This is a genomic window from Kitasatospora sp. NPDC023120 (genome assembly GCF_055560835.1).
This window is the reverse complement of the sequence record NZ_JBVHHY010000006.1, coordinates 55010-166280: the sequence shown is the minus strand read 5'-3', so window position 1 is coordinate 166280 and position 111271 is coordinate 55010. Positions and strand designations below refer to the sequence as shown.

The 111271-nt window shown below is 72.9% G+C and carries 105 protein-coding genes, 6 tRNA genes, 3 pseudogenes and 1 riboswitch (2 of these 115 cut by a window edge); of the genes and pseudogenes, 54 read left to right on the top strand and 60 right to left on the bottom strand.

The window, feature by feature from the left end; translation table 11 throughout:
- Positions 1-257, top strand: the 3' end of a protein-coding gene (locus ACZ3TI_RS11240; RefSeq protein WP_465725786.1) for an alanyl-tRNA editing protein. Its footprint begins 634 nt before the window's first position; only the last 257 of its 891 coding nucleotides appear in the window; the start codon falls outside the window, past its left edge; the stop codon is at positions 255-257.
- A 131-nt stretch (positions 258-388) separates the two neighbouring features.
- Here ACZ3TI_RS11240 and dcd read toward each other — a convergent pair whose 3' ends face one another.
- Both dcd and ACZ3TI_RS11230 read right to left on the bottom strand, forming a co-directional pair.
- Complete coding sequence (gene dcd, locus ACZ3TI_RS11235; protein ID WP_465725784.1) at positions 389-964, bottom strand: dCTP deaminase; 576 nt, start codon at positions 962-964, stop codon at positions 389-391.
- A gap of 71 nt (positions 965-1035) precedes the next feature.
- On the bottom strand, positions 1036-1257 hold the full coding sequence (locus ACZ3TI_RS11230; protein WP_174315667.1) for a hypothetical protein: 222 nt from the start codon (positions 1255-1257) through the stop codon (positions 1036-1038).
- A gap of 276 nt (positions 1258-1533) precedes the next feature.
- Between ACZ3TI_RS11230 and ACZ3TI_RS11225 the strand changes: the two genes are divergently transcribed.
- Positions 1534-1607 (top strand) — tRNA-Gly (locus tag ACZ3TI_RS11225).
- Positions 1608-1687: 80 nt separating this feature from the next.
- On the opposite strand, the gene ACZ3TI_RS11220 is transcribed toward ACZ3TI_RS11225, so the two are convergent.
- The 16 genes from ACZ3TI_RS11220 to ACZ3TI_RS11145 all read right to left on the bottom strand — a co-directional run bounded on the left by ACZ3TI_RS11220 (position 1688) and on the right by ACZ3TI_RS11145 (position 11614).
- The gene (locus tag ACZ3TI_RS11220) at positions 1688-2815 is read right to left on the bottom strand and encodes a tyrosine-type recombinase/integrase (protein ID WP_465725781.1); all 1128 of its coding nucleotides are present in this window, start codon (positions 2813-2815) and stop codon (positions 1688-1690) included.
- A complete protein-coding gene (locus tag ACZ3TI_RS11215) occupies positions 2816-3028 on the bottom strand; it encodes an excisionase family DNA-binding protein (protein ID WP_465725779.1) in 213 nt (70 codons plus the stop codon). It abuts the gene before it with no gap.
- The gene (repSA, locus tag ACZ3TI_RS11210) at positions 3013-4437 is read right to left on the bottom strand and encodes a replication initiator protein RepSA (protein WP_465725777.1); all 1425 of its coding nucleotides are present in this window, start codon (positions 4435-4437) and stop codon (positions 3013-3015) included. Before repSA ends, ACZ3TI_RS11215 begins: the two co-directional genes overlap by 16 nt.
- On the bottom strand, positions 4434-5504 hold the full coding sequence (locus tag ACZ3TI_RS11205; RefSeq protein ID WP_465725775.1) for a DNA cytosine methyltransferase: 1071 nt from the start codon (positions 5502-5504) through the stop codon (positions 4434-4436). Before ACZ3TI_RS11205 ends, repSA begins: the two co-directional genes overlap by 4 nt.
- A gap of 66 nt (positions 5505-5570) precedes the next feature.
- Complete coding sequence (locus ACZ3TI_RS11200; protein ID WP_465725773.1) at positions 5571-5738, bottom strand: hypothetical protein; 168 nt, start codon at positions 5736-5738, stop codon at positions 5571-5573.
- A 3-nt stretch (positions 5739-5741) separates the two neighbouring features.
- Positions 5742-5924, bottom strand: coding sequence for a hypothetical protein (locus ACZ3TI_RS11195; protein ID WP_465725771.1), 183 nt, complete (start codon positions 5922-5924; stop codon positions 5742-5744).
- 101 nt (positions 5925-6025) lie between these two features.
- Positions 6026-6574, bottom strand: coding sequence for a GGDEF domain-containing protein (locus ACZ3TI_RS11190; protein ID WP_465725769.1), 549 nt, complete (start codon positions 6572-6574; stop codon positions 6026-6028).
- An 89-nt stretch (positions 6575-6663) separates the two neighbouring features.
- Positions 6664-7194, bottom strand: a complete 531-nt coding sequence (locus ACZ3TI_RS11185; RefSeq protein WP_465725767.1) for a DUF6197 family protein — start codon at positions 7192-7194, stop codon at positions 6664-6666.
- Between the two features lie 23 nt (positions 7195-7217).
- Complete coding sequence (locus tag ACZ3TI_RS11180; protein ID WP_465725766.1) at positions 7218-7412, bottom strand: hypothetical protein; 195 nt, start codon at positions 7410-7412, stop codon at positions 7218-7220.
- Between the two features lie 12 nt (positions 7413-7424).
- A complete protein-coding gene (locus tag ACZ3TI_RS11175) occupies positions 7425-8138 on the bottom strand; it encodes a DUF2637 domain-containing protein (protein WP_465725764.1) in 714 nt (237 codons plus the stop codon).
- A gap of 11 nt (positions 8139-8149) precedes the next feature.
- Complete coding sequence (locus tag ACZ3TI_RS11170; protein ID WP_465725762.1) at positions 8150-8362, bottom strand: hypothetical protein; 213 nt, start codon at positions 8360-8362, stop codon at positions 8150-8152.
- Between the two features lie 70 nt (positions 8363-8432).
- A complete protein-coding gene (locus ACZ3TI_RS11165; RefSeq protein ID WP_465725760.1) occupies positions 8433-8606 on the bottom strand; it encodes a hypothetical protein in 174 nt (57 codons plus the stop codon).
- 5 nt (positions 8607-8611) lie between these two features.
- Positions 8612-8821 (bottom strand): hypothetical protein, encoded by a 210-nt coding sequence (locus tag ACZ3TI_RS11160; protein ID WP_465725758.1) that lies wholly within the window; start codon positions 8819-8821, stop codon positions 8612-8614.
- A 79-nt stretch (positions 8822-8900) separates the two neighbouring features.
- Entirely contained in the window at positions 8901-10277 is a 1377-nt protein-coding gene (locus ACZ3TI_RS11155; RefSeq protein WP_465725756.1) for an FtsK/SpoIIIE domain-containing protein, read from the bottom strand.
- Positions 10278-10300: 23 nt separating this feature from the next.
- Positions 10301-10654 carry an SCO3933 family regulatory protein gene (locus ACZ3TI_RS11150; RefSeq protein ID WP_465725754.1) on the bottom strand — a complete coding sequence of 118 codons (354 nt, stop codon included), beginning with the start codon at positions 10652-10654 and terminating at the stop codon, positions 10301-10303.
- A gap of 180 nt (positions 10655-10834) precedes the next feature.
- Complete coding sequence (locus ACZ3TI_RS11145; protein ID WP_465725752.1) at positions 10835-11614, bottom strand: GntR family transcriptional regulator; 780 nt, start codon at positions 11612-11614, stop codon at positions 10835-10837.
- Positions 11615-11632: 18 nt separating this feature from the next.
- Between ACZ3TI_RS11145 and ACZ3TI_RS11140 the strand changes: the two genes are divergently transcribed.
- Positions 11633-12112, top strand: a complete 480-nt coding sequence (locus ACZ3TI_RS11140) for an NUDIX hydrolase (protein WP_465726048.1) — start codon at positions 11633-11635, stop codon at positions 12110-12112.
- A 1-nt stretch (position 12113) separates the two neighbouring features.
- On the opposite strand, the gene ACZ3TI_RS11135 is transcribed toward ACZ3TI_RS11140, so the two are convergent.
- Positions 12114-13058, bottom strand: coding sequence for a nuclease-related domain-containing protein (locus ACZ3TI_RS11135; protein ID WP_465725750.1), 945 nt, complete (start codon positions 13056-13058; stop codon positions 12114-12116).
- Positions 13059-14463: 1405 nt separating this feature from the next.
- Here ACZ3TI_RS11135 and ACZ3TI_RS11130 point away from each other — a divergent pair.
- From ACZ3TI_RS11130 to ACZ3TI_RS11105, 6 genes and pseudogenes are all read left to right on the top strand, one after another.
- Positions 14464-14742 carry a hypothetical protein gene (locus tag ACZ3TI_RS11130; protein ID WP_465725748.1) on the top strand — a complete coding sequence of 93 codons (279 nt, stop codon included), beginning with the start codon at positions 14464-14466 and terminating at the stop codon, positions 14740-14742.
- Complete coding sequence (locus tag ACZ3TI_RS11125) at positions 14742-15950, top strand: putative T7SS-secreted protein (protein WP_465725747.1); 1209 nt, start codon at positions 14742-14744, stop codon at positions 15948-15950. Before ACZ3TI_RS11130 ends, ACZ3TI_RS11125 begins: the two co-directional genes overlap by 1 nt.
- Before the next feature lie 14 nt (positions 15951-15964).
- Entirely contained in the window at positions 15965-16309 is a 345-nt protein-coding gene (locus ACZ3TI_RS11120) for a DUF6086 family protein (RefSeq protein WP_465725745.1), read from the top strand.
- 514 nt (positions 16310-16823) lie between these two features.
- Positions 16824-17012, top strand: a complete 189-nt coding sequence (locus ACZ3TI_RS11115; RefSeq protein ID WP_465725744.1) for a hypothetical protein — start codon at positions 16824-16826, stop codon at positions 17010-17012.
- Between the two features lie 491 nt (positions 17013-17503).
- Positions 17504-17914, top strand: a pseudogene (locus tag ACZ3TI_RS11110) (MobC domain-containing protein); the annotation flags it as partial.
- 77 nt (positions 17915-17991) lie between these two features.
- Positions 17992-18252 (top strand): annotated as a pseudogene (locus tag ACZ3TI_RS11105) (M20/M25/M40 family metallo-hydrolase); the annotation flags it as partial.
- Between the two features lie 209 nt (positions 18253-18461).
- Here the strand turns inward: ACZ3TI_RS11105 and ACZ3TI_RS11100 are convergent.
- Entirely contained in the window at positions 18462-19580 is a 1119-nt protein-coding gene (locus ACZ3TI_RS11100; RefSeq protein ID WP_465725742.1) for a nucleotide disphospho-sugar-binding domain-containing protein, read from the bottom strand.
- Between the two features lie 180 nt (positions 19581-19760).
- Positions 19761-20543, bottom strand: a complete 783-nt coding sequence (locus ACZ3TI_RS11095; RefSeq protein ID WP_465725740.1) for an alpha/beta fold hydrolase — start codon at positions 20541-20543, stop codon at positions 19761-19763.
- A 343-nt stretch (positions 20544-20886) separates the two neighbouring features.
- On the opposite strand from ACZ3TI_RS11095, the gene ACZ3TI_RS11090 reads away from it, so the two are divergent.
- A complete protein-coding gene (locus tag ACZ3TI_RS11090) occupies positions 20887-21366 on the top strand; it encodes a hypothetical protein (RefSeq protein WP_465725738.1) in 480 nt (159 codons plus the stop codon).
- A 506-nt stretch (positions 21367-21872) separates the two neighbouring features.
- On the opposite strand, the gene ACZ3TI_RS11085 is transcribed toward ACZ3TI_RS11090, so the two are convergent.
- On the bottom strand, positions 21873-22514 hold the full coding sequence (locus tag ACZ3TI_RS11085) for a response regulator (protein ID WP_465725736.1): 642 nt from the start codon (positions 22512-22514) through the stop codon (positions 21873-21875).
- Positions 22511-23728, bottom strand: a complete 1218-nt coding sequence (locus tag ACZ3TI_RS11080) for a sensor histidine kinase (RefSeq protein WP_465725734.1) — start codon at positions 23726-23728, stop codon at positions 22511-22513. The genes ACZ3TI_RS11085 and ACZ3TI_RS11080 overlap by 4 nt, the downstream gene beginning before the upstream one ends.
- Before the next feature lie 319 nt (positions 23729-24047).
- On the opposite strand from ACZ3TI_RS11080, the gene ACZ3TI_RS11075 reads away from it, so the two are divergent.
- The 7 genes from ACZ3TI_RS11075 (at position 24048) to ACZ3TI_RS11045 (ending at position 30554) form a co-directional block, all read left to right on the top strand.
- Positions 24048-24608 (top strand): GlcG/HbpS family heme-binding protein, encoded by a 561-nt coding sequence (locus ACZ3TI_RS11075; protein ID WP_465725732.1) that lies wholly within the window; start codon positions 24048-24050, stop codon positions 24606-24608.
- 197 nt (positions 24609-24805) lie between these two features.
- The gene (locus ACZ3TI_RS11070) at positions 24806-25231 is read left to right on the top strand and encodes a YunG family protein (protein ID WP_465725730.1); all 426 of its coding nucleotides are present in this window, start codon (positions 24806-24808) and stop codon (positions 25229-25231) included.
- An 85-nt stretch (positions 25232-25316) separates the two neighbouring features.
- On the top strand, positions 25317-26231 hold the full coding sequence (locus tag ACZ3TI_RS11065) for an NAD(P)-dependent oxidoreductase (protein ID WP_465725728.1): 915 nt from the start codon (positions 25317-25319) through the stop codon (positions 26229-26231).
- A 95-nt stretch (positions 26232-26326) separates the two neighbouring features.
- The gene (locus tag ACZ3TI_RS11060; protein WP_465725727.1) at positions 26327-26905 is read left to right on the top strand and encodes a flavodoxin family protein; all 579 of its coding nucleotides are present in this window, start codon (positions 26327-26329) and stop codon (positions 26903-26905) included.
- Between the two features lie 278 nt (positions 26906-27183).
- Positions 27184-28308: an LPXTG cell wall anchor domain-containing protein gene (locus tag ACZ3TI_RS11055; RefSeq protein WP_465725725.1), complete on the top strand. Its 1125-nt coding sequence runs from the start codon at positions 27184-27186 to the stop codon at positions 28306-28308.
- Positions 28309-28445: 137 nt separating this feature from the next.
- Positions 28446-29672 (top strand): hypothetical protein, encoded by a 1227-nt coding sequence (locus ACZ3TI_RS11050; RefSeq protein WP_465725723.1) that lies wholly within the window; start codon positions 28446-28448, stop codon positions 29670-29672.
- A gap of 108 nt (positions 29673-29780) precedes the next feature.
- Positions 29781-30554, top strand: a complete 774-nt coding sequence (locus tag ACZ3TI_RS11045) for a MerR family transcriptional regulator (RefSeq protein ID WP_465725721.1) — start codon at positions 29781-29783, stop codon at positions 30552-30554.
- Positions 30555-30566: 12 nt separating this feature from the next.
- Here the strand turns inward: ACZ3TI_RS11045 and ACZ3TI_RS11040 are convergent, their stop codons facing one another.
- Positions 30567-31511: a helix-turn-helix domain-containing protein gene (locus tag ACZ3TI_RS11040; RefSeq protein WP_465726046.1), complete on the bottom strand. Its 945-nt coding sequence runs from the start codon at positions 31509-31511 to the stop codon at positions 30567-30569.
- A gap of 367 nt (positions 31512-31878) precedes the next feature.
- Here ACZ3TI_RS11040 and ACZ3TI_RS11035 point away from each other — a divergent pair, with 367 nt between their 5' ends.
- The 3 genes from ACZ3TI_RS11035 (at position 31879) to ACZ3TI_RS11025 (ending at position 35446) form a co-directional block, all read left to right on the top strand.
- Positions 31879-32556: an RNA polymerase sigma factor gene (locus ACZ3TI_RS11035; RefSeq protein ID WP_465725719.1), complete on the top strand. Its 678-nt coding sequence runs from the start codon at positions 31879-31881 to the stop codon at positions 32554-32556.
- Positions 32553-33986 carry a hypothetical protein gene (locus ACZ3TI_RS11030; protein ID WP_465725717.1) on the top strand — a complete coding sequence of 478 codons (1434 nt, stop codon included), beginning with the start codon at positions 32553-32555 and terminating at the stop codon, positions 33984-33986. Before ACZ3TI_RS11035 ends, ACZ3TI_RS11030 begins: the two co-directional genes overlap by 4 nt.
- A gap of 251 nt (positions 33987-34237) precedes the next feature.
- Positions 34238-35446 carry a hypothetical protein gene (locus ACZ3TI_RS11025; protein WP_465725715.1) on the top strand — a complete coding sequence of 403 codons (1209 nt, stop codon included), beginning with the start codon at positions 34238-34240 and terminating at the stop codon, positions 35444-35446.
- A 91-nt stretch (positions 35447-35537) separates the two neighbouring features.
- Here ACZ3TI_RS11025 and ACZ3TI_RS11020 read toward each other — a convergent pair whose 3' ends face one another.
- Both ACZ3TI_RS11020 and ACZ3TI_RS11015 read right to left on the bottom strand, forming a co-directional pair.
- On the bottom strand, positions 35538-37037 hold the full coding sequence (locus ACZ3TI_RS11020) for an aminopeptidase P family protein (protein WP_465725713.1): 1500 nt from the start codon (positions 37035-37037) through the stop codon (positions 35538-35540).
- Positions 37038-37163: 126 nt separating this feature from the next.
- Positions 37164-38627, bottom strand: a complete 1464-nt coding sequence (locus tag ACZ3TI_RS11015; RefSeq protein ID WP_465725711.1) for a PP2C family protein-serine/threonine phosphatase — start codon at positions 38625-38627, stop codon at positions 37164-37166.
- A gap of 620 nt (positions 38628-39247) precedes the next feature.
- Between ACZ3TI_RS11015 and ACZ3TI_RS11010 the strand changes: the two genes are divergently transcribed.
- The gene (locus tag ACZ3TI_RS11010; protein ID WP_465725709.1) at positions 39248-39883 is read left to right on the top strand and encodes a bifunctional DNA primase/polymerase; all 636 of its coding nucleotides are present in this window, start codon (positions 39248-39250) and stop codon (positions 39881-39883) included.
- Positions 39884-40122: 239 nt separating this feature from the next.
- Here ACZ3TI_RS11010 and ACZ3TI_RS11005 read toward each other — a convergent pair whose 3' ends face one another.
- From ACZ3TI_RS11005 to ACZ3TI_RS10990, 4 genes are all read right to left on the bottom strand, one after another.
- Complete coding sequence (locus ACZ3TI_RS11005) at positions 40123-41106, bottom strand: DUF5926 family protein (RefSeq protein WP_465725707.1); 984 nt, start codon at positions 41104-41106, stop codon at positions 40123-40125.
- A 137-nt stretch (positions 41107-41243) separates the two neighbouring features.
- Positions 41244-41819 carry an ATP-binding protein gene (locus tag ACZ3TI_RS11000; RefSeq protein WP_465726044.1) on the bottom strand — a complete coding sequence of 192 codons (576 nt, stop codon included), beginning with the start codon at positions 41817-41819 and terminating at the stop codon, positions 41244-41246.
- Positions 41820-42062: 243 nt separating this feature from the next.
- A complete protein-coding gene (locus ACZ3TI_RS10995) occupies positions 42063-42887 on the bottom strand; it encodes a glycerophosphodiester phosphodiesterase family protein (RefSeq protein WP_465725705.1) in 825 nt (274 codons plus the stop codon).
- A 117-nt stretch (positions 42888-43004) separates the two neighbouring features.
- Entirely contained in the window at positions 43005-44414 is a 1410-nt protein-coding gene (locus ACZ3TI_RS10990) for a purine-cytosine permease family protein (protein WP_465725703.1), read from the bottom strand.
- Positions 44407-44554, bottom strand: a riboswitch (TPP riboswitch). Its footprint overlaps the gene before it by 8 nt.
- 207 nt (positions 44555-44761) lie before the next feature.
- On the opposite strand from ACZ3TI_RS10990, the gene ACZ3TI_RS10985 reads away from it, so the two are divergent.
- The 7 genes from ACZ3TI_RS10985 (at position 44762) to ACZ3TI_RS10955 (ending at position 52690) form a co-directional block, all read left to right on the top strand.
- A complete protein-coding gene (locus tag ACZ3TI_RS10985) occupies positions 44762-46576 on the top strand; it encodes a S1C family serine protease (protein ID WP_465725701.1) in 1815 nt (604 codons plus the stop codon).
- Between the two features lie 77 nt (positions 46577-46653).
- Positions 46654-46741, top strand: a tRNA-Ser gene (locus ACZ3TI_RS10980).
- Positions 46742-46870: 129 nt separating this feature from the next.
- Positions 46871-47698 carry a MerR family transcriptional regulator gene (locus tag ACZ3TI_RS10975; RefSeq protein ID WP_465725699.1) on the top strand — a complete coding sequence of 276 codons (828 nt, stop codon included), beginning with the start codon at positions 46871-46873 and terminating at the stop codon, positions 47696-47698.
- 46 nt (positions 47699-47744) lie between these two features.
- A complete protein-coding gene (locus ACZ3TI_RS10970) occupies positions 47745-48983 on the top strand; it encodes an MFS transporter (protein ID WP_465725697.1) in 1239 nt (412 codons plus the stop codon).
- A gap of 258 nt (positions 48984-49241) precedes the next feature.
- Positions 49242-50606 carry an FAD-binding oxidoreductase gene (locus tag ACZ3TI_RS10965; protein ID WP_465725695.1) on the top strand — a complete coding sequence of 455 codons (1365 nt, stop codon included), beginning with the start codon at positions 49242-49244 and terminating at the stop codon, positions 50604-50606.
- A gap of 456 nt (positions 50607-51062) precedes the next feature.
- On the top strand, positions 51063-51392 hold the full coding sequence (locus ACZ3TI_RS10960; RefSeq protein ID WP_465725693.1) for a hypothetical protein: 330 nt from the start codon (positions 51063-51065) through the stop codon (positions 51390-51392).
- Between the two features lie 509 nt (positions 51393-51901).
- Positions 51902-52690, top strand: coding sequence for a pyridoxine/pyridoxamine 5'-phosphate oxidase (locus ACZ3TI_RS10955; protein WP_465725691.1), 789 nt, complete (start codon positions 51902-51904; stop codon positions 52688-52690).
- An 89-nt stretch (positions 52691-52779) separates the two neighbouring features.
- Here ACZ3TI_RS10955 and ACZ3TI_RS10950 read toward each other — a convergent pair whose 3' ends face one another.
- Positions 52780-53847 carry an EamA family transporter gene (locus ACZ3TI_RS10950; RefSeq protein ID WP_465725689.1) on the bottom strand — a complete coding sequence of 356 codons (1068 nt, stop codon included), beginning with the start codon at positions 53845-53847 and terminating at the stop codon, positions 52780-52782.
- A 152-nt stretch (positions 53848-53999) separates the two neighbouring features.
- Between ACZ3TI_RS10950 and ACZ3TI_RS10945 the strand changes: the two genes are divergently transcribed.
- The 3 genes from ACZ3TI_RS10945 (at position 54000) to ACZ3TI_RS10935 (ending at position 57990) form a co-directional block, all read left to right on the top strand.
- On the top strand, positions 54000-54872 hold the full coding sequence (locus ACZ3TI_RS10945; RefSeq protein ID WP_465725687.1) for a DUF1906 domain-containing protein: 873 nt from the start codon (positions 54000-54002) through the stop codon (positions 54870-54872).
- Between the two features lie 42 nt (positions 54873-54914).
- On the top strand, positions 54915-56162 hold the full coding sequence (locus tag ACZ3TI_RS10940) for a hypothetical protein (RefSeq protein ID WP_465725685.1): 1248 nt from the start codon (positions 54915-54917) through the stop codon (positions 56160-56162).
- A 166-nt stretch (positions 56163-56328) separates the two neighbouring features.
- Positions 56329-57990, top strand: a complete 1662-nt coding sequence (locus ACZ3TI_RS10935; RefSeq protein WP_465725683.1) for a long-chain fatty acid--CoA ligase — start codon at positions 56329-56331, stop codon at positions 57988-57990.
- 75 nt (positions 57991-58065) lie between these two features.
- On the opposite strand, the gene ACZ3TI_RS10930 is transcribed toward ACZ3TI_RS10935, so the two are convergent.
- A complete protein-coding gene (locus ACZ3TI_RS10930) occupies positions 58066-61629 on the bottom strand; it encodes a hybrid sensor histidine kinase/response regulator (protein ID WP_465725681.1) in 3564 nt (1187 codons plus the stop codon).
- Positions 61630-61808: 179 nt separating this feature from the next.
- On the opposite strand from ACZ3TI_RS10930, the gene ACZ3TI_RS10925 reads away from it, so the two are divergent.
- The 6 genes from ACZ3TI_RS10925 (at position 61809) to ACZ3TI_RS10900 (ending at position 68045) form a co-directional block, all read left to right on the top strand.
- A tRNA-Ser gene (locus tag ACZ3TI_RS10925) sits at positions 61809-61902 on the top strand.
- Positions 61903-62154: 252 nt separating this feature from the next.
- Positions 62155-62230, top strand: a tRNA-Arg gene (locus ACZ3TI_RS10920).
- 31 nt (positions 62231-62261) lie between these two features.
- Positions 62262-62337: transfer RNA gene (locus tag ACZ3TI_RS10915), tRNA-Arg, on the top strand.
- Positions 62338-62735: 398 nt separating this feature from the next.
- A complete protein-coding gene (locus ACZ3TI_RS10910) occupies positions 62736-65573 on the top strand; it encodes an Ig-like domain-containing protein (RefSeq protein WP_465725679.1) in 2838 nt (945 codons plus the stop codon).
- Positions 65574-65775: 202 nt separating this feature from the next.
- Positions 65776-67062 (top strand): SPFH domain-containing protein, encoded by a 1287-nt coding sequence (locus ACZ3TI_RS10905; protein WP_465725677.1) that lies wholly within the window; start codon positions 65776-65778, stop codon positions 67060-67062.
- A complete protein-coding gene (locus ACZ3TI_RS10900; RefSeq protein WP_465725675.1) occupies positions 67059-68045 on the top strand; it encodes a C40 family peptidase in 987 nt (328 codons plus the stop codon). The genes ACZ3TI_RS10905 and ACZ3TI_RS10900 overlap by 4 nt, the downstream gene beginning before the upstream one ends.
- 88 nt (positions 68046-68133) lie before the next feature.
- On the opposite strand, the gene ACZ3TI_RS10895 is transcribed toward ACZ3TI_RS10900, so the two are convergent.
- Positions 68134-69090, bottom strand: a complete 957-nt coding sequence (locus ACZ3TI_RS10895; protein ID WP_465725673.1) for an aldo/keto reductase — start codon at positions 69088-69090, stop codon at positions 68134-68136.
- 154 nt (positions 69091-69244) lie between these two features.
- Here ACZ3TI_RS10895 and ACZ3TI_RS10890 point away from each other — a divergent pair, with 154 nt between their 5' ends.
- The gene (locus tag ACZ3TI_RS10890) at positions 69245-69445 is read left to right on the top strand and encodes a hypothetical protein (RefSeq protein WP_465725671.1); all 201 of its coding nucleotides are present in this window, start codon (positions 69245-69247) and stop codon (positions 69443-69445) included.
- A gap of 66 nt (positions 69446-69511) precedes the next feature.
- Here the strand turns inward: ACZ3TI_RS10890 and ACZ3TI_RS10885 are convergent, their stop codons facing one another.
- The 8 genes and pseudogenes from ACZ3TI_RS10885 to ACZ3TI_RS10850 form a co-directional block, all read right to left on the bottom strand.
- Entirely contained in the window at positions 69512-70507 is a 996-nt protein-coding gene (locus ACZ3TI_RS10885) for an endo alpha-1,4 polygalactosaminidase (protein ID WP_465725669.1), read from the bottom strand.
- A 22-nt stretch (positions 70508-70529) separates the two neighbouring features.
- Positions 70530-71222 (bottom strand): spherulation-specific family 4 protein, encoded by a 693-nt coding sequence (locus ACZ3TI_RS10880; protein WP_465725667.1) that lies wholly within the window; start codon positions 71220-71222, stop codon positions 70530-70532.
- Positions 71219-72136 carry an NAD-dependent epimerase/dehydratase family protein gene (locus ACZ3TI_RS10875; protein WP_465725665.1) on the bottom strand — a complete coding sequence of 306 codons (918 nt, stop codon included), beginning with the start codon at positions 72134-72136 and terminating at the stop codon, positions 71219-71221. The genes ACZ3TI_RS10880 and ACZ3TI_RS10875 overlap by 4 nt, the downstream gene beginning before the upstream one ends.
- 134 nt (positions 72137-72270) lie before the next feature.
- Positions 72271-72972: pseudogene (locus tag ACZ3TI_RS10870) on the bottom strand (nucleotidyltransferase family protein); the annotation flags it as partial.
- Between the two features lie 72 nt (positions 72973-73044).
- Positions 73045-74037, bottom strand: a complete 993-nt coding sequence (locus tag ACZ3TI_RS10865) for a GDP-mannose 4,6-dehydratase (protein ID WP_465725663.1) — start codon at positions 74035-74037, stop codon at positions 73045-73047.
- Between the two features lie 163 nt (positions 74038-74200).
- Entirely contained in the window at positions 74201-75727 is a 1527-nt protein-coding gene (locus tag ACZ3TI_RS10860) for a hypothetical protein (protein WP_465725661.1), read from the bottom strand.
- Positions 75724-77238, bottom strand: coding sequence for a GT4 family glycosyltransferase PelF (gene pelF, locus ACZ3TI_RS10855; RefSeq protein ID WP_465725659.1), 1515 nt, complete (start codon positions 77236-77238; stop codon positions 75724-75726). Before pelF ends, ACZ3TI_RS10860 begins: the two co-directional genes overlap by 4 nt.
- Positions 77239-77349: 111 nt before the next feature.
- Positions 77350-79722, bottom strand: coding sequence for a hypothetical protein (locus ACZ3TI_RS10850; RefSeq protein ID WP_465725657.1), 2373 nt, complete (start codon positions 79720-79722; stop codon positions 77350-77352).
- A gap of 415 nt (positions 79723-80137) precedes the next feature.
- Here ACZ3TI_RS10850 and ACZ3TI_RS10845 point away from each other — a divergent pair, with 415 nt between their 5' ends.
- The gene (locus ACZ3TI_RS10845) at positions 80138-81037 is read left to right on the top strand and encodes a tyrosine-protein phosphatase (RefSeq protein WP_465725655.1); all 900 of its coding nucleotides are present in this window, start codon (positions 80138-80140) and stop codon (positions 81035-81037) included.
- Between the two features lie 12 nt (positions 81038-81049).
- Here ACZ3TI_RS10845 and ACZ3TI_RS10840 read toward each other — a convergent pair whose 3' ends face one another.
- From ACZ3TI_RS10840 to ACZ3TI_RS10805, 8 genes are all read right to left on the bottom strand, one after another.
- Complete coding sequence (locus ACZ3TI_RS10840) at positions 81050-81955, bottom strand: RNA polymerase sigma factor SigF (RefSeq protein WP_465725653.1); 906 nt, start codon at positions 81953-81955, stop codon at positions 81050-81052.
- A 143-nt stretch (positions 81956-82098) separates the two neighbouring features.
- Positions 82099-82938 carry an RNA polymerase sigma factor SigF gene (locus ACZ3TI_RS10835; protein WP_465725651.1) on the bottom strand — a complete coding sequence of 280 codons (840 nt, stop codon included), beginning with the start codon at positions 82936-82938 and terminating at the stop codon, positions 82099-82101.
- A 307-nt stretch (positions 82939-83245) separates the two neighbouring features.
- Complete coding sequence (locus ACZ3TI_RS10830) at positions 83246-83539, bottom strand: Dabb family protein (protein WP_465725649.1); 294 nt, start codon at positions 83537-83539, stop codon at positions 83246-83248.
- Positions 83540-83663: 124 nt separating this feature from the next.
- Positions 83664-83828, bottom strand: coding sequence for a hypothetical protein (locus tag ACZ3TI_RS10825; protein WP_465725647.1), 165 nt, complete (start codon positions 83826-83828; stop codon positions 83664-83666).
- 446 nt (positions 83829-84274) lie between these two features.
- Positions 84275-84364 (bottom strand) — tRNA-Ser (locus ACZ3TI_RS10820).
- Between the two features lie 90 nt (positions 84365-84454).
- Positions 84455-85033, bottom strand: a complete 579-nt coding sequence (locus ACZ3TI_RS10815) for a nucleoside deaminase (protein ID WP_465725645.1) — start codon at positions 85031-85033, stop codon at positions 84455-84457.
- 26 nt (positions 85034-85059) lie between these two features.
- Positions 85060-85617 (bottom strand): tRNA adenosine deaminase-associated protein, encoded by a 558-nt coding sequence (locus tag ACZ3TI_RS10810; RefSeq protein ID WP_465725643.1) that lies wholly within the window; start codon positions 85615-85617, stop codon positions 85060-85062.
- A 326-nt stretch (positions 85618-85943) separates the two neighbouring features.
- On the bottom strand, positions 85944-86180 hold the full coding sequence (locus tag ACZ3TI_RS10805; protein ID WP_465725641.1) for a hypothetical protein: 237 nt from the start codon (positions 86178-86180) through the stop codon (positions 85944-85946).
- Between the two features lie 164 nt (positions 86181-86344).
- Between ACZ3TI_RS10805 and upp the strand changes: the two genes are divergently transcribed.
- The gene (gene upp / locus ACZ3TI_RS10800) at positions 86345-86980 is read left to right on the top strand and encodes a uracil phosphoribosyltransferase (RefSeq protein ID WP_270145916.1); all 636 of its coding nucleotides are present in this window, start codon (positions 86345-86347) and stop codon (positions 86978-86980) included.
- 66 nt (positions 86981-87046) lie between these two features.
- Here the strand turns inward: upp and ACZ3TI_RS10795 are convergent, their stop codons facing one another.
- Both ACZ3TI_RS10795 and ACZ3TI_RS10790 read right to left on the bottom strand, forming a co-directional pair.
- On the bottom strand, positions 87047-87733 hold the full coding sequence (locus ACZ3TI_RS10795) for a LytR C-terminal domain-containing protein (RefSeq protein WP_465725639.1): 687 nt from the start codon (positions 87731-87733) through the stop codon (positions 87047-87049).
- A gap of 269 nt (positions 87734-88002) precedes the next feature.
- Positions 88003-88299, bottom strand: coding sequence for a type II toxin-antitoxin system VapB family antitoxin (locus ACZ3TI_RS10790; protein ID WP_030061387.1), 297 nt, complete (start codon positions 88297-88299; stop codon positions 88003-88005).
- A gap of 140 nt (positions 88300-88439) precedes the next feature.
- Between ACZ3TI_RS10790 and ACZ3TI_RS10785 the strand changes: the two genes are divergently transcribed.
- On the top strand, positions 88440-90017 hold the full coding sequence (locus ACZ3TI_RS10785) for a helicase HerA-like domain-containing protein (RefSeq protein ID WP_465725637.1): 1578 nt from the start codon (positions 88440-88442) through the stop codon (positions 90015-90017).
- A gap of 6 nt (positions 90018-90023) precedes the next feature.
- Here the strand turns inward: ACZ3TI_RS10785 and ACZ3TI_RS10780 are convergent, their stop codons facing one another.
- Complete coding sequence (locus ACZ3TI_RS10780) at positions 90024-91190, bottom strand: hypothetical protein (RefSeq protein ID WP_465725635.1); 1167 nt, start codon at positions 91188-91190, stop codon at positions 90024-90026.
- An 85-nt stretch (positions 91191-91275) separates the two neighbouring features.
- A complete protein-coding gene (locus ACZ3TI_RS10775) occupies positions 91276-91941 on the bottom strand; it encodes a rhomboid family intramembrane serine protease (RefSeq protein ID WP_465725633.1) in 666 nt (221 codons plus the stop codon).
- A gap of 83 nt (positions 91942-92024) precedes the next feature.
- Between ACZ3TI_RS10775 and ACZ3TI_RS10770 the strand changes: the two genes are divergently transcribed.
- Positions 92025-92543 carry a YbhB/YbcL family Raf kinase inhibitor-like protein gene (locus ACZ3TI_RS10770; protein ID WP_465725631.1) on the top strand — a complete coding sequence of 173 codons (519 nt, stop codon included), beginning with the start codon at positions 92025-92027 and terminating at the stop codon, positions 92541-92543.
- Positions 92544-92708: 165 nt separating this feature from the next.
- Here the strand turns inward: ACZ3TI_RS10770 and ACZ3TI_RS10765 are convergent, their stop codons facing one another.
- Positions 92709-93674, bottom strand: coding sequence for a helix-turn-helix transcriptional regulator (locus ACZ3TI_RS10765; protein WP_465725629.1), 966 nt, complete (start codon positions 93672-93674; stop codon positions 92709-92711).
- A gap of 131 nt (positions 93675-93805) precedes the next feature.
- Between ACZ3TI_RS10765 and ACZ3TI_RS10760 the strand changes: the two genes are divergently transcribed.
- Together ACZ3TI_RS10760 and ACZ3TI_RS10755 are read left to right on the top strand one after the other, a co-directional pair.
- Positions 93806-95296 carry an MFS transporter gene (locus ACZ3TI_RS10760; protein ID WP_465725627.1) on the top strand — a complete coding sequence of 497 codons (1491 nt, stop codon included), beginning with the start codon at positions 93806-93808 and terminating at the stop codon, positions 95294-95296.
- 71 nt (positions 95297-95367) lie between these two features.
- The gene (locus tag ACZ3TI_RS10755) at positions 95368-95589 is read left to right on the top strand and encodes a KTSC domain-containing protein (RefSeq protein WP_465725625.1); all 222 of its coding nucleotides are present in this window, start codon (positions 95368-95370) and stop codon (positions 95587-95589) included.
- Between the two features lie 84 nt (positions 95590-95673).
- Here ACZ3TI_RS10755 and ACZ3TI_RS10750 read toward each other — a convergent pair whose 3' ends face one another.
- Complete coding sequence (locus ACZ3TI_RS10750) at positions 95674-96318, bottom strand: HhH-GPD-type base excision DNA repair protein (RefSeq protein WP_465725623.1); 645 nt, start codon at positions 96316-96318, stop codon at positions 95674-95676.
- A gap of 525 nt (positions 96319-96843) precedes the next feature.
- On the opposite strand from ACZ3TI_RS10750, the gene ACZ3TI_RS10745 reads away from it, so the two are divergent.
- From ACZ3TI_RS10745 to ACZ3TI_RS10735, 3 genes are all read left to right on the top strand, one after another.
- The gene (locus ACZ3TI_RS10745) at positions 96844-99285 is read left to right on the top strand and encodes a terpene synthase family protein (protein ID WP_465725621.1); all 2442 of its coding nucleotides are present in this window, start codon (positions 96844-96846) and stop codon (positions 99283-99285) included.
- A 126-nt stretch (positions 99286-99411) separates the two neighbouring features.
- Positions 99412-100209 (top strand): VOC family protein, encoded by a 798-nt coding sequence (locus ACZ3TI_RS10740; protein ID WP_465725619.1) that lies wholly within the window; start codon positions 99412-99414, stop codon positions 100207-100209.
- Positions 100209-100721 (top strand): DinB family protein, encoded by a 513-nt coding sequence (locus ACZ3TI_RS10735; RefSeq protein WP_465725617.1) that lies wholly within the window; start codon positions 100209-100211, stop codon positions 100719-100721. The genes ACZ3TI_RS10740 and ACZ3TI_RS10735 overlap by 1 nt, the downstream gene beginning before the upstream one ends.
- Before the next feature lie 26 nt (positions 100722-100747).
- Here the strand turns inward: ACZ3TI_RS10735 and ACZ3TI_RS10730 are convergent, their stop codons facing one another.
- Positions 100748-101584: an ArsR/SmtB family transcription factor gene (locus tag ACZ3TI_RS10730; RefSeq protein ID WP_465725615.1), complete on the bottom strand. Its 837-nt coding sequence runs from the start codon at positions 101582-101584 to the stop codon at positions 100748-100750.
- Between the two features lie 64 nt (positions 101585-101648).
- On the opposite strand from ACZ3TI_RS10730, the gene ACZ3TI_RS10725 reads away from it, so the two are divergent.
- Positions 101649-103013, top strand: a complete 1365-nt coding sequence (locus ACZ3TI_RS10725; protein WP_465725613.1) for a hypothetical protein — start codon at positions 101649-101651, stop codon at positions 103011-103013.
- A 94-nt stretch (positions 103014-103107) separates the two neighbouring features.
- Positions 103108-103881, top strand: a complete 774-nt coding sequence (locus ACZ3TI_RS10720; RefSeq protein WP_465725611.1) for an isocitrate lyase/PEP mutase family protein — start codon at positions 103108-103110, stop codon at positions 103879-103881.
- Between the two features lie 63 nt (positions 103882-103944).
- On the opposite strand, the gene ACZ3TI_RS10715 is transcribed toward ACZ3TI_RS10720, so the two are convergent.
- Positions 103945-104724, bottom strand: coding sequence for a TetR/AcrR family transcriptional regulator C-terminal domain-containing protein (locus ACZ3TI_RS10715; protein ID WP_465725609.1), 780 nt, complete (start codon positions 104722-104724; stop codon positions 103945-103947).
- A gap of 254 nt (positions 104725-104978) precedes the next feature.
- On the opposite strand from ACZ3TI_RS10715, the gene ACZ3TI_RS10710 reads away from it, so the two are divergent.
- Positions 104979-106499, top strand: coding sequence for an MFS transporter (locus ACZ3TI_RS10710; RefSeq protein ID WP_465725607.1), 1521 nt, complete (start codon positions 104979-104981; stop codon positions 106497-106499).
- Positions 106500-106697: 198 nt separating this feature from the next.
- On the opposite strand, the gene ACZ3TI_RS10705 is transcribed toward ACZ3TI_RS10710, so the two are convergent.
- Entirely contained in the window at positions 106698-107903 is a 1206-nt protein-coding gene (locus ACZ3TI_RS10705; protein WP_465725605.1) for a hypothetical protein, read from the bottom strand.
- Positions 107904-108133: 230 nt separating this feature from the next.
- Here ACZ3TI_RS10705 and ACZ3TI_RS10700 point away from each other — a divergent pair, with 230 nt between their 5' ends.
- The gene (locus ACZ3TI_RS10700; protein WP_465725603.1) at positions 108134-108625 is read left to right on the top strand and encodes a DUF5994 family protein; all 492 of its coding nucleotides are present in this window, start codon (positions 108134-108136) and stop codon (positions 108623-108625) included.
- Positions 108626-108681: 56 nt separating this feature from the next.
- Positions 108682-108927 carry a hypothetical protein gene (locus ACZ3TI_RS10695; RefSeq protein ID WP_465725601.1) on the top strand — a complete coding sequence of 82 codons (246 nt, stop codon included), beginning with the start codon at positions 108682-108684 and terminating at the stop codon, positions 108925-108927.
- A 45-nt stretch (positions 108928-108972) separates the two neighbouring features.
- Here the strand turns inward: ACZ3TI_RS10695 and ACZ3TI_RS10690 are convergent, their stop codons facing one another.
- Positions 108973-109563 carry a DUF5994 family protein gene (locus ACZ3TI_RS10690; RefSeq protein WP_465725599.1) on the bottom strand — a complete coding sequence of 197 codons (591 nt, stop codon included), beginning with the start codon at positions 109561-109563 and terminating at the stop codon, positions 108973-108975.
- A gap of 320 nt (positions 109564-109883) precedes the next feature.
- Between ACZ3TI_RS10690 and ACZ3TI_RS10685 the strand changes: the two genes are divergently transcribed.
- Complete coding sequence (locus tag ACZ3TI_RS10685; protein ID WP_465725597.1) at positions 109884-110306, top strand: CBS domain-containing protein; 423 nt, start codon at positions 109884-109886, stop codon at positions 110304-110306.
- Positions 110307-110330: 24 nt separating this feature from the next.
- Here the strand turns inward: ACZ3TI_RS10685 and ACZ3TI_RS10680 are convergent, their stop codons facing one another.
- Positions 110331-110777 (bottom strand): ATP-binding protein, encoded by a 447-nt coding sequence (locus ACZ3TI_RS10680; protein ID WP_465725595.1) that lies wholly within the window; start codon positions 110775-110777, stop codon positions 110331-110333.
- Positions 110778-111241: 464 nt separating this feature from the next.
- Here ACZ3TI_RS10680 and ACZ3TI_RS10675 point away from each other — a divergent pair, with 464 nt between their 5' ends.
- Positions 111242-111271 carry the start of a PP2C family protein-serine/threonine phosphatase gene (locus ACZ3TI_RS10675; RefSeq protein WP_465725593.1) on the top strand. Its footprint extends 1179 nt past the window's final position, so only the first 30 of its 1209 coding nucleotides appear in the window; it begins with the start codon at positions 111242-111244; its stop codon lies beyond the right edge, outside the window.

Sequence of the window (111271 nt, the reverse complement as noted above, 5' to 3'; positions counted from 1 at the left end):
CCGCCCTCACCGAGGACGTCAACGCCCGGCTCGCCGCCTGGGTCGCGGCCGACGCCCCGGTCCGCATCGAGGTGCCCGGCCCCGAGCTCACCGCCCGCCGCCAGTGGCACTGCGAACTGCCCGAGGGTGGCGCGCAGATCTTCTGCGGCGGCACCCACCTGCACCACCTCGGCGAGCTGGCCGAGCTGCGCACCGAGCTGCGGCTGTCCGAGGACGGCACCGAGCTGATCGCCGTCACCAGCCCCAAGCGGGCCTGAAGCCCCGAGCGGGCCTGAAACGCCGCGGGCGGGCCTGGAGCCCCGAGCGGGCCTGAAACGCCGCGGGCGGCCACCCCTCCTCGGTGGAGGGGTGGCCGCCCGTCTGCGTGCGGCTCCGCGGCTCTTGCGGGTCAGACCTCGCTGCGGTGGAAGTTCAGGTACGAGCGGGACGGCGTCGGGCCGCGCTGGCCCTGGTAGCGCGAGCCGTAGCGCTCCGAGCCGTACGGGTGCTCCGACGGGGAGGAGAGGCGGAACATGCAGAGCTGCCCGATCTTCATGCCGGGGTACAGCTTGATCGGCAGCGTCGCGACGTTCGACAGCTCCAGCGTCACGTGACCGCTGAAGCCGGGGTCGATGAAGCCCGCCGTGGAGTGGGTGAGCAGGCCGAGACGGCCCAGGCTCGACTTGCCCTCCAGCCGGGAGGCCACGTCCTCGGGCAGCGTGATGACCTCGTACGTCGAGGCCAGCACGAACTCGCCCGGGTGCAGGATGAACGCCTCGTCGCCCTCCGGCTCGACCAGCCGGGTCAGGTCCGGCTGCTCCTCGGAGGGGTCGATGTGCGGGTACTTGTGGTTCTCGAACACGCGGAAGAAGCGGTCGAGGCGAACGTCGATACTCGACGGCTGGATCATCGCCGGGTCGAACGGGTCGATGACGACCCGGCCCAGGTCGATTTCGGTCCGGATGTCCTTGTCAGAGAGCAGCACGCTTCGAGGTTACGTGCAAGAAAGGGCCCCGGACGAATCCGCCCGGGGCCCGTCTGCCCGTCCGACCCCCGTCAGGCCAGGAACTCCGCGGCCTCCAGCCGCATCGCCCGCGCCAGTTGTGGCTCCGACAGCTCCCGCACGTCGGCCAGCACCGAACTCCGCAGCCGTCCGCACTGCGGACAGCGGATCAACCGCCCGGGGCCGAGCCGGCCCGGACCGAGGTTCTGCATCGGGAACGTGGTGGTGCTGAACAGGTGCCCCTCGGCACAACGAACGACGGCGCGCTGCTCCATCGATCCCCTTCCCATCCCTAACCCAGTACTCACCCGTACTCACGCACCCCGGCGGCCGAGCCCCGGGACAGCGTCACATTAGGGGATGTTCCGGACATTCCTCACCGTGGCTCGCCGCCCCGACCCCACCCCACCGGAGCACTCGTACGCGGCCCACACAGTACGCCTCCACCACCGCCCCCACCCCGCTCCGCCGCGCCCCGAACCCCTCGTGCAACCACGGTCTCGAATGGGGTACAGTGACACTGGATCGAGCGGTCTCTGACGGCTCATCAGGCGGGCGTAGTTTAATGGTAGAACATGAGCTTCCCAAGCTTAGAGCGCGAGTTCGATTCTCGTCGCCCGCTCCAGCAGTAAAGGCCCAGCTCAGGGGCATGATCCCCGAGCCGGGCCTTTTGCGTTTCTGGGCTTCCGTGCCCCCTGCGTGTCTCTACGGTTGGTCGGGCGGTGTCGCGCCCCGGCCGAGAGCATCGTTGATCGCGGTGTCCATGCCGTCCGCGATCTTCTTGTCCCGCTCGCTGGTCGCGTGCTGGTAGATCAGCGCGGCCCGGACGGAAGCATGCCCCATGCGGGCCATCAGCTCCTTGAGGCTGGCCCCGGTGGCGGCGGCCAGGTTGTTGCCGGTGTGCCGGAGGTCGTAGAAGCGGAAGCCCGGCATGCCTGCCTTCGCGCGAGCCTTCCGCCAGATTCGCCCGAAGGTGGTCCGGCGGAACGGGGCGCCCTTCTCGCCGACGAACAGCAGACCCTCATCACCCTTCTCCGCGAACAGCTCCAGGTGCAGCCGGATATCTGGCAGGACGGCGGCCGGGATGGTCACGACGCGCTTGCCCGCTTCGGACTTGGTGTCTCCGAGCGCCCGCCGGCCGGTGTTGAGTTCGGGGGCCGCGAGCCGGACGCGGACCGTACCGGCCACGAGGTCGATGTCCTTGCGCCGCAGCTCGGCCAGTTCCTCCGGGCGGAGCGTCGTGAAAGCGGCGAGCAGAACCATGGCGCGCCAGCGCAGCCCCACGAACTCGGCCAGCTCGTAGACCTTCTCGATGCTGGCGACCCCGCGCTCCTCGGCCGACTCCTTGCCCGCACCCTTGATCCGGCACGGGTTCCGGCGGATCAGCTCGTCATCGGTCGCGGTTGCCATGACGGACTTGAGCAGGCGGTACGCCTTCGCGGCCGTGGTGTGCTTGCCGGTGGCCCGGAGTTCGGCCCGCCAGGCACGGACGAGCGGAGGCGTGATCTCGTCCAGGTCGAGGGCGCCGAAGGTCGGTTCCAGGTGCAGCCGCAGCAGCCGGCGGTACAGCTCCAGGGTGGTCGGCATCAGGCCGCGCTCCGTGATCCAGGCGTCGGCGTACTTGGCGAAGTTGACCGCTCCGGCGCCGGGGTCGCGCCAGTCCTTCTTGCGGATGCTGGTCTGCATCTCGGCCAGCCAGTCGTCCGCGTCGGTCTTGGTCTCGAAGGTCTCGGGCGCCGGCCGAAGGATGCCGGTCGGGTCGAGGTACCGGGCCTGGAAGCGGCCGGAAGGGAGCTTGCGGATCCGGCCGAACTGCCGTCGCTTGCTTGCCACTTAGGCCACCGCCCGCAGTCGACGGGACCGAGGCTGCACGGTGTTTGTGGCCACATACTCGGCCAGGGCCGCTTCCGTGATGCGGACGTGGCGTCCGACCTTGACGAAGGCGATCCGGCGTTCGGCGACGAGGCGTCGAGGGAACCGTTCCCCGCTGGTCTCCCAGGTGCCGAGGCGTTCGGCGACTTCCTTGACCGTCAGCAGGCGGTCCATACGTGTTCCCCCTCTTCTCGCGCGAGTTGTGCGCGCATCTCCTGTCGGTCGGTGGTGTGTCGTTCGTGCAGGTCCCGGGCGATCGAAGCAGCAAGCATCGACTCACCCGGGGAGTTCCCGGCGCCGGCGAAGGCCCAGTGGGCGACCACCAGCGTCTCCGCCTCGGGCAGGTCGTCCAGGTCCGGCAGCCCTTGGGCTAGCAGGCGTTCCCGGAGCTCGGCGCGGGCCTGATCGGCGCGGTAGTCGGCGCGGACCTGCCGCAGGGCGCCGAGCGTGGTCGAGTACGTAGGGGACTTGGAGGAGAAGTGGCCCCGGAAGCCGAGCATGTGCGACCAGTGCGCGAGCAGGCGGCCGGGGTAGTGCTGGTCCAGGTCCCAGCAGGCTTCGATCAGGCGCCGGGTGTGGGTGGGCAGGTCGTGCCGGTCGAGTTCGTGGCGCTCCAGGATGCGGCGGTCCACGGTCTCGGTCGTCTCGGCGGACTTGGTGGCGTACTTGGCGATGTAGGAGGCGACTGCCCGCTCCGTGATCTCCCCGTCGGCGAAGGCGCCGATCGGTCGGACGTCGACCTGCGTGCCCCACTCCAGGACGCGGGCGGGCTGGTCGCCCCCGGCGGCGATGGGGAGACCGGCACGGCGGGCGGCGGCCCGGATTGCGGAGTCCAGAAGGGCGACGGTTGCCCAGGCGGGCGGGGGTGTGTCGGGGCCGGCGGGTCCGTCGATGCGGATGACGGCGTGGAAGTGGACGGCGCCCCGGCGCTGGTACTCGGCGACCTTACCGAAGGAGATCTTCGCCTGCTCCTTGAACTCGTACTGGTAGAGCCCGGCCATCTTCGCCATGGTCCGGAAGAGGTAGACGGTGAAGCGGCGCCACAGGTCGGGGGCGTGGTTGTTCCACAGCACCGCGTGCCCGTACTCGTACTTCGCCGGATCGAGCGGCGTCCCGAGCAGCGGAGAGTCGGCGGGGTGGGTGTGGCCGCAGCGGCAGGTGCCCTTGTCGGGGCGGTTGTGGACCGGGCCGAAGCTGGGAGCGGTGAGGGTGGCGAAGACCCGGGGGTGGGAGCGCACCGTGGCCGGGACGCCCTTGGCGGTGTCTCCCGCGAGACCGGCGCGGATCAGGTGGAAGGTGTCCGCCGAGTAGGTGCGGGCACAGGAGGGGCAGCGGGAGGCCCGGCGGTTGCCGCAGGCGACCTTGAGACGTCCACCGGGTTCGTGGTCGGTGGAGTAGCGGTGCCAGACGGCGCCGGTCGGGGCGTGGGTGAGGGTGCGGAAGCCCTTGAGGTGCATCGGATTGGCACAGCCGCCGGTGCGACGGATCTGGTCGGTGAGCCGGGGCAGGTCGCCCCGGGAAGCCAGGCGGGCGAGGTCGGCGAGGGCCAGACGGTCGCGCTCCGAGTGGGTGGTCGGCGTCATGCGGCCACCGCCAGCGGCAGGTGGGCGGGCTCCAGGACCGAACGGAGAGCCGCTTCGGCGAGGCCGGGCGGGACGGCGTTGCCGATCTGCTCGAACTGCTTGGTCCTGGAACCGGTCCACGGGTAGTCGGGGGCGAAGTCCTGGAGGACGGAGGCTTCGGGGACGCTGAGCCTGCGGACCGGTGTGCCGTTGTCGTCCAGCCAGGACACGTTGTTCTTCGAGTAGCTGAACAGGAGGGTAGGGGCGGGCGCGGTGGCGGGTCGGCGGCTGGCGGCGGGGCGGGTGCCGACTCGAAGCGACCACGAGCGGGAGCGGCCGGTCAGGGCCCAGGCCGGGCCGTCGGTGGGGAAGTGGTTGCCCCCGCTGGTGTGCTTCCCGCGGGTGACGACGTCGCCGATGGCGATGTCGAGGGCGTCGGCCATGGTGGTCCAGGCGGCGCGGCCGGGGCCGAAGAGGCTTTCGGGCTCGGGCGCCTGGGCGTGGGTGGCTTCGGGCGGGGAGACCTGGTGTTGCGTGGAGGCAAGGAGGAAGGCTCGGCGGCGGGTCTGGGGGATGCCGTAGTCGGCTGCGTTGAGGACACCGACCCAGGTCGAGTAGCCGATGCGGTGCAGGATGCGGGCCATGTGGGCGAAGAGGGGTTCCACCGAGGGGACCTCTTCGAGGGCGATCCAGTCGGGGCGGACGTCGAGGGCATACCGCAGGGGTTCGACAGCGAGAAGCGACTTCGCGTCCGTGCAGGCGCCTCGAAGAGCGGTTCGGGTGTCGTGACCGGCGGCGAGGTCGTCAAGGCCCTGGTGGCAGAGCGCGATGTCGTCGGCTCCGGCGCCGAGCCCAGCCGTGCTGTAGGGCTGGCAGGGGGCGGAGCCGATCAGGCCGGAGACCTTTCCGACGAGCGGGGTGGTCGGGTAGGCGGCGACATCCGTGCGGATGGTGCGGTGGCTGGCGGCGGCGCGGGTGGCGCAGGCGGCGGCGTCGATCTCAAGGCCGACGTCGGTGTGTCCGAGGCGGCGCAGACCTTCGGACCAGCCGCCGGGGCCGGCGAACAGGTCGATGATGTGGCGGTTCAAGGCGGTCTCCCTCAGTGGGGAGGCCCCGGGACGGGCCAGCGGCACCAGGTCCCGGGGCCGGGCTGGTCAGGACGGGTTGGCGGGTTTCTGGTGGCGGTCGGTCCACTGCTCGGCGCAGACCTTGTGGACGGGCTTGCCACGGTCGGAGCGCAGGTTGGTGGGCTTGTCGCAGACGCCGCAGGGGGCGGGCTTGGGGGCCCAGTGCTGGGAGTCGCGCCAATCGAGGAGGGCCATCGGTCAGGCCGCCTTCGCGGTGGCGAGCGGGCGGGTGACGGTGCCGGCGCCGTTGCAGGTGGGGCAGGTGACCGGGACGGTGGCGCGGGATCCGTTGCGGAGGCGGACGCCGGTGGCGATGGCGACGGCGGCGAAGCCGGAGCAGTTCGGGCAGATCCGGTTCGGGGCGTGGCTGTGCTGCGGCATGATGGTGGTCTCCTTCGTGGGCTTCGGTTCGGGACGGGGTTGCGGCCTCGGGGCGGCGGGATGCTTGGTGGCGTGTTGCCGCCCCGGGGCCGGTCTTCGAATCAGCGGCGGCGGGTCGTGCGGCCGTCGCGCTTGTGCGCGTACATGTCCCGGTCGGCGGAGGCGAGCGCGTCCGTGAGCGAGACGACCGGCAGCTCGGAGACGGGGCAGATGCCCACCGAGGCGGAGGCCGGGAGCGAGAAGCCGGCGTACGGGACCGGCTGGTTGAGGGCCGCGCGGAGTTCCAGCAGCCGTGCGGGGGCGTCCAGGGCGACGACGGCGAACTCGTCCCCGCCGAGGCGGGCGGCGATGCCGGTACGGCCGCACCAGGCGGACAGACGAGCGGCGGTCGCGGTGATGACCGCGTCTCCGGCCGCGTGGCCGTAGGTGTCGTTGGTCGCCTTGAAGTCGTCCAGGTCGATCAGCAGCACCGAGACGCGGTCCGGGCGGTGGTGGGTCAGCCGGTGGGCACGGGTGGTGAAGCCGTCGCGGGTGTGGAGCCCGGTGAGCGGGTCGCGGCGGGCGGTGGCGAGACGCTGGCTCAGCCAGAGGCTGTGGGTGGTCCATCCGATCAGCGGCACAGCGGCGGCGAAGGCCGTGGGGAGATCCATGTGGTCCTCCATGACGGGCAGGCGTGGATGGGGGTCGCGATCTCCGGGGCGGCGGGATGCTGGTGGCGTGTTGGCCGTCCCCGGGGAGGTCAGAGGCCGAGTCGTTGGGCGCGGGCGGCGGCCTGGTCGAGGAGCTGGTGAATGTCGCCCTGGCGGGTGGTGGGGCGGTCGTTGTACTCGTCCGGGGAGCGCACGGGGCGGCCGGTGGAGTGCAGGATCTCCATCACCTGGACGCGGGCGGTGGTGACGGTGGCCGGGGTGCCGTAGCCGTGGGCGAGGACGGCGGTTTGAGCGCCGAGGAGGCAGACGCGGCCAGCGGAGTCCCACATGGCGCCCTGGAGCCAGCCGAAGGCGCCGATGTAGCGGGAGGTGAGACGGAGGTGGCCGGCGGCGCTCACCGGCACCGGGCGGGCCGGGCGGTGGGTGATCCGGTCGAGGAGCGTGAGCCGGGGCACCGGGTAGCCGGCGTCCCAGGGCTGGACGGTGGAGCCGAGCGGCGAGACGTACGGGACGGCGATGCGGGCCGGGGCGGGCAGGGAGGCCAGGTATGCCTCGATCTCGGCGACGAGGCCGGAGCCGTCCACGGTGACCAACGGCGGCAGGCGAACGATGGTCTTCATCCTCAACTCTCCTTTGCAGCTTGCTACTTGGTGGTCTTGTTGACGACGGACACGCCGTCGCGGGTCGTGTTGTCAATCAGCGGGGCGGCGGAGGTGTCGGCGAGGTAGAAGCCGAGGAGGACGAGCGCGGCGACCACCCACCAGCGCAGCCGGAGGTGCCGGACGATGAGCCACGCGACGATCGCGAGGACGACGATGAACGGCAACTGGATGTTCACCAGGCGGGCCTTTCAGGCGAGTTCGGCGACGAGAGCCGAGGCAAGTGGGTCCTTGACGCCGAGGAGAGCGCGGAGCGCGGCGGCGTCGATCGGGGTGCCGGTGCGGGCGCGATGGTCGTCGGCGACCTTGCGGGCGTGGTCGAGCAGGAACGCCGGGATCGCAGGTGCCGGGGCCGGATCGATGACCGGGGTCGGCGCCGGGGCGGGAGCCGGTTCGATCGCCGGGGCGGTGGCAGGCGATTCCACGGGCGCAGGCTCGATGACCGTCTCGATGACCGGCGCGGCGGCTGGGACGTAGAGCGGCTGGGTGTCGGTTTCGGTGTCGTCCGATTCGAGTTCCGCGACCGGGGTTTCGTCGGCAGGTGCGTCGGTCGAGTGGGCCAGGAGGGTGCCGCCGAGGAACGCGGCGGCGGGCCAGCCGGCGACCAGGACGCGGAGCCAGGCCGGGGCATTGCCGAGGTCGAGCAGTCCGGCGGTGCCGACATTGGCGCCGAGCGAGGCCGCAAGGGCGATGACGAACCAGCACCAGGCGAGTCGGCGGGCGGTCCCGGAGCGCATCCGACGCCAGGCGGCGACGAGCAGGAGGTCGACGGACACCGGGTAGGCCCAGGACTTCCAGCCAGCCTGTCCAGCGGCTTCGGCGAGGTCGTGGAGGTGGGCGAAGGAGAGTGCGGCGGCGATCACCGCTTGCGCGAGTACGGCGTCCAGCTTGGGGAGTCGGCGCATGGCGTGCCCCGTCAGAGCTGGTTCTTGTCGAGGGAGAAGAACAGGACGACACCGCCGGTCAGCTCCGGCTGCTGTCGCGTCAGTGCGGCGATCGCCTTGTCGTAGATGTCGGCGCGGGTCGTCCCCGGCGACGGCTTGATCGTGCTCGCGAAGGTCCCGAGGGCGGACATGCCGCGCACGGTCTGCTGCATCGTGAGGACGCAGTAATAGGTGTCCTGCTGCATTTGCTGACTCCTGGGGATCGCGGGGCCGGGCGGGGCATCGACGGCCTGCCGCCCGGGTCGGCGGCTTGGACTACGCGAGGGCGGTGCCGGTGCCGAGGCAGTCGAGGCAGGCGGCCTCCTGCTCGGCGACCCGGCGGCGACGGGCGCCACGGCCTACGTAGACGGTCTCGGTGGTCTGGCCGGTGCCCTTGCAGGGGTCGCAGGGCGCGGGCTTCGGCTTCGCGGTGCGCTTACGGGCGGCCATCGGGGTCACCCGTTGCGCGCGGCGCGGTCGGCGGCGGCGCGGGCCTCGCGGGCGACCTGGGCGGCGTCGCGGTCGTCCGGGTTGGCCTTGGCGATGCGCTCCAGCAGGTCGGCCTTCTCGGCGAGCAGCGGACCGGTGTCGGCGTTGTCGTTGCGGGTGGCCCTGAGGTGGCCGAGTAAGGCGCCGATCTCGGCGATGGACGGCTTGCGGGACACGGATGATCTCCTTGGATCAGGGCATGGAGGGGTAGGGACTTGGCGCGAAGCGGTCGCGCGGACCGTGGGGCGAGGGCTACTACTTGCCGAGCGAGAGCGGCATCAGGGTCGGCGGCGTCGAGGGCATCGGCGGGATGACGACCGGGTTGGCGACCGGGGGGCGGAACGTCGCCAACCGGTCCAGGTCGGGCGTCAGGTGCGCGAACTCGTTGCAGCGCTCGGCGACTTCGGCCAGCGAGCGGTGCGGCGTGCGGATCTCGGACCAGAGGCCGGAGGTGTCGCCGGCGACGGCCAGGCCAGGCATGTCCGGGCTGATCTTCGTGGCGGCGATGACGGCGGCGTCGGAGACATCCCCGAGTCCCATCTTCGCCGTCTCCAGGTCGTTGACCCGGTGGACGGTGCGGCCGGTGAGCTGGGAGCGAAGCAGGGTTGCGCCCTTGCCCAGTTCCGAGCCGAAACGCTGGCCCGCGATCTCCAGGAAGATGCCGGCGGCGCGGGCGAGTTGGGCAAGCCGGATCAGCGCTGTGACGATCTGGTTTCGACGCTCCTCATCGGCCTTGCTGGCCACCAGGAAGAGTTCAGCGATCTCGTCCACCAGGACGACGATCGGCACGGGCCGGATCTTCTCGGGCAGGCCCCAGATGTCGGCGGTCACATCCTCGGCCGCCACCGATCCGGGGACACCCTGGTGGTCGCGGATGAGGTCGTACCGGTCGTCCATCTCGACCAGCAGCGCGAGCAGTAGCCCGAGCGCTTCGCCCTGGTCGGTGGCCAGTGCGGACAGTCGAGGCGCGAATGGCCGCTGTTCGACGCCGCGTTTGCAGTCGATGCCCACCAGGGCGACGGGCTGCGGGGCGAGGCCGTGGATCAGGTTGCGGGTGAACATGGACTTGCCGGACTGGTTGGCGCCGAGGTTCAGCCCGTTGGGCGCCTGTCGGTAGTCCCGGTAGTGCGCGGCGCCATCGGCACGAAGCGCGACCGGAACCCGCAGCAGACCAGGCTTGGCGGCGGCTCGGCGCGGCATGCGCACGTTGCGCAGCACGTCGAAGCCGACGATCCGCAGGTCCACGACACCGGGCTTGACCTCCGAGACGTGGACCGCGTGGACCTCCCAGGCGTGCCGCAGGCGCTCGGCCGCGTCGACCATGTCCGCCGTCTGCTGTCCACGGGCGAGCCGCAGCCGGACCCGCAAGCCGGTCGAACTCGCCTTCATGCCACGGATCTTGGGCATTGCGGGCTTGGCCGGCTGGTTGGTGGCGGAGGAGGCCATGGCGCGCCAGAACGAGGGCTCCACGGTCAGCCCGCAGGCTTCCATGACGTTCTCGTAGTCGTGCCGGATGCGGTGGATGGCCAGCGGGAGGCCGACGGTCGCCCAGTACGTCCGGGGCATCTTCGCCTTGGCGTAGAGCGCGCCGGAGCCGAGGGCCGCAGCGGGGGCGCCCAGCTCCAGGAGCATCGTCGTCAGGGTATCCACGGCGATCAGGCGCTCGCGCCGGCGGGGACCGGGGAGGCGACCGTCACGGCGTCGGCCCGGAAGGCGATCCCGGAGCGCTTCTGGCCGTTGAACTCGCTCTCCCACGGCCGGGCGATCAGCCGGGTGAGCGCGACCAGCATGCCGGGCGCCAGCCCGTCCGGGACGCCCGGTTGCGGCACGGTCAGGGACAGGATGTCGGCCTCGCCGTTGGCGACGAACGTGACGTCCAGGGTGACCAGCAGCGCGCCGGTCTCGGCGTCCGTGGCCATCTCGCCGGTCTGGCGGTTCTTGAGCTTCGGGCGGGGCGCCTGGGCGACCATCACCAGCGCGGCGGTCGTGTCGACGGGGATGAAGCGCATCTTCTGGCTCCTTCATCGAGCGCCGGGGCGAAGTAAGCAGCCCGGCGCATCTCCTCTAACGGAGGTGTTCTCATGCACTCATGTACATGAGTTGATGGATAGAAGAGTGCCCGACTCCTGTACATGAGTCAACCCGCCGCGAGAAAAATCTTGCGACGGGCTGCGAGAGTTGAGCTGACGTCAGTCGCGCGCGGGGAAGCGGTAGTCAAGAACGAACTGGTCAGCGGCCATTACGGTGTCGCAGACCTCCACTACTCGGCCGGCGTCGGTGACGGCATCCCGGACGAGGTGGATCACTGGGGAGCCGGGACTCAGTGCCAGCGCGGCTGTTTCGGCCTTGGTGGCCAGCCGGGCCCGGACGGTCTCGGTGAACTCGGCCAAGGTGTGACCGTGCTCCTCAAGCCGCGCGTAGATGCCACCGCCGCCGGGGTTCTCGGCGAACGTCTCCGGGATGTCCTTCACCACGTCCCAGGGCAGGTAGGAGGTGGCTTCCTCGGTCGGCGTCCCGTCGCGGAAGTACCGTCGCTTACGGGCTAGTACCTTCGAGCCGGCGGGCACGTTCAGCCGCTCGGCGATCTCTTCCGGGGCGTCGACCGGTCCGACGAAGAGCACGTTCACGGAAGGCTTGCCGCCGGACTGCTCTGCCTCGGCGAGGTAAGCAGCCTTGCCGGCGAGCCGGTGCGCGCGCCGGAAGCGGTCCGAGGACTTGCGCTGTACCGGAGGGCGAGAGCGAACGAAGGAGCCCCGTCCGTGGTGCGTCTCGATTAGCTGTGTCGTCCGCAGCTCCGCGACCGCCTTGCGGACCGTGCCGGAGGCCACCCCGTAGCGCTCCATGAGTTCGGCTTCGCTGGGGATTGCCGCACCGGGAGCCAGGACCCCGGATCGGATCTGCGACGCCAAGTCGTCCGCGATCTGCTGGTACTTCGCCTTCGCCGTCGATGCGGCCTCGCCACTCGCCATGGTGCTGAAAGGTCTCCTATCCTCCTGTACATGAGTACCAGCCCCTCGCAACAAGTTTCAACGCCTCTCCACTCCGTGTCTGTGGCTGGGGCGGTGGTACGTGAGGACGGCCGGATTCTCGCGATCCGGCGGGCCGACAACGGCACCTGGGAGCCGCCCGGCGGAGTGCTGGAGCTCTCGGAGACAGTCGAGGACGGCGTACGCCGCGAGGTGTACGAGGAGACCGGGATCAAGGTCTCGGTGGAGCGGCTCACCGGGGTCTACAAGAACGTGACTCGTGGGATCGTCGCCCTGGTCTTCCGGTGCCACCCCGAGGGCGGTAGCGAGCAGCTATCGGACGAGTCGACGGCCGTCGCATGGCTCACCCCGGAGGAGATCGCCGACCGTATGGGTGAGGTTTATGCCGTCCGTCTGCTCGACGCCGTCCAGGGCGACGCGGCTCCGCACGTCCGGACGCACGACGGCCGGACGCTCATCGACATGCCGCAAGCGAGCTGAGTCAGCCGGTCTTCCTACCGCGTTTGCCCATCTGGCTCCAGACGTGCCGGTGGCGGGCGATGGTGAAGATCCGATCCACCCTGGTCGGGGACAGCACCGCCGGCCGGGAGGGCAGAGCCGAGGCGATCTGCTCACCATCGATGACCGTCACCCCCGGTGTCGCACCCAGCGTGATCTTCTGGGCGCCGACGACGGCGATGACGGCGTGAACGGGGACCTCGAAGCCGCACCACTCGGTGAGCAGCTTGGCGGTACGGATCGCCTCGAACTCCGAGTTCTCCAGGTACGGGAAGCTGTTGCGGTTGACCTTCACCATCTTGTCGCCGACCCATACCGTGGCGCCCGGGTGGTGCTTCGAGTTGATCGTGAAGACGCCCGGCGGGCCGATCACCACGTGGTCGATGTCGGACCCCGACGGCAGCGGCACCCCGTGCAGGACCTTCCAGCCGGCAACTTTCAGTGGCTCCAGCCGGGCCCCGACGAACTGCTCACCTTCCAGACCACGAAGCGTGGTCGAATCGCCGAGGCGCTGGCGGGAGATCTTGGCAGCCAGCCGGACGAGTAGCCCGTACCTCTCTTCGCCCTCGCGCACCAGGCTCTCCAGCCCCGCGCCGGGCAGGTTCCGCGCAAGGTCGTCTTCGTCTCGCATCGGGGGAAGGAACGGGACCTCTTCCCGGGGCTGTGGCACGAGCGCCGAAGTCGCGATCTCGGCCGGATTCTTCGTTCCTTGATGCCGAACCGTGCGCGGTGGCACGTGGTTGCCGAAGGACTTGCACCACCCCTCGACCTTGGCCAGTGCGAGGGCTTCGAACTCCGGGATGTCGACCGTGACGACCCCGGTCTTGCAGTCCAGCCAGGCCACTGAATCCCCGCGGGCGCCAGCCTTGTTGACGTAGAGCCGTTCCTTCCCGGGCACCCGCCAAGGCTTGACCACCAGCTCCGTCATTCGTCCCCCTCCGGTATGGCCTCCCTGACCAAGGTCAGCATGCCCACGGACCGCTCAGCAGGAACGCGAGAGTCGGCCAGCCGGGCCAGTTCAGGCAGAGGCTAGGAGGCACGGTCGGAGCGAGCGATGGTGTCTACGGGTTCCAAGGCGTGGGTGCCGACGTCGCGCAGACCCAGGCGGGCGGTGTGTTGGATGGGGATAGGTAGCAGGGGAGTTGGGGTGAGGGGGTGGGTTGGGAAGGTGGCTGTTACGAGTTTCGCTACTGGTTCAAGGGCGCGCACAGCGCGCCAGCGCGCGGCCCTGCCGCTCGCCGTCGCTCCTGTCTGCGCCCCGCTTCGGCGGCGGCCGGCCGCGCACGCGAGCGTGCGGCCGGGGATGCCGATGTGAGAGAGCCCGCCGGGCAGGCGGGGACGGTGCGGGTCAAGGCATGAGGCTCCGCCGGGCCCTCTCTCGGAGGGGACCGGGGGCAGGCGCATGGGTGCGGCTTCGACGGGGTGGTCGTGGGCGGGTCGCGGGAGGTCCCTCCTCGATCGGTCACCCAAGGGCGTACCCGGAACCTCCAGGGGCCGCCAAGGCCAAGCGCAAGCGTCACCGGGTGAGCCTTGGCGGCCCCTGGAGAACCCGGGTGCGGCGAAGCTGCCCGATCGAGGAGGGGACCGCCCGCTCAGCCCGAAGTGTGCTGGCGGCGCCGGGGCCGTGTCTGCGTGTCTCAACCGTGCCCCAAGGGGCGGGCGCAGGCGGTCAACAGCGGTCAGTAGCGGCCTTGCCGAGCGGGCTCCAGAAGGCCGATAGCGCGGCATTGCTGCACGTCAGGGGCCATGTGTGGCGGATCAGTTGGCGAGATTCCCAAGCTTAGAGCGCGAGTTCGATTCTCGTCGCCCGCTCCATATCGAAAGCCGCAGGTCAGCGACCTGCGGCTTTCGTGTTGTCTGGACCAATTCGGGCGTGCCGTGCCAGATCCGTGCCAGAAGGCGCCTGGGTGACCTTTTGGGGCCACACTTCCGATCGCCGCGCGCTTGGAAGGCGCGAGCCGCGGTGGCCGCTCTCGGAGCAATGGAGATGCAAGCCACGACGAGCCGGGCTTCCTGGCTGGCGGTGCACTTCTGCTCGAGGGAGAGGTGACCGTCGCCGTGCGATCCAGGTCATCGGCCAATGCGCTGTGGACGGCGGGATCAAGGTTTCCACCTCCTTTCGGCGTCCTGATCGCATGCTGATTCACAAGTTTTGACCTTCATTTGGTAGTTGATCGATAGAAGATTTGATCGGCTCATCGCAAGATGGGCCGGGGTGGCGCAGTGGATTCCACGGCGTCGGGAACGGGGCGTGACGTAGGCGGGGTCAAGGGGGCATGGTGTCAGAGGGTTACTCTGTGGATCTTGGTGCGTTGAGGGATGCGGCCGCAGGTGTGAATGGCACCCTCGAGCAGGTGAGTCGGCGGAAGGTCACCGACATACCCCATGAATCGTCGGCGATCGGTCATGGCCACTTAGCGAGCACGCTGTCCGATTTCCTGAGTCGATGGAAACGCGGCGTGGACAATCTTGCCAAGGACGGCAAGGAGATCAGAAGTCGGCTGACGCTCAGTGTGAATGCGTACGCCAAGGCTGAGCAGGACGCACATCAGCATGTCGTCCAGAGCGGCACGATGGTGACCGCTCCCGGGGCCGATCCCGGAGTGCACTGATGGCGGCAGAACTCGGCACCACGAGCGATCCGAAATCATTGATCCCTGGAAGCCCGCCGGCGATCTACGCGACCGAGGCCGAACTGCGTTCCTATGGCGACCATCTGCATCAGGCAGGGGTCGGACTGCAACGTATCGACACCGTTGACGGCTGGCGTGGAGACGCTGGAGACGCTTTCCGCCACGCATTCCATGGGCAGCCGGGAAAGTGGCTTCAGGCTGGCGATGCATTTCACGATGCCGCTGACGCACTCAAGAGCTATGTCTCGACCTTGGTGTGGGCGCAGGCCCAAGCGGCCACAGCGGTCAGCCAGTGGGACTCCGGCGACAAGGCGACAGCGGGTGAAACGCTGCGCAGTGCCAGAGAACAGCTGGCATCTGCTGGTGACACTGCAGCTGCCAAAGTCGGGAAGGCCCGTGACCTGGCGCCGCCCAAGCCGGGTTTCTGGTCCCGCCTGGGCGATGACATCGGAGGGTTCTTCTCCGATGCCGGGCATTTTGTTGAGAAGGCCGGAGAAGTAGTTCTCGACGACCTCGCGTCGGTGGGCAATGCCATGGTGCACGACCCGGGCGCTGTGCTCGAACTGGCAGGTGGGCTGGGTCTGGCGGTGCTCGGTGCGGGTGGTGAGATCGGTGGCTTCGCTCTCGATGCCACCGGCATCGGGGCGGTGCTGGGTGTGCCGGTCAACATCGTCTCAGCCGCAGCCATTACCGGCGGTCTCGGGCTGGCGGGCGCTGGCCTGAACACGATCATGCAGGATGCGGCTGGTCCAGATCGGGTCAACATGAGCTCCGACGGAGGCGGTGGCGGTGGTGGGGGAGACACTGGTACCGAGCCCGTCTCGAATCGTGTCCGGCCACCGCGGGAGGGTGATACCAACTACGTTGTCGACAATCCATCCGATCTTTCGGATACGATCACCGATATCGATCGAGTAGAGAACGGGACTCTCTGGGAGGAGAAGACGGCCACCGGCCAGGACCCGCGGATGGACCCGCAGAAGTGGGTGCAGAAGAACGTCGTCAAGAAGCTCGACTCGTATATCCGCGCTCGTCCCTATCTCGAGGGTTACGAGAATGCTCCACTCGGTATGGACTTCACGGAGCCGGGAGCGACACCTCAGTTCAGGGCTGCGGTTGAACAAGCTGTCGAGGATTGGAAAGCCGCCAATCCGGGCGTAGACGTAACAGTTAGGTGGGCACAGTGAGTTGCACTTTCCAGGTGGAGGACGAGATCGTGTGGGATCCGTCGAACACGGTGGCCCGGTTGTTCACCGGAGAGGCAGCGGCGGTGGCGTCTGCCTTCAGTCTGGAATCGGGAATCGGCGAGATCATCGAGGATGAGTGCGAACTCGATCTCCCGGTCCTGGAGGCCTTCGTTGCCGAACTTGTGCGGCGGTATCACGAAGCGACCCACCCCATCCTCCGATCGCTCACGGTGGGCTTCATCGCTACGGCGTCGGTTCTGGTCGAGCGGGCTGGCGGGCAGCTTCCGTCCGGTGAGCCGGACCAGGTCGCGGCTTGGGCCCAGCTGCGCCAGGAGCACGCGAGGTCGATGCCGCGCTGAGAGTGACCGGACTGGTCGCGCAGCTCCCTCGGCTGTGCGTCTTTGCCGCGGGCATTCGCAGCCACTTCGACCGGATGCGGTCAGTACCGGGGGACAGAGGAGTGTGTTGTGGTGCCGGGAGCGGCCGTACCAGGCCTCACAGAACATGGCGCCGCGTAGGTCTGCCGGTTTTCGTGGGTGCGGATGAGTCAACTGGCGGCCTGAGCTTCCCCCGCTGTGCGGGAGGTGCTGATTACCTGGTCAGGACGGGTTCAGGCGGTTCGACGGCCACTGGTTCGGCCGTCGCCTGGTCGGCGTAGTACCTCGCCTCGTACTCGTCGGGGCTGAGCCAGCCGAGGCGCTTTTGGATGCGGTGGGTGTTGTAGAAGCCGGTCGCGCCACTCCTCGCCCCGATCGGGGCCCGGGATCAGTCGGCCGACGAGTGGGCGGAAGCCGCTGACACAGCGGACGACTCCCGTGTCGACGATCCTGTCGCCGCGCAGGCAAGCTGATAGGCCGCCCGCCGGGCGCGTCAGTGGAACAGCTGCTGGAGGTCAGCCGCGCGGCGGTCGCCGCCCACGGTCGACTCACCCGCGCGATGGTCGAGCAGGCCGTCCGCGAGGCCGTTCTTCCGCTCGTCAGTACCCGCCTCACCGAGCTGATGAAACAGCTCCGCCGGGAGTGGAACGGCGGACAGGACGGTCAGAGCCCCACGGCTCGCTGACCACCACCGTGACCGGCCGACCCGTCGCGGTCGGCCGGTCACCGACTTGTGCCCACTCGCAGCCGCAGTCGGCGGAGGTTCCCCGCTGCCGATGACCCCGCTCGGTAGAACTCGACCTCCGCCGCGGACCGGCCCCCTTCTCCGCGGCGGAGTCAGGTCGGAAAGCCCTGCCCGATCTGCCGCCCATACCCGCGAAGTCCGGCACGACCGAGCCGGCATCCGTCAGGAAACGGCCCACCCACACAGCCACAACCGACCGACACCCCCTGGAGTACCCCCGTGAAGACCGCCAGCCAGACACCGAACGGCCAGGCTGGGAGGCTTGCAAACTTCCTCTGTCGCCACGGAGTTGACCGACAGAGCACCCCGACGGGAGCAAGCGAGTGCGTCCGGACCCCTGATCGGGGCCCGGACGCGGACGCCCGCGCCCAGGAGGGCACGGACGAGGTGGTGCTGCCGAGCACGGGGGCGCGCGCGGCATCACCGGGGGCGTGCCGCGAGGCGCGGCACTCTGGGGGAAGCCCGCCAACTCCCGCGCCGCGAGCGCCGTCGACAGCGAGCCGTCTGCCACAGGTCGTGCTGATCGAGTCGATTCTCACCGCGCGCCCAAGCGCAGCCGCCGCGACAACGACAACCCGAAGCGTTCCAAGGTCTCCTTCCGCGTCAACGACGAGGAAGAGGCGCTGGTGAAGAAGCGGGCCGCAGCCGGGAAGAAGGCCGTCGCGTACTACGCGAAGCTCAAGGTGCTGTCCGACGACAGCCCGGCAGGTGGGCGCGACGAGAGCCTGGACGCTGCGGTCAACGAGCTCGGCGCGATCCGCCGCCAGTACGCCGGCGTGGCCAACAACCTCAACCAGCTCGCCCGCGCCCACAACTCCGGTAACGACCTCGCACCTACCGAGGTCCGCGACGCGGCCACCGCCGTGAACGGCGTGCTCGACCAGGCCAGGCTGGTGATCGCCGAGATCGACGCCGCCGCGATGCGGCGTCGGAGTCGCTGTTCCGGCTGGCGCGCCGACTGCAGCCGGGCCTCGCGGGCACGGCGGTCGGCGGCGGCAGCGACGGCAACTTCACCGCCGCCCTGGGCGTGCCGACGCTCGACGGCCTGGGCGCGGTCGGTGGCGGCGCCCACGCCGACCACGAGTACGTCGTGGTCGACGCGATGGTGCCGCGGGCGCGCCTGGTCACCGGACTGGTGGACGCGATCCGCGCCCAGGGCGTGCCCGACAGCACACCGTGATCACCCCCCGAACGGAGGACACAGCATGAGCGGACGCATTCTCGTCGTCGGCTGGAAGCCGCGGTCGAAGGCGCACCTGGTTCGCCGACGCGGTGGTGATCGAGTGACCGCCCGGGCCTGAGAACCCGGACGCACGACAGCCCGACCGCCTTCTCCGGCGGTCGGGCTGTCGTGCGTCCGCGCTTTCCCGTGCGGATCCGGGCCGGGGTTCAGCCGGTGGTGAGGGCTTCGAGGGTGGGGACGAGGGCGGTCGGGGTGGGCAGGGCGGCGTTCTCCGCCTGGAGCCGCTGGGCGGCCTCGCGCAGACCGGGGTCGGTGAGGAGGCGGTCGAGCAGGGCGGCGTCCACGTCGTCGGAGGCGGAGCTCAGGGCGGCACCGCTCGCGGTGAGGGCCTCGGTGTTGATGAAGTGGTCCGCGCCCTGGGGGAGGAGCAGCTGGGGCAGCCCGGCCTGGAGCGCGGTCAGCATGGTGCCCGAGCCGCCGTGGTGGATCAACGCGTCGGCGCGACCGAGCAGTTCGTTGAGCGGGACCCAGGGCAGTCCGCGGACGTTGTCGGGCAGGGTGCCGAGCGGGGCGAGGTCGGCGCCGCCGACCGCGAGCAGGAAGTCCGCGTCGACCTCGGCCGCCGACTCGACCAGGCGGACGACCGCCCGGACGCCGTCGAGCTGGGCGAGGACGGTGCCCAGGGTGACGACGACCCGCGGGCGGTCGCTGGTGGGGCGGAGGAACTCGGCCGGCACGATGCCGCCCCCGTTGTAGGGGATGTAGCGCATCGACAGACCGTCCGGGTCGCCGCCGAGCGGGCCGACGTTGAGCGCGGTCGAGGCGGCCGGACCGGCCAGGCCGAACCGCTCGTAGACGTCGGTGAAGTGGGAGGCGATCAGGTCGCTCATCGGGAGGCCGGCGCTGACCCCGAAGTTGTTGATCACCGACGGGATCTTGAGCAGGGTCGCCACCAGCGGCGCGGCGGCCTGGAAGGAGTCGTGGACGATCAGGTCGGCGCCCCACTCGGTGGCGGCCTCCAGCAGTCCGTCCACGGAGGGGCGGGAGGCGTACGCGAAGATCGCGGCCGCCCGGGCGAAGATCTCGTCCTGGGACTCGTCCTGGGTGACGTACTCGATCTTGCCCTCGAGGCGCTCCTGGAACAGATCCATCAGGGTGCGGCCATCGCCGATCTCGACGATCGGGAAGCCCGCGCTGCGGAGCTGGTCGAGCGGCTGCCCGCAGGCGAACAGCACCTCGTGCCCGGCGGCGCGCAGCGCCTGGGCGGTCGGCACCATCGGGAAGAGGTGACCGGCCGCGGCGGGGCCGGTGAAGAGTATGCGCATGGTCCACTCCTTGCGAACAAAGCTGACTGGGCAGTCTCACCTTGAAAGCTGACGTGCAGTCAATTTCATTCCGGGTGTCATGCGCGGTAATCGGCCTTTCTGGACAGGGACTTGCCACTCGGGCGGCGGTGTGCTCCGATCCCCGCTTCCGCCCGCCGTCGGCTGCCCGCGGCCCGTCGCTCAGGCGGCGTCGAGGAACTCCCGGACGGTCTTGGTGAACGCCTCGGTCTCCTCGGCGAGCACGACGTGGCCGGTGTCGAACTCGGCGTAGACGCTGCCCGGGAGGGCGGCGTGCAGGCTCCTGGCGTTGCGTACCGGGACGGTGGCGTCCTGGGTGCAGCCGATCACCAGGGCCGGGACCTGGACGTGGGGGAGAAACGGGGTGAGGTCCAGGCCGAGGTTCAGGGCGATGTGCCGCAGGGTGCCGGGAGTTGGCTGCATGTAGGCGGTGTTGGCCTCGACGGCGGCGCGGCCGATCCGGTCGAGGAAGCCGCTGCTGAAGGCGGTGAGGGTGGCGTAGCCGCCGAAGGCGCTCGGGTTCTCGGCGAGCGAGAGCCAGGTGGCCATGGACAGGCGCAGGTACTCGTCCTGTTCGGCGCTGATCCAGCCGGCGGCGGCGACCAGTCGGTGGACCTGGTCGGGTCGCCGGGCGGCGGCCGCGGTGGCGACGACGGCGCCGAGCGAGAAGCCGAAGACGTCGGCGGGGCCGCGGCCGGCGTCGTCGATCACGGCGTTGACCTGGGCGGCGAGGGTCTCCAGGGCGAGCGGGCTGCCGTCGTCCTCGGCGGCTTCGCTGCCGGAGAGGTCGGGCAGCAGCACGGTGTAGCGGTCGGTGAAGGAGTCCAGCAGGCCGTCCCACATGCCGGAGCCGGGGCCGGTGCCGTGGACCAGGGCGAGGGTGTCGGGGCCGTCGCCGACGACGCGGTAGGGGATGCGGGCGGTGCCGACGGTGATGGTGGGCATGGCGGTGTCCTCTCGGAGGCGGGCGGTGGTGCCGCGGGGTTCGGCGGGCTGGGCCCGTTGGCGGCACGAGAAGTAAACTACACAGTGCAGAGCAGTGATTCAACTGCACCGTGCAGTGCAATTCGAGTGTGCGGAAACGGTGGGGGATGGATGGTGGCGGAACTGTCCGTGCCCGGTCACCGTCCAAGCAGTGACGGAATCCCGGCCCGGGTTGAACACCGGGAGGAGTACGGAGGGCCCCGTGCAGTCAGGTGGTGCCGAACTCAACCTCGGCCGTCCGGGCGGCTGCCCCGGTGGAGCGCCGGTCGCGCCCGCCCGGTGGCGGTCGGGACCGGACCCGGGCGTGACGGTCGATCAACTCGGCGCCGCCGAGCGCTGCGAGACGCTGCTCCGGGACACCGTGGACGCCATCGACCCGGCGCCCGCCTGGCGGGAGGCGGCACCCCGGGCGGGTGCCCGGCTGCCGCAGCCGGGGCGCGGTCCGGCGGTGCTCTGGTACGTGACCCGGGGGCGGGACATCCTCACCGTGGTCTCGCTGCCCCGGCGGGCGGTGCTGGCGGGCGTGGTGGAGCGGCACTGGCGGCGGCGCGGCTGGACGATCACCGCGCTGAACGCCGACCGGGAGCGCCCCTCGGTCGCCGCGACCACCCGGGACGGCTACCGACTGGCGCTGCGTTTCGGCGAGTTGGGCGAAGCCGGAGTGACCGCGAGTTCGCCCGGAGTGGCCCGCTCGGAGCGGATCCCGGCACTGTCGGCCGCGGACGGTCGCGGCTCCGCGCCGCTGCCCCACGTCTGCTGTCCGTACTGGAGTGCCCTGGCCTAGCCGGCAGTTCGGCGTACGGAGACCGGGGGAGGCGTGGAGCGAGTCCCCCCGGACTCGCTCCACGCCGCCTCGTCGCGCGGCTTCGGCGCGGCCGCTCCCCCCGACACCCCGGCAGCCTCGCCGTTCCCCCCTGGCAGCAACCCTCCGGCGAGAGCGGTCCGCACAGGCCCCGGCGAGTCCCCACCCCCGGGGACGTCGTTGACATCACGCTAACAAACCGCGTGGTTGGTTTGTCAATAGTGAAATCCACGAAACATCCACATTGTGGTGAGCGTCCCGGACCGGCGCGAAAGGCGTCGGACCAGCCGGTTGTGGGGCCCTTCGGGGTGTCCGGCCGGCGGGGCGCGCGGTCCCGACCGTGCCGCGCGCCGGATGCGCGTCGGCCTGGAATCCGACATTCCACGCGCCGCGGCAGCACGCAGCGGCACCGCGCGAACGCCCAGCGCAGCCGCGGTGCGTCGGGGCGCCGACCGGAGCGGGAGGGTAGAGCTTACGACCCGTCCGGCTCAGCGCAGCAGCCGGCGCTCCTTCGCCACCGCCACCGCGCCCGCCCGGGTGTCCACGCCCAACTTGTCGTAGATCCGCCCGAGATGGGTCTTCACGGTGGCCTCGCTGATGAACAGCGCCCGCGCGATCTCGCGGTTGCCCAGCCCCTGCGCCAGCTGCTCGAGGATGTCCTGCTCGCGCTCGGTGAGCTGCGGCGCGGGCGCCCGCATCTGCGCCATCACCCGGGAGGCGACCGGCGGCGAGAGCACCGTCCGGCCCTGCGCGGCCGCGTGCACGGCGGCGAACAGCTCCTCCGGCCGCTCGGCCTTCAGCAGGTAGCCGGTGGCGCCGGCGGCGATCGCCCGGGTGATGTCGGCGTCGGTGTCGTACGTGGTGAGCACCAGGACGTGCGACCCGCCCGGGGCGGCGGTGATCCGCCGGGTGGCCTCCACGCCGTCGATGCCGTCGCCGAGTTGGAGGTCCATCAGCACCACCTGCGGCGCCAGCCGGGCGGCCAGGGCGACGGCCTCCTCCCCGGTGCTGGCCTCGCCGACCACCTCGATGTCGCCCGCGCTGGCGAGCAGCGCCAGCAGTCCGGCCCGGACCACCGCGTGGTCGTCGCAGACCAGCAGCCGGACGGGGGCCGTGCGCGTGGTGTTCATCGGTGCTCCAGGGGGATCGCGGCGGAGACGACGGTGCCCTCGCCGGGGGTGCTCTCCACGGTCAGCGTGCCACCCAGCTGTCGCAGCCGGGCGCGCATCGCGGGCAGCCCGTACCCGCGGCCGCCCCCGGTGCCCGCGGCCGCCGGGTCGAAGCCCAGCCCGTCGTCCGCGACGTCCAGGACGGCCTGGGCGCCGAGGAAGGACAGCGTGATCGCCGCGGCCGACGCCCCGGCGTGCTCGCGGACGTTGGCCAGCGCGCCCTGGGCGATCCGCAGCAGCGCGGACTGCGCGGCGGCCGGCAGCGGCACGGGAGTGCCGTCCAGGTGGAAGCGGACCGGCAACCCGCTCTCGGCGGACTCCCGGTCGGCCAGCGCCCGCAGCGCCTGGTCGAGCGTCCGACCGTCGGCGAGCTCGGCCGGCGCGAGGTCGTGGACGAAGCGGCGGGCCTCGGCCAGGTTCCGGGCGGCCACCTCGGCGGCGGTGCGGACATGGGTGCGGGCGGTCGCCGGAGCGGTGTCCCAGGTGCGTTCGGCGGCCTGCAGCAGCATCTGCTGGCTGGACAGGCCCTGGGCGAGGGTGTCGTGGATCTCCATCGCCAGCCGCGCGCGTTCGGCCAGGGTGCCCTCCCGCCGCTCGGTGGCGGCGAGTTCGCGCCGGGTGCGGACCAGGTCGGCGATCAGCGCGCGCTGCCGGGCGGCCTGCCGGGCCATGAAGAGGAAGACGCCGGTGGCGAGCGCGGCCACGGCGGGCGGCAGCAGGACGAGCGTGGCGTCCGCCCCGCCGGGCAGCCGGATCTCGGCGATCACCACCAGCAGGGTCAGCGCGCCCACCAGCGGGATCGCCGCCTTCGCGGGCAGCGCCCGCAGCGCGGTGTAGATCAGCGGGACGGCGCACCAGGCGAAGCTCGGCGCGAGCAGCACCAGCACCACCCAGAGCGCGACCACCAGCGCCAGGGGCCACCGGCGGCGCCGGCCCGAGGGGGTCGGCCGGTGGTGGTCGAGCCAGGAGCCGGCCGGCTGGGCGGCGGCCAGCGCGGCGCTCAGCCCGATCACCCAGGGCGCCTGGGCGCTGCCCGAGTGGTGGGTGAGGTAGCGGTTGAGCGAGGCGGCGAGCAGCACCACGAAGGCGGAGTCCAGCAGCAGCGCCAGTCGGCCCGCGTCCGGCTCCCCGGCGTCGCGGCCGGCTCCGGGGGCTGCGGGGCGGGGCTGTGGCACGGGTGGCTCCTGGTCGAACGGGACGGCGCGGACGGCGCGGGCGACGTGGACGGGCCCGGGCGGCGCGCGGGCGGCGCGCGGGCGATGGGTCCGCGTTGACCTGCGCCGATCCCTCGATGGTGGCCCGTCCGGCCCGGTCCCGCATCAGCCGATCGGTTGACGCCGCCGTCCTCCATCGTGCCCGGACGCCGGCGCCGGACCGCCGATGTGGCGGACCGGTCCCCGGCCGGAGGATCGAAGCATGCCGCCGGGCGACCCCCCGACGCCCGGCGGCCCCGAACCCCCGCACCATCCCGCAGACCCGTCGAGGAGCTGGACCATGAAGAAGACCTCCGTGCGCACCCGGGTGCTGACCGGCGCCGTCGCCGCCGCCGCGATCGCCGCCGCCACCGTGGGCGCCGTCTCGGCGAGCGCCGAGACCAGCGAGACCCCGGCCGCCCCCGCCGCCGTGAGCGTCGACACCCAGAACAAGAACCTCGCCCAGAGCACCGGCCTCACCATCGACGCCGCCACCCGCGCCGCCCAGGCCGCCCTGGACGCGGCGACCAAGGCCGGCCAGCACGTCTCGGTCGCCGTCGTCGACCGCGACGGTGTCACCCGGGTGCTGCTGAAGGGCGACGGCGCCGGTCCGCAGGCCCCGGCGTCGGCCGAGCGCAAGGCCTTCACCGCGGTCTCCTGGAACGCGCCGACCTCGGAGCTGGCCAAGCGCCTGGCCCAGGCCCCGAACCTGAAGGACATCCCGGGCACGCTGTTCCTGGCCGGCGGCGCCCCGGTGCAGTCGAAGGGCGCTCCGGTCGCGGCGATCGGTGTCGCGGGCGCGCCCAGCGGCGACCTGGACGAGCAGTTCGCGCAGGCCGGCGTGGCCGCCCTGGCGAAGTGACGCTGGCGAAGTGACGCTGGCGAAGTGACGCCGGTGAGGTGAACGCAGGCCGGTGGGCCGTCCCGTGAACGCGGGTCGGCCGACCGGCCGGTTGCATTGACTCCTTCGGGTGAACGGCCGGGGGGTCGCCGCAGAACACGGGGTGACCCTTCGAAAAGCCGCTGCCGCTGTCAGTGCCTCGTGGCAGGCTTCCCGGTATGACGGCGTGGACCCTCAACGACATCGAACGTGCGATCCGCTCCTCCTGGGGTGTCGACACCTGTGCGCCCGAGGACCTGGCCCACTGGCGTCCCGACAATCCCGCCCGCGGCCAGTGCGGGGTGACGGCGATGGTGCTGCACGACCTGCTCGGTGGCGAGCTGATGATGGGCGAGGTGCACGTCGACGGGGTCCGGACGGACCTCCACTGGTGGAACCGCTTCGCCACCGGCTTCGAGATCGACCTCACCCGCGAGCAGTTCGGGCCGGACGAACTGGTCGGCCCCGGTCGCCCGGTCGCCCGGCCGGCCCGTCCCGGCCGGCTGCAGGCCCAGTACGAGCTGCTGCGCGGCCGGGTGGTCGCCGAGCTGGAGCGCGGAGCCGCCGCGAACCGCACCCGGATGCCGGCCCGCGCCTGCGCCTGAGTGCCCCGAGGGCCCCGAGTGGCCCGAGCATCCGAGCACCACGCGTTTCCGAGCCGGTTGGCATCCTGACGTACAGTCGGCCGAAGTGATCGACGACGGCGGCGGGAGTGCGCGGATGACCGGGACGACGGTCGGCTTCGTGGGGCTGGGTGCGATGGGCCGGGGCATGGCGGGCAGCCTGCTGCGGGCCGGTCACGCGGTACGGGTCTGGAACCGCTCGCCGGAGCCGGTGGCCGCGCTGGTGTCCGCGGGCGCGCAGGCGGCGGGCTCGCTCGCCGAGGTGTTCGCCGCCGACACGGTGGTCTCCATGCTCGCCAACGACGACGCGGTCGAGCGCCTGCTGCTCGACCCCGCCCTGCTGTCCGGTGCCACGGCGACCCTGCACGTCAACATGGCCTCGGTCTCGCTCGCGCTCGCCGAGCGGGCCGAGGCGCTGCACGCCGAGCACGGCATCGGCTACGTCGCCGCGCCCGTCCTCGGCCGGCCGCCGGTCGCGGCGGAGGGCCGGCTGAACATCCTGGCCGCGGGCGCCGCCGACCTGCTGGTCAGGGCTGAGCCGCTGTTCGCCGCGATGGGGCAGCGCACCTGGCACTTCGGTGAGAGCCCCCGGCAGGCCAACACCGCCAAGATCAGCACCAACTTCCTGCTGGCCTGCGCGATCGAGTCGATGGCCGAGGCGTGCAGCCTGGCCGAGGCGAACGGGGTCCGGCCGACCGACCTGATCGAGATGCTCACCGGCACGCTCTTTCCCGGGCCGATCTACTCCGGCTACGGCGCGATGGTGGCCGAGCGCCGCTACGAGCCCGCCGGGTTCCGGCTGCCGCTCGGGCTCAAGGACGTCGGCCTGGCGCTGGAGGCGGGGGCCGCGCGCCACGTGCCGCTGCCGTTCGGCAGCATCCTGCGGGACGCCTTCCTGGACGCGCTGGCCCACGGCGACGGGGACAAGGACTGGGCGGCGGTCGCCGCCGTCGCCCGCCGCCGGGCCGGACTCCCCGAGTGACCCTCGCGGGCACGGAGCAGGCGGAACCCGCGGAATAACCGGCGGGCGTAGGCTGCTGGCACCCCCGTCCACATCACGTGACCGGGGGAGTCTCGATGTCCGACCAGCCGTCCGGCGCCGGGGCGCCGCGCCGTTTCCTGTTCCTCGACGCCAGTGCGCGCGCCGACGGCAACACCGTCCGACTCGCCCGGCTGGCCGCCGAGTCGAGTCTGCCGGAGGGCGCCGAGCAGCGCTGGCTGCGGCTCGACGAGCACCCGCTGCAGCCCTACCGGGACCGGCGGCACGTCGGCGAGGGGCACACCCCCGAGCCGGTCGGCCACGAGCGGACCCTGCTGGACGCCACCCTGGCCGCCACCGACCTGGTCCTCGTCGCGCCGCTGTACTGGTACACCCTGCCGACCAGCGCCAAGCTCTACCTCGACCACTGGGCGGGCTGGCTCCGGGTGCCCGGGCTCGACTTCCGCGCCCGGATGGGCGGCGCCACCCTGTGGGACGTCACCGTCCTCAGCGGCTCCGAGGACAAGGCCGAGCCGCTGGTCGGCACGCTCAAGCTGACCGCCGAGTACATGGGGATGCGCTGGGGCGGTGCGCTGCTGGGCAACGGCACCCGCCCGGGGGACGTGCTGCGCGACGAGCGGGCGCTGATCGCGGCCAAGTCCTTCTTCTCGGGCTGACGGCTTCTCCCGCGCCCGCCCGTGCGGTACGGTCCTCCGGACGTGTACCCGTCACCTTCGGTCATCTTTTGGCAAAGCACAAAAGCCTTGCGGATGGACGGAGTTGGACGAACCGGGCGGGCCGTCTGCATCCCGCGGGCACAGCGCGGCACCCGCCTTCCGGACCGGCCGGATCGTTCGGTACTCTCCGTCGCACTTTCAGCTTCGCGGGGGGACGCGGCGTCTGCGGCCGCCCTCTCGCGCCCGGGCCTCGCCCGGAAACGTCCGTGAGGTCTCCCTTGTCCATACGTCGCAGTCTTGCCCTCGCCGGCGCCGCCGCGCTCGCGTCCTCGCTCGTGCTGGCCGGCGCCCAGGGCGCCATGGCCGTCGGCACCACCGGCTCCCCGACCGCCTCCGCGCCGGCCGAGAAGGCGGGCCACCAGGCTCTCGACCTCTCGGTGCGCGGTGTGCCCGGCACCTTCTTCGCCGGTGGTGACGCCCACGAGTTCACCTACCGGATCGACAACTCGACGAAGACCGACTTCGTCGCCTACCCGCTGCTGAAGTTCAAGAACAAGGCGGGCTCGCTCAAGGCGAACGACCTCAAGCTCGAGTACCAGCTGCCGGCCGCGCTGCCCGGCGGCGGCATCTGGAAGGCCGCCGTCGTCGCCCCCGGCGGCGGCGACGGCGACGACGGCGCCGTGCTGATGTTCCTCGGCAGCGTCACCGACGGCGGCGACGCCGGCGACGGCGCGCTGCTCTACCTCGCCCAGGGCAAGAGCATCGACATCAAGGTCCGCGCCTCCTTCACCAAGGACGCGCCACTGGGCAAGGCCGGCGTCGTGCCGGTGGTCTACTCCGCCGACGCCAACGACGAGAACGACCACGGCCGCTTCAGCTGCGACGGGATCAAGGGCGCCGGCTTCACCATCAAGGCCGGCGGCGGCAAGCCCAGCCCGACCCCCACCCCGACCAAGACCGGCAAGCCGAGCCCGACCGCGAGCGGCTCGCCGACGGCCACCCACACGCCGACCTCCAGCGCGTCGCCGACCGCCACGGCCACGGCCACCGCCACCGCGACGCCGACCGCCACCGCCACCTCGACCGCCACCACCGGGCCGACGGCGCCGACGACGGCCCCGACCACGACGGCCCCGACCACCGCGCCGTCCGGCGACAGCAGCAGCGATGCCCCGCAGCCGATCGACTTCCCGGTGCAGAACCCGACCGTCACCCCGCCGAAGATCACCCCGGGTGGTGTCAGCAAGGCCAAGACCGACGCCGCCAACGCGGACAAGTCCCTCGCCACCACCGGTGGCGGCGACGACACCACCATGATCGCGGCCGTCGGCGGCGGCGTCCTGGTCGCCGGTGTCGGCACCCTCGTGGTGCTGCGCCGCCGCAAGTCGGGCCAGCACAGCTGACCCCAGCGCAGGTTCCGAGGCACCCGCCCGTGTCCCCCGCACCGTCCACCGGACGGCCACGCGGGCGGCACGGGCGGTACTCCTGCGTCACATAGGATGTCCGGCCGGAGGGGGGCGGAACGGCGGGGAGAGGACAGGTGCGGGAAGCACGCACGGCACGGGCCACCACCGATTACGAGGCGGCGACCGGGCGCATCGCGGGGCTGCCGCTCCGCAGGCACCACGTTCTGCTGGTCGCCTGGACGGTGCTCTGGTTCTTCCTGGTCGAGCCGAGCGGCGGCTTCTCCTGGCACTACCTGCGCCAGGGCGAGCAGCTGCTCTTCAGCGGCCAGCCCGACGGCGGACTGTCGCTCTACGCCCACCACCCGGAGCTGCAGATCGGCCCGGTCAGCCTGGCCGCGGCCCGGCTCACCGCCCCGTTCTCGCCGCACACCGGCCAGCTGGTCGCCGAGGCGGCGAGCGCCGCGCTCGGCCTGGTGATGCTGGTCGTGGTCGGCCGCACCGCCGCCCTCTACTACCTGGGCACCGGCACCAACCACCGTCGGCTCCAGCAGCGCCTGCTGATCGCCGGACTGGCCTTCATCCCGATGTGGGTCGAGGTGTCGGTCCGCTTCGCGCACCTGGACGACGTCCTCGCGTTGTTCTTCACCACCCTCGCCGCGCACGCCCTGGCCCGCGGCAAGCCCACCCAGGTCGCGGTCTTCCTGGCGCTGGCGGTGGACTCCAAGCCCTGGGCGATCGCCTTCGCCCCGCTGATCCTGGCGCTGCCCCGGCCCTCCTGGCTGCGTACCGCACTCTGGTTCGCCGCCCTGGTGGCGGTCGCCTGGCTGCCGTTCTACCTGGGCAACCTGGACACCATGGCGGCCGCGAAGTTCACCATCCCGAACCAGCCCGCCTCCGCGCTGCGCTGGTTCGGGGTGACGGACCCGGCCACCCCCTGGTGGGACCGCCCGACCCAGTTCGCGCTCGGCCTCGGCCTCGGCAGCATCGCGGTGTGGCGCGGGCGCTGGCCGGCCGTGGTGCTGCTCGGCGCGGACGCCCGGATCCTGCTCGACCCGAGCGTCTACACCTACTACACTGCCTCGATCCTGCTCGGCACCCTGCTCTGGGACGCGGTCGGGCAGAAGCGGCTCGTTCCGTGGTGGAGCTGGATAGCGCTGGCCGCGCTGTACGGCGGCACGCTGTTCCTCCCGTCCGACTCGGCCCGCGGCTTCGTCCGGCTCGCCTTCGTGGTGGTCTCCGCCGCGTACGTGCTGCTCTGGCCCACCCAGCAGCCCCGCCGTCCGCGGGTCGGCGGCCAGGGTGACGGCGGGCGCCGGTCGGCCCGGCGGCGCGAGCGGGTGCTGGTCGGCGCCGACGCCTGAGCGGCCGACGCCGAGCAGCGGACGCCAGCGGCTGACACCCGGAATGTGGCTTGACCCTCACGCGACGTGAGAGCGGAGGGTGGCGGTCAGCACCAGGGAGGAACCCCGATGACCAGTGAGGGCTACTCGGTCGGCGCCGTGGCGAAGATCGCCAAGGTGACCGTCCGCACCCTGCACCACTACGACGAGATCGGCCTGCTGTCCCCCGCCGGCCGTACCCGGTCCGGCTACCGCCGGTACGTGGACGCCGACCTCGACCGGCTGCAGCAGATCCTCTTCTACCGCGAACTCGGCTTCCCCCTGGAGGAGATCGCGGCGATCCTGGACGACCGCTCGGTGAGCCCGAGCGAGCACCTCCGGCGGCAGCACCGGCTGCTGACCGACCGGATCAAGCACCTCCAGGAGCTCGCCACAGCTGTCGAACACGCCATGGAGGCACGGAGAATGGGCATTCAGCTGACCCCGGAGGAGAAGTTCGAGATCTTCGGCGAGGGCTACCAGGAGGACTGGGAGCAGGAGGCCGAGCAGCGCTGGGGCGACACCGCGGCCTGGGCCGAGTCGCAGCGCCGCACCGGCGGCTACTCCAAGGCCGACTGGCAGCGGATCCAGACCGAGATGACCGGACTCAATACCCGGCTGACCGAGGCGCTCACCGCCGGCGAGGCCGCCGACGGCACGGTGGCCATGGACCTCGCCGAGGCGCACCGGCAGCACATCTGCCGGAACTTCTACGACTGCACCTTCACCATCCACCGCGGTCTGGCCTGCCTGTACGTCTCCGACCCGCGCTGGACGGGCATGTACGACGACCTCGCCCCGGGACTGGCGCAGTGGCTGCACGACGCCATCGTCGCCAACGCGGACCGGCACGAGAAGGCGTAGGGCCCGACGGCGTCACGCCACCCCGCGCCCGAAGGAGCGGCGGTAGGCGGTCGGCGAGGTGCGCATCACCCGCCCGAAGTGGTGGCGGAAGGTCGCGGAGCTCTCGAAGCCGACCGCCGCGGCGATCTCCTCCACCGTCCCGTCCGGGGACTCCAGCAGCGGCAGGCTGGCCGCGATGCGCTGGGTGACGACCCAGCGCATCGGACTGGTCCCGTTGCGGGCGGTGAAGTGCCGCAGGTACGAGCGGTCCGACATCCGGGCGGCGCGGGCCAGCACCGGAACGGTCAACGGGGACGACAGGTGGTCCAGCGCCCACTGCATGCTGCGGGCGACCCCGTCGTCCTCCTCCTCGACCGGGCGGACGGCGGCCTCGATGAACTGGGCCTGTCCACCGTCCCGGTGCGGTGCCACCACGAAGCGGCGGGCCACGGTGTTGGCCACCTTGGCGCCGTGGTCCCGGCGGACCAGGTGCAGGCAGAGGTCGATCCCGGCGGCGCTGCCCGCGCTGGTGAGCACGTCCCCGTTGTCGACGTACAGCACGTCCGGGTTGACCCGCACGGCCGGGTGGCGCTGCTGGAGCAGCTCGGCGTACCGCCAGTGGGTGGTCGCCTCCCGGCCGTCCAGCAGCCCGGCGGCCGCCAGCGCGAAGGCGCCCGAGCAGATCGACACGATCCGGGCGCCGCGCTCGTGCGCCGTGCGCAGCGCCGCCACCAGGGCGGGCGAGACGTCGCCGCCGAAGGCGTTCGGCACCCCGGGGACCACCACGGTGTCGGCCGCGGCCAGTTCGTCCAGCCCGTGCCGGGCGGTCAGGGAGAAGCCGCCCACCGCGTCCAGCGCCGTCCCGGGCCGGTCGGCGCACACCTTCAGCCCGTACCAGGGAGTCGCCAGCAGCCCGGCGAGCTCGGGCCGGGCCAGCCCGAACACCTCGACCACGACGCCGAGTTCGAACGGTGCCATGCCCTCGAAGGCGTACACCGCGACGTCGTGGACGGGCTCCGGCCGCCGGCCGATGGCGACGGCCACCGGTCGCGGCCGCGGCGCGGTCGCCGCACCGGCACCGACCGGGCCCTCGACGTTCTGCTCGGCCATGCGAACCCCCTGTTCACGGGTGGCGGAATGCCGGTGAGTGTAGCCGTTCCGGCCAGCTCGGAACTTTTCTCGGAACCCACCTGCAACCTCCACCTCGCTCGCACGTCCATTGGTACGGGGGCGGAGGGAACCGGACCGGGGGCAGCTGGGAGGATCCCACCGATCACGATCTTGATCAGGTGACCTGACGGTCCGGCGGAAGCCGTCACCGTCCCGGGGGAAAGCGGAAACGCGCATGTCCATGGCCATCGGGCCGATCGTCGCGCCGGCAAGGGCGCGCGGCTTCACCGTCCGCGGGATGGTCGCCGCGCTGTTCGGAGCGCAGGAGGCCGGCGAGCCGCTCGCCGGCCCCGTGACCGAGCAGGAGGCGAAGCAGCGCCGCTCCGGCTTCCGGCTGCTGCGCGGCGGCCGCAAGCCAGCCGAGCCCCGGCCCACCCTGACCGACCTCTACCACGCCCACCGGCTCGGCCTGGTGCGCATGGCCGTGCTCCTGGTCGACCACCAGGACCTGGCCGAGGACGTCGTCCAGGAGGCCTTCACCCAGCTCTACCAGCGCTACGGCGAGGAGCTGGACGACCTGGACAACGCGCTCGGATACCTGCGGACGTCGGTGGTCAACGGCGCCCGCTCGATGCTGCGCCGCCGCAAGACCGCCCGCGAGTACGTCCCGCCGCACGAGCCCGACGCCGCTTCGGCGGAGGACCACGCGGTGCTCAACGACGAGCACCGACGGGTTCTGGTGGCGATGCAGGAGTTGACTCCCCGCCAGCGAGAGGTGCTGGTGCTGCGCTACTGGTCCGACATGTCGGAGGCGCAGATAGCCGAGACCCTGGGGCTGTCCCGGGGCGCCGTGAAGTCCACGGCCAGTCGCGCCCTGGACGCCTTGGAAAAGCACCTGGAGAAGGTTCGATGACCGACAAGTTCCCCCGCCGAATCGGCGGCGACGGCGACGAGCCGGCCGAAACCCCGACGGAACGGCTGCTCCGCGAGGCGATGGGCGCACGCGCCGCCCTGGTCACGGCGAACAGCCTGCGCCCGGCCGCGCCCCCGAGGAGCCGGATCCGCCGGCTGCGTCCGGTGTACGCCGTCACCGTCCCGCTCGGCCTTGCCGCCGCGATGGCGCTCAGCGTCCTCACCTTCCACGGCGAGCCGGTCGCCCACGACCAGGTCCCGCCGCCGGCCGCCACCGTGACGACCTCCCCCAGCCCGACCGCCGAGCCGACCGCCACCCCCACCCCGTCGGTCACCCCCACCGACACCGGCAGCGGCACCCCGACGGGCGAGCCCGAGACCGAGGTCCCCCTTGCCGACGGCGCCCCGTCCTCCAGCTCGTCGGCCACCAACACCGCACCCCCGGTGGGCCCGGCGACCTCGTACACCTTCCGCGGCGTCAAGCTGAAGATCCCGGCCGGCTGGCGGCCCGTCAACGACGGCGAGCACCTCTGCCTCCTGAGCCCGGGGGCCCCGAAGGACGCGGGCGCCAGGGACTGCCGGCCCTACGGCGTGGTGCTGTCGGTCTACGACAGCGAGAGCGAGGAGATCTGGCCGTCGATCGGCGACCTCGACGCGGGCGACGGCTGGGGTCACGAGCCCTACTGCCCGATCTGGGACGACCCGCACGTGCCCGCGGGCGAATCGATCACCGGCACCGGTCCGGCGAAGAGCACCCCCACCGTCTCCGGCCGCCCCGCCCTCAAGTCGCAGTGGCAGGTGACCTGCGGCAAGTCCCCCTTCACGGCGCAGATCTGGGCGCTGCCCAAGGACCTGGTCTTCGTCTCGGCGGTCGGCCTCAAGAGCGACTACCAGGCGAGCCTTCAGTCGATCGTCAACAGCCTGGACGTCAGCGGCCACAAGGCGCCGGGGGCGACGCCGTCGGCGGCTCCGTTGGACAAGGACACCGTCGCCGTCACGTACAGCGGGATCCTTCCCACGGGGATGGTGTCCGCCAAGGACCGGCCGGTGACCTTCTCGGTGACGTACCGGAACACCGGCACGGCCAACCTGCCGTCGGTCCAGCCGCTGGTCTTCACCGAACCCTACCCGGGGACGCCGGACGGCCCGATCCCGATGAACGCCGGCAAGATGGAGCGTCAGGACGGCGGCAGCTGGACCCAGGTGAGCATGTCGCCCGGAGGCGGCATGGACTACGCGATGAGCGGCAAGGCGGCAGTTTTCCCCCTGGCGCCGGGCGCGAGCCACACGGTGATGTACCGGCTGACCATCGACCCCGCCGACGGGCCGGGGGCCATGCCGCTGCGGATGCAGGCGACGCTGCCGTACGACGGCAGCGGCCCGCTGACCGTGATCGGCGAGACGGTCATCAAGGAGATTGTCGTGAAGTAGCCGATCGTCGGCCGCCCCGAGGCGCCGTGACCAGGAATCCCCTGGGCACGGCGCCTTTCGGCGTTCCGGGGCGAGGTCGAGGAAAAATCTTCGGATCCGGCTGCAACCCCCCGCGGGGAAGGACGTCTATCAGGGTGAGAGGCGGGGAGAGCGAGCCGGCGGGGCTGTTGCTCGGGCCGGCTCCTCGGGACGCGGGCAAGGCGTCCACTCATCCGAAACCACCAGCACCGTGTCCTTGGGGGGACTGTCACATGAGCGCGTCCGTTATCGCCCGTATTGCGAAGATCGTCCCGCTTGCCGTCATCGCCGCCGTCGGGGCCACCGCCTGCGACCCGTCGGACGCCGCCCGCCAGACCGCCCCTACCGCCGTCCGCCCCGCCGCGAGCGCGCCGACCGCGCCGACCGCGACCCCGGCCGTGCCCACCCAGGCCGCACCGAGCTCCGCCCCCGCCGCCGCCCCGACCGCCTCCGCGCCCGCCGCCGTCGAGACGCCCACCGGGGTGGCCGCCAAGGCCCCGACCGGCACCGCCACCAAGGCGGAGTCCAAGCCGGAGCCCAAGGACGCGCCCAAGGACACGCCCAAGCCCGTCACCACGAACGCGCCCAAGGCCGGTGGCATCGGGATCACCTTCAACGGCCTGAGCAGCGGCCGGCAGGTCCAGGTGGGCGACCAGGTGTCCTTCTCGGTGACCTGGAAGAACAACGACTCCTCGGGCAGCCGCGCGGTGGCGCCGGTGGTGGCGACCCGGGAGTTCGAGGGCGCGCCGTGCACGCAGATGCTCCCGATGGCGCAGGGCAAGCTCGAGCGCAAGGACGCCTCGGGCTGGAAGACCCTGCCGTCGCTGAGCCAGGGCGGCGGGATGGACTACGCGGGCACGGGCGAGGACGCGGCCTTCACCCTCGCCGCGGGCGAGAGCCGGACCGTCGAGTACCGGATGGTCCTCGCCGCGGGCAACCGGCCGGGCCGGCTGGCCGTCGAGGCGGACGCCGTGCTGCCGCACTCCCTCACGATCATGACGAACAGCGTGGTCACCACCTCGGTCGTCGACCGCCAGCGCCCGGTGGTGACCTCGGTGTCCGCCCCCACCGCGCTGGTCGTCGGCGGGGCCCCGACCGAGTTCTCCTTCAAGGTCTCCTCGCCGGACGGGCCGACCCTGCTGCGCCCGACGGTGGACCTGTCCCTCGCCACCGGCGCGGGCCTGACCGGGTCGGACGTCACGATGGAGGCGAAGGTCGGCAACGCGTGGAAGTCCTTCGAGGTGACCGCGGACTGCAACGGGCGCCTCGGGGTGGCGCCGGCCGAGCTGGTCGGCGTGATGAAGGGCAACCCGGTCGAGTACACCTTCCGGGTCGGCCTGAAGCGGACCGGCAACGGCGGTCCGGTGGAGATCCGGGTCGGCGGCGACTGGGACGGCCGCGACGGCGAGACCGTCGCGGTCCGGCCCGACGTCCGGCGCTGACCCCCGGGCACGCCGAAGGGCCCGGCCTCCCACCGCTCGGGAGACCGGGCCCTTCGGCGTGCGGCTTGGACGGCTCAGGCGCCCGGCCGGCTCAGGCCAGCGAGGCCATCCAGGCCTCGACGTCCTCGGAGCGGCGCGGGAGGCCGGCCGAGAGGTTCTCGTTGCCGTCGGCGGTGACCAGGATGTCGTCCTCGATCCGGACGCCGATGCCGCGGTACTCCTCCGGCACGGTCAGGTCGTCCTGCTGGAAGTACAGGCCGGGCTCGACGGTGAGCACCATGCCGGGCACCAGCAGCGCGTCGACGTGCTCCTCGCGGCGCGAGTGGGCGCAGTCGTGGACGTCCAGGCCGAGCATGTGGCCGGTGCCGTGCAGGGTCCAGCGGCGCTGCAGGCCGAGCTCCAGGACCTTCTCGACGTCGTACACCGAGCCGTCCAGCAGGCCCCAGGCGAGCAGGCGCTCGGCGAGTACCCGCTGCGAGGCCTCGTGGAAGTCGCGGAAGCGGGCGCCGGGCTTCACCGCGGCGATGCCGGCCTCCTGGGCGTCGTACACCGCGTCGTAGATCTTCCGCTGCAGGTCGGTGAAGCGGCCGTCGATCGGCAGGCTGCGGGTGACGTCGGCGGTGTAGAGGGTGTGGGTCTCCACGCCCGCGTCCAGCAGCAGCAGCTCGCCGGGGCGCACGTCGCCGTCGTTGCGGACCCAGTGCAGGGTGGTGGCGTGCGGGCCGGCGGCGGCGATGGTGCCGTAGCCGACGTCGTTGCCCTCGACCCGGGCGCGGCGCCAGAAGGTGCCCTCGATCCAGCGCTCCGAAGTGGCGACGGCCTGGCCCAGCTCGCGGACCACGTCGGTGAAGCCCTTGACGGTGGCGTCGCAGGCGGCGCGCAGCTCGCCGATCTCCCACTCGTCCTTGACCAGCCGCAGGCCGCTCAGGAACTCCTTGAGCTCGGCGTCCTTGTCCGCGTCCAGGGCGTCGGCGAGCGCGGCCTCCAGGCCGGCGTCGTAGCCGCGGACGATCCGGGTCGGGACGGCGGAGTCCCCGGCGCGCTCGGCGAGCTCCTCGGCGGCCTTGCGGACGTCGCGGGCGGGCAGGCCGAGCAGCTGCTCCTGCTCGCTCAGGCTGTGCCGACGGCCGACCCACAGCTCGCCGTAGCCGTCCAGCCAGAACTCGCCGTTCTCGCGGTTCGAGCGGGGCAGCAGGTAGAGCACGAAGTCGTGGCCCGCGTCGCCGGTCGGCTCGGCGACCAGCACGGCGTCCTCGGTCTGGTCGCCGGTGAGGTGCACGTACTCGCTGGCGGCGCGGAAGGCGTAGTCGGTGTCGTTGGCGCGCACCCGCAGGTTGCCGGCCGGTACCACCAGGCGCTCGCCGGGGTAGGCGGCGGACAGCTTGGCGCGGCGCTCGGCCGCGTACGGGGCCTGGGCGACGGGGGTGAGGCCGTGCAGCTCGGTGTCGGCCCAGCCGGACTTCATCGAGGCGGCCAGCTCGTCGGAGATACCGCCGTAGAGCCCGTTCTTGCGGCCCTTGAACTCCTGCGGCTCCTCGCCGCCCTCGGCCTCGGGGTTCTCGGCCACCGCGGGGGTGCGGTCCTCGGTCACGTGCAACGCCTCCTTGGGGGGTGGTACCGCCGCCCCGCGGGGGGAGTGTCGGATCGCGACACGCGCGGGCGGCCGTGCGTCCATGGTACGGACGCACGGTCGCCCGTCCTTTCCGGGCCCGAACGACTACTCGAAGCGGGCCGCGAGCAGCATCAGGTCGTCGGTGCCCGTGGCCGTGGCCGTGGCCGCGGCGTCCGGGGCCGGGCAGACGGCCAGCAGGTGGGCGCAGAGCCGGTCGGGGTCGATCCGCACGTCGCGCGGGGCGTCGGCGGCGGCCCGGCGCAGGTTGGCCTGCCCGGCGTGCAGGGTCGGCCCGCAGCGGCGGGCCAGGCCCTCGGTGTAGAGCAGCAGGGTGTCGCCGCGCTCGGCGGTGAACTCCACCCCGGGCGCCTCCCAGCAGGCCAGCATGCCGAGCGGGGCGGAGAGCGAGGTCTCCACGAACTCGGCGCCGTGCCGGCCGACCAGGACCGGCGGGCAGTGCCCGGCGCCGGCCAGGGTGATCCGGCGCTCCTCGGGCTCGACCCAGGCGTAGACGGCGGTGGCGGTGCGGGTCGGCTCGGTGGTCTTGAGCAGCAGCTCCAGGTCTCCCAGGACAGAGACCGGGTCCTCGCCCTCCAGCACCGCGTACGCCCGCAGCGCGGCCCGGACCCGGCCCATCGCGGCGGCCGCGCCGGGGGCGGAGCCGGGGCCCGCGCCGGGGCCGTCGCCGGAGACGGATCCGACGGTGAGGCCGACGGTACCGTCCGGCAGCGGGATCGCGTCGTACCAGTCGCTGCCGCAGGAGCGGTCCAGCCCGGCGGGGACGAGCCGGGCGGCGAGCCGCAGCCCGGGCGTCCGGGGGAGGCGGTCGGGCAGCAGGCCGCGGCGCAGCGCCTCGGTGGTGTGCCGGATCCGGTCCGCCTCCAGCTGCTTGGCGAGCAGCGGGGCGGCGATCTCGCAGTAGTGGCGGGCGAGTTCGCGCCGGCACCCGGTCGGTTCGGCGGGCTCGTCGTAGAACCAGAGGGCGGCGGCGAGCGGGCCGTCCTCGGCGGTGGCGAGCGGCAGGCCGAAGGCGCCGCCGAGGCCGAGGTGGACGGCGAGTTCGCGCAGCCGGGCGCCGATGGCCGGGTCCTCGGCGAGGTCGGGGGAGTGCAGCTGCCGGGGCCGGTCGTGGTCGCGCAGCAGCCGGCCGAGCAGGCTCTGCTCGGTGGGGACGGTCTCCAGGGCGCCGAGGCTGGCGCGGTCGAGGCCGAGGCCGACCGGCTGGCCGGGGCCGCCGCCGGGCATCCGGGTGACCAGGACGCCGCGGCGGGCGCCGAGCAGGGCGGCGCCGGACGCGAGGACGGCGTCCAGGGTGGCGGCGAGGCCGCGGGCCCGGGCGAGCCGTTCGGTGTGCTCGTGCAGGCTGGTGATGTCGGACAGGCGTCCGGCCAAACGGTCCTGCACCGCGTTGGACGGCGCCGGGTGGTCGTCCGCGGTGCCGTCCGGGGCGTCGGCGGGGCCGGGGAGCCCCGGCGGGTCGAGGACGGTGAGCCCGCCTGCGCAGCCGGGTTCGCCCGGCTCGGCGGTCGTCGCCGACGGGAGGGCCGTCGGCGGGTGGGACTCGGTCATGCCGCCACTCCTGACGCGGTGCTACGTGCCATGCGAAACCCCCAGATGCGCGGCCAATGTGGAGCGAGCACGGCCAAAGGCCCGTTTCGCCTCGATTCGCTACTACTCGTCATTGATCGACAGCAATGCCACCACTTCTACACAGGCCATTCGGGGCATGTCCAGATCCAGGACGACGCGATGGCCGGTTCCACAGCCATCGCGACCCGGTCGGAGGGCGTGCGTGGTTCGTGCGCGCGCCGGTCGGGCCGGCAGGCATGGAGGGAGCCGCGAAGGGGCAGAACCGAGGGGACGGACCGGGCGGCCGTCCGGATCGTATGCCCGTGCCGCCCGGGATCCGGGTCGGCCGGAAGTCTCTCACTCGTACGGTGGAACCAAGCGCGCCCGGGCGGCGTCCATCCGGTCGCATACGGGATTCTCGTTCCAAGGGCTGTTCCAGTGCGCGGCCCTTCTCATGTCGTGCTCCACACCGTGCTCCACGTCGTAGCCGCGCCGTCCGCCATGCCGCCCGCCCCGCCCCGCTCCGCCCGGGGCCGTGCCGCGGCGGGCCCGCGCGGAGGATCCCGGCGGATGCCGACGGGGCGGAGCGAACCGAGCGGTCAGGGAAAGGAACGAGCGCCATGCGTGAGAACCCGAAGGACCGGTCGGAGGAGCGTGCCGCCCGGCTGTCCGCAGCCCTGTCGGCCGCCGTCGACCACCGCTGGCCCGTGGTGCCGGGCACCGTGCTGCGCGGCGGGCGCTGCTCCTGCGGCGACCCGGACTGCAGGGTCCCCGGCGTGCACCCGCACGATCCCTCGCTGCTGGCCGCCACCACGGACGCCCGGATGGTGCGCTGGTGGTGGGAGCGGCAGCACCCGGACGCGACGGTGCTGGCCGCGACCGGCTCCACCGTCTCGGCGGTCAGCCTGCCGGCGGCGGCCGGCGCGCGGGCGCTGGTCTACCTGGGCGCGCTGCGGTTGCCGCTCGGCCCGGTGCTGGCGATGCCGGGCCGCTACGCGCTGTTGGTGGCCCCGTACTCGCTGGACGTGCTCGGCGAGATGCTCGCCCAACTCCCTTGGGTGCCGGGATCGTTGCGCTACCACGGGCCGGGCGGCTTCCTGCCGCTGCCGCCCGGCGGGGCGGCGGGGCGGGTGCGCTGGGTGCTGGCGCCGCGACCGGGCGCGGGCGGCGGGGTCTGGCTGCCGCAGGTCGGGCCGCTGCTGGGCGAGTTGGTGGAGGCGACGGTCCGGCTGGACAGTGGCCGGTCGGCGTACTGATCCGCGGTGATCCACGCGGTCCGATCCGCCGTGATCCGCGGCCTGATTCGCCGCGATCCGGGCGGCCGGCCGGAAAAAGAAAAGATCCGGCCGCTGGCGACGGGGGATGCACCAGCGGCCGGACTCTTTAGACAGTAACAAGGATCTGCGCCCGCGCCAATTTCCAAGACGCCCTCCACGCCCGGAAATTGCGCGTTCACCGCGACAATGTGACGCGTATCACGCGGATCCTGCGCGCTTTAGTTCAAGGTGACCTGACGGTTCACCAGGTTCGCGCGGGCGCGCCGCTCCTCGGCGGTCAGCGGGGTCTCGTCGGCGAGCACCGCGGCGAGTCGCTCGCCGAACTCGGCGGCCGGCTTCTCGCAGTCGGCGGCGGTCATCGACAGCGGCAGGTCCCACACCGGGACGGTCAGGCCGTGCGCGCGGAACGAGCCGACCAGGCGGGTGTCCGCGCCGAGCGAGGCCTCGCCGGCGGCGTTCAGCCGGGCCAGCGCGTCCAGCAGCTTCTCCTCGGGCACGGTCATCACCCAGCGCAGGTGGTTCTTGTCCGGGGTGCCGCACCAGTAGGCGGCGTCGACGCTGCCCAGCTTCTCGGTCGGGATGGCCGAGGCGTTGGCGCGCTCCAGGGAGGCGGCGACCTCGCCGGTGGCGGTCTCGGCGTCCTCCAGCCAGAACTCGAAGCCGGTGTGCACGGTGGGCGTGAACGCGGCGGTGGCGTCCAGCAGGTCCTGCAGGCGGCGTCCGCCCGGGACGGTCCGGCGGGCCGGCACCGGGGTGCCCGGCTCGGTGGCCAGGGCCAGCTCGAGGGCGTCCGCGAGGTCGCGGCTGAGGTCACCGGAGGCGGACTGGGTCTGCAGGCCGAGCAGGATCGAGCCGTCCTGGCGGCGCAGGGCCGGCCAGGCCAGCGGCAGCACGGTGGCCAGCGTCACCGACGGGACCTCGCCCTCGGCGCCCTCGGCCACCCCGGCGGCCAGCGTCAGCGGCACCGTGGCGGCGGGCACCAGCTCGCGCAGCGCCACCCAGTCGGCCTCGCCCGGCAGGCCCTCGAACGGGCGGTGCACCAGCTCCTGCACCGCGTGCGAGGCCTCCCGGCCGTGGCAGGCCTTGTAGCGGCGGCCCGAGCCGCAGGGGCAGTCCTCGCGGGCCCCGACCACGGGGATCTCGCCCGTGACGGCGGGGGTGGACTGACGCTGCGGCGCCTTCTTGGCGGCCTTCTTGCCCATGGTGCGGCTCTCCCGGGAACGGTGGTCCTGTGTCCCGGGAAGCCTACTGACGTTCTCGCGGCACCCGCGCTACCCCGGCGCACGCGGACGCGCCGGGGCGGGCGGACGCGCCGGGACGGGCGCCGTGCCGGGGCAGGCTAGGCGCTCCGGGCGTCGCCCCCGGTGCGCCGGGCGTGCCGGGCGCGGGCGGGCAGCGCCGCCCAGACCGTCACCTCGCCGGGCGCGTCGCGCACGCCCCAGTCGCTGGCGAGCTGGTCGACGATGCTCAGGCCGCGGCCGCCGCGCGAGGTCAGCGAGGGACTGGCGGGCAGCGGCCGAGTGGTCGCGCCGCCGTCGGTGACCTCCAGGGTCAGCACGCCGTCGGTGTGCATCTGCCAGCGGACCAGCACACCGCCGCCCGGCTCCTGCACGCCCTCGCCCGGCTCCCGGCCGTCCCGCGCGGGATGCGCCCCGGACGGGACGCCGACCAGCACCTGCCCGAGCATCTCGGCCCGGGCGCTGCGGCCGAGTGCCGGCAGCGGGCCGAGCGGACGGGCGTACCGACACGCATTGCTCAACAGTTCGGAAAGGATCAGTACGGCATCATCGATGACCGGTTCCGGTATCTGCCGGTCGCCCAGATCTCGACGCAGTCGGCGCCGCGCGACCCCGACACTTGATGGGCCGTGCGGCACTGCCATGGTCGATGAAGTCGGCACTTCACGCGCCACCATCAACGCCACCCCCGGACCTCCTTCAGCGTATGCCGAGGGAGAGATGCCCCTTGGTAATGCGCCGGAAACGAGCACCGGACGATCGCTCGCGCCCATTTCGGGCAGTGCGACGGACCGTCGACCCGAGGTCATTCCGCGCTCACCCTCTGTCGCACGGAATTCCGGCGATATCGCGTGAGGAAGGTTTGACTGCCGACCAGAGTGATCAGTGCGCGCCGCTCCGGCCGTCGGTGCGTCGGCGGATCACCGCCCGAGCTGCGCCAGAACCTCGGCGGGCCGGTTGGTGATGATCGCGGACACTCCGAGTTCCAGGCAGAGTTCGACGTCGGCCGGTTCGTCCACGGTCCACACGTGTACCTCGTGCCCCAGCTCGCGCAGCCGGGTCACCAGCTGCGGGCGGGCCCGCACCAGGTCGATGCCGGGACCGGCGATCCGCGCACCGCCCGGCAGCGGCGCGCCCTCGCGGAGCTTGCCGAGCAGCGGCAGCGTCCGCTCGAACAGGAACACCCGCCGGTACTCCGGTGCGGTCGCTGCCACCCGGTTCAGCGCGATCGAGGAGAAGCTCATGATCCGGGCGGACGGGCGGTCGCCCTCCCGGGCCGCGCCGATCTTGTACCGCTCCAGCGTCCGCAGCAGCTCGGCCTCCACCAGGCCGCGGAAGCGCACCGGGTGCTTGGTCTCGATCGCCAGGTCCACCGGGCGGCCGCAGTCCACCACCAGCTCCAGCAGGCGGTCCAGTCGCAGCACGCCGCGCAGCTCGGGGTCGGTGCTGGGGCGGCCGGTCTTCCAGGCGCCGAAGTCGTACGCCTCCAGCTCGCCGAGCGTCATCGCCGAGACGGTGCCCCGGCCGTTGGAGACCCGACCGATCCGCCGGTCGTGCACGCAGACCAGGTGGCCGTCGGCCGTCACGCGGACGTCGCACTCCAGCGCGTCCGCGCCCTCGTCGAGCGCGCGCCGGTAGGCCGCGAGGGTGTGTTCGGGCAGGGCGTGGGAGGAACCGCGGTGGGCGATCACCTGGACGGGCGGCGCGGTGCGCGCCGCCGCCGAGGACAGGTCTGGGCTGGTCACGGGGCCAACGATAGGCGGCGCAGGTGACGCGGAGGCGACGACGGCCCCAACCTGTGGGGCCGTCTCCGGCAGCGGCCCACCGCGGACGGGCCCGGGGCGCGTCCGCGGTGGCCGGTCTCAGCGGGCGGTGCGGCGGGTGAGCGGGGTGAGCGCCCAGGTGGCCAGGGCCGGCACCAGGAAGGCGAACAGCGAGGCGGAGGTCCACTCCTGCGGGGTGAAGTGCAGGGCCTCCTGGGCGGAGGTCCAGAAGTCCGTCCACCAGCCGGCCACCTTGGTCGGCGCGATGAACTGGTACACGGCGAAGCCCAGCCCCCACGGCAGCAGCATCGTCCAGCGGGACGGCGCGTCCGCCGAGAGGTCCCAGCCGCGGCGCCCGGCGCCGAGGAAGAAGTCCACCGCCAGCACCGCCAGCAGCGGCACGAACACCGAGCCGATCAGGCCGAGGAAGTTGTAGTAGGTGTCGGTGAACTGGTCGATCTGCAGCGCCAGCACGGTGGTCAGCGCGCCGATCCCGCCGCTCAGCACCCGGCGGTCCACCTTCGGCAGCAGGTTCTGCACCGACATCGCGGTCGAGTACACGTTGGCGAAGGACTGGTCCGTCTCGCGCAGCACCAGCACCAGCAGGAACAGCCAGCCGGCCCAGACGCCGAGGAAGGAGTCGAAGATCCGGTTCGGGTCGCCGTCGGACTGCAGCAGCGCCATCAGCCCGAGCACGTAGCACCAGACCTGGGCGATCGTGTAGCCGGAGAAGCTGCCCCAGAACGCCGAGCGCGGGGTGCGCGAGTGCCGGGTGTAGTCGGCGGCCAGCGGGACGAAGGAGACCGACACCGCGATCATCGCGTCGGTCGCGCCCAGGAAGCCGTGCCAGTTGCCGGCGCCCGGGTCCGGCACGCCCTGGCGGCCCAGCTGGACGGTGAAGTACACCATCGCGACGGCGACCGCCCCGGCCACGAAGCGGCGCAGCACCGCGATCGAGCCCAGCGGCCAGATGGTCAGCGCGGTGGTCAGCGCGCCCGCGAGCAGCACGAACAGCCAGCGGTAGCCGGTGGTGTGGGCGACGGTCTGGGCGCTCGCCGAGATCGTCAGCAGCTCGAACACGCCCCAGCCGATGCACTGCACGATGTTCAGCACCGTCGGCAGGTACGACAGCCGGGTGCCGAACAGCCCGCGCAGGCTGGCCATCGCGGGGGCGCCGGTCCGGGCGCCGATCAGCGCGGCGACACCGAGCATCGCGGTGCCGACCGCCGTACCGACCGCGATCGCGGTCACCGCGGCCGCCAGCGACAGCTCGCTGCCGGGGGCGCCGAGCACGGTCGCGGCGGTGGAGAAGCCGATCAGGCTGACGCCCAGGTTCATCCAGAGCGCGAAGTGGTCCCGGAAGCGCAGCGTGCGCGGCGGCTCGGTGTCCAGGACCAGCGGGGCCTCGACGTGCGCGGGGCGCTCCAGGACAGCAGTGGCCGCGGGCGACCCGGGGAGATCCTTGGACTCGGGCGCACCCGGAGAAGAGGATGGCGAAGCAGACGGCATGGCCGATACTCCCTACGCCGGCATTACCCGGACAGGTTCCGGCGGTCAGCGCCCCCTCGACCGTTCCGCCTCGCTCGCGTGGCGTACGGTCGACATGCGCACTCTCAGCCTGGTGGGTCCAAGCTCCCGCGTGTCAGTTTGGAGCGACAGGGTAACCGGCACCGGGGCGAACTCCAAGGCCAGGGCGTGCGCGGTCCGCATCGCGGGATGCCCGGCGGGGGAGGGAGCCCTCGGCCGTCGGCGCCGGCTAAGGATTCTTATGAGTTCTTCAGAGGGGTCCTTACGGCAATCGAATCGACAGTGCGAAAAACTATGGTCCTTGGTTCTGCCAGCTATGGAGGTCGTCCGTGAGCACCGAGCGCGAGGTTGGGCCCGCCGGGCCGCAGGGGGAGCAGCCCGCCGGCCAGGGGGCGGCCGAGTCCGCTTCCGAAGGCCCCGCTCAGGGCGGGCACAAGCCGACCATGGCGTTCCGTCGGGTCCCGGAGCCGGAGGCGGCGCCCGCGGTGGACGGCGCGGTGGACGGCACCCCGGCCGACGCGGCTCCGGCGGACGGCGGGCACAAGCCGACCGTCGCCTTCACCAAGGTCCCCGCCGCGCCGGAGGCCCCGGCCGCGCCGGAGGCGCCTGCGGCTCCCGCTGCCCCCGTCGCTCCCGTCGTTCCCGTCGCCGAGGAGCCCGTGGTCGACCCGGCCACCGGCTACGTCGACGCGCCGCCGCCGGTCCTGCCGCCCGCCCAGGCCGCCGCGCCCGCGGCCCCGGCGCTGCCGCCGACCGGCAACCCGTACGCCACCCCGACCCACGGCGTGCCCGCCGCCGGCGCGCACGACGCGTACGGCACCGCCACGCCCGCCCCCGGTACCCAGATCACCCCCGGTGCCCCCGCCGCGCACGCCCACCACCCGTTCGGTGCCGGCCAGCCGCTCGGCGGCTGGGGCCCGACCCACGACGCCACCTCCGGCGGCGCGGGCTTCCCCGGTGGTCCCGGCGGCCCGCTCGGCTACCCGGCCGAGTACCCCGGCGGCCCGCACGGCGGCGGCCCGCGCAAGAAGCGCGGCGCACTGGTCGCCCTGATCGCGGCCGTCGCGTTGGTCGCCGGTGTCGCGGGCGGCGCGCTCGGCGTGGCCGTGGCCGACCGCAACGGCAGCAGCACCTCCGCGGACGACCACCGCAGCACCACCGTCCAGGCCAGCGACACCCAGAAGAACGAGCCCGCCCCGGGGTCGATCGCCGCCATCGCGCAGAAGGCGCTGCCCAGCGTCGTGACCATCAAGGCGCAGGGCAACGGCGAGTCGGGCACCGGCACCGGGTTCGTCTTCGACACCGAGGGCCACATCCTCACCAACAACCACGTGGTCGCGCCGACCCTCAACGGCGGCAAACTGACCGTCAAGTTCGCCGACGGCACCTCGTACAACGCCTCGGTGCTGGGCCACGCCGAGGGCTACGACGTCGCCGTGGTCAAGATCGACAACCCGCCGAAGAGCAAGCTGACCCCGCTGCCGCTGGCCGACTCCGACAAGGTCAACGTCGGCGACGCCACCGTCGCGATCGGCGCGCCGTACGGTCTGGAGTCCACCGTCACCAGCGGCATCATCAGCGCCAAGGACCGCCCGGTCGCCTCCGGCGACGAGACCGGCTCGCAGGCCTCGTACATGAACGCCCTGCAGACCGACGCCTCGATCAACCCCGGCAACTCCGGCGGTCCGCTGCTCGACTCCGGCGGCGCGGTGGTCGGCATCAACTCGGCGATCCAGTCCAACGCCGCCGCCAACGGCCGGGCCGGCAGCATCGGCCTCGGCTTCGCCATCCCGATCAACCAGGCCAAGTGGGTCGCGGACACCCTGATCAAGACCGGCAAGCCGGTCTACGCCAAGCTCGACGTGCTGCGCAACGACGACTACAAGGGCGACGGCGCGCAGATCCAGACCCGCGACATCCAGGGCCAGCCGGCCGTCACCCCCGGCGGCGCCGCCGACAAGGCCGGCCTCAAGCCGGGCGACGTCATCACCAAGCTCGGCGGCGTGCCGATCGACAACGGCCCCGCCCTGGTCAGCCGGATCTGGACGCACAAGCCCGGCGAGACCGTCGACGTCGAGTACACCCGCAACGGCCAGCAGTTCACCACCAAGGTCACCCTCGGCCAGCGCGAGGGCGACCAGTGACCCCCGCCCGCTGACCGGCGACGCCGCGAAACCGTGTGCACCGAACCCCGCCGGACCCGTTAGGCTGACCTCCGCCTGGAGAGCTGCCCGAGCGGCCTAAGGGAACAGTCTTGAAAACTGTCGTGGCGTGACCCGTCACCGTGGGTTCGAATCCCACGCTCTCCGCTGGTAGGAGAACCACCTGCTCAGGGCGGGTGCCGAGAACCCATCGGCACCCGCCCTCGGTGCTTCCCGGGGTGGTTCGGCGGCCGGGGTTGACCCTGACACCGTGGGAGGCGGTCGAGTGGAGCCACCATGTTGAACATCGGAGACTTCGCCAGCCACGGCCGGGTGTCGGTGCGGATGCTGCGCCACTACGACGCGATCGGCCTGCTGCGGCCCGCCCGGGTGGACCCGGTCAGCGGCTACCGCTCCTACGAGGCGGCCCAACTCGCCCGGCTCAACCGGGTGATCGCGCTCAAGGAGCTCGGCTTCACGCTGCAGCAGGTACGGGCCGTCCTGGACGACGAGGTGGACACCGCCGAACTGCGCGGGATGCTGCGGCTGCGGCGGGCCCAACTCGCCGAAGCGATCGCGGCGGACGAGCTGCGGCTGGCCCGGGTGGAGGCGAGGCTCCGGACGATCGAGAGCGAGGGGACCATGTCCGCGCACGATGTCGTGGTGAAGCCGGTGCCGCCCGTCCGGGTGGCCCAACTGACCGGTGTGGCCGCGAGTTACGAGCCGGAGGACATCACACCGGTGATCGGCCCGCTGTTCACCGAGCTGTGCCGGCGGCTGACCGCGGCCGGGATCGAGGCGACCGGCCCGTCCGTCGCCCGGTACGAGGACGCGCCGGAGGGCGACGGCTCGGTGCTGATCCTGGTCGCCGTCCCGATCGCACGGTCGGTCCGCCCCGACGGGCACGACTTCGAGCTGCTCGACCTGCCGGCGATCGAGCAGGCGGCGACGATCGTGCACCGCGGCTCGATGGACGGGGTGCTCGGCACCGTCCAGGAACTGGCCCGCTTCATCGAGGACAACGGCTACCGCTCGGCCGGCTACGCCCGGGAGCTGTACCTGGAGTGCCCGGAGGACGAGACCGGGTGGGTCACCGAGCTCCAGGAGCCGGTCGTCCGCCGGTAGCCCGGGTTTGCCCTCGACCAGGTCGAGGGTCCTAGCGTCGCCCGGCATGACCACCACCACCGCGCCTGCCCCCGCCCCCGCCCCTGCCCCGGGCGGTGGCGCGGGGGCGCCGCTGCCCGGCCGGTACCTGCTCTGGCTGGCCGGCACCCAGGCCGGGCTGCTGGGCGACGCCGCGCTGTACTTCGCCCTCGGCTGGGCCGCCTCCGCGCACGGCGGCGGGGCGGCCGGGCTGGTCCTGACCGCGATCACCGTGCCGCGCATGGCACTGGTCCTGCTGGGCGGCGCCGTCGCGGACCGGTTCGGGGCCCGTCGGGTGATGCTCGCCGGGGACGCGGTGATGCTGGTCGCGACCGTCGTCCTGGCGCTCGTGGCGGGCAGCCGGGGCACACCGCTGTGGCTGCTGGTCGCGGCGGCGGGCGTGATCGGCGCCGTCGATGCCTTCTACCTCCCGGCGAGCGGGTCGATGCCGAGCCGGCTGGTGCCCGCCGACCGGCTGCCCCGGGCGCTCGCGCTGCGCCAGGCCGGCGGGCAGAGCGCGGCCCTGCTCGGGGCGCCGCTGGGCGGCCTGCTGGTCGCCGCCGGCGGGCTGCCCGGTGCGGCGGTCGTGGACGCGGTGAGCTTCGGGGTCGTCCTGCTGGTCCTGGTACAGGTCCGGCCCCGGGAGGACGCGCCGTCCGCTGTGCCCGCCGGCCTGCTGCGCGAGGCGGCGTCCGGCGTCCGACTCGCCCTCGGCGACCCGCTGCTGCGGTCCGCGCTGCTGCTCACCGGCGCGGCCGCCGGGGCGCTGCTGCCCGTCGTGTCGCTCCTCGGCCCGCTGCTCGCCCGGGCGCACGGCTGGACGGCGGACACGGCCGGGCTGGTCACCGGCGGACAGGCCGCCGGGGTACTCGCGGTGGCCGGTCTGGTCGCCTGGCGGGGCGCCCTGCCCCGGGCGGGCGCGGGGGCGGCGGTCGGACTCTGCACGGCATCGGCGGGGACCGCACTCCTGGCGCTGGCCGCGGGCCCGGTGACGGCGGCGGCCGGCAGCACGGTGGCGGGCATCGGCTCGGGGCTGTTCGCCTGCCACCTCGGACCGCTGGTGCTGACGGGTGCGCCGACCTCCCATCTCTCCCGATTCCAGGCACTGTTGACGCTCGTGCAGAGCGTGGTGCTGGTGCTCTCGAACGCCCTGCTGGGCCTGCTCGCGGACGCGGCGGGCGCCACCCCGCCCACCCTCCTCTGCGCCCTCGCCACCGCCACTGCCGGCCTCACCGCCCTGGCCACCCCCACCCTCCGCCGGGCGTGATCGCCCTCGGGGCGGGGGCGCTTACCCCTCCCCCCGGCCACTCCACCCCGCCCCAGGCCCACTTGCCCCGTCCAGGCTCGCCTGTCCGCTCGCCTCCGCCCCCCGCCCCGGCAAGGCCCACGTGCCGCCGCCGGATGAGCCTGCCCCCGCGCCCTCCGCCCCCGGCCACCCCACCCTGCCCAAGGCCCACTTGCCCCTCTCCCGGCACGCGGGCAGAGTGCGGAGGTGGAGCTGGTCGGGCGGTGAGCGGAGGCGGCGATGAGTGATCTGACGGACCGACTGGCGCAGGGCCTCCCGGCCGGGGCCGTGGTGGTGGACCCCGATGTGACCGCCTCGTACAGCCACGACATGGCGGGGTTCTGTGCGGCGGGGGTGCCCGCCGTCGTGGTGTTCCCGGAGTCGGTCGAGCAGGTGCAGCACGTGATGCGGACCGCGACCGAGCTGCGGGTGCCCGTGGTGCCGCAGGGCGCGCGGACCGGGCTGTCGGGGGCGGCGAACGCGGTGGACGGCTGCGTCGTGCTGTCGCTGGTGAAGCTGAACCGGATCCTGGAGATCGACCCGGTGAACCGGATCGCGGTCGTCGAGCCGGGTGTGGTGAACGCCGAACTGTCGCGTGCGGCAGAGGAATTGGGCCTCTCCTACCCGCCGGACCCGTCCAGCTGGGAGTCCTGCACGATCGGCGGCAACATCGGTACCGGCGCGGGCGGGCTCTGCTGCGTGAAGTACGGCGTCACCAGCGAGTACGTGCTCGGTCTGGACGTGGTGCTGGCGGACGGGCGGCTGCTGTCCACCGGCCGCCGGACGGCGAAGGGCGTGGCCGGGTACGACCTGACCCGGCTGTTCGTCGGCTCGGAGGGGACGCTCGGTGTGGTGGTCCGGGCCGTACTGGCGTTGCGGCCCGCGCCGGCCCCGCAGCTGGCACTGGCGGCGGAGTTCCCGAGCGCGGACGCGGCCGGTGCGGCGGTCTGCGAGGTGATGGCGCGCGGGCTGGCCCCGTCGCTGATGGAGCTGATGGACGCGGTCTCCGTGCGGGCCGTCAACGAGCTGGGGCGGATGGGTCTGCCGGAGTCCACCCAGGCGCTGCTGCTGGTGGCCTTCGACGGGCCGGACCGGGTGGGCGAGCTGGCGCGGGTCGCGGAGCTGTGCCGGGCGGCCGGGGCGACCGAGGTGGTGCCGGCCGAGGACCAGGCGGAGTCCGATCTGCTGCTGGCCGCCCGGCGGTCGGCGCTGCCCGCGCTGGACCGGTTGGGCACCACGATGATCGACGACGTGGCGGTGCCGCGGTCCCGGCTGGCCGAGATGCTGAACGGTGTCGCCGCGATCGCCGAGCGGCACGGGCTGACCATCGGGGTGGTCAGTCACGCCGGGGACGGCAACACCCACCCGATCGTGATCTTCGATGCCGCGGACGAGGAGCAGACCGCGCGGGCCCAGCGCTCCTTCGACGAGATCATGGCGCTGGGGCTGGAGCTGGGCGGCACGATCACCGGGGAGCACGGGGTGGGGCTGCTCAAGCGGGAGTGGCTGGCGCGCGAGCTGGGCCCGGTGGCACTGGACCTGCAACGGCAGCTGAAGGCGGTCTTCGACCCGCTGGGAATCCTGAACCCGGGCAAGATGGTCTGATTTTCGACCAAGCGCATCGGGGTGCCGGGTGTGATTTTCGGTGTGACCTTCCGATGGTCTGCGAATGGCTGGAAAGTCGACATGGAAGGGTGATCGAACTTTTCGGAGGTGCGTTCGCGATTCGTCCGTACGCCGGGGTGGTGCGCCGGGCGGTTCGCACGGCGTCGGAGCGCGGCTTCCCGTCGTCCTCGAACCAGCTGCCGCCCGGGTGAAGTCACAGCTCGGATGTGGTGTGCCGGGCGCGCTGTCCGGATTCCCCTCCGTTATGCGGGGGCTCGGTGGATATCACGCGAACGGGCGAAAACTGCTGGATGAGCTAGTGCTTTGTCGATTTGTTGCGGAAGGCTGTCTTCCGGCGTCGCAGTCCGCAGGTGTTCGTCTGGCCGGCGAACCCCGCACAGCCTGGTCGACACAGCATGGTCGACATTGAACGATGAACAGCTTTTGGAGGTTTTCATGGCTCGTATCCACACCCGCAGAGCGGTCGGACTCCTGCTCGCCGGCCCGCTCGCGGCCGGTCTGCTGCTGGCGGGAGCCGGGGTCGCCGCCGCCGACAACGGCGCGGGTGCCACGGGCGGCTCCAACGCCGGCGTGGTGTCCAACGTCGGCACCGGCAACGTGTTCGGCGGGGTCGACGGCAACTACGTCTCCACCCAGCAGACGGCCACCGGCTCCGGCGCCTCGAACCAGAACAACACCCTCGCGGCGAAGGACAACGCGGGCGCCATCCTGGCCGGCCAGGGCAACAAGAACGTGAACGTCATCTTCGCCCCGGTCTCCCCCTGACCGTACGGCCGCACCACCGCACGACCGCACGACCGCACGACCGCACGACCGCACGACCGCACCACCGCATGACCGGCCGTACGGCCGCACCGGGTTCACACCGAGTACCACCGAGGGCGGGGGCGCCGGAGGTGGGAGGCCGCGGGTGAGCTGAGCACCCGCGCCCGGACTCGGACCGGAAACCGCACAACCGCAACAGCCGCACCGACCAGAGGGAACGGCGCATCACCAAGGGAACAGCGCATGACCGGCCGGCGGAAAGGGTCACCGCCACACCGGCCTCGTGGGCGGTGCCGCCATCGGCACCGCCCACGAGTGCGTCCGGCGCCCGTCCCTCCGACCGCCCGATCGACCGCCCGACCGTCGTGAGCCGTCCACCGAGGGCCCGCGCCCTGGGCCGTCCGTCCACGGCGGTACGGTTGCGCTCCGACAGCGCACCACGTGCCAGGGACCGGAAAGGGACGGCCCGGCCGGGGCGCGACCGCGGCATTCGGAAGGAAGGGCGCGCGATGGCGGCGGAGGAGGAGGGCCTGACCGGCCCGGACGAGGCCAGGCCTGCACCGGAGTCGGAGGCGGTGGCACGCCCGGAGCCGGCGGCCGAGCCGGCCGGCGAGCACCGGCCCGAGCCCAGGTCCGTCCCCGAGCTGCTGCTCGGCCGTCCGCCGATGGCCCGCCCGCTGCCGTCCTTCGACCACGGGACCGCCCCCGCCGCACCCGGGCCGCTGTTCGTGGACTGGCTCGCCACCGCCCTGGACGCAGGGGTGCTGGACCCGCAGGCGTTCACCCTCTCCACCGTCGACGCGGACGGCATGCCGGACGCCCGGGTGCTGGTGCTGCGCGACGTCGACGCGGCCGGTACCGGCTGGAACTTCTCCGCGGCCGCCGACAGCCCCAAGGGCCGTCAGCTCGCCGACCACCCGGCCGCCGCGCTGACCGTCTACTGGCCGCAGCTGGGCCGCCAGGTGCGGGTGCGCGGCAGCGTCGAGCGGGCCGCCGACCTGGTCGCCGCCGCCGAGTTCGCCACCCGCTCGCCCGCCGCCCGGGCCTCCTCGCTGGTCGGACGGCAGAGCGAGCCGCTGGCCGCGCTGACCGATTACGACGAGGCGGTGGCGGTCGCCCGCCGTCGGCTGGAGGCGCACCCGGACGTCGTTCCGCCCGGGCACGCCGTCTACACCCTGTGGGCGCACGAGGTGGAGTTCTGGCAGGGCGACTCCCAGCGGCGGCACGTCCGGCTGCGCTACACCCGCACCGGGCCGGTCAGCTCCCCGGACTGGTCGCGCACCCTGCTCTGGCCGTAGAGCACCGGCCGGACAACCCGCCAGGCCCGCCCGCCGGAGCACCCGCCGGCCAGGCCACGGCCAGGCCACCGGCCGGCCGCCGGACGGACCTAGCGGCGCCCGGTCAGCGTGGCGCCCACGCTGGCCGCCACCACGCAGCCGATCCCGGCGAGCTGCGGCACGCCCAGCAGCTGGCCCAGCACCACCAGGCCGACCAGCGCGCTGACCGCCGGCTCCAGGCTGACCAGCACGCTGAACACCCGCTGCGGCATCCGGCGCAGTGCGGTCATCTCCAGCGCGTACGGGATCACCGGCAGCAGCAGCGACACCCCGGCGACCGAGGCGAGCAGCACCAGCGGTGAGGCGTAGGGCGCGGTCAGCCCGTGCCAGGCCTGGCCGAGCCCGAACGGTGCCAGCGTCAGCGCGCCGACCGTCATCGACACCGCCAGGCCCTGGAACCCGTGGAAGGTCGCGCCGACCTTGTCGGTCAACAGGATGTACAGCGCGTAGCAGGCGGCCGCCCCGAAGGCGTACAGCAGGCCGACCGGGTCGAGCGAACCGCCGCCGTCGCCCTCGCCGAGCAGCGTCAGCAGCACCACACCGGCGCCCGCGAGCAGCGCCCAGAGCAGGTGGCTGGCACGCCGGGCGAAGACCAGGGCGACCGCGAGCGGGCCGAGGAACTCGATGGTCGCGGCGGTGCCCATCGGCAGCCGGTCGATCGCCCCGGCGAACAGGCAGGTCATCCCGGCCGAGGCCACGCCGAGCAGCGCGGCCGCGCCGAGGTCGCGCGGGCGCTTGTCGCGCAGCTTCGGGCGGGTGACGGCGAGCAGGATGACGGCGGCGAAGCCGAGCCGCAGGAAGGTCGTGCCGCCGACCCCGAGCGGCCCGAACAGCGGCTTGGACAGGGCGATGCCGGTCTGCACCAGGAACATGGCGGTCAGACAGAGAAGCGGCGCCGGGATCCTCCCCGGGCGCCGCAGGACCTTGCCGAACCGGCCGCTGGACCGGCCGGGCCGTGCTCCGGGTGGCGCCGCGGGGCCGGAGGCCCCACCTCGTCGCCAGCCGCCCCGCTCGCCGGCCGGCTCGCCCTTGGGGGCGGGCGGCATGGCAAGGGCCTCGGCGACGGCGGCGGCCGACGACGAGGAGGCGGGGGGTGTGCTGGTATGGGAGGTGGGCATATCGGCGAGTTTGCCGTAAGGAGTGACAAACCAGCAAGCTCGTTACTGAAATCGGGACGGATGCGGACGGGTGCATCCGAAAGGGTGGACTCCCGAGGAGTGTGCGGCGTGGCTGCCGCATTCATCCGATGGTCCGTCAGTATCAAGGCCGGATGCGCTATCTCCGCCCTGCGGCCCTCCTCGCCGCCTCCCTCGTGCTCCTGCTGGCCACCGACGGGACGGGCGCGAGCGCCGTAGCCACCGCCCCGGCCGCCATCGCCCTCCCCCGCATCCGGGCCGTCACCCTCCCCGACCGGCAGGTCCCGCCCCGCTTCCGCGAGAGCTGGAGCGGCCCCGCCTTCGACACCTGCACCGTGCCCCCGCTCGACACCCTGCGGACCTGGCGCGGCGCCTCCCCGTACGGGGCGGTCGGCATCTACACCAGCGGCTCCCAGCGCGCCTGCGGGCAGTCCCGGCTCACCGCCGAGTGGGTGCGCGAGGCGCGCGCGATGGGCTGGCGCTTCCTGCCGGTGCACGTCGGAATGCAGGCGCCGTGCGCCGACCTGAGCCACAAGCCCAAGCGGATCGACCTGGCGAAGGCCGTGCAGCAGGGCCGGGAGGAGGCGGACGAGGCCGTCCGCGCGCTGCGCCCGCTCGGGTTCGGTGCGGGCAGCCCGGTCTACCTGGACATCGAGGCCTACCCGATGCACGACCCGGCCTGCGGCCAGGCCGTGGTCGAGTTCACCCTCGGCTGGACCCAGGCCCTGCACTCCGCCGGCTATCGCTCCGGCTTCTACTCCAGCCTCGGCTCCGGCATCGCCGACCTCGCCGCCGCCGCCCGGGGCGGCAGCTCCCCGATGCCCGACGGGCTCTGGTACGCCCGCTGGGACGACCGGGCGGACACGGCCGGCTCCGGTGCCCTCGACGCCGACCTCTGGAGCCGCCACCAGCGCGTCCACCAGTACCGCGGCAACGTCGCGGAGACCTACGGCGGCGCCACCCTCACCATCGACCGCAACCAGGTGGACGGCCCCACCGCCGGCTGAGCCCGCCGGTAGGGTGGCCCCCGGTCCGGCAGAGGGGGCGGCATGGCGAACGGTCAGGGATACGGCGACGCGAACGGGTACGGCGGCGCGGTGCCGCCGCAGAACCCGTACGGACAGGCGGCACCGTACGGCCAGAACCCGTACGGACAGAACCCGTACGCCCAGCCCGTCCCGCCGCCGCAGCAGCCGTACCCGCAGCAGCCGTACCCGCCGCAGCCGCCCGCCGCTGCCCAACAGGCTTACCCGGCAGCGCAGTTCGACGCTCCACCGCAGCCGCAGCCGCAGCCGCAGCCGCAGCCGCAGCCGCAGCCCGGCACCTTCCCCGGCCCGTTGCCGCGCCGCAACCGCCTCGCCGTGCTGGTCCAGTTCCTGCTGCAGTGGATCTACGCCCCGCTCTGGATCGCCGGGCTGGTGGCCCTCTTCGTCGTCCTGATCTTCGCGGACTACAGCGGGAGCGGTCCCAGCTCCGACGGCTGGCTGAAGGTCAACCGCGCCTTCATCCCGCCGCGCCGGCTCCGCGCCGAGCTCACCGGCCGTCCGGAGGACTGGGAGCGCTACGTCACGCCGGTCCTGGAGCGCCGGATCGCCGCCGCCGAGGCCGGGCACGCGGCCGGCGGCGGGGACCTGCAGCCCGACCTCAGCCGGACCATCGGCTTCAAGCTCGCCGCGCGCCTCTACCGGGGCCTCGGCGCCGAGGGCGTGGTCCGGATCGCCGCGCGGCACGGCTGGCACGGCGTTCCGTCCGGATCCGACCTCGCGCACGTTCGGCTCTCCCGCCGCATCCCCGCCCCGGCCGTCCTGAACGCACCCTCGCCCCAGGACCCGCCCGCCGCCCCCGGCACCCCGTGGGGCCCGCAGCCGACCCGCTTCGCGCCGCTGCTGCCCTTCGTCTTCCTGCTGCAGATCCTGTACGTCCCCGTGATCGGCCTGGTGCTGGCCGTCTGCGTGCGGGACATCGACTGGAACCGCTGGGGCGCCCGCTGGACGGTCGGCCCGCGCGCCTTCCGGGCCGAATTCGGCAACAGCCCCGCCGCCTGGGACCGCCACATCCGCCGCATCCTCAAGCGCGAGTCCCGCGTCGACCCCAAGGCGGCCGCCCGCGCCGCGGGGGAACGGACCCCGGACGGCACCGCCCCCGTGCGCCGCATCACGATCAACCGCGCCACCTACCGCGGCGCCGGCGCCCACCAGGCCCTGCGCATCGCCGCCGAATCCGGCTGGACCGTCGACCCCGCCTACACCCCCGACCCCGCCAACTCCCTCCGCCTCTGCCGCCGCGACCCCCGCTGACCGTCGGCTCGGCCGGGGTGCCCGGCGACTCCGTGATCCGTGCAACGGGGTCGGAATGCTGACAGGGGGTGGCGCGGGGCGGCAAAATCGGGCAGGTCCGCGCGCATTACCGCCCGGTAGGTGCCGCAGGCGCAGCCGCCAGTGCCGCCAGGTCAAGGAGGACCCCGTGTTCAGCACGATGCAGGACGTCCCGCTCACCGTCGCCCGGATCCTGGAGCACGGGTCCACGATCCACGCCCGCTCCACCGTCACGACCTGGGACGGCACCGGACCGGTCGTGCGCACCTACGGGGAGGTGGGTGCCCGTGCCGCGCAGCTGGCGTGCGCGCTGCGCGACGAGCTCGGGGTGACCGGGGACGACCGGGTCGCCACGCTGATGTGGAACAACGCCGAGCACCTGGAGGCGTACCTGGCCGTCCCCGCGATGGGGTCCGTGCTGCACACGCTCAACCTGCGGCTGCCCGCGCAGCAGCTCTCGTTCATCGTCAACCACGCCGCCGACCGCGTGATCATCGTCAACGGCAGCGTGCTGCCGCTGCTCGCCGCCGTCCTCGCGGACCTCGCCCCCACGCTCAAGCACATCGTGGTGAGCGGCCCCGGCGACCGTTCGCTGCTGGCTGGCTTCGCGGGCGGCGTGCACGACTACGAGGAGCTGATCGCGGGCCGGCCCACCACGTACCCGTGGCAGAGCGACATCGACGAGCGGCAGGCCGCCGTGCTCTGCTACACCTCCGGCACCACCGGCGACCCCAAGGGCGTCCTCTACAGCCACCGCTCGGTCTACCTGCACTGCCTGCAGGTCAACACCGGCGACAACTTCGCCTTCACTCCGCGCGACACGGCGCTGCCGGTGGTCCCGATGTTCCACGTGAACGCCTGGGGCATCCCGCACGCCGCCTTCATGTCCGGCGCCAACCTGCTGATGCCGGACCGTTTCCTCCAGCCCAAGCCGATGGCCGAGATGATCGCCGCCGTCCGACCGACCGTCAGCGCCGCCGTCCCCACCATCTGGAGCGGTCTGCTGGACGAGCTCGACGCCGGCGACTACGACACCTCCAGCCTGCGCATGGTGGTCATCGGCGGCAGTGCCTGTCCGCCGTCGCTGATGCAGGGCTTCGAGGAGCGCCACGGCATCCGGGTCATCCACGCCTGGGGCATGACCGAGACCTCCCCGCTGGGCTGCTTCGCCCAGCCGCCGGGCGGCCTCACCCCCGAGGAGGAGTGGCCGTACCGGGTCACCCAGGGCATCTTCCCGGCCTCCGTCGAGGCCCGGCTGATCGGCCCGGGCGGCGAGCGGATGCCGCACGACGGCGTCTCGGCGGGCGAGCTGGAGGTGCGCGGCCCGTGGATCGCCGGGGCGTACTACGGCGGCGCCGGGCAGGACCCGATCCGCCCGGACGACAAGTTCTCCGAGGACGGCTGGCTGCGCACCGGCGACGTCGGCACCATCACCGCCGACGGCTACCTGACCCTCACCGACCGGGCCAAGGACGTCATCAAGTCCGGCGGCGAGTGGATCTCCTCGGTCGACCTGGAGAACCAGCTGATGGCGCACCCCGAGGTGGCCGAGGCCGCCGTGGTCGCCGTCCCGGACGAGAAGTGGGGCGAGCGCCCGCTGGCCACCGTGGTGCTGCGCCCGGGCGCGACCGTCGGGCTGAAGGAGCTGCGGGCCTTCCTGGCCGAGCGGATCGCCTCCTGGCAGCTGCCGGAGCGCTGGTCGATCGTGGAGTCGGTGCCGAAGACCTCGGTCGGCAAGTTCGACAAGAAGGTCATCCGGGCCAGCTACGCGGCGGACGAGCTGGACGTCACGGTGCTCGGCAAGGAGTGAGCCGCAGGGACGGAAGAGGGCCGGTCGCCCCCGTACGGAACGGGGGCGACCGGCCCTTCCACCTGCCTGGGGGCCTCAGCCCGCGGCGGCGACGCCCGCCTCGCCCATCGCGCCGATCCGCCCGAGCAGGTCCACGATCCGGCCCTGGACGTCCTCGGTGGTCGAGCGCTCGGCGAGGAACAGCACCGTCTCGCCGGTGCGCAGCCGGGGCAGCTCGCGCGGGTCGAGGTCGACCGAGGTGTAGACCACCAGCGGGGTGCGGTGCAGCCGGTCGTTGGCGCGCAGCCAGTCCAGCAGTCCGACCCGGCGGCGGCGGATCTGCAGCAGGTCCATCACCACCAGGTTGGGCTGCACGCTGCTGGCGCGGGCCACGGCGTCGTTCTCGTCCACTGCGTGCTCGACGTGCATGCCGCGCCGCTCCAGGCTGCTGATCATGGCGGCGGCGATGTCCGGGTCGCCTTCGACCAGCAGCACGCGCGGGGCGTGGTGCTCGCCGTCGCGGGGCGCGAGGGCGCGCAGCAGTACGGCCGGGTCGGCGCCGTACGCGGTGTCCCGGGTGGCCTGGCCGAGGCCGGCGGTGACCAGCACCGGGACGCGGCGGTTGAGCGCCGCGGTGCGCAGCGACTGCAGCGCGGTGCGGGTGATCGGGCCGGTCAGCGGGTCGACGAAGAGGGCGGCGGGGAAGCCGGAGGCCTGGGCGTCGACCTCTTCGCGGGAGCTGACGATCACCGGCAGGTAGCCGCGTGCCTGGAGGGCCTGCTTGGTGGCCGGGTCCGGCTCGGGCCAGACCAGCAGCCGCCGGGTGTTGGCCAGCTCGCCCCCGCCCGTCGACGGGTGCTCGGCGGCGGGCGGCTCGTCGGCGGCGGGGAGCTCTGCCATCGGGCGCGGGGCGGTCCTGGCCTCGGCCGGGACGGGCGGCTGCGGCGGGACGGCGGGCACCGGAGGGGTGCCGAGCGGACGCGGCGGCGCGAGCTCGCCCAGGCCGCTTCCGACCGGGCGCGGGGCCGACGGCTCCTCGGCGGCGGGCAGCGCGGGCCGGGCGGGCGCCAGCGCGGTGCCGGGGGCACCGGCGTCCGGCCCGGACGGCCCGGACGCAGCGGACGGCACCGGAGGAACAGGGGACACGGGCGGAGCAGGGGGCACGTCCGAGCCCGGTCCCGGCGGGACGGCCAGCCGGCGGCGGCGTCCGGTCGGCGCGGCAGCGGGCTCGGGCAGCGCGGGCGCGGGACCGGCCGGCAGGGCGTGCTCCAGACCGGGGTACACCGGGGTCTCGGCGGCCCCGGGCAGGGCGAAGCCGCCGGAGGAGTCCTCGGCGGAGGGCAGGGCGCGGCGCCGACGGGGCTTGGGCCCGCCCGCGGTGTCCTCGGGAGCGGTCCCGCCGGTCGGGGTGCCGGCCGGCGGGGTGCCGTCGGCGGACGGGGCGGCGGGGGCCGGGCCGAGCGCGAGCGGCTCGCGCCCGCCGGGCCGGTTCTGCTGCGCCCGCCCGCCGTCGACGGGCACGGCGTAGGCGGGGCCGGATCTGCCGTCGTCCTTGCCCCACGGGTCGCTCTGCGCGCCGTCCGGTCCGGCCAGGCCCTGGCGGCCGTACGCGGGGTCGTTGCCGGTGCCGTTCCACTGCTCGGGGACGGCCCGCTCGACCCGGGCGGGGGCGTTCGGCCACTGGTCGGCGGGAACCTCGGGTGCGGAGGGCGCGGAAGGTGCGGCGGGTACGGGCGGGGTCGGCACGTCGGGTGCCGGGGTCTCGGCGGCCGGACGGCCGCGGCGGCCGCGGCGCTCGGGGGCCACGGGCTCCTCGGCGGGCGCCTGCTCGGCCTCCGGGGCCTTGCGGCCCGGCTGCTCGCCGGCCGCGGCGGGCTCGGCGGTCTCGCCGCTGCTGGGCAGCTGCGGGATGCCCGGCAGCTCGGGCAGGACGGCGCTGTCGCTCTCCTTGGGCCGGTCGGAGCGGCCCTCGGCGGCGGCGCGCTCGGCGGCGGCCTTCGCGGCCTCCGGGTCCAGCGGCAGCTCGACGACGTACGTGGTGCCGGCCTTGCCGGGCAGCTCGTGCGGCTGGAGCACGCCGCCGTGCCGCTCGACCACCGAGCGGGCTATCGGCAGGTGGACGGGACTGCCGCCGACGCCGGGGCCGCGGATCTCGACCCGGGCGACCTCGCCGCGCTGGGCGGCGGCCAGGACGACGGTCGGCGGTTCGGGGGCGGGCGGCAGCGCGGGCGGGGTGCCGCCGCCGGGCAGACCGGGCACGGCCAGGCCGGGGGAGGGGAGGGTGGGGGCGTCCAGCGTGAGGCGGACGCCGCTGACGTCGGCGACCAGGTGGGCCAGCGCCTGGGCGAGCCGCCGCTCGTCGGCGATCACCTCGACCGCGGCGGCGTGCACCGAGAACCGCACCCGGCCGGGTCCGACCAGCTCGCCGGCCTCCTCGACGGCCCGGCGGACCACCTTGTCCAGGGCGACCGGCACCTGGGCCGCGGCCTTCCGCCGCCCCTTGGCGTCCTTGCCGTCCCTGGAGCCACCGGAGTTCCCGGAGTCCTTGGAGTCCTTGGCGTCCTTGCCGTCCCCGGCCTCCGCCGCACCGCTCTCGCCGGCCTCGCAGCGCTGGTGGTCGAGGACCCCGTCGATCAGCTTCCCGAAGCGGCGGCACTCGTCGGCGAGCCGGCGCAGCGTCCAGTTGGCCTCGGGCCAGAGCTGCCCGGCCGGGTCGGCGGCGAGAGCGTCCAGCCGCTGGTTCAGCGTGTTCAGCGCGCCGCCCAGCTCGCTCTCCAGGACGGCGGTGAGGTGCTCGTTGCGGGCGATCAGGGCGAGTTCGCGGCTGCGGTCGGTGAAGGTCATCACCGCGCCGACCAGCTGGTCGCCGTCCCGGACGGGGGCGGTGGTGAGGTCGACGGTGACCGGTCGGCCGTCCTTGCGCCACAGCACGGTGCCGCGCACCCGGTGCTTGCGCCCGGAGGTCAGGGTGTCCAGCAGCGCGGACTCCTCCAGCGCCAGCGGGGTGCCGTCGGCCCGGGAGTGCTGGATCAGCGGGTGCAGCTCGCGCCCGCCCAGCTCGCTCGCCCGGTACTCCAGGATGTGCGCGGCGGACGGGTTGACCAGCACGCAGCGGCCTTCGAGGTCCACCCCGAGCACGCCCTCGGCCGCGGCGCGCAGGATCATCTCGGTCTGCTTGTGCTGACGGCGCAGCTCGGCCTCGACGCCGAGCCGGCCGGAGAGGTCGCGGACCAGCAGCAGGAGCAGGTCGGAGGAGGAGGACGAGCGGGAGCCCTCGCGGTACGGGTCGTACGGGACGAGCGGGGAGAGCGCGTAGCCGCGGCCGCTGTCGTTGTCGTCGGCGAAGTCGTTGCCGGAGACCTCGACCGGGAAGGTGGTCCCGTCGGTGCGGTGGGCGGTCATCCGGACCGGACGGTCGAGGGCGTCGCCGTCGCGGGTGGCCGGGCGCATCGAACCGGGGATCCGGCTGGGGTCGAACTCCGGGAGCAGGCCCAGCACGCCCATGCCGACCAGTGAGGTGCCCGGCGCCTGCAACGCCTGGACCGCCGCGCTGTTGGCGTCCACGACGGTGCCGTTGCTGTTCACCAGCAACAACGCGTCGGGCAGGGCGTCGAGTATGGCGGCGAGGCGAGCAGCGCCTCGGATCGGCCTGCTGCTCACGTCGACAGGTCTCCTCGGCTCGGGGGCAGCTCCTCCGGAGACGGCAGTATCTCATTCTTCTTTGCGGCGGGGACGACCCGCCTAGTAACGTTGGCGGTGGTTGGTGCCGAGCCCCACGGTTGTGGCATCATCACTGACACACGGAACGGGTCCGCTTCGCGCGGGTGCGGTCCATGTGGGGAGGCTTCGCCTAGTCCGGTCTATGGCGCCGCACTGCTAATGCGGTTTCGGGGTTATTCCTGATCGAGGGTTCAAATCCCTCAGCCTCCGCCAGTCGGGAGCCCCCGTCGACGATCTTGTCGACGGGGGCTCTTCGCGTTCCCGGGGCGGGCCGGACCGGCTCCGAGCCTGGCCCCGATCCGTCCCCGACGCGTCCCCGACCTGTCCCGGAGCGGGTCGGGAGCCGGTCCGGTGCAGGCCCGGGACGGGCCCGGAGCGGGCCCCGGGGCAATCGATTTCGCCCCACGTCGCAGGTCATGTAATGTTGTCCCCGCAACGCCCCGGCGGCAACGTTCACCAGGGCGAGCGCTCATAGCTCAACGGATAGAGCACTTGACTACGGATCAAGAGGTTGCAGGTTCGAATCCTGCTGAGCGCACCAAACTCCGCAAGATCGGGTTCGCCCGTTCCTTGCGCTCATAGCTCAACGGATAGAGCACTTGACTACGGATCAAGAGGTTGCAGGTTCGAATCCTGCTGAGCGCACCAGCGAGAAGCCCCCGGCCACCGACCGGGGGCTTCTCCGTTTTCCGGGCCCCCGCGGTCGGCGGCCCCGCTCGGGCCGCCGGGCCCGGCTCGGACCGGCCGGCCGCCGAGTTCGAAAAGGGTTCCCCGGTGAATGGCCGGGTGCCGGACGCCGGTGCCGGTCCCATTGGCCGGCATTTCCCATTCCCGCGTCCGTCGGGTGGTGTCGATTGCCGCCCAATGGATGACTGCAGCCGTTCGGGTATATCCCGCCCTGCCGCCCGGACGACCGCCGAACGGGTGGGACACGGTCGAAAGCGCAGGTGTCGCGGTGGGGCCGGCCCGGGATCGTGATTCCTTTTGTCAGATCTTGTGCCCAGACTGCCCGCCACTCCTGGCAGCCGATCGCGAAGGAGAGCCGGATGAGCCGACAGTTTCCCCGCACCGCTGCCGCCCTGGCCGTCCTCACGACCGGGCTGCTGACCGGCTGGAACGTTCCGCTCTCGGTGGCCCAGCAATCCCCCGACACCTGGTCGGGGGAGCACCGCGCGGTACTGCCCTCGGGGCTTTCCGTACAGGTCGATTTCGACGCCTCGCCCGGGTTCGGGGTCACCGCAGGACCGGGCGAATTGGGAAACCGGTCCGGAGGGGGGAGTACGACCGCGCTCTATGCGGACGGAATGCACCCCGGGGACCCGGCGCAGACCTTCGAACCCACCCCGGACCGTCCGCAGACGGACGGTTCCTGGCGCACCGCGGGGACGCTCCGGCTGTCTTTCTCCCGGCCCGTCCGCAATCCCCGGCTGCACCTCAGCGGACTCGCCGCGGTCGCCACCGGGAAATCCGGCACCACCGGCACCGCCACCCGGCTGACCCTCACCGGCGGCACACCCACAGCCCCCACCCTGGTCGGCCGCACCGCCTGGCCCGGCTGGACGGTCGACGGCAACACCCTCGCCCCCGCGGGCCAGGACGGCGCCTCCGACGGCGCGCCCGGCTCCGCCGCCGCGGGCTCCCTGGAGCTCGCCGGGACCTTCCGCACCGCGGTGTTCCGGGTCGAACAGCGCTCCACCGCCCGGGCCGGCAGCACCACCGCCCCGCCCGTCCTGCGCCAGGCCTACACCGTCACCGTCGACGAGGACCTCGGCAGCGCGCCGCAGGCCTACGGCAACGCCTCGCACGTGCTCTCCGACCTCTTCCTCGGCGCCGACGCCGCCCACCCGCCCCGGCGCGACCGGAACCCGTCCGCCGAGGCCGCGGGCGACGAGCCGTTGGTCCGGCTCGACCACGGCGCCTCCCTGCGCAGCCCCTTCGCCGGCCCGCCGCCGCCCAAGCTCCAGCCCGGCCGCGGCGAGTACCAGGGCGCCGACCCGTCGATCAGCTTCCCCGCCGAGGCCGCCATCGGCCGCTACTACCGGCTGACCGTCCCGGTGGCGGTGGGCGACCAACCCGCCACCCTGGCCGGCTGGATCGACTTCGGGCACACTGGCCGCTTCGAGCCCGCCGGGCGGGTTCAGACCGAGGTCCGGCCGGGCGCCGGCACCGCGACCCTGGAGTGGACCGTCCCGCCCGGCGCGGCCTCCGGCGAGACCTGGGCCCGGCTCCGGATCGGCCGCGACACCAGCCAGCTCGTCTCCTCCGGCGGCTTCGCCGACTCCGGGCAGGTCTCCGACCAGCGGATCAAGCTGACCGTCGGAGCCGCCCGGCCGGAGATCGCCGAACCCGTCGACGGAACCGTCCTCGCCGAAGCCCGCCCGGAGATCAGCGGCGAGGGCGCGGTGGCCGGTGCCACGGTCGAGGTCCGGGAGGGGGACACCGCGGTCTGCAGGGCCAAGGTCGGGCGTGGTGGCGACTGGTCCTGCCGCCCCGCCGCGGCACTCGCGGCTGGCCCGCACAGCCTCACCCCGGTGGAGACCACCACCGGCGGCGTGGTGCTGCGCGGCGAGGCGGTCAAGGTCACCGTGAAGACCGCACCGCCGACCGCCCCCGTGCTCACCCTCCCCGGCTACACCAACGACCCCGGGCTGCTGCTCACCGGCACCGGCGACTCGGGCAGCACCGTCTCAGTCGCCGACCGCACCGCGGGCAGCGAGCTGTGCAGCACCGGGGTGCGGACGGACGGCCAGTGGTCCTGCCTGCCGGTCGAGAACCTGACGGAGGGGAAGCACCAGCTCACCCCGGTCGCCGTCGACGGGGCGGGGAACCGGGCAGCCGGGCAGCCGGTCACGCTGGTCGTCGACACCGTCCCGCCGGACCGGCCGACGCTCACCTCGCCCACTCCGGGGGAGACCCTGCGGGTCAGCCGCCCGAAGCTCACCGGGCGGACGGAACCCGGGGCGAACGTGCTGGTCACAGCCGGATCGCGGGCGAACTCCGACCAGCGGACGGTGCTCTGCGGGGCGACGGCAGCCCTCGACGGGAGCTGGGCCTGCACCGCCAACCGGGACCTGACGGACGGCGAGCAGTGGCTGACCGTCACGGCCAGGGACCCGGCGGGGAACGGGACCTCGGCGGACCCGGTACGGGTACGGGTCGCCACTGTCGCGGCGGTGCCCAGTCCGGCGGTGCCCAGCCCCTCGGTGTCGAGTCCGGCGGTGCCGAGCCCGGTGGTGCCCAGTCCCTCGGTGTCGAGGCCGGCGACGGCGAGTCCGTCGGCTTCGGCTCCGCCCAGCCCCGCGGCGTCGGCTTCGGTGGCCCCCAGCCCGACGGCGTCGGCGTCGGCGCCGGTTGCGTCGAGCACGGCCTCGGCCGCGGCTTCGGCCTCGGCTTCGCCGTCGGTTCCGGTGTCGGGGAGTCCGAGCCCGTCCGCTGCGGTGACGCCCGAGGTGCCGGGGCCGGTGCCGACCGGGGTGCTGGCGATCGTCGTGCCGCCGGTGACACCCGCTCCGCCGGCGGGTCCGTCGGGCTCCGCGAAGCCGGGTCCCGTTCCGTCCGCTCCTGCCGCGTCCGCCGTTCCGACCCCTTCGACCGCTTCCCCGGCCGTCGGCCCGACGCCGGCCTCCGCCATCGCCGCGACCGGCGCGCCGTCGCCGACCAGACCGGTCGAGGCCGCCGAAGCCGCCGAACCCACCGAGTCCGTCGAGGCCACCGCCCGGCCGCTGCCCGTACCGCCGGTGGGGGCGGGGGCGCAGAGCATGGCGGGGCGGTCGGAGGGTGCGGGCCGGCGTGCTGGGCTGGCCGGGATCCTGCTGATTCTCACCGGGATCGGGCTGATCGCCCGTCGGGTGTTCGCCCGTGGGCCCGGTGCTCGACGGCGCTGACCTGCGCCGATTGTCCCGACCATCCGTTCGTCCCGTTCATGTGCCTGCGCGTCAGGTCGGCTTTGGATGATTCGTCAGTACATGTCGACACACCTCGACCCAAATGTCGCATTTGATGACGTATGAACTTAGCCTGACCCTGGCACTGCCCGTCAGATCCGGGCCGCCCGTTGCGCGACACACCGACCCAGAGGATCCGTGCATGGACGTCCCCCGCGATTCTTCGCAGCGACCCGACCATCTGCCCGAAGCGCTCCCGCCGGCGCTGCCGGAACGTTCCGACTCCGGCTCCAGCCCGTTGGCCAGAGTCACGGCGGTCACCATGGAGAAGGCCGCCAAGCCGGTCGGTCCGGCCGACAGCGGGCCGGCGACCACTCCGATGGCCGTAGTCCCCGGGCCGTCGCCCGCGAACCCGCCGGTGGACCTGCGCGATCCGCTGGAGACGGCCGCCCCGGAAACCGTCGAACTCCCGGACGCCACCTCGCCCGGGACCACCGCCGCCACCACCTCGCGGCGCCCGCCGCGCGCCGACCAGGCGCTGCGCGAGCACGGCGCCGCCGCGTCGCCGGGCTGGGTCGCCCTGCTGGTGGTGCTGCTCGGGCTCGCCGGGATGCTGTTCGTGCTGCTGCGTACGGGTGTCGTCCCGCACTGGGACGTGCTGCCCGACCTGCGGAGGACCGCCGCGCGGGCGAGCGGGCGGGCGGAGGTGGACGCCGCGGCGATCGCCGCGATCGGCGCGGCCGGCCTGCTGGTGGTGTTCACGCTCGCCGGCCTGCTGGCCAACGCGGGTGGTGAGACCCGGGTGCTGACCCGCTGGGGCCGCTACCGGGGCACCGTCCGTCGGACCGGCCTGGTCTGGGTCAACCCGCTGCTGTGCCGCCGCCGGGTGGACGTGCGGCTGCGGCACTGGCGCAGTGAGCCGGTGAAGGTGGTCGACCGGACCGGTACGCCGATCGTGGTCCGGCTGCTGATCGTCTGGCGGGTCAAGGACACCGCACGGGCGCTGCTGGCGATCGAGGACCACGAGGGCTACCTGCGCGAGCAGGTCCAGGCGGTGCTCACCCGTACCGCGTCCCTCCTGCCGTGCGACAGCAACGCGGCGCCCGGGCCCGCGCTGCGCGACGGGCAGTGGTTCGCCGACGAGCTGACCAGGGCACTGGCCGCCGAGGTCGCCCCGGCGGGTCTGGAGGTGTACTCGGTGCAGCCGCTGGGGCTGGACTACGCGCCCGAGGTCGCCGAGTCGATGCGCCGCCGCCGGCTGGCCGACCTGGACGCGGGGCTGCGGACGGTGCTGGTGGACGACGCGGTGGAGGCGGCGGCGCTCGCCGTCCGGCGTCTGGAACGCGCGACCGCGCACGAACTGGACGAGGCCGCCCGCAGCGCGCTGATGGAGCAGCTGCTGGTCGCCTTCGTCGCCCCGGCCGGAGTGGCCGCCTCGGTACCGCCCCCGGCCGTCCGCGCCGGGCGGAAGGAAGGACGACCCGCATGAGGACAGCCACCGGCGCGTACGCCGAACCCGCCGTCACTTCCGGCTCGGTCGGCCTCGACGAGGACCCGGGACTGATCGGCTTCGAGGAGCGCCTCGGCAGCATCCCGGCGATCGCCGGCTGCGGCTGTCCGAACTGCGCGCCCCGCCCGCGCACCGCCCGGCCCGCCGCGCCGGCCGGGGGCAGCCGAATACACCGTGCCGTGCGCGGCACCTGCCTGGCCACCACCGTGCTGGCGGGCGCCGGCGTGGTCGGCCTGACCGCCGGGGCCGGGTCCGCGCACGCCGCGGCCGGGAAGCAGGGCTGGGACGGGTCGAAGTACTGGTTCAAGAACGGCAGCGGCGAGTGGCGCTGGACCAGCCACCGCGACGTCTACCTGAGCCGCACCGGGCAGTCCGGCGGCTCCGGCACCCAGGCCGGCTCCAACGGTTCGGCCTCCTCCTCCGGACTGCGCCAGGGCTGGGACGGGTCGAGGTACTGGTTCAGGAACGGCAGCGGCGAGTGGCGCTGGACCAGCCACTACGACGTCTACCTGAGCCGCACCGGGCAGTCCGGCGGCGGTTCGGCCCCGGCCCCTGCCCCGCCCGCGAGCCGTCCTGACCCGGACGCCGGGGCGGCCTCCGGGAGCACGGAGTCGGCCGTCGACTACGCGCTCGCCCAGCTGGGCAAGCCGTACGTCTGGGGCGGCGACGGCCCGTCCGGCTACGACTGCTCGGGGCTGGTCCAGCAGGCCTACCGGCGCGCGGGGATAAGCCTGCCGCGGGTGGCCGACGACCAGTACGCGGCGACCACGCCGATCGGCGCGGGGCAGCTGCGCCGCGGCGACCTGGTGTTCTGGTCGGACAGCGGCCGCGCCTCGGGGATCCACCACGTGGGGATATACCTGGGCGGCGGCACGTTCGTCGAGGCGCCCCGGCCGGGCACGACCGTGCGGGTCTCGACCCTCAGCTCTGGCTACTACCCGACCCACTTCGGCCGACCGTAGCCGTCCCCGGCACCCGGGACGCACCGGGACGCACCAGGACTCACCGGGCCCCCGACAGCGCGCCGCTGCCGGGGGCCCGGTGGCGTGTTCAGGAGGCGGACGCGTCGTCCAGCAGGGCGGTCTGCTCCGGGGTGAGCTTCAGCGTGGCGCCGGCCAGCAACGGCGGGAGCTGCTCGACGGTACGGGCGCTGGCGATCGGGGCGGCGACCGTCGGACGGGCGGCGAGCCAGGCCAGGGCGACGGCGGCGAGCTCGACCTCATGCTCGGCGGCGACGGTGTCCAGCGCCTCCAGCACCTTGGGGCCGCGCGGCTCGGCCAGGTAGCGGGCCGCGCCCTCGGCGCGGGCGCTGTCCACACCCGGGCCGCCCGGGCGGTACTTGCCGGTCAGGAAGCCGGAGGCGAGCGCGTAGTACGGGACGGTGGCCAGGCCGTGCTCGGCGACCACCTCGGCCAGCGGGCCCTCGAAGGTGTCGCGCGAGACCAGGTTGTAGTGCGGCTGGACGGCGACGTACTTCGCCAGGCCCTCGCGCTCGGCGAAGGCCAGCGCCTCGGACAGCCGCTCGGCGCCGATGTTGGAGGCGGCGACCGCGCGGACCTTGCCCTCGCGGACCAGCGCGTCCAGGGCGGTGACGAACTCCTCGACGGGGGTGTCGTCGTCCCGGTGGGTGTAGTAGAGGTCGATCCGGTCGACGCCCAGTCGGCGCAGCGAGGCCTCGGCCGAGGCCTTGATGTTGGCGGCGCCCAGGCCGCTGGCCTCGGGGTGCATGCCGACCTTGGTGGCGATCACCACGTCGTCGCGGTTGCCGCGGCTGCGCAGCCAGTCGCCGAGGACGGTCTCGGACTCGCCGCCGGTGTTGCCCGGGGCCCAGGCCGAGTAGACGTCGGCGGTGTCGATGAAGTTGCCGCCGGCTGCCGCGTAGGCGTCCAGGACGGCGAAGGACTGCTGTTCGTCGGCCGTCCAGCCGAAGACGTTGCCGCCGAGGGAGAGCGGGAAGACGGACAGGTCGGAGGTGCCGAGGCTCACCCGGCTGTGGTTTCCGGTCATGATCGCAGTCAACCCGATCCCGGGGTGGGGCATTCCGGGCTCCGCGCGGTGTTCACAAGCCCGTCGTACCGCCGTCGCACGACGGGGTGGTGTGCCGATCGGGAAGGGGGTCCGGGCTGTGCCTGAGGTGGGCGGATTCGTTAGAGTCCCTGCCATGGCTGACAACGACTACGACCCCGCCGGCAGCACTCAGATGTTCCGGGCGTTCGTCGACGAGACCCCGGCGCCCCAGGCCCCGGGCAACGTTTCCACCTACGGCAGCAGCAAGAGCGGCAGCCGGACCGGCGTGATCGCGCTGGCCGCGGTCGTCGCGCTGGCCGTGCTGGGCGCCGTCATCTGGCTGGCGGTCAAGTGACCCTCGCGCGGGTGACCCTCGTCCGGGTCACCCGCGCGACGGGAGAGGCGGCGGGACGGGCGCGCCTCAGCAGGGCTTGCGCCAGGCGTCCAGCTCGAGCTTCTTCTGCATCGAACTGAAGCCCAGCGACTTGGCCTTGGTGCAGAACCGGTCCGTGTCGAGTTTGTACTCGACGTGGAAGACCGCCTTGCCCGCCTTGACGAAGGGTGCGACCCGGTCGCACTCGTCGAACTGCGAGCACTCCTCGTTGACCGCGAAGTCGAAGTCCGGCAGCAGCGCGGGGATCTGGTCCAGGTCGTTCTTCAGGCCGATGGCCAGGCCGCGCTCGTGCGCGAGCTGCGCCAGCATCCGGTTGTACTTGAGCTGGTCGTCGGGGGTCAGCGGGAAGCCGCTGTTCTGGTTGTAGGCCTCGATGGTGTCCGGCTCGATGGCGTCGAAGCCCTTGCTCTTGCACATGTCGAAGCGGGCGGCCATCAGCGGCTTCAGCTGGTCGAGCTTGCGGATGTCGAACCACTTCTCGCCCTTCCAGCCGGTGTCCGAGCCCTGCAGGGCCTTGGCGAAGGCGTTGGAGTCGGGGCGGAAGTTCTCCCAGGAGCCGGCGTTGATGTAGCAGATCACCTTGCGGCCCTTGCCGTGCAGCGCGGCCACCACCGAGGCGTCGTTCTCGAAGCCGTCGATGTCGTAGACCGGGACGTCCACCGACTGGTCCACGGAGCCGCCGAGTTGCCACTGCCAGGCCAGGCCCGGGGTGGGCTGCCAGCGGGCGCCGGCCGGCGGCGGGGCGGTGGTGCCGGGCGGGGTCGTCCCGGGCGGGGTGGTGCCCGGGGCAGTGGTGCCGCTCGGCGTGCCCGGGTCCGTGCCGGTGGCGGGGGCGCTGGGCGTGCCGGGGGTGGGCGTGCCGTCGGGGGTGCCCGGGGCGGTGGCCGCGGGCGGGGTGCTCGGGGAGCCGTCGGCCTTGTCGTCGTCGTCCTCCGAACCGGAGCTGCTGCACGAGGTGGCCAGCAGGGCGGTGGCGGTGGCGAGGGCCAGGGCAGCCGGCAGGAGCCGGTTACGGCGCTTCACGGTAGTCGAACTCCGCATCGGGTCAGGTCAGTTCAGCGGCGGTCAGGCCGTACGGCAGGGTGCGCCAGGGGTTCTCCCCGGCGCCGGGGACGGCGCAGCCCACGCCGGCCCGGCGGGCGGCGATCAGGGCGGTGGCGTCCTGGGCGTGCTCGTACGGGACGTCGTAGACCAGGTGGCAGAAGCGGGAGGCCGCGTGCCGGCCGGTCCACAGCGGTTGGGTCATCGCGCGGTAGGTGTCCCAGTCGCCCTCGAAGGTGACCAGCAGGTCGGCCAGGCCGATCTCGGCGTAGCCCGGGTCCGGGTGTTCGCCGTGGCCGAAGATCACGGTGCCGCAGCCGGCCGCGCGGGCCGCCGTGGCGAGCCGCCGGTAGTGCGCCAACGCGCCCGGGTGGGTGGTCACTTGGTCGAGGTAGACGCCGGTGATGCCGTGTCGCTGACGGTACGTCAGGATGTCGGCGACCACGGCCGCGTGCGGCCGGTGGCCGTAGTCGGTGTCGGTGTACCCGACCAGCGGCAGCCCGGCGGCCCGGAGTTCCTCGGCCGCGTCGGCGAAGACGCTGTCCGGGACCTCGCCCGGGCCGTCGGCGAGGTTGAGCACGACGGCGGCGATCCGGTCGGGGTCGGCGGCGGCGACCGCCCGCCAGGCCGCCGGGTCCACCGCGGGGTGGACGTACAGCGGCACCAGCAGGCGGCCGTCGGGGTGCCCGGCGGTCATGCGACCACCGGGGGCGGCGTGGGCTCAGGGGTGCTGAGCCACAGGTCGCGCAGGGTGTCGGCGAGGTCCGTCTCCGGGTGCCAGTCGAGCTCCCGGGCGGCGGCCGAGACGTCGGCCTGCTGCCAGGAGACCGCGGCCGAGCGCTCGGAGCCCGCCCCGCTCTCGTCGATCCGGCCGGTGAAGCCGGACGCGGCGACCAGTCCGTCGGCGATCGCCCGGACCTGCTTGGCCTGCCCGGAGGCGAGGTTGAGCACCCGCGGGAGCGGGCGGTCGGCGGCGACGGCCAGGCCGACGGCCTTGGCGATGTCCCGGGCGTCGACGAAGTCGCGGTAGGCCGAGAGGTCTCCGACCGTCACCACGCCGTCGGTGCCCTCGGGCGCCACCCGGCGCAGCTCGGCGGCCAGTCGGCCGGGCAGCGAGCCCGCCGGGGCGCCGGGGCCGACCGGGTTGAACACCCGCAGCACCACGGCGTCCAGCGGCGAGCCGGCCACCGCGAGGGAGCCGGCCAGCTTGGTCGCGCCGTACACGCCGACCGGGCGGGCGTCGGCGTCCTCGGACAGCGAGCTGCCCTGCGCGCAGACGCCGTACTCGCCGGCCGAGCCGATGTGCACCAGACGGGCCTTCGGGGCGCCGAGCTGCAGCGCCTCGCAGAGCACCGCCGGGCCGCGGGCGTTCACCTCGGCGAGCTTGACCGCGCTGCCGGCCACCGCGCCGGCGAAGTTGACCACCACGTCGGGGGCCAGCGCGGCGAGTTCCTCGCCGAGCGGGCCGGCCTGGGCGGTGGCCAGGTCCAGCCGGAGGTCGTGGGCGGGCCGTCGGCCCGCGGTCAGCACGGTGGCACCGGGCAGTGACCGCAGGACGGCGGTGGCGTGACGGCCCAGGAAGCCGTCGCCGCCGAGAAGCAGGATCCTCACGCGGCCCGTCCGTCGCTCTCGGCGCCCGCGGTGGCGGGCTCGTCGGCCGCGTCGTCGGGGGCGGTGCGGGCGGCGCGGGCAGCCGGGACCGGCAGCTCCGCGACGCCCGGCACGACACCGGTCGACTCGAAGGGCATCAGGACCGGGCGGATGGTCGAGAACTCGGCGTTGGCCCGGTCGTAGTCGTCCGGGCGGCCTATGTCGAGCCAGTAGCCGCCGAACTCGTACGCGGCCGGCGGGGTCTTCGCGGCCAGCAGGTCCAGGACCAGCTCGTCGAAGCCCAGCGGCAGGCCGGGGGTGTACTTGGCGAGCGCCGAGCGCGACACGCCGTACACGCCCATCGAGACGCGGTAGTCGATGCTGGGCTTCTCCTGGAAGCCGGTGATGCTCCCGGAGTCGGTGGTCAGCACGCCGAAGTCGATCTTGACCTGGCGGGCGTAGGTGGCGATGGTCAGCGGGGCGCCGGACGCCTCGTGGTGCTTGAGCACCCCGGCGAAGTCCAGGTCGGTCAGGATGTCGCCGTTCATCACCAGGAAGTGCTCGGGCAGGCGGTCCTGCATGGTGAGCAGCGGGCCCATGGTGCCGAGCGGGCTGTCCTCGACGGCGTAGCCGACCCGCAGGCCCCACTGGGAGCCGTTGCCGACGTAGGCGCGGATGATGTGGCCGAGGTGGCCGATCGCCAGGGTGACGGATTGGAAGCCCGCCGCGGCGAGCTGGCGCATCACGATCTCCAGGATCGCGTGCTGGTCGCCGATCGGAACGAGCGGCTTGGGAAGCGCGGTGGTGTACGGGCGGAGGCGAACGCCCTTACCGCCGGCCAGGATCACTGCGTGCATGGTGTTTCCCCCACGGAAAGGATGTGCAGGACACGAACCTTGGTTACCGGACGAGCATGATCGCGAAGGCGGTCAGACGTTGTAGATGTCGGTCTTGTAGCGGGCCAGGTTGGCCGGGTCGCGGAAGAACTCGATGGTCTGCTCCAGGCCCTGCTCCAGGCTGAACCGCGGCGCCCAGCCGGTGGCCTCGCGCAGCCGGGTCGCATCCGCGACCAGGCGCATGACCTCGGAGTTGGTCGGACGGATGCGCTGCTCGTCCTCCTTCACCACCAGGTCGACGCCCATCAGCTTGCCGACCAGGGTGACGAGGTCGCCGACCGAGATCTCGCCGCCGGTGCCGGCGTTGAAGGTGCGGCCGACCACCGTCTCGGCGGGCGCGGTGCCCACCGTGCGGAAGGCGTTGGCGGTGTCCTTGACGAACATGAAGTCGCGGGTCGGGCGCAGGTCGCCGAGGGTGATCTCGGTCTGGCCGGCTGCGACCTGGGCGATCACGGTCGGGATGACGGCGCGCATCGACTGGCGCGGGCCGTAGGTGTTGAACGGGCGCAGGGTGACGACCGGGGTCTCGAAGCTGGCGTGGTAGCTGTCGGCCAGCCGGTCCCCGCCGGCCTTGGAGGCGGCGTACGGGGACTGCGTGTTGATCGGGTGGTCCTCGGTGATCGGCACGGTCTGCGCGGTGCCGTAGGTCTCGCTGGTGGAGGTGTGCACCATGCGCGGGATCTCCTGGTGGCGCACGGCCTCCAGCACGTTCAGGGTGCCGGTGACGTTGGTGTCCACGTAGGAGTGGGGCGCGAGGTAGGAGTACGGGATCGCGATCAGGGCGGCCAGGTGGTAGACCGCCTCGGTGCCCTTGACCAGGCCGTTGACCGAGCCCGGGTCCCGGACGTCGCCGAGGACGATCTCGACCGAGTCCAGCACCTCCTTGGGCAGGGTCTCCAGCCAGCCGAAGGAGGAGAAGGAGTTGTACTGGACCATCGCGCGGACGTGGTGCCCGTCGGCGACCAGGGTCTCGACGAGGTGGGAGCCGATGAAGCCCTCGGCTCCGGTAACCGCGACGCTGCTCATGCGGGGTTCGCTTTCTCGATCTGCCGGGGCGGCCCGACGCTGTGTGGTGGTCGGCCGCCGCCGGCCTGGGTGGTGTCTCAGGTGAAGCGGGTACGGCGGTGCACGCGAACGGGGCGTGCGGGGTGTTCGAAGTGGTTCGGAAGCGGTACGGAGGTGTTTCGGTTCAGCGGTGCTGGGTGGTGCGGCCGAGCGCTGGCCCGGCGATGGCGGTGAGGACGAGCGCGGCCGTTCCGCAGCCGATGAGCTGCAGGACGATCGGGTCCGCACCGGTCAGCAGCCCGGCGCTCTCGGCACCCGCGGCGGCCAGACAGATGAGGGCGGTGCTCCAGCTGAACCCGAAGGCGTTCAGCAGCAGCGCCAGCCAGAGCGAGCCGCCGAGGAGCAGCATCGCGCCGAGCTGCGGGACGCCGAGCGCGGGGGCGCCGGGCCACAGCACGGTCGCGGCGGCGTCCAGCGCGGCCACGGTGGTGAGGTAGATGAACAGGCAGCCGAGCAGGATCCCGCCGGTGCGGCGGGTGAACTGGCCGGTGGTGTGGCTGGTGCGCAGCGCGGCCACCGCCATGGCCCGGTAGCGGAAGAGCAGCCACTCGGCGAGGCCGAGACTGAGCGTCAGCGCGATCATGGCCGGGCCGGTCGGGGTGGTCGACGCCTCCTGCGGGGCGTGGCCGCCGGTCTGCACCGCCTGGTGGATGGTCGTGCCCAGGCCCGCGATCAGCGTGAGCGCGCCGCAGGCCAGGCCGAACAGCAGGTGCGGGACCTCCTGCCACAGCGGCAGCTTCAACGCCACGGACTCGCGTTCCCCGCCGCGGACGCAGACCAGCAGCTCCCGGACGGCCAGTCCGACGGCCAGCAGCAGCGAGGCGAGCAGCACGACCGTACGGACCACCTGCGGGACGTCCGCCGCCAGCACCACGCCCGCGCCGACCGAGGCCGGTGCCAGCGCCACCAGCAGGAACTTCTCCCGCCCGAGCACCAGCAGCACGGTGGCCGCGCCCAGGTAGCAGGACTGCCCGGCGGCGAAGCACAGCGCCCCGAGCGGCCCGCCCACCACGTATGCGGCGGCGGCCGCGATCAGCGCGCCGAGCGGCGCGCCGGCCGCCAGGCAGACCGCGGCCTCCCGGCGGCGCAGCCGGCCCAGCCAGCGGTACGCGCGGTGCGCCAGGGCCTGGTTGAAGCCCCAGCTGACCAGCGTGGCGATCGACAGCGCGAGCATGCCCGAGGGCAGGCCGAAGCGCATCCGGGCGGTCGCGAACAGGTTGGCGCCGAGCAGGTAGCCGAGCCCGGGCAGGGCGAACACCAGGCCGCGCACGACGCAGCGCCAGGGGTCGGCCCGCCAGGGGTTGGCGAACTCGGAGCTCTGGCCGGGGTAGCGGCGCTCGACCTTCTCGAACAGCTCCTCGGCGACGGTGAACGCGTCGGGGCGGCCGTACAGCAGGGCGGCCTGCTCGTCCGAGAGGCCGTCGGACTCCAGGAAGGCCGCGATCTCGTACGGGTGGACGGCGTCGGCGCAGATCTCGCGCAGCCGCTCGGCGAGTTCGTCCAGCGGGTCCGCGGAGAGGCCGAGCTGCTCCTCGGGGCCGGGTTCGGGCTCCGGAGGGGCGGGTCGGCGGAGCTTGAGCGGCAGCGTGCGCAGCTGCATCGTCCGCTCGGCGCCGCCCTCGTCGGGAACGAGACGCAGAGGACCGCTCACGCGCCCACCTCGCTCGGCTCGTGTCGGGAGGCGGCCGGTGAGTGGCCCCAGTCGGGGCTGGGGGCCTGGCCGGTGACGGCCACCATGCCGCCGGGCATCCAGCGGGAGGTGCCCAGGAGTTCGGTGTAGATGCCGCGGAAGCCGTCGATGTTCTGGCGGAGCGTGAACTGCTCGATGACCCGCAGCCGGGCCCCCTCGCCGAGCCGGGCGCGCCGTTCGGCGTCGCGCAGCAGCTCGATCGCGGCGGCCGCCATCGGCTCGGGCTCGCGCGGCGGGACGACCAGTCCGGTGTCGCCGACGGCCTCGCGCACGCCGCCGACGTCGGTGGAGACGGTCGCGCGGCCGCAGGACATCGCCTCGATCAGGGTGAACGGGAAGCCCTCGCTGATGCTGGAGAGCATGACCACGTTGCCCGCCGCGTACGCGTCGGTGATGTCGGCGACGCGGCCCTCGAAGGCCACCGAGTCGGCTATGCCGAGCTCGGCGGCCAGGGCTATGCAGCCGTCCCGGTACGCCTCGCCGCCCTTGGGCGTGCCCCCGAAGAGCCGCAGCCGCGCCTCGGGGATCTCGCGCCGGACGATGGCGAAGGCCCGGATCAGCGTCTCCAGGTCCTTGATCGGGTCGACCCGGCCGGCCCAGCTGAGGGTCGGGGTCTCGGGTTCGGGGCCGGCCGGCGGGAAGGCGGTCGGGTCCACCCCGTTGTAGACGGTGCGGATGTGCGCGGACGGCGTGCCGCCGCGCTCCTCCCAGCGCCGGTTGTACCGGTTGCCGGGGGTGACCAGCGCGGCCACCCGGTAGCTCTCCTCGGCGAGCATCCGGTAGAAGCCGAGCAGCAGCGCCTTGACCGGCCAGCGGTACGGGCCGGTGCGGTAGCCGAGGTAGCGCTCGCGCAGGTAGATGCCGTGCTCGGTGAGCAGGAACGGTACGCCGTACTGCTGGGCGGCGATCAGCCCGGGCAGCGTGGCGAGGCCGCCGCTGGCGGCGTGCGCGACGCCGTCCTTCGGCGGCTCGACCGAGAGCGGACGCAGGGCGTGCTCCAGCAGGTCGGTCGCGTTCAGGGCGTCGTGCAGGGTGGGCCGGGAGACCGCGGTGGGCAGGTAGTCCCGGGTCCACACGTGCTGGAGAGTGCGCAGGGCGCGCTCGCTGCGCAGCGCCGGGCTGAGCAGCCCGCGCCGGGCGAGGTCGGCGAAGCCGTACAGCTCGGTGCCGAAGTGCGTGGTGTAGACCGGGTCGAGGACGGAGTGCAGGAAGCGCTCGTACGCGTTGAGGAAGCGCCGCATCTCCTTGCCGCGGGGCGCCCTGGCCTCGGAGGCCGGGCCCCACAGAGGAGCGGTCGTGACCGACTTGACGTTGGCGGGCAGTTCCCAGGCCAGTGCCTCGTGGCCGGTACCGGTGACGGCGATGACGTCGAAGTCGACGTCGGGCATGCCTTGAACGAGCTGGTCGCACCAGACACTCACGCCGCCGTGCTGGTGCGGGTACGTCCCCTCGGTGAGCAGGGTGACGCGCATTCCTGTCCCCCCTCCTGTTCTTGCGTCGGTTCCGGCCTGGATGGCCGGGACGGGAGCCGTGGCGGGGCCGGGCCGGTCGCCCGGACCGGCCCCGTCAGCGGGTGGTGCGGATTAACGGTTGCCGGAGCGTCCGGTGGTGGTGCTCGGCGTGGCCGTCCCCCCGGAGGCCTTGCCGTTCTTCGCCGAGCCCTTGTCTCCGTGGCCGTTCTGGCCCTTGTCGCCGTGACCGTTGTTATCAGTGGTCACGCCCTTGCCGGGCACCGGGGTGCCGCTGCCCGGGACCAGGGACGGGGCCGGCTTGCGGGTGGTGTCGCTCGGGCCCGCCGGGACCGGGGTGGCGACACCCTGCGGGACGACCGTCTTGTCCGCCGGCGCGGGGGCCGGGACGGACTTGGCCGCGACGCTCGGCGCGACGGCGGCCGGCGCGGCCGGAGCGGACGGCAGCTGCAGGGTGATGTTGCTCTGCAGGGCGCCCGGGGACACCCAGCCGGAGAGCGTACCGGCGTAGGACGAACCGAAGGCGGTCGTCCCGATGGCCAGCTTCTGAGTAGTTCCGGTCGGCATGGTGGCCTGGACCTGAACGCCGGCCGGCGCGTTGACCGTGACGGTGTTGCCGACCCGGTAGGCGGTGACCTGGCCGGAGGCGAGGGCCGCGTTCCAGGCCGCGCGCTTCTGGAACTCCTGGCCGATCGCGCGCTCGCCGAGGTTCACGATCGGCGTGTTGTCGGCGTGCAGCGACCGGTAGGTGCCGAGGATCTTCTCCAGCACCGGGTAGAGGATCTTGTCCTCGGACAGGTTCGACTGGTGGATGAAGTGCGGGCGCGGGTCGTTGTTCAGCACGTGGCCGAGGTCGATCCGGGCCTCCAGCGGCACGATGTACGACTGGTAGCCGGTGTTGACGTCCAGCGGCGCGGGCAGGCAGGTCGAGTTGGCGTTGTTCTCGCAGACGCCGCTGCCGCCGTTGGCCTTGCTGGTGTAGATCCAGTTGTACTCGTCGGTCTCCTCCTTCGCCGTACCGGCGTTGTAGAAGACGTTCATCGGGTACCGCGGCACGGTCAGGGTGGACGAGCCGACGGACCGCTGGGCGGGCTCGCGGGAGGCGTCGCTGCCGGTGAACTTGATGCCGTTGGCGGCCAGCGCCGGGGCCAGGTACGGGTTGTCGCTGGTCTCCTGCGGGGCGGTCAGCAGGCCGGAGTGCTCGCCGGTGACCAGGACCTGCGGGTCGACGGTCAGGCCGTTGCGGGTGGCCCAGTCGAAGTTGTTCTTGATCTGGGTGGAGACGGTGTTCTGGTCGACCCAGACCGTGTTGCCGGCGGCGTCCTTGCTGCAGCGCCACGGCACCACCGAGACGTCCTGGACGCAGCCCAGGTACGGGTGGGTGTAGGTGTGGTTGACCCAGCGGTAGCTGTTCTGGTCGGCGATCATCTGGCTCGCCGTGGGGTCCACGGTGGTCTCGTGGTCGGCCTTCCAGTCCTCGCTGCCGCCACCGTTGAACACCATGTCCAGGGTGAAGTTGTTGGCGGCCTGCCACTGCTTGGCGTACTGCGCGTCGGCCTGGGTCATCCGGATCGGGTTGGCGGTGTCCGGGGTGCCGGGCGGGCAGGTGACGTCACCGGGGGTGCACTTCAGCACGGTGTCCCAGCGGTCGTCGGCCAGGAAGACGTCGTCCACGTGCGCGGCGAAGTAGTTGCGGTCGTAACCGAGGTGGACGCCCTGGGTGATCCAGTCGACCATGCCGCGCGCCAGCAGGCGGTACTGCTGCTGGTACTGGTTGTAGACGAACGTGACGACCAGTTCCTTGCGGCCGTCGTGGCTGTACTCGCCGACCAGCGACCCGCGCGAGGTCGAGCCGGGTATCGGGGCGTCGACCAGCGGGGTGAAGGAGGCCCCGGCCGGGAGGCCGGCGAGCGGGGTCGCCAGGTAGCCGTAGCTCTCGCTGACGCCGGGGTCGTTGTCCTCGAACGGGATGCTGCCCTTGAGGTACCCGAACGAACCGGAAGTCCCGGCCGAGGTGGTGGCGCCCTGGAATCCGTCGAGCGTGCCGACGAAACCGGGATTCTGGGCGTAGTTCAGCCCCACCGCGGGACTGGCCCACGTGTACGCGTCGATCTGGCGGACGTTGAAAGCGGCTTCGTAGCTCGCGATCGCGGTCATCTCGGCGGCGCTGTTGGGGAACGGGTTTTCGTTGGGCAGCACGATGCCCTGGAACTTCCCGCGCGGCTGGCCGTTCACCGTGTCACTCAGGAAAGCCGAGTCGATCACGGGACGGTTGGGGTCATTGAGGCTGATGACCTTGTACGGGGTGCCCTGGCTCTTCAGCTCGGCGGTGATGGCGGCGACCGACGGCCCGCCGTCGTCGACGACCAGGATGGTGAGGTCGATCCTGGGCGGCGTGGTGTCGCCGTGGGCCAGGGTGGTCTGCAGGCCGCTGGCCAGCAGAACTGCCGCCGCGCACGCGGCGACTCTTCGGGTCGCTCGACCCATGGTTGATCCTCCCCTTGGGCCAGGCGCCGCGCTGCTCGGCGCTCGCCTGCCCGTGTAGCTGTTCGCGGGCAGCAGGCTGCCCGGCGCCCATCCTGGTCGAGGGTCGGCCGTGCGAGGGACCAAATGGACGAGAGTGCAGCGAACCTGTTACCAACGTTCATGGCGATGCCATGAAGGCGCTGATTGTGACCGGAACTGGACCGGTGGCGCAAATAATGAATTGAAAATGAAAAACCGGAAGCTGAGCGCTACAGGTGGTTACCGACGGTGTGGCCCGGTGAGGCTGACAGGGCACCTACACTGACGTCGTTGCGCATGACACTCTTGCACATCTCGAGGGTCCATTGGGCAGGTTCATGCAATATCGGGCACCGTTGTGCCATGTGACAGTCCGAATATGCAATGGAGGCGCCGCGTGGTCGATCAGCACACCGAGTCCGAGGGAATCCGGGGCGTTCGGAAATCCGCTCCGGAACCGGACGGCACGGAGCTGGTCGGGCGCAGTCTCGGCCTGCGCGGCGCGGTCAACGCCCGCGATCTGGGCGGCTATCGGGCGGCCGACGGGCGGAAGCTGAAGCCCGGAGTGGCCCTGCGCAGCGACGGCCTGAACCACGTCACCGCCGAAGACCTGGGCCCGCTCGGCGCATTGGGCCTGCGCCGGGTGGTGGACCTGCGCAGCGCGAACGAGGTTCGCGAGGCCGGTGCCGACCGCCTGCCCGACGATGTCACACTGCACCATCTCCCCTTGCTGGCAGCGGACTTCGACATCTATCTGATGATCAGGGACGCCCTGTCCGACCGCAGCCCGCAGCGGCAGCGCGCGCTGCTCGGCGAGGGCCGGGCGAGCGCCATGATGACCGGTCTCTACCGCTGGTTCGTCACCGACCCGGTGGCGCGCGAGCGCTTCGCCGGCCTGCTGCGCCTGCTGGCCGCCCCGGACGGGCCGCCGCTGCTGTTCCACTGCTCGGCCGGCAAGGACCGCACCGGATGGGCGGCCGCGCTGCTGCTGACCGCCCTCGGGGTGGACCGCGAGACCGTCCTCGTCGACTACCTGCTCACCAACGAGCGCTCCGCCCCGGTCGTCGACCGGGTGCTGGCCGACTTCGCCGCCCGCGGCCTGATGAGCGAGCCCGAGCTGCTCCTGCCGGTCTTCCGGGCCGACCGCGACTACCTGGACGCGGCCTTCGCGGAGGTCGAGGCGGGCTGGGGCGGCTTCGACCCGTTCTGGCGGGAGGGGCTCGGGCTGGACGACGACGTGCTGGCCGGACTGCGCGTCAACCTGCTGGACGGCAGCCCGAGCCGAGTGGACGCCTGAGCCACTCCGGCGTCAGCCCTCGCTGATCAGCCCCTCGCGGAGCTGGGTGAGCGTCCGGGTGAGCAGCCGGGAGACGTGCATCTGCGAGATCCCGATCTCCTCGCCGATCTGCGACTGGGTGAGGTTGCCGAAGAACCGCAGCATGATGATGCGGCGCTCGCGCGGCGGCAGCTTGGCCAGCAGCGGCTTCAGCGACTCCCGGTACTCGACGCCCTCCAGCGCGAGGTCCTCGTACCCGAGCCGGTCGGCCAGCGGCCCGTCGCTGTCCTCCTCGCCGGAGCCGGAGTCGAGCGAGCTGGCGGTGTACGCGTTGCCCACCGCGAGGCCCTCGACCACGTCCTCCTCGCTGACGCCCAGGCAGACGGCCAGCTCGGCGACGGTGGGGGAGCGGTCCAGCCGCTGGGCCAGCTCGTCGCCGGCCTTGGTGAGCGCCAGCCGCAGCTCCTGGAGCCGCCGCGGGACGCGGACGGACCAGCTGGTGTCCCGGAAGAAGCGCTTGATCTCGCCGACCACGGTGGGCATCGCGAAGGTGGGGAACTCCACCCCGCGCTCCGGGTCGAAGCGGTCGATCGCCTTGATCAGGCCGATGGTGCCGACCTGGACGATGTCCTCCATCGGCTCGTTGCGGCTGCGGAAGCGCGCGGAGGCGTACCGGACCAGCGGCAGGTTGAGCTCGATCAGGGTGTCGCGGACGTAGGTGTGCTCGTCGCTGCCGGGCTCCAGCGCGGCCAGCCGCAGGAACAGCGAGCGGGAGAGCGTCCGGGTGTCCAGGGCGGAGCCGGGCGGCGTCACCGGTGCCGCGTCGGGGCCGGGCGGCTCGACCGGTTCGACCCGCTGCCGCGGGACGAGGCCGTCGGCGACGGCCGTGCCGTTGGCCTGACCAGCGTGGATCTCCGCAGTGCCCAGCTCTCCGGACATGCGCCCACCCCCTCGTGACTGACGGTTGAACGGGGGCCGTCGCGCGGAGGTTCCCGGCGGGGCCCTCCCCCTCCATACCGGAACACGGTGCACGGCAAACCCGAACGTCGCAAGATGTCACGCGGGGGTAACGCGCTGCAATCTCACTCTTCCCATGAGTTGCCGGTCCGAAGCCGGGTGAGGATCCGGGAGAGCAGCCGCGAGACGTGCATCTGGGACATCCCCAGCTCGGTGCTGATCTGGGACTGGGTGAGGTTGGCGAAGAACCGCAGCATCACGATCCGGCGCTCCCGCTCGGGGAGTTGGACCAGCAGGTGGCGGACCATGTCGCGGTGCTCGACCTCGGCCAGCGCGGCGTCCTCGTAGCCGAGCCGGTCGAGCAGGGCGAGCCCGCCCTCGTGCTCCTGCGCGGCCTCCAGGGAGGCCGCGTTGTAGGCCCGTCCGGCGTCCAGGCAGGCCCGGACGTCCTCCTCGGGGATCCGCAGGCTGGCGGCGATCTCGGGCACCTTGGGCGCCCGACCGTGCAGCACCGTCAGTTCCTCCATCGCGCCGCTGACCTGGACCCACAGCTCCTGGAGCCGGCGCGGGACGTGCATGGTGCGGACGTTGTCCCGGAAGTAGCGCTTGATCTCGCCCAGGATGGTCGGCAGCGCGTAGGTGGGGAACTGGACGCCGCGGCCGGGGTCGAAGCGGTCGATCGCGTTGATCAGGCCGATGGTGCCGACCTGGACGACGTCCTCCATCGGCTCGCTGCGGCTGCGGAAGCGGGTGGCGGCGTAGCGGACCAGCGGGATGTTCACCTCGATCAGGGCGGCCCGGACCCGCTCCCGCTCGGGGGCGTCCGGGGGCAGCTCGGCGAGCCGCTCGAAGAGCACCCGGGTCAGTGTCCGGACGTCCACGGCGGGTCGGCCGCCGGGGCCGCGCAGCCCGTCCGGGCGGAGCTCGCCGGCCGGGCTGATGATCGCCGCCAGTACGTCGTCCACGGACACGTCACCCCTCCCAAAGTCGACAACGGCGGGCCCTGCGGATCGGGTGTCGCGGCTGGTTCACCACCTCGCCATGTCCGGCAAAACCGGTCATAGCATCACAAGGTGGGCGCAGGTCGGGCAAGCACCCGGTGGAGGTGTGTTGGTGGGGTGTTCAACCTTCACCGGGTGCGCCGGTGAGCTGCCGCAAGGATCGTTCCGGGACGGAGCAAGGCGCCCCGTCCGGTGGTCGGACGGGGCGCCGCGGGCCGTCCGGGGGAAGCGGCGGGGACGGGCTCCGGAAGTGCTCGGGTCGGACGGTGGCTCAGACCTCGATGTCGGCGATCACCCAGGTCGCGAACTCGCGCCACTGGCCCGCCGCGGCCTGGTGGGCCGGGTGGGTCAGGTACGCCTGCAGGGCGTCGCGGTCCTCGACCAGGCTGTTGATCGCGTAGTCGTGGGCGATGTCCCGCTCGGTGGTGTTCCAGCCGCACTCCCACTCGCGCAGCTCGGGGATGACGGAGCCGAGCTCGGCGAACGCCTTGGCGCCGGCGAGCGCGCGCTCGTCGTCCTTGCTGACGCCTTCGTTGAGCTTGAACAGGACCAGGTGCCGGATCACGATTGCCGCTCCTCGCGGACGGGGACAGAGGGTCCCGGCCACCGTAGCCGGTGCGCCGGGGTCGGTGGACGGTCGTCCGCCACCCGGGCGCGGTCCGCCCGGCCGGGCGGACCACCAGGCCGGGCTACTTGATCAGTCCGGTCATGAAGGTGCCGACCGCCTTGGCCGCGTTGGAGATGCCCTCGAACCCCAGCTGGACGAGCTCGGCGGACCGGGCGGGCGAGGTGATGATCGAGTAGAGCACGAAGATGAGCAGGAGGACGATGCCGACCTTCTTCGCCTGCGCCATCGGGTGCCTTCCTCCCAGCCGTGGGCCGCCGTCATCCGGTCCCCGAGCGGCCTGCAGGGGGCAGCTTATCCACCCGGACGGGCTATCAAGTGTGCGACGCGTTCGGCCGGCGGGACGAAGGTCCCCGCGAGTGGGGCCTTTCTCCGGGTGCCCGGTCGCGAGCCGGGCGGCAGGATGGACGATGTGCCGGGGGATCTGGCAGGAATCCCGGTACGTGGATCCGGAGCTCCCCGCTGTGGGACCGGCAGCCGCGGCTTCCCCCCGACGCGGTGCCGGTTGTGGGACTCCGCCGGGGGAGCGGTCAGTCCCCCCAGCCGCTCCCCCTCCAGGCTCCGTACGGGCCGGGCGCCGGTGGTCATCGGCCCGGTGTGCGGAGCCGTTTCCGTGTCCGAGGGTGCGCGGAAACGCCGAGGGCCCGTCCGGATCGGACGGGCCCTCGGGCCTTCTGGCGGTAGCGGTGGGATTCGAACCCACGGTGGAGTTGCCCCCACACACGCTTTCGAGGCGTGCTCCTTTGGCCGCTCGGACACGCTACCGAGGGGAACTCTACCGGACGGGTGGCGCCGTCACGAAATCCGTATCGGGGCGAGCGCCGCGCGCGGCCGGTGGCGGGTCTCCGCGGGGGTTCAGCGGTGGGTGTCGAAGAACGCCCGCAGTTGCTCGCCGCACTCCTCGGCCAGGACGCCCCAGATCACCTCGGGGCGGTGGTTGAGCCGGCGGTCGCGCATCACGTCGAAGAGCGAACCGGCCGCACCGGCCTTCTCGTCGAGGGCGCCGTAGACCACCCGGTCGATCCGGGAGAGCACGATCGCGCCGGCGCACATGGTGCACGGCTCCAGCGTGACGACCAGCGTGCAGCCGCTCAGCCGCCACTCGCCCTCCCGTCGCCCGCCGCCACCCTTGTCCGACGCGCTGCGCGCGCCCCCTCTCAAGCTCTGCGCCGCCTGCCGGATCGCGACCACCTCGGCGTGCGCGGTCGGGTCGCCGACCGCCTCGCGCTCGTTGTGGCCGCGCCCGATCACCTCGCCGTCCGGGCCCAGGACGAGCGCCCCGACCGGGACGTCCCCGGTGGTCGGCGCCAGGGCGGCCTCGGCGATGGCGAGGCGCATCGGCGCCGCCCAGCGGTCGCGGACCGGATCGGGGCGGACGGGAGCGGGCAGTGGCGGGACGTGCGGGAGGGTCTGCGCGGTGGATGCGGGCTGCATGGCATCCAGTGTCGGGTATCCGGCGGCTACCGGACGGCCTCCAGGACCTCGCCACAGCCCATGGCCTCGGCGATCTCCTCCAGGGCGTCGCCCGGCACCGCGCCCTCGCCGCTGAGGGCGAGCAGCTCGTCGGAGGCCAGGCCGAACTCGGTGAGCAGGTGGGCGTCGCCGAGCGGGCCGACCGGGACGCCGCCGCGCGGCTCGGCGTCCTCGTCCTCCTGGTCCTGGGCCTCCGCCTCCTCGTCCAGCAGGTGGTCCAGGTCGCCGAACTCGCTCTCGCCGGCCTGGTCGACCAGCTCGTCGGTGAGGACGGAGCCGTAGGAGCTGCGGGCGGCGGCGGCGCCGTCCGACACGAAGATCCGCGGGTCCTCCTCACCGTCCACGCGGACGATGGCGAACCACGAGTCCTCCTGTTCGATGAAGATCAGGACGCTGTCGTCGTCCTGCGCGGAGTCGCGGGCCAGGTCGGCCAGATCGGCCAGGGTTTCGACGTCGTCGAGCTCCGTCTCGCTCACATCCCACCCGTCCTCGGTGCGAGCAAGCACTGCAGCGAAGTACGCCACCAGGGACACTCCCAAGATCATCCGTCTCGGCTGTCGGCGCGCTCGGGCAATGCGGAAAACTGGCCGCCCCCGCGCCAGAGGCGGCCCGCTTGTTCGGACCGTCCCATCGGAATCGTGACAGAAAGCCGGCCCTTGCGGGGGGTGTTCTGCAGCGCGTCTTTGCAGGTCGTGTCGGAAGGACCGGGAGGGAGAGCGCGGAGCCGGACCAAGGCGGTCCGAGGCCGGTCGAAATTTGCTCCGAACGCCCGTCGGGGCCGCCCGGGCCCCGATCGCCTGCCGTCCGGGGCCCCGGTCCCGTCTCGTCGCGGACCCGGACCGCGGCCCGCCGGACTCCGGTCGGAGGCCCGTCAGATCCGGAAGGTTCGCATTCGCATCGCCTCGCGCATCCGCCGTTCCTTGGTCCGCCGGGGCTGGACCCGCTCCCGCAGCTCGCGGGCCTCGGCGAGCTCGCGCAGGAAGACGGCGCGCCGCTTGCGGCGCTCCGCCTCGGTCTCCGGGGGGTCGTCCGGCGGGCCCGGGCGCCGGCCCGCCCCGCCGCCGGGCTCGTCCGCCGAGCCGTCCCCGGCTTTCGGGTTGCTCGTCATAAGACGTGACATTCCCAGAACGGCCCGGTTGATACCACAGGGGACGCTTCCGTCCGGACATTCGCCCTCTGTCACGGCGTGTCACAGCGGCGTCACCCGGTCCGGTGCCCCGGGTCGGGCACGGCGTGTCGTACAGGCGTCCAGACCCGGGCTAACCTCGGTACATGCGTCTCCACGTCGTCGACCACCCCCTGGTCGCCCACAAGCTCTCCACCCTGCGCGACGAGCGCACCGACTCGCCGACCTTCCGTCGCCTGACCGACGAGCTGGTGACCCTCCTCGCCTACGAGGCCACCCGGGACGTCCGCACCGACGAGGTGGAGATCACCACGCCCGTGGCGGTCACGCTGGGTACCCGGCTCAGCTACCCGCGCCCGCTGGTGGTGCCGATCCTGCGCGCCGGCCTCGGCATGCTGGACGGGATGACCCGTCTGCTGCCGACCGCCGAGGTGGGCTTCCTCGGCATGGTCCGCAACGAGGAGACCCTGGAGGCCTCCACCTACGCCACCCGGATGCCGGACGACCTCTCCGGCCGCCAGGTCTACGTGCTCGACCCGATGCTGGCCACCGGCGGCACCCTGGTCGCCGCGATCAGGATGCTGATCGAGCGCGGCGCCACCGACGTCACCGCCGTGGTGCTGCTGGCCGCCCCCGAGGGCGTCGAGGTGATGCAGCGGGAGCTGGCGGGCCTGCCGGTCACCGTCGTCACCGCCGCCCTGGACGAGCGGCTCAACGAGAACGGCTACATCGTCCCCGGCCTCGGCGACGCGGGCGACCGGCTGTACGGCACCGCGGGCTGACCGCGAACACACGGGAAGGGCCCTCCGGCGCGTTCGCCGGAGGGCCCTCGTCGTTCGTGCCGGGTGTCAGCAGCTGCCGGTGGCGGTCGGGGTGGGGGAGGGCTTGGTGGCCAGGGCGAGGGCGGCGGCCGCCTGGGTCTCGTCCAGCAGGGCGTTGTAGCTGTCGCCGATCACGAAGTCCACGCTGGCGTCGGCGCGGGCGTCGGCGGTGACGGTGGCTCCGGCGATCTGCGAGCCGACCAGGGTGCCGGCCCCGGCGCCGGTCGGGCCGGCGATCACCTGGGCGGTGCCGGGCACCTTCTTGTCCAGCTCGGCGGGGGCGTTGCCGACCTTGCCGATGACGAAGCCGCGCTTCTTGAACTCCTCGGCCGTCCGCCCGGCCAGGCCGGCCTTGGTGGTGGCGTTGTAGATGTTCACGGTGACCGCGGCGGGCTGCGGGACGGCGTGCGGGTCGACCTGGGCGGCGGGTGCGCCGGAGGCGGCGGGGGAGCCCGGCGTGGCGCCCGGCGTCGGGGCGGCCAGCGGCTTGCCGGACGGGGTCGCGCAGGCCTGGGCGGAGGAGTTCTTGTTCCTGCCCGTGAAGATGTCGTAGAGCTGCACGCCGCCGAGGGCGATCAGGGCCAGGGCGAGCAGGCCGGCCAGCGCGGCGACCACCTTGCGGCTCTTCTTCGGGGGCCGGCCCAGCCGTGGGTAGGAGTTGCCGGTGATGCGGTACTGCTTCCCCTTGAGGCCTTGGGGAGTCAACATGCTCATGGTTTGTCTCCCCCTCGTACCGGGGCGGGGTCGGGATGACGGTGCGGCCGGGTAGGGGCAATCCCCCGGAGCGGGCGGATCCCCTGGTCGCGGCCGTAGTCAGCAGCGTAGTGCCGTACAGCCGCGAAGGTACTAAACGATCATCATCTGGAGTACCCCGGCACCCGAAAGGGGGTACCGGGGTACGCGCGGACCGCCCTCCGCCGGGGTGGCGAGGGGGCGGTCCGGAAGCCTGGGGCGGGTGCGACGAACCCGGTGCCGGCGGCCCGTCACTCCATCTCGAGGACGCGGGCGTGCAGCACCTGGCGCTGCTGCAGCGCGGCCCGTACGGCCCGGTGCAGCCCGTCCTCCAGGTAGAGGTCGCCGTGCCACTTCACCACGTGGGCGAAGAGGTCCCCGTAGAAGGTCGAGTCCTCGGCCAGCAGGGTTTCGAGGTCGAGTTGGCCCTTGGTGGTCACCAGCTGGTCGAGCCGCACCGGACGCGGGGCGACGTCAGCCCACTGTCGGGTGCTCGTCCGGCCGTGATCCGGGTACGGCCGCCCATTGCCGATGCGCTTGAAGATCACACGGAAAGCCTACCGTTTGGGTGGCGAATGGCGTAGCAGCCGCGACGCCGCCACGCGCGCCGGTGTGAACTGCGCGTGGCCGAATGCGGCAGTTTGATGGGAAATGTCGCGAACATCGATCCGCCCAGGAGTGTGCACCGATGGACTCCGCCCCCACCCCGCAGACCGTCCGGGAGATCGCCGACGGGTACGCCTTCACCGGGCCCGCCCTCGACCTCGGTGCGGTGCTGCTGGACGGCACCGCCTACCCGGACGCCCCGGTGCGCATCCCGCTGGGCGTGCTCAACCGGCACGGACTGGTCGCCGGGGCCACCGGCACCGGCAAGACCAAGACGCTCCAGCTGATCGCCGAACAGCTCTCCGGGCAGGGCGTGCCGGTGTTCCTCGCCGACATCAAGGGGGACGTCTCCGGCGTCGCCGCGCCCGGCACGCCGAGCGAACGCACCGGCGCCCGGGCCGCCGAGGTCGGACAGCAGTGGACGGCACAGGGCTGCCCCGCCGAGTTCTACTCGCTCGGCGGGCAGGGCGCGGGCATCCCGATCCGGGCCACCGTCACCAGCTTCGGGCCGCTGCTGCTGGCCAAGGTGCTCGACCTGAACGAGACCCAGGAGTCCTCGCTCAGCCTGGTGTTCCACTACGCCGACGGCAAGGGCCTGGAGCTCTACGACCTCAAGGACCTGACCGCGGTGATCGCCTTCCTCGCCTCGCCCGAGGGCAAGGAGGAACTGAGGACCATCGGCGGCCTCTCGGCGGCCACCGCCGGTGTCATCCTGCGCGCGCTCACCGTGCTGGAGAACGAGGGCGCCGGGGCGTTCTTCGGCGAGCCCGAGTTCGACACCGCCGAACTGCTGCGCACCGCCCCGGACGGCCGGGGCGTGGTCTCGGTGCTGGAGCTGCCCGCCGTGCAGGACCGACCGCGGCTGTTCTCCACCTTCCTGATGTGGCTGCTCGCCGACCTCTACCAGGAGCTGCCCGAGGTCGGCGACCTCGACAAGCCCAAGCTGGTGTTCTTCTTCGACGAGGCGCACCTGCTGTTCAAGGGCGCCTCCAGGGCCTTCCTGGAGGCGATCACCCAGACCGTGCGGCTGATCCGGTCCAAGGGCGTCGGCATCTTCTTCGTGACCCAGACTCCGCGGGACGTCCCGTCCGACGTGCTGGCGCAGCTGGGCAACCGGGTGCAGCACGCGCTGCGCGCCTTCACCCCGGACGACGCCAAGGCGCTCAAGGCCACCGTCTCGACGTTCCCGCGCTCCTCGTACGACCTCGGCGCGGTGCTGACCTCGCTCGGCACCGGGGAGGCGGTGGTGACCGTGCTGTCCGAGAAGGGCGCGCCGACGCCCGTCGCGGCGACCAGGCTGCGGGCGCCGCAGTCGCTGATGGGGCCGATCGAGGCGGGAGCGCTGCAGGCGGCCGTGGACGCCTCGCCGCTGACCGCGCGCTACCGGGACGCGATCGACCGGGAGTCGGCGTACGAGAAGCTGGCGGCGCGGGCGCCCCGGCCGGCGGCGGCGCCGACGGAGCCCGCCGAAGCGCCGGCTCCGGAGCGGGATGCGGAGCGTGCTCCGCAGCGGCGGGAGGCGCAGAAGGAGGGCGTGGGCGGACTGCTCGGGTCGCTGCTGAGCAATCCGACGGTGAAGTCCTTCGCGCGCTCGGCGGGGCGGCAGCTCGGGCAGGAGATCTCGCGCAGCCTGTTCGGGACGTCCAAGCGGCGGCGGTGACGGTCCTCAGCCGGAGAGGGCGGTGCCGATCCGGTCGAGGGAGGACAGGCGCATCAGGCCGTAGTTGTAGAACTCGACCTCGGGGACGCCGAGCTCGCGCAGGGTGGCGATCTTGGCGGCGAGGTTCTCCGGGCCGTCGCAGTCGGAGGACATCGGGCGCAGGATCACCGCCATCTCCTGCGGGCGGACGCCGTGCAGGGCGAAGGCGGCGATCCTCTCGCGGACGGCCTCCGGGGTCCGGTCGTAGCCGAGGGTCTCGATCCCGTCGACGGACTTGGCGAGGGCGGGCAGGTCGATCCCGGCGAGCCAGCCCTTGCCGGGGCCGCCGCCGTCCATGAAGCTCAGCCGCATGCCGTGGCGGCGGGCCTGCTCGGACAGGTCGGCGGCCAGCGAGGTGACGGTGGCGGCGGAGGCGTCCACGTACGCGGCGAAGGCGCCGTCGGCGAGGGCGCTCAGGTCGGCGGGCTCGGCGGCGGCGGACTCGTCGGCCAGTCGGCGGCGCAGCTCGGTGCGGACGGCCGCGGCCGCCTCCTCGGCGGGGACGCCGGCGGCGGTGGCGGCGGCGCGGCAGTGCGGGCAGAAGCAGACCCCGAGCAGGGCCTCGGCGGTCGGGCCCAGTTCCTCGAAGTAGCGCTCGTGGTGGTAGCCGTGGCGCAGTCCGTGGAAGTGCAGCGATTCGGCGCGGATCGCGTCCACGCCGTACCGGGCGAGTTCGGCGACCAGGGTGAGCGCGTACTCGCGGACCTCCGGGTTCGCCGGGCAGAGCTCGGTGAGGTGGCGGTCGCCGAAGGCGTTGGCCGGGGCGCAGTCGGGGTGGGTGAAGCCGAGCCGGTCGTTGTGGCAGAAGACCGTCCAGGCGTGCAGCTTCAGGCCGCGGCGGCGCGCCTCGTCGGCCGCCTCGGCGAAGGGGTCGCGCTCGCCGATGGCGGTGGACGGGGCGGGTGCCAGTCGGCGGCCCCGCCAGGCGGCCGGGTCGGGGCGGAAGTACGCCGCGCCCGGCTCCAGGTAGCGGATCACCCGGCGTGGGTTGTGCGGGAAGACGTCGCGGGCCTCGTGGTAGACCGAGGCGAGGGTGACGCCGCCGACCCCGGCGCGGTCGGTGAGGTTGCCGAAGAAGGTGTCGGCGCCCTCGTCCAGCAGGTCGGTGGCGAAGGCGAGGACGGACGACTCCACGGTGCGGCTCCGGGGCTGGGGGCTGGTGCGCCGTTCACGCTAGCCGCAGGGCCCGGGTTGGTCTAGACCGGCTGCCCCGGACGGCTCAGAGGCCGAGGTCGTCGAGCTCCTTGAGCAGGGCGGACCTGGAGTCGGCGGGGGTGACGGGCTTCGCGGCGGTTGCCGGGGCCGGCTCCGGCGCCCGGTCGCGGAGCAGGACGGCGGCGGCGAGCCCGCCGATCAGCCCGCCCAGGTGGCCCAGCCAGCTGACGCCCTGGGTGACCGGCAGCACGCCGATCAGGAGGGTCGAGTAGACCGCGGCGACGGCGATGCCGACCACCGCGTCCAGCACCTTGCGGTCGAGGACGCCGCGCAGCACCACGTAGCCGAGGTAGCCGTAGACCAGGCCGCTCGCGCCGGCCGTCACCGTGTTCGGGCGCTCCAGCAGCCAGACCGTCAGTCCGCCGGACACCGCGATCACCAGACTGGCCAGCAGGAACCTGCGCATGCCGCGGAAGGCGGCCAGGAAGCCGAGCACGAACAGTGGCCAGGAGTTCGCTTCGATGTGGTCCCAACTGAAGTGCAGGAAGGGCGAGGTGAACATCTCGGGCAGGTCTGCGACCTGCTCCGAGCGCAGGCCGTACTCCCGTGACAGCCCGTAGTCGTCCAGCCAGTTCACCACCTGTACCGACCAGATGACGGCCTGGAAACCGAGCATCGTCAGCAGTGCGGTGCGGGAGTCGGAGAGCAGACGGGTCATCCTGGTGGCCATGCCTCGACTGTAGGGGCGACCGGATCGGACGTGCACCCCACTACAGTGACTCGTGTCATTCCGATCGCGAGAGGTGACCACCCATGACCAAGCGTCCGCCGCTGCCGTACGAGTTCCTGCCGCAGGTGCCGTCCTTCCAGCTGAGCAGTCGGGACATCACCGAAGGCGGCACGCTGGACCGGGAGTTCATCCACGGCGGCGGCAACCTCTCGCCGCAGCTGTCCTGGTCGGGCCTGCCGGAGGGCACCCGGAGCATCGCCGTCACCTGCTACGACCCGGACGCGCCCACCGGCTCCGGCTGGTGGCACTGGCTCGCCCTCAACCTGCCCGCCGACACCGCCGAACTGCCGCGCGGCGCCGGGTCCTCGGACGACAGCCTGCCGGGCGCGGCCTCCTTCCACGGCCGCAACGACTTCCCGGGCAACAAGTACGACGGCGCCGCCCCGCCGCCCGGCGCGCCGCACCGCTACGTCTTCGCGGTGCACGCCCTGGACGTGGAGAAGCTGGACGTCACCGCCGACACCCCGCCGGCCCAGGTGGGCTTCCACCTCACCTTCCACACCCTCGGCCGGGCGCTGCTCACCGCTGAGTACGGGGTCTGATCCTCGACGTCGGTACCCGATCGTCCGGTCGAGGTCCGGCGGCTGCCCGAGGAGGAGTGGCGGGCCGGCCGCCGGGCCCTGACCCGGACGGCCGGCCCGGACGGGAGCCGGCCGTCCTGGTGGGTCGGGAGCAGTGCGCGGCAGACCGCCCGGGTCGTCCGCGGCCTAACCTTCCGCCCCCGCGGCGTGGTCGGCGCGCTTCGCCAGCCCGCGCAGGTGCTCGCGCAGCTGCGGCGGCTCGTGCACCTCGAAGGCGCGGTCCAGCGAGAGCAGCCGCATCGCCGTCCACTCCAGGGAGTCGGAGCGGGAGCGCAGCCGGCAGCTGTGCTCGTCGATCGGCTCGATCTCGGAGTCGCCCGGCCTGAAGCGCCGCCGGACCAGCTCGGCCGGGGCGTGCACGGTGGCGACCACGGTGCCGCTCGGTGACGGGCGGTGCAGCTTGCTCGCCACGTACGCGGCGGCGTTCTCGGCGGGGAGCGGTCGCGGGGTGAAGCGGGCGCCGGTGGCGAAGGGCTCGCTCAGCCGGTCGACCCGGAACAGCCGCCAGTCCTCGCGGTCCAGGTCGTAGCCGACCAGGTACCAGCGGCGGCCGACCGAGACCAGCCGCTCGGGCTCGACCAGCCGCTTGGTGCCGGTGCCGTCGTAGGCGCGGTAGGCGAAGCGCAGGCGTTCGTGGTTGGTGACGGCGCCGGCGAGCAGGGTGAGGTCGTCCGGGTCGACGGTCGGGCCGTCCCCGGTGAGCAGCGGCACGGTCGCGTTGTTGAGCGTCCCGACCCGGTGCCGCAGCCGGCTCGGCAGCACCTGGAGCAGCTTGCCGAGCGCCCGTACCGAGGCCTCCTCGATGCCGACCACCGCGTGCCCGGCCGCCGCCCGCAGCCCGACCGCGATGGCCACCGCCTCCTCGTCGTCCAGCAGCAGCGGCGGCATCGCCGTGCCCGCGACCAGCCGGTAGCCGCCGACCGCGCCCATGGTGGCCTGCACCGGGTAGCCGAGGTCGCGCAGCCGGTCGATGTCGCGCCGGATCGTCCGGGGGCTGACCCCGAGCCGCTCGGCGAGTTCGCTGCCGGGCCACTCGCGCGGGGTCTGGAGCAGGGACAGCAGGTTCAGCAGCCGGGCCGGGGTGTCGCTCATGCCTCCCAGGATGCCGGATGAAGTGGGACAGGATCTGACCTACATGGCCCGTACCGTCGTGGACGTCGAGAAGAGCGAAGAAGAACGAGACGTCGACGTCGAGTCGAACGAGACGAGTCGAGGAGTACGGAATGAGCGCGGCGGCAGCCGACCGGCGGAGGTGGATCGCGCTGGCGATCGTGATGGTGGCCTCCTTCATGGACCTGGTGGACGTCACCATCGTCAACATCGCCATCCCCAGCATCCAGGCGGACACCGGCGCCTCCTTCAGCGCCGTGCAGTGGGTCACCGGCGGGTACGCGCTGGCCTTCGCGATCGGGCTGATCACCGGCGGGCGACTGGGTGACATCCACGGCCGCAAGCGGCTGTTCCTGGTCGGGATCGGCGGCTTCACCCTGGCCTCCGCGCTCTGCGGGCTGGCCTCCGGACCGGAGATGCTGGTCGCGACCCGGCTGCTGCAGGGCGGGACGGCGGCCCTGATGGTGCCGCAGGTGCTGTCGATCATCCACGCGACCTTCCCGGCGGAGGAGCGCGGCAAGGTGTTCGGCATGTTCGGCGCGGTGGTCGGCCTGGGCGCAGTCTCCGGTCCGATGATCGGTGCGCTGCTCACCGAGTGGGACCTGTTCGGCCTGGCCTGGCGGCCGATCTTCCTGATCAACCTGCCGGTCGGCATCGTCGGCCTGCTGCTCGGACGCCGCTTCATCGACGAGTCCAAGGCCGACCAGGCGCTGAAGCTCGACCTGGTGGGCGTGCTGCTGGCCAGCCTGGGCCTGCTGATGCTGATCTACCCGCTGACGCACGGGCGGGAGGCCGGCTGGCCGTTCTGGGGGTACCTGTCGATGGCCGGCAGCCTGCCGGTGTTCGCGCTGTTCGTGGCGTACGAGAAGGCCAAGACGCGGCGGGACGGCTCGCCGCTGGTGGAGCTTTCGCTGTTCCGGGTGAAGTCCTTCGCGGCCGGGATCTGCGTGCAGCTGGCCTTCGGCGTGGCGCTCGGCATCTTCTTCCTGGTCTGGACGCTCTACATGCAGGTGGGCCTCGGCTGGAGCCCGCTCAAGGCCGGCACGACCGGCATCCCGTTCTCGATCGCGGTCTCCACGGCCGCCGGCCTGTCGGTGCAGAAGCTGGTGCCGCGGTTCGGCCGGAAGGTGCTCCAGGCGGGCGCGCTGGTGATGGCGGCGGGCGTGCTCACCTACATCTGGGAGGCGGACCGGTACGGGACGGCGATCACGCCCTGGCAGATGGCGCTGCCGCTGGTGGTGATGGGCCTCGGCATGGGGCTGATCGTCGCGCCGATCACGGACGCGGTGCTGGCGGAGGTGCCGCGCGAGCACGCCGGCTCGGCCTCCGGGCTGATCAACACGGTGCAGCAGGTGGGGAACGCGCTCGGGCTCGGGCTGGTGTCGGTGGCCTTCTTCGGGGCGATGGACGACGTCGTCGCACCGGAGGCGGTCGGGACGGCCTTCGGCGGGGCCTTCGTGCACGCGCTGTGGTGGGTCGCGGGGGTGCTGGCGGCCGTGTTCCTGCTGATGTTCGCGCTGCCGCGGCGGCGGGGTGCGGCCGGGGCCGGTGCGACCGGGGAGGCCGAAGCGGCCGCGGTGGAGCGGGAGTCCGCCCTGGTCTGACGCGGGCGTGCCCCGTGCGAGGGCCCCGGTCGCGCTGCGCGACCGGGGCCCTCGTCGCACACTGGAGGGCGATGGACCGTACGGCGGTGGACTCCTCGGTGCTGCGCTCGGTCGGCTACGACCCGGTGGCGCGGCTGCTGGAGCTGGAGTTCGCCGGTGGGCGGGTGTACGTGTACGCGGGCGTACCGGCCCGGGTGCACCGGGAGCTGCTGGCCGCGGAGAGCCACGGGCGGTACTTCAGCCGGTGGATCCGCGGGCGGTACGACTACCGGCGCTCGGGGACCGCTCGGTAGCTGCTGCCGTCCCGGCGCGGGCGAGGTCGCGGCGCAGGGCTGGACGGGGTCGGGCGACCGGTTCCGGGGCGGGGCCACCGGGCCTCAGCGCGCGCCGGTCGGGGTCGGCGCGGCGGCCGTACGGGTGGTGGTGCGGGGCTTGGCGGCGGCCTTGGCCTCCTTCGCGGCGCGCTTCATCTCCTGCTTGAACTCCCGTACCAGGGTGAGGGATTCGGGACCGGTGATGTCGGCGACCGAGCGGTGCGCGCCCTCCTCGCCGTACGCGCCGGCCGCCTCGCGCCAGCCCTCGGGCCGCACCCCGTACTGTTTGCCCAGCAGGGCGAGGAAGATCTGCGACTTCTGCTTGCCGAAGCCGGGCAGGGCGTTGAGGCGGCTCAGCAGCTCCTTGCCGGTGCGGACGTTCTTCCACAGCGCGGCGGCGTCGCCGTCGTACTGCGCGACGAGGAACTGGCAGAGCTGCTGCACCCGTTTGGCCATCGCCGCCGGGTAGCGGTGGACGGCGGGCTTCGCGGAGAGGAGCGCGACGAACTCCTCCGGGTTGTAGGTGGCGATCTCGTGGGCGTCCAGGTCGTCCCGGCCGAGGCGCTGTGCGATGGTCAGCGGGCCGGTGAACGCCCACTCCATCGGCACCTGTTGGTCGAGCAGCATGCCGACGAGCGCGGCGAGCGCACTCCGTCCGAGCAGTTCGTCGGCCTCGGGCTGCTGTGCGAGCCGAACGGTGACGTTCATGGGCTTGCCCTCCTCGGAGTTGACGTCGGGTCGGCGCCCAGTCTGGTGGACGCGGGGTTGACGGAGGTGGTCAACACGCCCGTAGCGGGGGAAGTCTTGGTGTTCCAGGCCTTACCATGCCTGCTTTGTTCGTTGGCGGAGCGGTTGTTGGGCCTCCGGGGGGTGACGCGGAATATTTTTTGCCCGCGCCTGAGGACCGACAGCACCCGGGACCCGACTCCGCAGGGGCGAGCCGATCACGGCTCGCTCCTGCGGAGTCGGGACTTGTGGGGCGGAGGGGTGGTGCGTGGGGGTGTGCGGGGGCGGGGGTGCGCTCGGCTGGGTGGGTGGTTGTGGTGGGGGTGGGAGGGGTGGGGCGGCGGGGCCGTACGTACGATCCAGGGCTGGGCTGGTGCTCGGGCGGCAGTTCGAGTGGGGTTCGAGCGGGTGGGTCATCTCATATGACTGTTCCTGTTGTGTCGGTGCGGCACCCGGGGCGCGGGTCATTCTTGGTCCAATCGACGCGTCCAGAAAGGCTCGCCCGCCGTGACCCAGCCGTTCGAACTGCCGTCCTTCTACGTGCCGCACCCGGCACGCCTCAACCCGCATCTGGACGAGGCGCGGGCCCACTCCACCGACTGGGCCCGGGAGATGGGCATGTTGGAGGGTTCCGGGATCTGGGACCGGGCCGACCTGGAGGCCCACGACTACGGCCTGCTCTGCGCCTACACCCACCCCGACGCCTCCGCCGAGGTGCTGTCGCTGGTCACCGACTGGTACGTCTGGGTCTTCTTCTTCGACGACCACTTCCTCGACATGTTCAAGCGCACCAACGACCGGGCGGCGGGCAAGGCGCACCTGGACCGGCTGCCGCTGTTCATGCCCGCCGACCCGGCCGACCCGGTGCCCGAGCCGGAGAACCCGGTCGAGGCGGGCCTGGCCGACCTCTGGCGGCGCACCGTGCCCGCGATGGGCGAGGACTGGCGGATCCGGTTCGCCGAGAGCACCCGCAACCTGCTGAACGAGTCGCTCTGGGAGCTCGCCAACATCGACGCGGGCCGGGTGGCCAACCCGGTCGAGTACATCGAGATGCGCCGCAAGGTCGGCGGTGCGCCGTGGTCCGCGCAACTGGTCGAGTACGCGGCCGACGCCGAGGTGCCGAAGGAGGTCTCGGGCTCGCGCGCGCTGCGGGTGCTGATGGACGCCTTCTCCGACGGTGTGCACCTGCGCAACGACCTCTTCTCGTACCAGCGGGAGGTGGAGGACGAGGGCGAGCTGAGCAACGGCATCCTGGTGCTGGAGCGGTTCCTGGAGTGCACCACCCAGGAGGCCGCCGAGGCGGTCAACGACCTGCTCACCTCACGGCTCCAGCAGTTCGAGAACACCGTGTTCACCGAACTGCCGGTGCTGTTCGAGGAGACCGGGCTCGACGCCTTCGGCCGCGCCAGGGTGATGGCGTACGTCAAGGGGCTGCAGGACTGGCAGTCCGGCGGGCACGAGTGGCACATGCGCTCCAGCCGCTACATGAACGGCGGTGGGGCGTCGGCGGGTTCGGGCGGCGGGGTGGCGCCCGGGGCGGGCGGCGCGCTGCCGGGCCTGCCGGGGCGGCCCGGTGCGGGCAACTGGTGGGACCAGTACGCGATCGGCGGGATCGGGACCTCGGCGCTGGACATCCTGCGCAGTGGGGCGACGGTCGGCGAGACGGGGGAGGAAGCGGCGAAGGCCGTGGTGCAGTCCGCCGCCGGGCCGGCCGAGCGGCGGGCGCGTTCGTACCGGCACGTGCCGTTCCAGGCCGTCGGTCCGTCCCGACTGCCCGAGTTCGAGCTGCCGTTCGCGCTGTCGTTGAGCCCGCACCTGGAGGGCGCCCGGGAGCGCGTGGTCGAGTGGGCCGAGCGGATGGGCCTGCTGGAGGCCGACCCTGCCGTGCCCGGCTCCGGCGTCTGGGACGCCGAGTCGATGCGCGACTACGACCTGGCGCTGTGCGCGGCCGGCCTCGACCCGGATGCCACCGCCGGGCAACTCGACCTCGAAACCGCCTGGTTGGCGTGGGGCACCTGGGCCGACGACTACTACCCGGCGGTCTTCGGACGCACCCGGGACCTCGCCGGGGCCAAGCTCGCCAACGCGCGGCTGGCGCTCTTCATGCCGCTGGACGGCACCCCCGCGCCCGAGCCCGCCAACGCGCTGGAGCGCGGCCTCGCCGACCTCTGGGAGCGGACGGCCGGTCCGATGACCGTTGAGGCCAGGACCCGGTTCCGCGCGTCGGTGGAGTCCATGACGGCGAGCTGGGTCTGGGAGCTGGCCAACCGGATCCAGAACCGGATCCCGGACCCGGTGGACTACCTGGAGATGCGGCGCGCCACCTTCGGCTCCGACCTCACCGTGAGCCTCAGCCGCCTCGGCGACGGGACGGAGGTGCCCGCCGAGGTCTACCGGCACGGCTCGATGCGCGCGCTGGAGAACTCCGCCATGGACTACGGCGCCATGATCAACGATGTCTTCTCGTACCAGAAGGAGATCGAGTACGAGGGCGAGCTGCACAACGTCGTCCTGGTGGTGCAGAACTTCTTCAACTGCGACTACCCGTCGGCGGTCCGGATCGTCGACGACCTGATGCACTCGCGGCTGGACCAGTTCCGGCACGTCGCGCAGAAGGAACTCCCGGTCATGTACGAGGACTTCGGGCTGGACGGGCAGGTGCGGGAGCTGCTCGACGGGTACGTGAAGGCGTTGGAGGACTGGCTCGCGGGCGTCCTGAACTGGCACGAGCGCTGCCGGCGGTACCGCGAGGAGGACCTGCGGCGGCACTTCGGCGCCGAGCGGGACCTGGCGGCGGCGACGCAGGCCCGGCGGGCGGCGGCACCCGGGGCCGGGGCCGGGACTGTGACGGCCGTGACGACCGAGACGGCTGTGGTGCCACTCGGTCCGACCGGCCTGGGCACCGCCTCGCTGCGGTTGCAGCCGAGCGGGGCGGTGCCGCAGCACTGAGCGCGCGGTCGGCGCACCCGTGTGGGCCATCCCGCGCGGGTGCGCCGCGTCGTGGCTAGGCTGGCGAGTCGGGGGCCGGCGTGCGCCTTCCGGCGCGCGCACTTCACCGCACACGAGGGCAGAGAGATGGCTGCGCTACCTGAGGGCACGCCCTGTTGGGCCGACGCGATGTTCACCGACCTGGAGGGCGCGAAGGCCTTCTACGGCGACGTGCTGGGCTGGACCTTCGGCGAGAGCTCGTCGGAGTTCGGCAACTACACGCAGGCGTACTCGGACGGCAAGGCGGTCGCCGCGATCGTCCCGCCGATGCCCGGTGAACAGGCGCAGTCCGCCTGGTGCCTGTACCTCGCCTCGCCGGACGCCGGTGCCACCGCCGCGCGGATCCGCGCCAACGGCGGCGAGGTGGTCATGGGACCGATGCAGATCGGCGACTTCGGCACGATGGTGATCGCCAAGGACCCGGGCGGCGTCGTGTTCGGCGTCTGGCAGGCCGAGCGCCACGAGGGCTTCGAGAAGCAGGGCGAGCCCGGCGCGTACAGCTGGGCCGAACTGGTGACCCGCGAGCCCGCGAAGGCGGACGCCTTCTTCCCGGCGGTCTTCCCGTACGGCGTGAGGAAGATGGACTCCGAGGAGTTCGACTACCGGATGTTCCAGGTCGGCGACCGGCCGGTGCTGGGCCGGATGGGCGCGGAGGGCGACTTCCTGCCGCCCGAGGCGCCTTCGTACATCAGCGTCTACTTCGCCGTGGACGACACCGACGCCGCGATCGAGCGGCTGACGGCGCGCGGCGGCAAGGTGTACTTCGGACCGATGGACAGCCCGTTCGGGCGGTTCGCGGCGGTCGGCGACCCGCAGGGCGCGGCCTTCGGGCTGATCGACCTCGGGCGGACGGTCGGCGAGCAGCCGGACACGGTGGACGTCTGATGGGGGAGCGCGAGGACCTCATCGAGACGCTCGACACGCACCGCGGCCTGCTGCGGCGCACCGTCCGCGACCTCACCGACGCGCAGGCGGCCGAGCGGACCACGGTCAGCGAGCTGTGCCTGGGCGGTCTGATCAAGCACGTGGCGGCGGTCGAGGCGCGCTGGGCGCGGTTCATGACCGGCGGCGCGGAGGCGATGCGGAGCGGCACCGGGAACCCGGACGGGGACGGCGGTGTCGAGGCGTGGGCGGCCCAGTTCCGGATGGTGGACGGCGAGACGCTGGCCGGGCTGCTCGCCGAGTACGAACGGGTGGCGAGCGGGACGGACGAGCTGGTCCGGACCCTGCCCGATCTCGACCTCGCCCACCCGCTGCCGTCGGCGCCGTGGTTCGAGCCGGGCGCGACCTGGTCGGCGCGGCGAGTGCTGCTGCACATCGTCGCCGAGACCGCGCAGCACGCCGGGCACGCGGACATCATCCGGGAGTCGTTGGACGGGGCGAAGTCGATGGGGTGAGAGGGCGGGGGTGTTCGGACGGGCGGTCAGGGCGCTTCCACGCCGAGGAGTTCGCGCAGTGCCCGGCTGCCGTCCGGAGTGACCCGCAGGGCCCGGCCGGAGCCGATCCGCTCCACCCAGGCGCGGTCCAGGGCGGTCCGGCAGAGCGCCGCGCCGAGCGCTCCGCCGAGGTGGCTGCGACGTTCCGTCCAGTCCAGGCAACTGCGCACCACCGGGCGCCCGCCGCGGTGGCCCGCGCGCGGCGGCAGCTCGATCGCCTGCGCGGCCAGCCAGTCCCGGCCGCGCTCGGTGACGGCGAGCCCGGCCTCGTCGGCGACCAGACCGCGGGCGAGCAGCGCGTCGGCGACGGCGACGCCGAGGCGGCCGGCCAGGTGGTCGTAGCAGGTCCGGGCGCGGGCCTCGGCGCTCAGCCGGGTGGCCTCGCCGAGGGTGCGGGGTGCGGGCGCGCGGGTGCGGCGGGTGGCGTCGGTGCCCTCGGAGCGGTCGGTGTCGCCGGGGCCTTCTGCGCGGTCGGGGCCCTCTGCGCGGTCGGACCCGGCGAAGGAGGTCAGGTCCTCGAGCAGCGTGGCCACGGCGGGGGAGGCGAGCCGGACGTAGCGGTGCCGGCCCTGCCGTTCCTCCGCCAGCAGCCCGCCCGCGATCAGCCGGGACAGGTGCTCGCTGGCCGTGGACGGCGCGACGCGCGCGTGCCGGGCCAGCTCGCCGGACGTCCAGGCGCGGCCGTCGAGCAGGGCGGAGCAGAAGGCGGCGCGGGTGGGGTCGGCGAGCAGGGCGGCGAGGGCGGCGAGCGCCGCGCCGCCGTGGTCGGGGCGCCGGGTGGGGCGGGGGGACGGCGGGCGGGAGGCTCGGGGTTGCGGGGGCATGCCTCCATGGTCGCGCGGGCACAGTTCGGCGGGGGCCGAAACGATCCGGGGCCACGATGGCGGCATGAGCGAACCAACGGTGATCTCCGGCTCCCGAATCCTGACCTTCTCCCGCTACGACGACGTCACGGCAGCCCTGGCCGACCCGGCGCTGGTCCCGCTGCCCGAGGCACCCGTCGCCCCGGACGCGCCCACCGGGGTGGCCTGGCTGCGGGCCACCGTCGCCCGGTTCAGCTCCGGCGAACCGCACGCCCGGCGCCGCGCGCTGGTGCTGGCCGACCTGGAGCGGCTGGACCCGGCCGCGCTGCGGGTGGCCGCCGCGGGCGGCTTCGACCCCGACGTACGGCTGCGGACGGTCCGGGTGCTCGCGGCGGCGCTCGGCCTGGCCGACCCGGACGCGGTGGCGCGGGACGTCGCGACCGTCGCCCGCTCGTACTTCGCGGACGCGCCCGACGACCCGGAGGCGGATGCGGCGGTGGCCCGGCTGCTGCCCGCGATGTCCGCCACCACGGGTCATCTCGATGCGGAGAGGGCTGCCAATCGGATCGGTCTGCTCGTCCAGGCCTGCGACGCGACCGCGGCGCTGGTCGAGCGCGCCCGCCACCACGAGGAGGGGCCGGCCGGCGCCCTGCGCGAGGACCCGCCGCTGCGGGTGATGCGCCGCTTCGCCGCCCGGGCGACCGAGGTCGGTGGGGCCGCGGTACCGGCCGGGACGCAGGTGGTGCTGGACATCGCGGCCGCCCAGCCGGAGGCGCCGGACGGCGTGGCGCTCGGCTTCGGCGCCCCGCCGCGGATCTGCCCGGGGCGCTCGCACGCGCTGGTCATCGCCGAAGGCATCCTGTTCGGGGCCTCCGATCCGGCCGATGTCGACGTGGTGGGCTCCGAGGAGCCGTCCGAAGGAGACCTCGGGGAGGGGCTTGGGAAGGTCCTCACGAAGGACGAACTCGCCGTGCTGGTACCGGAGATGGTCGACCACGTGCTGACCCTGGCCGCGAGCTGGACGGACTGGGACGGGCGCCCGATCGTCAACGCCGACGGCCGGACCTACACCCCGCACAAGGCCGTTCGCCGCGTCACCGACCATCTCCTCGACCACCTGGCCGAGTTGGACGCCCGACTGGCCGGCGCGCCGACCGAGCCCGATCACTGGCACGCCTCCAACGTCACCACCCCGGCCGACCTCGCCCCGTTCACCGCCGCCGACCTGGACGAGGCCCGCAGCCGCCTCACCCGGCTGGCCGGGATCTGGTCCCGCCGGGTGGCGGCGCTGCCGGACGCGCTGCTGGACGACTCGCCGGGGACAGGCTGGAGCTTCCGGCGGATCGTCTGCCACGTCTCGGGATCCGGGTACTACGCGGACTCCGTGGGGGACCTCCGGCGGCCGGAGCCGACGGCACGACAGAGCGCCCGAGCCCGACAGAACCCATGAGCCGAGCAGGACAGATGGACCGAGCAGGACAGCCGGACCGAGCAGCAGCATGAGCCCGTGCGACCCGTACGAGCAGAAGAACCCTGGAGGACCCATGACCCCCTTCGCCGCCCTGCACCACCGTCCCGGCCGTCCGCTGCTGCTCCCCAACGCCTGGGACCACGCCTCGGCCGCCGCCCTCGCCGCCGCGGGCCACGCCGCGATCGGCACCACCAGTCTGGGGGTGGCGGCGGCCGCCGGGCTGCCCGACGGCGCGTCCGCCACCCGAGCGGAGACCGTACGGCTGGCGCGGCGACTGGGGCGCGGCGACTTCCTGCTCAGCGTCGACGCGGAGTCCGGCTTCAGTGACGACCCGGACGAAGTGGCGGGGCTGGCCGTCGAGTTGGCGGCGGCGGGCGCGGTCGGCATCAACCTGGAGGACGGTCGCTCGGACGGCACGCTGGCGCCGGTCGCCGTCCATGCGGCGAAGGTCGCGGCGGTGAAGGCGGCCGTGCCGGAGCTGTTCGTGAACGCCCGCACCGACGCCTACTGGTGCGGGCAGGACGAGCCCGAGCCGGAGACCCTCCGGCGCCTGGAGGCGTACCAGCGGGCGGGCGCGGACGGCGTGTTCGCCCCCGGGCTGGGCGAACCGGCGGCCATCGCCCGGCTGGTCGGCGCCCTGGCCGTCCCGCTCAACATCCTCTGGACGCCGACCGGCCCGGGCCTCGCCGAGCTGGCCGCGCTCGGAGTGGCCCGGGTGAGCCTCGGCTCGCTGCTGTACCGCTCCGCGCTGGCGGCCGCGGTGGCCACGGCGGGCGCCGTCGCCGCGGGCGAGCCGGTCGGGCCGGTGCCGGGGTACGCCGAGGTGCAGGCGCTCAACGAGCGCTGATCCGGGATCGGTCGGGGCGGCTCGGGCGTCGACGAGCCCCGCTCCGAAGGGGGTTGAGGTTGGTCAGCTCGGGCGGTCCGGGGCGGTCCGGGCCGCCCACGAGGCCTCGATCCCGTCCAGGATCATCCGGACGCCGCTGCGGAAGCCGGAGTCCCGGCCCGCCGCGATCTCCTGGTCCACGTGCGTGGTGTACAGCCGGTGCAGTCGCGGGTGGTCCTTGGTGGCCTCGATGACGGCGGGCATCAGCTGTTCCATCCACTCCTGCTCGTCCCGGCCGCTCTTGGCCAGTGCGCTCAGCCAGGCGGCCTCCACGCCCGCGGCGCCGATGGTGTAGCCCATGACGACGCCCATCGCCTCGTTGGCGTGGAAGAGGTCGAGCCCGGACTCCTCCAGCATGGCCAGGAAGGCTTCGGACAACCGCATCCAGCTGGGGCCGAAGTAGACCATCCCGACGTCGCCGATCACCGAGACCATCCACGGGTGGCGCAGGATGGCCGCGCGCACGCCCTCGGCGCACTCCTCGATCGCGGTGCGCCAGACCTTCGGATCGCCCTTGCTGCCGGTCGACTCCGGCAGCGGGAGCTCGGAGAAGACGTGGTCGACGGCGAGCGCGAGCAGTTCGTCCTTGTTGGCGACGTGGGTGTACAGCGAGGTGGCGCCGGCGTTGAGGCGGGCGCCGAGCTTGCGCATGCTCAGTGCCTCGATGCCGTCGCTGTCCATGAGGGCGAGGGCCTCGGCCACGATCTGCTCGCGGCTGAGGGTCGGCTGCTCCCGGCGGGGTCGCTGCGGGCGGGTCCACAGCGACGGGATGCCCGACGTACCGTCTTTCGACTTGGCCGCCATCCGGCCCTCCTCATCACTCGTGATCGCTCGCCCGGGCTTCGTCCGGGCTTCGTCTGTCCGGCGCCGTCTGTCCGGCGCCGTCCGTCCGGCTTCGTCCGCCCGGGCTGCGTTCAGCATAAGTCGTTCCGAACACCGTACGTCGTTGCGAACAGTGTGCGGCGTCCGTACAGTGTTCGGAGCGGCGCACACCGTACCCGTGGGGACGGCGAACGGTGTGCCCGCGCCGACTCGAGAAGTTCGAAGGGGGAAACGCGGTGGAACGGAATCCGCGGCGCTGGTTCATCCTGGTCGTGCTCTGCCTGAGCAGCCTGGTGCTGGTGATCGACAACATGGTGCTCACGGTGTCCATCCCGCCGATCGCGGAGGACCTCAAGGCCGGGGCGCAGGACATCCAGTGGATCATCGACTCGTACATCCTGGTCTTCGCCGGCCTGCTGCTCACCTCGGGGAGCCTCTCCGACCGCTTCGGGCGGCGGAAGGTGATGATCATCGGACTGGTGCTGTTCGGCGCCGCCTCACTGGTCGCGGCCGTTGCCGACAGCCCGGGCCAGCTGATCGCCGGACGCGTCCTGATGGGTGTCGGCGGCGCGCTGGTCATGCCGAGCACGCTCTCCATCCTGATCACCGTCTTCGACGACGAGGAGCGGCCGAAGGCCATCGCCGCCTGGAGTGCGGTGGCCATGATCGGCCTGGTCGGCGGGCCGGTGCTCGGCGGCGCGCTGATCGCGCACTTCTGGTGGGGGGCGGTCTTCCTGCTCAACGTGCCGATCGCGGTGGTCGCGATCCTCGCGGCGGTGCTGCTGATGCCGGAGTCCAAGGGGCCGTGGCGCCGCCCCGACCTGCCGGGCATGGTGCTGTCGATGGTCGGCATGACGGCGCTGGTCTGGTCGATCGTCGTGCTGCCCCGCGACGGCTTCACCAGCGCCGGCACGCTCGGTGCGATCGCCGTCGCCGTGGCCGCGCTGACCGGGTTCGCCGTCCGGCAGGTCCGCACCGACTCGCCGATGGTCCCGCTGAAGCTGTTCCGCAACCGGGTGTTCACCGGCGCCAGCTTCTCGCTCGTCCTGCTGACCTTCGCCACCGGCGGACTGATGCTGGTGCTCACCCAGCACCTGCAGTTCGTCCTGGAGTTCTCGCCCACCGACACCGGACTGGCCTTCATCCCGCTGGCCATCGCCTCGCTGGTCTTCAACGGGGTCGGCGCCGCGCTCGGCAAGAAGGTCCCGGCGCGGGTGCTGACCGCGGTCGGCATGCTGATCATCGCGGGCGGGTTCGGGCTGCTGGCCACCCTCTCGGTCAGCGACGGCTTCACCAAGGTCGCCCTGGCCATGCTGGTGCTCGGCATCGGCTCCGGCCTCGGCATGCCGGCCGCCGCCAACGCGCTGATGGGCGCGATCCCGGGTGAGCACGCGGGCGTCGGCTCCGCGCTCAACGACACCATCCAGCAGTCCGGCGCCGCCCTCGGAGTGGCCATCCTCGGCACCGTGCTCTCCAGCACCTACTCCGGCGCGATGCCCGACGGCGCCCCCGCCGCCGCGCGCCACGACATCACCGGCGCGTTCGCCGTCGCCGGCTCCACGGGGGACGGCGGACTGGTCGCGGCCGCCCGCGAGGCGTTCAACACCGCCACCTCCACCACCTTCACGGTGGGCGGCATCGCGGTCGTCGCGGCCGCGGTGCTCACCCTGGTGCTGATGCGCGGTGGCGGCGCGGGTGCCGCCCACGCCGGGGCACCGGCGGAGAAGGCGGAACCGGCGGTCGAGCCGGTCGGCTGAGCCACCGTGCACTGGTCATGCCCGTCGCGCTAGGCAGCGTGCCGCCACCGGGTCTTGAAGGAAGCGGTCACCCGCGTCCGGATCCTGCCGGGAGTGCCGTCGACGCGGCCCCGTGCCCCCGGAACGCGCCGAAGGCCCGGACCGCATCACGCGGTCCGGGCCTTCGTTCGGACGCAGGCCCGGTGCTCAGCCGGGTGCTCAGCCGCCGCCGTAGGTGGACTGGGTCACCGCGAAGACGTTGCGTCCGCCCGTGGTCTCCTGCAGCGACCACAGCAGGTCGGGGTTGGTGGCGTCCTCCCAGTAGGAGAGGCTCTCGCCGCCGGCCACCCAGGCGAAGGTGGCGGGGCCTGCGGTCGGGGTCCAGTAGTAGAGCTGCTTCCGCCCCGAGGAGTTGAACCACCACCGGCCGTTGTGGGACGCCACGCCGTTGAGCTTGTACCAGGGCAGCTGGAGGGCCTGGCCGGCGGTCGTCGTCGCGGCGAACGTCGTCGCCCCGGACGCGAACGGGAAGCGGATGGCCCTCGGCGGGCGGTTGGGGTAGTCGGTGCAGCCCGACTGGCAGGTGTACTCCGTCATCACGAGCGACTTGCTGACCCGGTCGAGCGAGACCGACGACCACACCAGGGGGCTCCCGGAGGGCGCGTGCGACGTGACCGTGCCGATCTGCGGCAGCACGTAGGCGTAGTTGTGGGCGTAGTAGACGCTTCCGGACTGACGGCCGATCTGGTCGGCGGTGCCGCCCGAATCGGTGTTGAGGATCTTGCGCATGTCGAAGACGCGCATGCCGCGCCCGGTGTCGGCGACGTAGAGGTAGTCGCCGTACCAGGAGACCCCGCCGGCGTGGATCGGGATGTCCTTGAAGTCCGGCGCCGCCGCGGTGCCGGTGGGCTCCACGAGGAGGATCTTGCGGTACTTGTTGGGATAGGTGGCATCCCAGTCGGCCAGGGTGATCCGGCTGCGCTGCTGGGCGCCGTCGCAGCCGTCCTTGGTGTACCAGCTCACCAGCACGAGCTGGTGGCCGTCGTAGTTGCCGCTGTTCGCGGTCCCCACGGCGTCACGGCTCGTCGTGATGCCCTGCGGGAAGCTCTGGCAGTCGGAGTTGTCGCCGTCGTCGAACCGGAAGCCGGTGGACAGGCCGGCGACGGAGAAGGACGAGGGCAGCGCCTGTCGGTCGTGGTTCGCGTTCTCCATCACCGTGTGTACGGCGGAGGTCCCCAGCGTCGAGACGAGGGCCGAGTTGAGCGTGTCGAACTGGTGGTAGTCCGCGGTGAGGCTGTAGTCGGATGCGGCCAGGGCCGTCGGTGCCGTGGCGGCCGCCGCCGGCGACGCGCCGACGAGCGCGCCGGTGACGAGCACCCCGGCCGCGAGTAGCGCTCGCGCCGCGGTTCTGACGTGACGGATCATCAAGGCGGGCCTCTCCATGCGAATAGATCGACGAAGCCATTCACGCTAGGCGCGCGTTGAGCATGTTCGCAACATCCCGAAGAGGGTTGCACCGGGCCACGGCGGACGGACCGTCCCGGGGCCGAGGGGGCGGAGTACCGTGGGAATGTCGGAACGGCTCGATCGGCAGCGACGGAGGACCGCCTCTGCGGTAGCGGACAGGGCGTGTGTCCGCGGATGGGTGGCGTGCCATGTCGGATGAATCCGGTCCCTCGCACTACGGCCTTCTTCCGGAGCGCTTCCGGCAGGCCGCGAAGCCGGGGACGGTCCTGCTGCGCCTGGCGACCACACGGTCGCGGGAGGGCGCGCTGGACGGCGCCTGGTGGCCGCGTTCACGGGATGTCGGCGCTGAGTTGCCCGGTCTGGTCAGGGCATTGACCGAACACCTGGGCCCCGTGGTGAGCGTAGGGCTGGACGCGGACGCCTGGGACGAGGCGCCGCCCAGGCTGGTCATCGACGGGCGGCCGGTGCACATCGACCGCTACCCGGTCGGCGACGACACGGTGATCGTCACGCGGGGTGAGCGCGATCACTTCAGTCTGCTCGTCGTTCCCCCGCAGGCGGCTCAGGAGGCAGCCCTGGCCGCGATGGCCCGTGCGGTCGAGGCCGGTGGAACCGACTCGGCACGGCAGATCCTCGTCTCGACCGGCGCCGGCTCCGAGCCGCCGATCGAGGCGGTCTGAGAGGACCGGCAACGCAGCCTGGGCCTCGGAAGGACAGGAGAGGCAGGGTCGACAGGATGTCCGTCTACGTGAAACTCTCGCCCGAGGCCCGGGCGCCGGCGGAGCCGTCGAGTGGGCCGCTGGACTTGCAGTACGAGGACGCCGCGGACGGCGTCACCTTCGAGTACGACCTGCACCCCAGCGGGGCGCTTCGTGTCCTGCGGGCCTTCGAGGACACGCCGCACCGGGTCGAGGCGTGCTTCAGCCCCGGAGCGTGGCTCCAGGTCGTGGGCACCTACCTGCGAAGCGGCTCCGAATACTGACGGCGATCCGCCGGGAGCGTAAGAGCAAAGGACCGGGAGGCGGCGTCACCCGTGGTCGGGGTCACCGCTGGTCGGCCGCGGGCCCGAGGCGGAGCGCCGGGGCGAGGACGACGGCCCGCCCCACCGGGCGGAGCCCCAGGCCGAGACCGAGGGGTCGCGTACCGGCCAGACGATCCCGCGCCGGTCGGGGACCCTCGCGGACGGCTCGTCGGCGAGCAGTTCGCTCGCGGTCCTGGTGTTCGCGGGATCGGCGGCCTCGGCCATGAGCCGGGCGGCCGCGACGGCTCCTGTTCGCGGCGGGACGACCAGCAGAGTCAGCCGACGGGGAAGGTGCGAGCGGACCGAGATCGTGTGCCGGTCCTGTACAGCGGTGAACCAGCCCACGTGGACGGTGTGGCCCGCGACCGGTATCCGTCGGGGGACGGTCAACCACTGGGCGGGGTGCACGGCGATTCTGGCGACCCGGCCCCACTGCGCGTCCAGTTCGGCGGCCAGGGCGGGGAGTTCGAAAGGAAGGTCGTGCGACCGAGGCCACCAGGCCCCGTCCAGCCGTCCGGCTCGCGAGCCGGACGGTGCCAGGCAGAACCGCAGGGCGGGTTCGGGAGTGGCAAGCGTCGCGCCGTCGATCACAGTCATGATCAAGGACCTGTCTCCGGACCTGACCGGTGCCACGTCCGGGATTGCCGTTCGCCGGAGACGACGCCAGTATCCGGTGCCGGCATGCGAGGTGCCTTCGGTGATGTCCAGGCTACTCCCGGTCCGGCCCGGACCCGGCACGGTGGTCAGCGGTTCTCGGACCGGTTCCGAGCAGCGGATGCCGTCTGCGTTCTTGTAGCCGGAGTAGGCTTCACAGTGTCCAGGGCTTTCCGCATCCCGGTACCCCTTCCGGCTTCGTTCTGGGTGAACAACATCCCGGCCGCCGGCAGGCAGCCGGAGATCGGGTAACGGTGAGCGCCGTGACCATTTCCTTCCCGCATCCGGCACGGCCCGGCCGCCTCACGGTGGGCGACGCCATGGATGTGTGCGCGTACCAGATAGCCGACGACAGCACCGTCGACCAAGCCAACGACATCTTCCGCAGTGCCCACGTCGAGTACCTGGTCGTCCGCGGCCACGACGGCCGGTGCGAAGGGCTGGTCACCCGGGCGGGGCTCCACCCGTTCCTGACCCGCTCCTGGTACACCGATCGGACCGCGATCAGCTCCACGCCGCATCAACGGGGCCCGTTCACGTGGCCGAGCATGGGCCTGGCCTTGGCCGCGGTCGCGATGCAGATCAAGCACCTGGCCGTCTGGCCCGTCGTTGACACGGACGGCTACCTCCTCGGCGTCCTCACCGCGGGCCGCGCCGCCGCCCTGCTCGCCGCTCCGTCCGCTTGAACCGTCGTGTCCGTCGTGCCGTCGTCATGACGACCGTGGTCTCACGGCGACCGGGCCGGCTGCCCTGCCTGGCAGGAGGAGGTCCGCCCAGACGGTCTTGCCGCAGCCGTCGGGGAAGGCACCCCAGTGCAGGGCGAGGCGGTCGACGATGAACAGTCCGTGGCCGCCGATCCGGGCAGGCTGGTGGCTGCCGGGATCGGGTGGGGTGATGTCGGCCCGCGGATCCGTGACGGTGATGCGCAGGCGCGAGCCGTCATCGTCCAGGTCCATGGCGAGGGGACCTGCCGTGTGCCGGACGGCGTTGGTGAGCAGTTCTGATGCGACCAGTTGGGCGTCGTCGCCGGTGGTGAAGGAATCCAGGCGCCAGTCGGCGAGGGCTCGGCGGGTGAACGCCCGCCCTACGTGTACCGGGGGGGCTCCGCTCTCTGCGGTGAAAGTCAGGTGGCGGTGGTGATGGACGGCTGTGGACATGGTGGTCGCTTCCCATCGGTTCGGGTCCCACGGCGCCCGGATGACGAAGTCTCGTCGCACCCCGACGGCTACCCATTCGGGTAAGGCTCACGCACCGAGCCGGGCAGTGCGCGTGGCGGCGGGGCCACAGGGGCGGGCACGGGGCGTCGGTCCGGCAGGGGCCGAGGAAGACGGGTGAGCGGCCCGGACTCGCGGAACCGTGGGCTTCCGGACCTGCGGCGGATTCGCCCGGCCGCGTCGGCTCCGCACGGTGAACGGCCGGGGCCGGACGCCACGAAGCCGAAGCCGCGGTGGAACCATGCCGTGCTCCGCACGCCCTCGGCATCCTGTCGACCGACTGGAGAGCGCATCGCCCGGCAGTGGGGCGTAATGGAAGGAACTGCCTCGGTTCACGGATGCGGGGCGTTCGGCTCGGCAGCAGCGGCGCCGGATCCGACGACGGAGCACGACGGCGGTGAGCGAGGATGCGCGGTGACCAGCCGTTCGCCATGCCG

Coding starts and splice junctions, on each gene's coding strand:
- ACZ3TI_RS10805 (WP_465725641.1), bottom strand. CDS start 86,180: ATGACGAGCAACCCGAAAGCCGGGGACGGCTCGGCGGACGAGCCCGGC.
- ACZ3TI_RS10905 (WP_465725677.1), top strand. CDS start 65,776: ATGGACGTCCCCCGCGATTCTTCGCAGCGACCCGACCATCTGCCCGAA.
- ACZ3TI_RS11000 (WP_465726044.1), bottom strand. CDS start 41,819: ATGGTGGCGCGTGAAGTGCCGACTTCATCGACCATGGCAGTGCCGCAC.
- ACZ3TI_RS11195 (WP_465725771.1), bottom strand. CDS start 5,924: ATGCCGCAGCACAGCCACGCCCCGAACCGGATCTGCCCGAACTGCTCC.
- upp (WP_270145916.1), top strand. CDS start 86,345: ATGCGTCTCCACGTCGTCGACCACCCCCTGGTCGCCCACAAGCTCTCC.
- ACZ3TI_RS11145 (WP_465725752.1), bottom strand. CDS start 11,614: ATGGCGAGTGGCGAGGCCGCATCGACGGCGAAGGCGAAGTACCAGCAG.
- ACZ3TI_RS10695 (WP_465725601.1), top strand. CDS start 108,682: ATGTCCGTCTACGTGAAACTCTCGCCCGAGGCCCGGGCGCCGGCGGAG.
- ACZ3TI_RS10940 (WP_465725685.1), top strand. CDS start 54,915: ATGGCGAACGGTCAGGGATACGGCGACGCGAACGGGTACGGCGGCGCG.
- ACZ3TI_RS11005 (WP_465725707.1), bottom strand. CDS start 41,106: ATGGGCAAGAAGGCCGCCAAGAAGGCGCCGCAGCGTCAGTCCACCCCC.
- ACZ3TI_RS10975 (WP_465725699.1), top strand. CDS start 46,871: ATGTTGAACATCGGAGACTTCGCCAGCCACGGCCGGGTGTCGGTGCGG.
- ACZ3TI_RS11095 (WP_465725740.1), bottom strand. CDS start 20,543: ATGCCCACCATCACCGTCGGCACCGCCCGCATCCCCTACCGCGTCGTC.
- ACZ3TI_RS10730 (WP_465725615.1), bottom strand. CDS start 101,584: ATGCCCCCGCAACCCCGAGCCTCCCGCCCGCCGTCCCCCCGCCCCACC.
- ACZ3TI_RS11070 (WP_465725730.1), top strand. CDS start 24,806: ATGACGGCGTGGACCCTCAACGACATCGAACGTGCGATCCGCTCCTCC.
- ACZ3TI_RS10825 (WP_465725647.1), bottom strand. CDS start 83,828: ATGGCGCAGGCGAAGAAGGTCGGCATCGTCCTCCTGCTCATCTTCGTG.
- ACZ3TI_RS11230 (WP_174315667.1), bottom strand. CDS start 1,257: ATGGAGCAGCGCGCCGTCGTTCGTTGTGCCGAGGGGCACCTGTTCAGC.
- ACZ3TI_RS10705 (WP_465725605.1), bottom strand. CDS start 107,903: ATGATCCGTCACGTCAGAACCGCGGCGCGAGCGCTACTCGCGGCCGGG.
- ACZ3TI_RS10700 (WP_465725603.1), top strand. CDS start 108,134: ATGTCGGATGAATCCGGTCCCTCGCACTACGGCCTTCTTCCGGAGCGC.
- ACZ3TI_RS10750 (WP_465725623.1), bottom strand. CDS start 96,318: ATGAACGTCACCGTTCGGCTCGCACAGCAGCCCGAGGCCGACGAACTG.
- ACZ3TI_RS10680 (WP_465725595.1), bottom strand. CDS start 110,777: ATGTCCACAGCCGTCCATCACCACCGCCACCTGACTTTCACCGCAGAG.
- ACZ3TI_RS10690 (WP_465725599.1), bottom strand. CDS start 109,563: ATGACTGTGATCGACGGCGCGACGCTTGCCACTCCCGAACCCGCCCTG.
- ACZ3TI_RS10900 (WP_465725675.1), top strand. CDS start 67,059: ATGAGGACAGCCACCGGCGCGTACGCCGAACCCGCCGTCACTTCCGGC.
- ACZ3TI_RS10740 (WP_465725619.1), top strand. CDS start 99,412: ATGGCTGCGCTACCTGAGGGCACGCCCTGTTGGGCCGACGCGATGTTC.
- ACZ3TI_RS11010 (WP_465725709.1), top strand. CDS start 39,248: ATGCGTGAGAACCCGAAGGACCGGTCGGAGGAGCGTGCCGCCCGGCTG.
- ACZ3TI_RS10950 (WP_465725689.1), bottom strand. CDS start 53,847: ATGCCCACCTCCCATACCAGCACACCCCCCGCCTCCTCGTCGTCGGCC.
- ACZ3TI_RS10850 (WP_465725657.1), bottom strand. CDS start 79,722: ATGGGTCGAGCGACCCGAAGAGTCGCCGCGTGCGCGGCGGCAGTTCTG.
- ACZ3TI_RS11135 (WP_465725750.1), bottom strand. CDS start 13,058: ATGACGGAGCTGGTGGTCAAGCCTTGGCGGGTGCCCGGGAAGGAACGG.
- ACZ3TI_RS11165 (WP_465725760.1), bottom strand. CDS start 8,606: ATGGCCGCCCGTAAGCGCACCGCGAAGCCGAAGCCCGCGCCCTGCGAC.
- ACZ3TI_RS10760 (WP_465725627.1), top strand. CDS start 93,806: ATGAGCGCGGCGGCAGCCGACCGGCGGAGGTGGATCGCGCTGGCGATC.
- ACZ3TI_RS10945 (WP_465725687.1), top strand. CDS start 54,000: ATGCGCTATCTCCGCCCTGCGGCCCTCCTCGCCGCCTCCCTCGTGCTC.
- ACZ3TI_RS10735 (WP_465725617.1), top strand. CDS start 100,209: ATGGGGGAGCGCGAGGACCTCATCGAGACGCTCGACACGCACCGCGGC.
- ACZ3TI_RS10810 (WP_465725643.1), bottom strand. CDS start 85,617: ATGATCTTGGGAGTGTCCCTGGTGGCGTACTTCGCTGCAGTGCTTGCT.
- pelF (WP_465725659.1), bottom strand. CDS start 77,238: ATGCGCGTCACCCTGCTCACCGAGGGGACGTACCCGCACCAGCACGGC.
- ACZ3TI_RS10815 (WP_465725645.1), bottom strand. CDS start 85,033: ATGCAGCCCGCATCCACCGCGCAGACCCTCCCGCACGTCCCGCCACTG.
- ACZ3TI_RS11015 (WP_465725711.1), bottom strand. CDS start 38,627: ATGACCGAGTCCCACCCGCCGACGGCCCTCCCGTCGGCGACGACCGCC.
- ACZ3TI_RS10720 (WP_465725611.1), top strand. CDS start 103,108: ATGACCCCCTTCGCCGCCCTGCACCACCGTCCCGGCCGTCCGCTGCTG.
- ACZ3TI_RS10725 (WP_465725613.1), top strand. CDS start 101,649: ATGAGCGAACCAACGGTGATCTCCGGCTCCCGAATCCTGACCTTCTCC.
- ACZ3TI_RS10785 (WP_465725637.1), top strand. CDS start 88,440: ATGGACTCCGCCCCCACCCCGCAGACCGTCCGGGAGATCGCCGACGGG.
- ACZ3TI_RS11185 (WP_465725767.1), bottom strand. CDS start 7,194: ATGAAGACCATCGTTCGCCTGCCGCCGTTGGTCACCGTGGACGGCTCC.
- ACZ3TI_RS10775 (WP_465725633.1), bottom strand. CDS start 91,941: ATGGCCACCAGGATGACCCGTCTGCTCTCCGACTCCCGCACCGCACTG.
- ACZ3TI_RS11200 (WP_465725773.1), bottom strand. CDS start 5,738: ATGGCCCTCCTCGATTGGCGCGACTCCCAGCACTGGGCCCCCAAGCCC.
- ACZ3TI_RS11085 (WP_465725736.1), bottom strand. CDS start 22,514: ATGAACACCACGCGCACGGCCCCCGTCCGGCTGCTGGTCTGCGACGAC.
- ACZ3TI_RS10765 (WP_465725629.1), bottom strand. CDS start 93,674: ATGAGCGACACCCCGGCCCGGCTGCTGAACCTGCTGTCCCTGCTCCAG.
- repSA (WP_465725777.1), bottom strand. CDS start 4,437: ATGACGCCGACCACCCACTCGGAGCGCGACCGTCTGGCCCTCGCCGAC.
- ACZ3TI_RS11170 (WP_465725762.1), bottom strand. CDS start 8,362: ATGCAGCAGGACACCTATTACTGCGTCCTCACGATGCAGCAGACCGTG.
- ACZ3TI_RS11175 (WP_465725764.1), bottom strand. CDS start 8,138: ATGCGCCGACTCCCCAAGCTGGACGCCGTACTCGCGCAAGCGGTGATC.
- ACZ3TI_RS11125 (WP_465725747.1), top strand. CDS start 14,742: ATGGCGGCAGAACTCGGCACCACGAGCGATCCGAAATCATTGATCCCT.
- ACZ3TI_RS10715 (WP_465725609.1), bottom strand. CDS start 104,724: ATGGCGGCCAAGTCGAAAGACGGTACGTCGGGCATCCCGTCGCTGTGG.
- ACZ3TI_RS10795 (WP_465725639.1), bottom strand. CDS start 87,733: ATGAGCATGTTGACTCCCCAAGGCCTCAAGGGGAAGCAGTACCGCATC.
- ACZ3TI_RS10755 (WP_465725625.1), top strand. CDS start 95,368: ATGGACCGTACGGCGGTGGACTCCTCGGTGCTGCGCTCGGTCGGCTAC.
- ACZ3TI_RS10865 (WP_465725663.1), bottom strand. CDS start 74,037: ATGAGCAGCGTCGCGGTTACCGGAGCCGAGGGCTTCATCGGCTCCCAC.
- ACZ3TI_RS11035 (WP_465725719.1), top strand. CDS start 31,879: ATGTCCATGGCCATCGGGCCGATCGTCGCGCCGGCAAGGGCGCGCGGC.
- ACZ3TI_RS10770 (WP_465725631.1), top strand. CDS start 92,025: ATGACCAAGCGTCCGCCGCTGCCGTACGAGTTCCTGCCGCAGGTGCCG.
- ACZ3TI_RS11030 (WP_465725717.1), top strand. CDS start 32,553: ATGACCGACAAGTTCCCCCGCCGAATCGGCGGCGACGGCGACGAGCCG.
- ACZ3TI_RS10910 (WP_465725679.1), top strand. CDS start 62,736: ATGAGCCGACAGTTTCCCCGCACCGCTGCCGCCCTGGCCGTCCTCACG.
- ACZ3TI_RS10960 (WP_465725693.1), top strand. CDS start 51,063: ATGGCTCGTATCCACACCCGCAGAGCGGTCGGACTCCTGCTCGCCGGC.
- ACZ3TI_RS11150 (WP_465725754.1), bottom strand. CDS start 10,654: ATGCGCTTCATCCCCGTCGACACGACCGCCGCGCTGGTGATGGTCGCC.
- ACZ3TI_RS11060 (WP_465725727.1), top strand. CDS start 26,327: ATGTCCGACCAGCCGTCCGGCGCCGGGGCGCCGCGCCGTTTCCTGTTC.
- ACZ3TI_RS11075 (WP_465725732.1), top strand. CDS start 24,048: ATGAAGAAGACCTCCGTGCGCACCCGGGTGCTGACCGGCGCCGTCGCC.
- ACZ3TI_RS10890 (WP_465725671.1), top strand. CDS start 69,245: ATGGCTGACAACGACTACGACCCCGCCGGCAGCACTCAGATGTTCCGG.
- ACZ3TI_RS11040 (WP_465726046.1), bottom strand. CDS start 31,511: ATGGCACCGTTCGAACTCGGCGTCGTGGTCGAGGTGTTCGGGCTGGCC.
- ACZ3TI_RS11190 (WP_465725769.1), bottom strand. CDS start 6,574: ATGGATCTCCCCACGGCCTTCGCCGCCGCTGTGCCGCTGATCGGATGG.
- ACZ3TI_RS10880 (WP_465725667.1), bottom strand. CDS start 71,222: ATGACCGCCGGGCACCCCGACGGCCGCCTGCTGGTGCCGCTGTACGTC.
- ACZ3TI_RS10990 (WP_465725703.1), bottom strand. CDS start 44,414: ATGCCGTCTGCTTCGCCATCCTCTTCTCCGGGTGCGCCCGAGTCCAAG.
- ACZ3TI_RS11215 (WP_465725779.1), bottom strand. CDS start 3,028: ATGGACCGCCTGCTGACGGTCAAGGAAGTCGCCGAACGCCTCGGCACC.
- ACZ3TI_RS10970 (WP_465725697.1), top strand. CDS start 47,745: ATGACCACCACCACCGCGCCTGCCCCCGCCCCCGCCCCTGCCCCGGGC.
- ACZ3TI_RS11045 (WP_465725721.1), top strand. CDS start 29,781: ATGACCAGTGAGGGCTACTCGGTCGGCGCCGTGGCGAAGATCGCCAAG.
- ACZ3TI_RS10840 (WP_465725653.1), bottom strand. CDS start 81,955: ATGTCCGGAGAGCTGGGCACTGCGGAGATCCACGCTGGTCAGGCCAAC.
- ACZ3TI_RS10895 (WP_465725673.1), bottom strand. CDS start 69,090: ATGACCGGAAACCACAGCCGGGTGAGCCTCGGCACCTCCGACCTGTCC.
- ACZ3TI_RS10955 (WP_465725691.1), top strand. CDS start 51,902: ATGGCGGCGGAGGAGGAGGGCCTGACCGGCCCGGACGAGGCCAGGCCT.
- ACZ3TI_RS11155 (WP_465725756.1), bottom strand. CDS start 10,277: ATGCTCCTGGAGCTGGGCGCCCCCGCTGCGGCCCTCGGCTCCGGCGCG.
- ACZ3TI_RS11025 (WP_465725715.1), top strand. CDS start 34,238: ATGAGCGCGTCCGTTATCGCCCGTATTGCGAAGATCGTCCCGCTTGCC.
- ACZ3TI_RS10965 (WP_465725695.1), top strand. CDS start 49,242: ATGAGTGATCTGACGGACCGACTGGCGCAGGGCCTCCCGGCCGGGGCC.
- ACZ3TI_RS11100 (WP_465725742.1), bottom strand. CDS start 19,580: ATGCGCATACTCTTCACCGGCCCCGCCGCGGCCGGTCACCTCTTCCCG.